This window comes from Streptomyces sp. S.PB5 (assembly GCF_030403745.1).
Taxonomy (GTDB): domain Bacteria; phylum Actinomycetota; class Actinomycetes; order Streptomycetales; family Streptomycetaceae; genus Streptomyces.
Window position 1 is genome coordinate 1 of record NZ_JAQMWP010000029.1, and the last position, 95659, is coordinate 95659.

General features: G+C 70.0%; 96 protein-coding genes, 1 rRNA gene and 2 pseudogenes. 36 read left to right on the forward strand and 63 right to left on the reverse strand.

All coding sequences use genetic code 11. The features are described from left to right. Positions 1-142: 142 nt before the first annotated feature. Positions 143-703 (reverse strand): DUF6817 domain-containing protein, encoded by a 561-nt coding sequence (locus PH203_RS44520; RefSeq protein ID WP_289928133.1) that lies wholly within the window; start codon positions 701-703, stop codon positions 143-145. A 163-nt stretch (positions 704-866) separates the two neighbouring features. Here PH203_RS44520 and PH203_RS44525 point away from each other — a divergent pair, with 163 nt between their 5' ends. Further along, positions 867-1757 carry a LysR family transcriptional regulator gene (locus tag PH203_RS44525; RefSeq protein WP_289928134.1) on the forward strand — a complete coding sequence of 297 codons (891 nt, stop codon included), beginning with the start codon at positions 867-869 and terminating at the stop codon, positions 1755-1757. Positions 1758-1959: 202 nt separating this feature from the next. Here the strand turns inward: PH203_RS44525 and PH203_RS44530 are convergent, their stop codons facing one another. After that, positions 1960-3879, reverse strand: a complete 1920-nt coding sequence (locus tag PH203_RS44530; protein ID WP_289928135.1) for a long-chain fatty acid--CoA ligase — start codon at positions 3877-3879, stop codon at positions 1960-1962. Positions 3880-4143: 264 nt separating this feature from the next. After that, positions 4144-5415 carry an acetyl-CoA C-acetyltransferase gene (locus PH203_RS44535; protein WP_289928137.1) on the reverse strand — a complete coding sequence of 424 codons (1272 nt, stop codon included), beginning with the start codon at positions 5413-5415 and terminating at the stop codon, positions 4144-4146. Positions 5416-5523: 108 nt separating this feature from the next. On the opposite strand from PH203_RS44535, the gene PH203_RS44540 reads away from it, so the two are divergent. Together PH203_RS44540 and PH203_RS44545 are read left to right on the forward strand one after the other, a co-directional pair. Next, a complete protein-coding gene (locus PH203_RS44540) occupies positions 5524-6804 on the forward strand; it encodes a 3-oxoacyl-ACP reductase (RefSeq protein WP_289928138.1) in 1281 nt (426 codons plus the stop codon). Continuing rightward, positions 6804-7640, forward strand: coding sequence for a MaoC/PaaZ C-terminal domain-containing protein (locus tag PH203_RS44545; RefSeq protein WP_289928281.1), 837 nt, complete (start codon positions 6804-6806; stop codon positions 7638-7640). The genes PH203_RS44540 and PH203_RS44545 overlap by 1 nt, the downstream gene beginning before the upstream one ends. Here the strand turns inward: PH203_RS44545 and PH203_RS44550 are convergent. The 7 genes from PH203_RS44550 to PH203_RS44580 all read right to left on the reverse strand — a co-directional run bounded on the left by PH203_RS44550 (position 7622) and on the right by PH203_RS44580 (position 12462). Next, positions 7622-8272, reverse strand: coding sequence for a TetR/AcrR family transcriptional regulator (locus PH203_RS44550; protein ID WP_289928140.1), 651 nt, complete (start codon positions 8270-8272; stop codon positions 7622-7624). The two genes, PH203_RS44545 and PH203_RS44550, sit on opposite strands and share 19 nt — an antisense overlap. A 10-nt stretch (positions 8273-8282) precedes the next feature. Further along, positions 8283-8582 (reverse strand): DUF4229 domain-containing protein, encoded by a 300-nt coding sequence (locus PH203_RS44555; RefSeq protein ID WP_289928141.1) that lies wholly within the window; start codon positions 8580-8582, stop codon positions 8283-8285. Between the two features lie 118 nt (positions 8583-8700). After that, positions 8701-9222, reverse strand: coding sequence for a GNAT family N-acetyltransferase (locus tag PH203_RS44560; protein ID WP_289928144.1), 522 nt, complete (start codon positions 9220-9222; stop codon positions 8701-8703). Between the two features lie 3 nt (positions 9223-9225). Next, positions 9226-9867: a UdgX family uracil-DNA binding protein gene (locus PH203_RS44565; protein ID WP_289928145.1), complete on the reverse strand. Its 642-nt coding sequence runs from the start codon at positions 9865-9867 to the stop codon at positions 9226-9228. A 100-nt stretch (positions 9868-9967) separates the two neighbouring features. Next, entirely contained in the window at positions 9968-11131 is a 1164-nt protein-coding gene (gene mqnE, locus PH203_RS44570) for an aminofutalosine synthase MqnE (RefSeq protein ID WP_289928148.1), read from the reverse strand. A 46-nt stretch (positions 11132-11177) separates the two neighbouring features. After that, positions 11178-11633: an Lrp/AsnC family transcriptional regulator gene (locus tag PH203_RS44575; RefSeq protein ID WP_289928149.1), complete on the reverse strand. Its 456-nt coding sequence runs from the start codon at positions 11631-11633 to the stop codon at positions 11178-11180. Positions 11634-11730: 97 nt separating this feature from the next. Further along, complete coding sequence (locus PH203_RS44580; RefSeq protein WP_289928150.1) at positions 11731-12462, reverse strand: UbiX family flavin prenyltransferase; 732 nt, start codon at positions 12460-12462, stop codon at positions 11731-11733. A gap of 80 nt (positions 12463-12542) precedes the next feature. On the opposite strand from PH203_RS44580, the gene PH203_RS44585 reads away from it, so the two are divergent. Continuing rightward, positions 12543-13145, forward strand: a complete 603-nt coding sequence (locus PH203_RS44585) for a rhomboid family intramembrane serine protease (RefSeq protein ID WP_289928154.1) — start codon at positions 12543-12545, stop codon at positions 13143-13145. Here the strand turns inward: PH203_RS44585 and mqnP are convergent. Both mqnP and PH203_RS44595 read right to left on the reverse strand, forming a co-directional pair. After that, positions 13135-14037 (reverse strand): menaquinone biosynthesis prenyltransferase MqnP, encoded by a 903-nt coding sequence (gene mqnP, locus PH203_RS44590; RefSeq protein WP_289928156.1) that lies wholly within the window; start codon positions 14035-14037, stop codon positions 13135-13137. The two genes, PH203_RS44585 and mqnP, sit on opposite strands and share 11 nt — an antisense overlap. Beyond that, positions 14034-15491 (reverse strand): menaquinone biosynthesis decarboxylase, encoded by a 1458-nt coding sequence (locus PH203_RS44595; RefSeq protein ID WP_289928158.1) that lies wholly within the window; start codon positions 15489-15491, stop codon positions 14034-14036. The genes mqnP and PH203_RS44595 overlap by 4 nt, the downstream gene beginning before the upstream one ends. An 87-nt stretch (positions 15492-15578) precedes the next feature. Here PH203_RS44595 and PH203_RS44600 point away from each other — a divergent pair, with 87 nt between their 5' ends. Further along, a complete protein-coding gene (locus PH203_RS44600; RefSeq protein ID WP_289928159.1) occupies positions 15579-15908 on the forward strand; it encodes a PLD nuclease N-terminal domain-containing protein in 330 nt (109 codons plus the stop codon). Then, positions 15908-16822 (forward strand): LysR family transcriptional regulator, encoded by a 915-nt coding sequence (locus PH203_RS44605; RefSeq protein ID WP_289928161.1) that lies wholly within the window; start codon positions 15908-15910, stop codon positions 16820-16822. The genes PH203_RS44600 and PH203_RS44605 overlap by 1 nt, the downstream gene beginning before the upstream one ends. Here the strand turns inward: PH203_RS44605 and PH203_RS44610 are convergent. Continuing rightward, the gene (locus PH203_RS44610; RefSeq protein WP_289928162.1) at positions 16761-17696 is read right to left on the reverse strand and encodes a DMT family transporter; all 936 of its coding nucleotides are present in this window, start codon (positions 17694-17696) and stop codon (positions 16761-16763) included. The genes PH203_RS44605 and PH203_RS44610 overlap by 62 nt on opposite strands. A gap of 169 nt (positions 17697-17865) precedes the next feature. Between PH203_RS44610 and PH203_RS44615 the strand changes: the two genes are divergently transcribed. Continuing rightward, positions 17866-19272 carry a cytosine permease gene (locus tag PH203_RS44615; protein WP_289928164.1) on the forward strand — a complete coding sequence of 469 codons (1407 nt, stop codon included), beginning with the start codon at positions 17866-17868 and terminating at the stop codon, positions 19270-19272. On the opposite strand, the gene PH203_RS44620 is transcribed toward PH203_RS44615, so the two are convergent. The 3 genes and pseudogenes from PH203_RS44620 to PH203_RS44630 all read right to left on the reverse strand — a co-directional run bounded on the left by PH203_RS44620 (position 19254) and on the right by PH203_RS44630 (position 20878). Then, positions 19254-19859: a hypothetical protein gene (locus PH203_RS44620; protein ID WP_289928166.1), complete on the reverse strand. Its 606-nt coding sequence runs from the start codon at positions 19857-19859 to the stop codon at positions 19254-19256. The genes PH203_RS44615 and PH203_RS44620 overlap by 19 nt on opposite strands. A 31-nt stretch (positions 19860-19890) precedes the next feature. Beyond that, a pseudogene (locus PH203_RS49865) lies at positions 19891-19998 on the reverse strand (DUF397 domain-containing protein); the annotation flags it as partial. Beyond that, positions 19949-20878: a helix-turn-helix transcriptional regulator gene (locus PH203_RS44630; RefSeq protein ID WP_354671318.1), complete on the reverse strand. Its 930-nt coding sequence runs from the start codon at positions 20876-20878 to the stop codon at positions 19949-19951. The gene PH203_RS44630 and the pseudogene PH203_RS49865, both read right to left, overlap by 50 nt. Before the next feature lie 216 nt (positions 20879-21094). On the opposite strand from PH203_RS44630, the gene PH203_RS44635 reads away from it, so the two are divergent. Beyond that, entirely contained in the window at positions 21095-21637 is a 543-nt protein-coding gene (locus PH203_RS44635; RefSeq protein ID WP_289928168.1) for a hypothetical protein, read from the forward strand. On the opposite strand, the gene PH203_RS44640 is transcribed toward PH203_RS44635, so the two are convergent. After that, positions 21624-21941, reverse strand: coding sequence for a helix-turn-helix transcriptional regulator (locus PH203_RS44640; protein WP_289928169.1), 318 nt, complete (start codon positions 21939-21941; stop codon positions 21624-21626). The two genes, PH203_RS44635 and PH203_RS44640, sit on opposite strands and share 14 nt — an antisense overlap. A 111-nt stretch (positions 21942-22052) precedes the next feature. Between PH203_RS44640 and PH203_RS44645 the strand changes: the two genes are divergently transcribed. Continuing rightward, the gene (locus PH203_RS44645; RefSeq protein WP_289928282.1) at positions 22053-23027 is read left to right on the forward strand and encodes a zinc-binding dehydrogenase; all 975 of its coding nucleotides are present in this window, start codon (positions 22053-22055) and stop codon (positions 23025-23027) included. A gap of 54 nt (positions 23028-23081) precedes the next feature. Here PH203_RS44645 and PH203_RS44650 read toward each other — a convergent pair whose 3' ends face one another. Further along, positions 23082-24251: a PASTA domain-containing protein gene (locus tag PH203_RS44650; protein WP_289928172.1), complete on the reverse strand. Its 1170-nt coding sequence runs from the start codon at positions 24249-24251 to the stop codon at positions 23082-23084. 163 nt (positions 24252-24414) lie between these two features. Between PH203_RS44650 and PH203_RS44655 the strand changes: the two genes are divergently transcribed. Continuing rightward, complete coding sequence (locus PH203_RS44655) at positions 24415-24795, forward strand: response regulator (protein ID WP_289928175.1); 381 nt, start codon at positions 24415-24417, stop codon at positions 24793-24795. Between the two features lie 8 nt (positions 24796-24803). Here PH203_RS44655 and PH203_RS44660 read toward each other — a convergent pair whose 3' ends face one another. Together PH203_RS44660 and PH203_RS44665 are read right to left on the reverse strand one after the other, a co-directional pair. Further along, the gene (locus PH203_RS44660) at positions 24804-25490 is read right to left on the reverse strand and encodes a response regulator transcription factor (protein WP_289928176.1); all 687 of its coding nucleotides are present in this window, start codon (positions 25488-25490) and stop codon (positions 24804-24806) included. A gap of 8 nt (positions 25491-25498) precedes the next feature. Then, positions 25499-27238, reverse strand: coding sequence for an ATP-binding protein (locus tag PH203_RS44665; protein ID WP_289928177.1), 1740 nt, complete (start codon positions 27236-27238; stop codon positions 25499-25501). 139 nt (positions 27239-27377) lie between these two features. Between PH203_RS44665 and argG the strand changes: the two genes are divergently transcribed. Next, a complete protein-coding gene (argG, locus tag PH203_RS44670; protein WP_289928178.1) occupies positions 27378-28832 on the forward strand; it encodes an argininosuccinate synthase in 1455 nt (484 codons plus the stop codon). Positions 28833-28940: 108 nt separating this feature from the next. Here argG and PH203_RS44675 read toward each other — a convergent pair whose 3' ends face one another. Together PH203_RS44675 and PH203_RS44680 are read right to left on the reverse strand one after the other, a co-directional pair. Further along, positions 28941-30308, reverse strand: a complete 1368-nt coding sequence (locus tag PH203_RS44675) for a cytochrome P450 (RefSeq protein ID WP_289928179.1) — start codon at positions 30306-30308, stop codon at positions 28941-28943. A gap of 175 nt (positions 30309-30483) precedes the next feature. After that, positions 30484-32628, reverse strand: coding sequence for an MMPL family transporter (locus PH203_RS44680; protein ID WP_289928180.1), 2145 nt, complete (start codon positions 32626-32628; stop codon positions 30484-30486). Between the two features lie 115 nt (positions 32629-32743). Here PH203_RS44680 and PH203_RS44685 point away from each other — a divergent pair, with 115 nt between their 5' ends. Further along, on the forward strand, positions 32744-33529 hold the full coding sequence (locus PH203_RS44685) for a BTAD domain-containing putative transcriptional regulator (RefSeq protein ID WP_289928183.1): 786 nt from the start codon (positions 32744-32746) through the stop codon (positions 33527-33529). A 41-nt stretch (positions 33530-33570) separates the two neighbouring features. Here the strand turns inward: PH203_RS44685 and PH203_RS44690 are convergent, their stop codons facing one another. Continuing rightward, complete coding sequence (locus PH203_RS44690; RefSeq protein WP_289928184.1) at positions 33571-34830, reverse strand: PucR family transcriptional regulator; 1260 nt, start codon at positions 34828-34830, stop codon at positions 33571-33573. Positions 34831-34941: 111 nt separating this feature from the next. Here PH203_RS44690 and PH203_RS44695 point away from each other — a divergent pair, with 111 nt between their 5' ends. Further along, entirely contained in the window at positions 34942-35385 is a 444-nt protein-coding gene (locus PH203_RS44695; RefSeq protein ID WP_289928186.1) for a nucleoside deaminase, read from the forward strand. Beyond that, on the forward strand, positions 35366-36355 hold the full coding sequence (locus PH203_RS44700) for a 2-oxoglutarate and iron-dependent oxygenase domain-containing protein (protein ID WP_289928188.1): 990 nt from the start codon (positions 35366-35368) through the stop codon (positions 36353-36355). Before PH203_RS44695 ends, PH203_RS44700 begins: the two co-directional genes overlap by 20 nt. Before the next feature lie 12 nt (positions 36356-36367). Here PH203_RS44700 and PH203_RS44705 read toward each other — a convergent pair whose 3' ends face one another. The 11 genes from PH203_RS44705 to hemL all read right to left on the reverse strand — a co-directional run bounded on the left by PH203_RS44705 (position 36368) and on the right by hemL (position 46549). Continuing rightward, the gene (locus PH203_RS44705) at positions 36368-36652 is read right to left on the reverse strand and encodes a hypothetical protein (protein ID WP_289928190.1); all 285 of its coding nucleotides are present in this window, start codon (positions 36650-36652) and stop codon (positions 36368-36370) included. A gap of 109 nt (positions 36653-36761) precedes the next feature. Then, on the reverse strand, positions 36762-37160 hold the full coding sequence (locus PH203_RS44710; RefSeq protein WP_289928193.1) for an SRPBCC domain-containing protein: 399 nt from the start codon (positions 37158-37160) through the stop codon (positions 36762-36764). A gap of 43 nt (positions 37161-37203) precedes the next feature. Further along, on the reverse strand, positions 37204-38130 hold the full coding sequence (locus PH203_RS44715) for a CU044_5270 family protein (RefSeq protein WP_289928196.1): 927 nt from the start codon (positions 38128-38130) through the stop codon (positions 37204-37206). Then, entirely contained in the window at positions 38127-38741 is a 615-nt protein-coding gene (locus PH203_RS44720) for an RNA polymerase sigma factor (protein ID WP_289928197.1), read from the reverse strand. The genes PH203_RS44715 and PH203_RS44720 overlap by 4 nt, the downstream gene beginning before the upstream one ends. A 79-nt stretch (positions 38742-38820) precedes the next feature. Beyond that, a complete protein-coding gene (gene ccsB, locus PH203_RS44725; protein ID WP_289928198.1) occupies positions 38821-39975 on the reverse strand; it encodes a c-type cytochrome biogenesis protein CcsB in 1155 nt (384 codons plus the stop codon). Beyond that, positions 39972-41672 carry a cytochrome c biogenesis protein ResB gene (locus PH203_RS44730; RefSeq protein ID WP_289928199.1) on the reverse strand — a complete coding sequence of 567 codons (1701 nt, stop codon included), beginning with the start codon at positions 41670-41672 and terminating at the stop codon, positions 39972-39974. Before PH203_RS44730 ends, ccsB begins: the two co-directional genes overlap by 4 nt. A 3-nt stretch (positions 41673-41675) precedes the next feature. Further along, a complete protein-coding gene (locus PH203_RS44735) occupies positions 41676-42452 on the reverse strand; it encodes a cytochrome c biogenesis protein CcdA (RefSeq protein WP_289928201.1) in 777 nt (258 codons plus the stop codon). A 1-nt stretch (position 42453) separates the two neighbouring features. After that, a complete protein-coding gene (locus PH203_RS44740; RefSeq protein WP_289928203.1) occupies positions 42454-43056 on the reverse strand; it encodes a TlpA disulfide reductase family protein in 603 nt (200 codons plus the stop codon). 66 nt (positions 43057-43122) lie between these two features. Further along, on the reverse strand, positions 43123-44412 hold the full coding sequence (locus tag PH203_RS44745) for a polysaccharide deacetylase family protein (protein WP_289928204.1): 1290 nt from the start codon (positions 44410-44412) through the stop codon (positions 43123-43125). Between the two features lie 137 nt (positions 44413-44549). Then, the gene (locus PH203_RS44750) at positions 44550-45233 is read right to left on the reverse strand and encodes a histidine phosphatase family protein (protein WP_289928206.1); all 684 of its coding nucleotides are present in this window, start codon (positions 45231-45233) and stop codon (positions 44550-44552) included. Continuing rightward, the gene (gene hemL / locus PH203_RS44755) at positions 45230-46549 is read right to left on the reverse strand and encodes a glutamate-1-semialdehyde 2,1-aminomutase (protein WP_289928207.1); all 1320 of its coding nucleotides are present in this window, start codon (positions 46547-46549) and stop codon (positions 45230-45232) included. The genes PH203_RS44750 and hemL overlap by 4 nt, the downstream gene beginning before the upstream one ends. 498 nt (positions 46550-47047) lie before the next feature. Here hemL and PH203_RS44760 point away from each other — a divergent pair, with 498 nt between their 5' ends. Then, on the forward strand, positions 47048-47485 hold the full coding sequence (locus PH203_RS44760; RefSeq protein WP_003974483.1) for a hypothetical protein: 438 nt from the start codon (positions 47048-47050) through the stop codon (positions 47483-47485). 52 nt (positions 47486-47537) lie between these two features. On the opposite strand, the gene PH203_RS44765 is transcribed toward PH203_RS44760, so the two are convergent. After that, positions 47538-47900 (reverse strand): hypothetical protein, encoded by a 363-nt coding sequence (locus PH203_RS44765; RefSeq protein ID WP_289928215.1) that lies wholly within the window; start codon positions 47898-47900, stop codon positions 47538-47540. A 67-nt stretch (positions 47901-47967) separates the two neighbouring features. Beyond that, positions 47968-48330 carry a hypothetical protein gene (locus PH203_RS44770; protein ID WP_289928216.1) on the reverse strand — a complete coding sequence of 121 codons (363 nt, stop codon included), beginning with the start codon at positions 48328-48330 and terminating at the stop codon, positions 47968-47970. Between the two features lie 317 nt (positions 48331-48647). Here PH203_RS44770 and PH203_RS44775 point away from each other — a divergent pair, with 317 nt between their 5' ends. Next, positions 48648-49334 (forward strand): hypothetical protein, encoded by a 687-nt coding sequence (locus PH203_RS44775; protein WP_289928217.1) that lies wholly within the window; start codon positions 48648-48650, stop codon positions 49332-49334. A 104-nt stretch (positions 49335-49438) separates the two neighbouring features. Here the strand turns inward: PH203_RS44775 and PH203_RS44780 are convergent, their stop codons facing one another. The 6 genes from PH203_RS44780 to PH203_RS44805 form a co-directional block, all read right to left on the reverse strand. Next, a complete protein-coding gene (locus tag PH203_RS44780; RefSeq protein WP_289928218.1) occupies positions 49439-49882 on the reverse strand; it encodes a hypothetical protein in 444 nt (147 codons plus the stop codon). A 91-nt stretch (positions 49883-49973) separates the two neighbouring features. Further along, the gene (locus tag PH203_RS44785) at positions 49974-51245 is read right to left on the reverse strand and encodes an ArgE/DapE family deacylase (protein ID WP_289928219.1); all 1272 of its coding nucleotides are present in this window, start codon (positions 51243-51245) and stop codon (positions 49974-49976) included. A 151-nt stretch (positions 51246-51396) separates the two neighbouring features. Then, positions 51397-52812: a HAMP domain-containing sensor histidine kinase gene (locus tag PH203_RS44790; protein WP_289928220.1), complete on the reverse strand. Its 1416-nt coding sequence runs from the start codon at positions 52810-52812 to the stop codon at positions 51397-51399. Next, on the reverse strand, positions 52813-53541 hold the full coding sequence (locus PH203_RS44795; protein WP_289928221.1) for a response regulator transcription factor: 729 nt from the start codon (positions 53539-53541) through the stop codon (positions 52813-52815). It abuts the gene before it with no gap. Positions 53542-53670: 129 nt separating this feature from the next. Continuing rightward, entirely contained in the window at positions 53671-54399 is a 729-nt protein-coding gene (locus PH203_RS44800) for an FMN reductase (protein WP_289928222.1), read from the reverse strand. Next, positions 54396-55484: an LLM class flavin-dependent oxidoreductase gene (locus PH203_RS44805; protein ID WP_289928223.1), complete on the reverse strand. Its 1089-nt coding sequence runs from the start codon at positions 55482-55484 to the stop codon at positions 54396-54398. The genes PH203_RS44800 and PH203_RS44805 overlap by 4 nt, the downstream gene beginning before the upstream one ends. A gap of 120 nt (positions 55485-55604) precedes the next feature. On the opposite strand from PH203_RS44805, the gene PH203_RS44810 reads away from it, so the two are divergent. Beyond that, entirely contained in the window at positions 55605-56777 is a 1173-nt protein-coding gene (locus PH203_RS44810) for an MFS transporter (protein ID WP_289928224.1), read from the forward strand. After that, positions 56747-57091, forward strand: coding sequence for a DoxX family protein (locus PH203_RS44815; RefSeq protein ID WP_289928225.1), 345 nt, complete (start codon positions 56747-56749; stop codon positions 57089-57091). Before PH203_RS44810 ends, PH203_RS44815 begins: the two co-directional genes overlap by 31 nt. Before the next feature lie 54 nt (positions 57092-57145). Here PH203_RS44815 and PH203_RS44820 read toward each other — a convergent pair. Further along, positions 57146-57834: pseudogene (locus PH203_RS44820) on the reverse strand (zinc-binding dehydrogenase); the annotation flags it as partial. Between the two features lie 63 nt (positions 57835-57897). Here PH203_RS44820 and PH203_RS44825 point away from each other — a divergent pair. Further along, positions 57898-58215 carry a helix-turn-helix domain-containing protein gene (locus tag PH203_RS44825; RefSeq protein ID WP_289928226.1) on the forward strand — a complete coding sequence of 106 codons (318 nt, stop codon included), beginning with the start codon at positions 57898-57900 and terminating at the stop codon, positions 58213-58215. A 183-nt stretch (positions 58216-58398) separates the two neighbouring features. Here the strand turns inward: PH203_RS44825 and PH203_RS44830 are convergent, their stop codons facing one another. Next, positions 58399-58905, reverse strand: a complete 507-nt coding sequence (locus tag PH203_RS44830; RefSeq protein WP_289928227.1) for a hypothetical protein — start codon at positions 58903-58905, stop codon at positions 58399-58401. A 187-nt stretch (positions 58906-59092) separates the two neighbouring features. Here PH203_RS44830 and PH203_RS44835 point away from each other — a divergent pair, with 187 nt between their 5' ends. Continuing rightward, positions 59093-59428, forward strand: a complete 336-nt coding sequence (locus PH203_RS44835; protein WP_289928228.1) for a YnfA family protein — start codon at positions 59093-59095, stop codon at positions 59426-59428. A 12-nt stretch (positions 59429-59440) separates the two neighbouring features. Here PH203_RS44835 and PH203_RS44840 read toward each other — a convergent pair whose 3' ends face one another. Continuing rightward, positions 59441-59875, reverse strand: coding sequence for a nuclear transport factor 2 family protein (locus PH203_RS44840; RefSeq protein ID WP_289928230.1), 435 nt, complete (start codon positions 59873-59875; stop codon positions 59441-59443). Between the two features lie 157 nt (positions 59876-60032). Between PH203_RS44840 and PH203_RS44845 the strand changes: the two genes are divergently transcribed. From PH203_RS44845 to PH203_RS44855, 3 genes are read left to right on the forward strand one after another with little or no spacing between them, the layout of a single operon-like run. Then, positions 60033-60797 carry an SDR family NAD(P)-dependent oxidoreductase gene (locus tag PH203_RS44845; RefSeq protein ID WP_289928231.1) on the forward strand — a complete coding sequence of 255 codons (765 nt, stop codon included), beginning with the start codon at positions 60033-60035 and terminating at the stop codon, positions 60795-60797. After that, the gene (locus PH203_RS44850) at positions 60797-60985 is read left to right on the forward strand and encodes a hypothetical protein (RefSeq protein WP_289928233.1); all 189 of its coding nucleotides are present in this window, start codon (positions 60797-60799) and stop codon (positions 60983-60985) included. The genes PH203_RS44845 and PH203_RS44850 overlap by 1 nt, the downstream gene beginning before the upstream one ends. Positions 60986-61029: 44 nt before the next feature. Then, positions 61030-62295 (forward strand): GNAT family N-acetyltransferase, encoded by a 1266-nt coding sequence (locus tag PH203_RS44855; protein WP_289928235.1) that lies wholly within the window; start codon positions 61030-61032, stop codon positions 62293-62295. A gap of 44 nt (positions 62296-62339) precedes the next feature. On the opposite strand, the gene PH203_RS44860 is transcribed toward PH203_RS44855, so the two are convergent. Further along, complete coding sequence (locus PH203_RS44860; RefSeq protein WP_289928236.1) at positions 62340-63533, reverse strand: RtcB family protein; 1194 nt, start codon at positions 63531-63533, stop codon at positions 62340-62342. A gap of 170 nt (positions 63534-63703) precedes the next feature. On the opposite strand from PH203_RS44860, the gene PH203_RS44865 reads away from it, so the two are divergent. From PH203_RS44865 to PH203_RS44875, 3 genes are all read left to right on the forward strand, one after another. Beyond that, positions 63704-64528: a DUF3558 domain-containing protein gene (locus tag PH203_RS44865; RefSeq protein WP_289928238.1), complete on the forward strand. Its 825-nt coding sequence runs from the start codon at positions 63704-63706 to the stop codon at positions 64526-64528. Positions 64529-64637: 109 nt separating this feature from the next. After that, the gene (locus PH203_RS44870) at positions 64638-65513 is read left to right on the forward strand and encodes a DUF3558 family protein (protein WP_289928239.1); all 876 of its coding nucleotides are present in this window, start codon (positions 64638-64640) and stop codon (positions 65511-65513) included. A gap of 102 nt (positions 65514-65615) precedes the next feature. Continuing rightward, positions 65616-66911, forward strand: coding sequence for a DUF2637 domain-containing protein (locus tag PH203_RS44875; RefSeq protein WP_289928242.1), 1296 nt, complete (start codon positions 65616-65618; stop codon positions 66909-66911). A 103-nt stretch (positions 66912-67014) separates the two neighbouring features. On the opposite strand, the gene lysS is transcribed toward PH203_RS44875, so the two are convergent. Continuing rightward, positions 67015-68775: a lysine--tRNA ligase gene (lysS, locus tag PH203_RS44880; protein WP_289928244.1), complete on the reverse strand. Its 1761-nt coding sequence runs from the start codon at positions 68773-68775 to the stop codon at positions 67015-67017. Between the two features lie 307 nt (positions 68776-69082). On the opposite strand from lysS, the gene argS reads away from it, so the two are divergent. The 3 genes from argS (at position 69083) to PH203_RS44895 (ending at position 72744) form a co-directional block, all read left to right on the forward strand. Then, positions 69083-70849, forward strand: a complete 1767-nt coding sequence (gene argS / locus PH203_RS44885) for an arginine--tRNA ligase (RefSeq protein ID WP_289928245.1) — start codon at positions 69083-69085, stop codon at positions 70847-70849. Between the two features lie 336 nt (positions 70850-71185). After that, positions 71186-71917 (forward strand): peptidoglycan-binding protein, encoded by a 732-nt coding sequence (locus PH203_RS44890; RefSeq protein WP_289928246.1) that lies wholly within the window; start codon positions 71186-71188, stop codon positions 71915-71917. Then, positions 71914-72744, forward strand: a complete 831-nt coding sequence (locus PH203_RS44895; RefSeq protein WP_289928248.1) for an XRE family transcriptional regulator — start codon at positions 71914-71916, stop codon at positions 72742-72744. The genes PH203_RS44890 and PH203_RS44895 overlap by 4 nt, the downstream gene beginning before the upstream one ends. Here PH203_RS44895 and PH203_RS44900 read toward each other — a convergent pair. Then, positions 72692-73177 carry an ATP-binding protein gene (locus PH203_RS44900; RefSeq protein WP_289928250.1) on the reverse strand — a complete coding sequence of 162 codons (486 nt, stop codon included), beginning with the start codon at positions 73175-73177 and terminating at the stop codon, positions 72692-72694. The two genes, PH203_RS44895 and PH203_RS44900, sit on opposite strands and share 53 nt — an antisense overlap. A gap of 113 nt (positions 73178-73290) precedes the next feature. On the opposite strand from PH203_RS44900, the gene PH203_RS44905 reads away from it, so the two are divergent. The 3 genes from PH203_RS44905 to PH203_RS44915 are packed head-to-tail and all read left to right on the forward strand — an operon-like array spanning position 73291 to position 75130. After that, positions 73291-74118 carry a helix-turn-helix transcriptional regulator gene (locus PH203_RS44905; RefSeq protein WP_289928251.1) on the forward strand — a complete coding sequence of 276 codons (828 nt, stop codon included), beginning with the start codon at positions 73291-73293 and terminating at the stop codon, positions 74116-74118. Further along, positions 74115-74357 carry a DUF397 domain-containing protein gene (locus PH203_RS44910; RefSeq protein WP_289928252.1) on the forward strand — a complete coding sequence of 81 codons (243 nt, stop codon included), beginning with the start codon at positions 74115-74117 and terminating at the stop codon, positions 74355-74357. The genes PH203_RS44905 and PH203_RS44910 overlap by 4 nt, the downstream gene beginning before the upstream one ends. Positions 74358-74362: 5 nt before the next feature. After that, complete coding sequence (locus PH203_RS44915; protein WP_289928253.1) at positions 74363-75130, forward strand: DUF4253 domain-containing protein; 768 nt, start codon at positions 74363-74365, stop codon at positions 75128-75130. 547 nt (positions 75131-75677) lie between these two features. Here PH203_RS44915 and hemB read toward each other — a convergent pair. Beyond that, positions 75678-76682, reverse strand: coding sequence for a porphobilinogen synthase (hemB, locus tag PH203_RS44920; RefSeq protein ID WP_289928254.1), 1005 nt, complete (start codon positions 76680-76682; stop codon positions 75678-75680). 474 nt (positions 76683-77156) lie between these two features. Between hemB and PH203_RS44925 the strand changes: the two genes are divergently transcribed. Next, positions 77157-78530 carry an FAD-binding oxidoreductase gene (locus PH203_RS44925; protein ID WP_289928255.1) on the forward strand — a complete coding sequence of 458 codons (1374 nt, stop codon included), beginning with the start codon at positions 77157-77159 and terminating at the stop codon, positions 78528-78530. An 88-nt stretch (positions 78531-78618) separates the two neighbouring features. Here the strand turns inward: PH203_RS44925 and PH203_RS44930 are convergent, their stop codons facing one another. The 5 genes from PH203_RS44930 to PH203_RS44950 form a co-directional block, all read right to left on the reverse strand. After that, positions 78619-80328 (reverse strand): uroporphyrinogen-III synthase, encoded by a 1710-nt coding sequence (locus tag PH203_RS44930; RefSeq protein ID WP_289928256.1) that lies wholly within the window; start codon positions 80326-80328, stop codon positions 78619-78621. After that, on the reverse strand, positions 80325-81284 hold the full coding sequence (gene hemC / locus PH203_RS44935) for a hydroxymethylbilane synthase (RefSeq protein WP_289928257.1): 960 nt from the start codon (positions 81282-81284) through the stop codon (positions 80325-80327). Before hemC ends, PH203_RS44930 begins: the two co-directional genes overlap by 4 nt. After that, positions 81281-83050: a glutamyl-tRNA reductase gene (locus PH203_RS44940; protein WP_289928259.1), complete on the reverse strand. Its 1770-nt coding sequence runs from the start codon at positions 83048-83050 to the stop codon at positions 81281-81283. The genes hemC and PH203_RS44940 overlap by 4 nt, the downstream gene beginning before the upstream one ends. Continuing rightward, positions 83047-83823, reverse strand: a complete 777-nt coding sequence (locus tag PH203_RS44945) for a redox-sensing transcriptional repressor Rex (protein ID WP_289928261.1) — start codon at positions 83821-83823, stop codon at positions 83047-83049. Before PH203_RS44945 ends, PH203_RS44940 begins: the two co-directional genes overlap by 4 nt. Positions 83824-84059: 236 nt before the next feature. Then, positions 84060-84344, reverse strand: a complete 285-nt coding sequence (locus PH203_RS44950) for a glutaredoxin family protein (RefSeq protein ID WP_289928264.1) — start codon at positions 84342-84344, stop codon at positions 84060-84062. A 117-nt stretch (positions 84345-84461) separates the two neighbouring features. Between PH203_RS44950 and PH203_RS44955 the strand changes: the two genes are divergently transcribed. From PH203_RS44955 to PH203_RS44965, 3 genes are all read left to right on the forward strand, one after another. Beyond that, entirely contained in the window at positions 84462-85400 is a 939-nt protein-coding gene (locus PH203_RS44955) for an HAD-IB family hydrolase (RefSeq protein WP_289928266.1), read from the forward strand. A gap of 296 nt (positions 85401-85696) precedes the next feature. Next, positions 85697-86467, forward strand: a complete 771-nt coding sequence (locus tag PH203_RS44960; RefSeq protein ID WP_289928269.1) for an ECF subfamily RNA polymerase sigma factor, BldN family — start codon at positions 85697-85699, stop codon at positions 86465-86467. Between the two features lie 246 nt (positions 86468-86713). Next, on the forward strand, positions 86714-87955 hold the full coding sequence (locus tag PH203_RS44965; RefSeq protein ID WP_289928270.1) for a DUF5667 domain-containing protein: 1242 nt from the start codon (positions 86714-86716) through the stop codon (positions 87953-87955). Between the two features lie 184 nt (positions 87956-88139). Here PH203_RS44965 and PH203_RS44970 read toward each other — a convergent pair whose 3' ends face one another. The 9 genes from PH203_RS44970 to rrf form a co-directional block, all read right to left on the reverse strand. Next, positions 88140-89186, reverse strand: a complete 1047-nt coding sequence (locus PH203_RS44970) for a lysophospholipid acyltransferase family protein (RefSeq protein ID WP_289928273.1) — start codon at positions 89184-89186, stop codon at positions 88140-88142. A 14-nt stretch (positions 89187-89200) separates the two neighbouring features. Beyond that, complete coding sequence (locus PH203_RS44975) at positions 89201-90262, reverse strand: NAD-dependent epimerase/dehydratase family protein (protein WP_289928275.1); 1062 nt, start codon at positions 90260-90262, stop codon at positions 89201-89203. A gap of 274 nt (positions 90263-90536) precedes the next feature. Next, positions 90537-90635: an AURKAIP1/COX24 domain-containing protein gene (locus tag PH203_RS44980; RefSeq protein ID WP_003948845.1), complete on the reverse strand. Its 99-nt coding sequence runs from the start codon at positions 90633-90635 to the stop codon at positions 90537-90539. A gap of 157 nt (positions 90636-90792) precedes the next feature. Next, positions 90793-91005, reverse strand: a complete 213-nt coding sequence (locus PH203_RS44985; RefSeq protein WP_004984898.1) for a helix-turn-helix domain-containing protein — start codon at positions 91003-91005, stop codon at positions 90793-90795. 129 nt (positions 91006-91134) lie between these two features. Then, entirely contained in the window at positions 91135-91950 is an 816-nt protein-coding gene (locus PH203_RS44990; protein ID WP_289928276.1) for a phosphatase, read from the reverse strand. Positions 91951-92416: 466 nt separating this feature from the next. Further along, positions 92417-93589 carry an acetoin utilization protein AcuC gene (locus PH203_RS44995; RefSeq protein WP_289928277.1) on the reverse strand — a complete coding sequence of 391 codons (1173 nt, stop codon included), beginning with the start codon at positions 93587-93589 and terminating at the stop codon, positions 92417-92419. After that, the gene (locus tag PH203_RS45000) at positions 93540-94754 is read right to left on the reverse strand and encodes an MFS transporter (protein ID WP_289928278.1); all 1215 of its coding nucleotides are present in this window, start codon (positions 94752-94754) and stop codon (positions 93540-93542) included. The genes PH203_RS44995 and PH203_RS45000 overlap by 50 nt, the downstream gene beginning before the upstream one ends. Positions 94755-94874: 120 nt before the next feature. After that, positions 94875-95519, reverse strand: coding sequence for an HAD family hydrolase (locus tag PH203_RS45005; protein WP_289928279.1), 645 nt, complete (start codon positions 95517-95519; stop codon positions 94875-94877). A 61-nt stretch (positions 95520-95580) separates the two neighbouring features. Next, positions 95581-95659: ribosomal RNA gene (rrf, locus tag PH203_RS45010) — 5S ribosomal RNA — on the reverse strand; the annotation flags it as partial.

A 95659-nucleotide genomic window follows, 5' to 3' on the forward strand; every position in this document is an offset into this window, starting at 1 on the left:
ACTCGGCTCACGGAATCACGACACTGACCAAGAAGCGAGCGGCCCAACGGCAACCTCGCCAGCCGACGCCCACCCAACCCACCCAACCCACCACGACACCGCCGGCCCACCCAACCCACCCGACCCACCGCCCCCGTCCACATCACGCAACGGTCGGTCCAAGGAGTACGGCAACGCAGTCGTCCCAGGCCGGTTCGCTCAGGAGGGGGCGGAAGTGGGTGAACAGGGCCAGGAGGTCCGTGCCGTGGCGGGCGCGGAAAGTCGGGTCTTGGGTGGCGAGGTCGAGTTCGTTGGCGGCGGTGAGTTCGGCGAGGTCCTGGCGGAGGGGCAGGGCGGGGACATGTGTGCCGCCGGTGAAGCGGTCGTGAAAGGGGGCAACGGGGTTCGCCAGGGCGGGGTACGTCGGCTTGCGGTTGCAGCTTGCGTACGAGTACACGATCGCCTCCGCGTCCTCACCGATCGCGGCTACCAGGTCGGCGCGGCGGTCGAGTGAGAGCAGGGCCGTCGGGAAGCCGTCCGTGCCGTAGAAGGCGTGGCACAGGCCTGCCAGTTGGAGGGTGGGGCGGGCGTTCCAGGTGGTGAGGCGGGTTCGTACGCGGTGGAGATGGGTGAGGAGGGTTCCGCCCGGGTGGGGGATGCCCTCGGCGCCCAACTCCCGTAGCAGCGCGTCGGCTTGGGACATCGGGTCAGGTGCGATGGCCATGGGCGGCGTCCCTTCGGCTGAACTGAGTGGGTCGGCACCCGCTCCGTCCCGGGTGGGAGCGGGTTGCCGCCCGTCGGGTCCGGCCCTGGTTGATCGTCGTACGCCTCCTCCATCCAGTCAATCCTTGGGATTTACACACGAACCCAAGTGTTAGCTTGGGTCCATGACCCTCGATGACCTGCGTGTGTTCGTCGCCGTGTGCCGGGCCGGGAGCCTCAGCGCGGTGGCGCGGGAGCTGGGGTGTACGCAGTCCGCGGTGAGTCAGCATGTGAAGCGGCTGGAGCGGGAGACGGGCGTCGCGCTGGTGGAGCGGCAGCCTCGGGGCGTCGTGCCCACGCAGGCCGGGCGGGTGTTGGAGGCGGCCGCCGCCGAGGGGATCTCCGGGCTTGATCTGGCCGTGCGCCAGCTGCGGGATCTCGTCGACGGGGAGAGCGGGTTCGTCCGGGTGGCCACCGGGGCCACCACCGTGCGGCACTTCATGGGGGACGCCGTCGTGGAGTTCCGGCGGCTTCATCCGCGCGTGAACCTTGAGTTCCGTACGGTGAGTTCGGGGCGCGGCAGCTTCGACGCGCTCTTGGACGGAACGCTCGACCTGGCCTGGATCACCCTCGGGCCGCCCGTGCGAGGGGTTGAGCAGCGGGCCGTCGCCGAGTTGCCGTGGGTGCTCGCGGTGCGGGCCGATGATCCGTTGGCCGGGCGGGAACGGCTCGATCCGGGCGAGCTGGCCGGCGTACGGCTGATACGGCTGCCGCCCAACTCGGCGTCAGCTGCCCAACTGGACGCCACATGCGCGGAGTTGGGCATCCACCTGACCTACGACACCAATGTCGCCGACTGGGACACCGCCCTGCTGCTCGCCGAGTTGGGGGTGGGGCGGGCGGTCGTACCCGAGTTGTCCGGGCTGGCGAAGAGTGGGGAGCTGCGGCTGATTCCGTTGCCGGAGTTGCGGCCGCTGCCCGTGGGGTGGGCCGTGCGGCGCTGGGATGCGCTCAGTCCGTCGGCCCGGGCGTTCGCGGACCTGGTGGAGAGGTCGCGGCGGACGCCCGGGCGGTGACAACGCATCCCTACTGCGGGAAGGACGCCACCACCGGCAGCTCAGCCGCGCCCGTGCCCGTGATGCCGGAGCCCGCTCCCGGGAGCAGCCCGCTGCCGTTGCAGTAGTCGCCGGAGACCAGCAGGTCCTTGTCGCCGTCGCGGTCGATGTCGCGCAGGCGGACGAGCCGGCCCCCTCTCCCCCACCACCTGGTCAGCCTTCCTCAGCGCTCGTACAGTCCCTCGATCTCGCTGGCGAACTCCCCCATCACCGTCTCCCTCCGCAGCTTCATCGACGGAGTCAGATGGCCCTCCGCCTCCGTGAAGTCCCGCGGCAGCACCGCGAACCGGCGGATCGACTCCGGGCGGGAGACCAGCTTGTTCGCCTCGTCCACCGCCCGTTGCAGGATGGCCGTCAACTCCTCGTCGCCCACGAGGAGTTCCGCCGGGACCGGATGCTTGCCGTTCATCTGGCGCCAGTGGGTGATGCCCTCCATGTCGAGGGTGATGAGGGCGGCGACGTAGGGGCGGCGGTCGCCCACGACCATGCACTGGGAGATCAGGGGGTGCTGGCGGAGCCAGTTCTCCAGGGGGGCCGGGGCGACCGTCTTGCCGCCTGCCGTGATGAGGAGTTCCTTCTTGCGGCCCGTGATCGTCAGATACCCCTCGTCGTCGAGGCTGCCGATGTCGCCCGTCGCGAACCATCCGTCGGTCGATGCCGGGACCACTCCGCCCGCGTTGGGGTCCCAGTAGCCGCGGAAGATCTGGCCGCCCTGCAACAGGATCTCGCCGTCCGCCGCGATCCGGACCCGGGTGCCGGGGAGCGGCCAGCCCACCGTGCCCAGGCGGGACTTGAGGGGCGGGGTCACGGTCGCCGCGCCCGTCGACTCGGTCAGCCCGTATCCCTCGTAGATCGCCATCCCGGCGCCCGAGTAGAACGCGTGGAGGTTGCGGCCCAGCGGTGAGCCGCCGCTGATGATGTGGCGGACCCTGCCCCCCATGGCGTTGCGGATACGGCGGTAGACCAGGGGGTCGTAGAAAGTGCGGGCGGTCTTCAGTGCCGTGCTCGGGCCGCTGCCCGTGCCCGACTGGCGGGCCTCCATCGCCTCGCCGTAGCGGACCGCGACGCTCGCCGCGCGGTCGAAGGCGGAAACCCGGCCGCTGAGCTCCGCCTTGGCCCGTGCGCTGTTGAAGACCTTCTCCAGCATGTACGGGATGACGAGCAGGAAGGTGGGTTTGAAGCTCGCCAGGTCGCCCAGCAGGTCTTCGGACTTGAGGCTCGGGGCGTGGCCCAGGCGGACCCGGGCCCGGACGCACGCCACCGCCACCATGCGGCCGAAGACGTGGGACATGGGGAGGAAGAGGAGGGTCGCGAGTTCCTCGTCGGAGCGGGAGCGGAAGACCGGGTCGAGGAGCTCGATCGCGTTGTCGACCTCGGCGAGGAAGTTGCCGTGCGAGATCGCGCAGCCCTTGGGGCGGCCGGTGGTGCCGGAGGTGTAGACGACGGTGGCGAGGGTGTCCGGGCCGAGCATGCCCCGTCGTACGTCGATCTCGGCGTCGTGGATCGACTGCCCGAGCTCGCCCAGGCGCTCCACATGCCCCTTCTCGATGACCCACAGGTGCTTCAGGTCCGGCAGCCGGTTGAGCTCGGGGCCGAGCGCCGAGGCCTGGGAGACGCTCTCCGTCACGAGTGCCACCGCGCCCGAGTCCTGGAGGATCCAGCGGGTCTGGAAGACGGAGGAGGTGGGGTAGACGGGGACGGTCACCAGTCCGGCCGCCCAGGCGGCGAAGTCCAGCAGGGTCCACTCGTAGATCGTGCGGGCCATGACGGCGATACGGTCGCCCGGCTGAAGTCCCTCCGAGATCATGCCCTTTGCCAGCGCCAGCACCTGCTCCGCGAACTCGGCCGTGGTGATGTGCACCCAACTGCCGTTCTCGGCACGGCGGCTGAGGACCCGTTCCTCAGGGGCTGCCTCCGCGTTCTCGAACGGCAGGTCCGCCAGCGAGCCATGGGTCACGGGCGGCACGACCGGCGGGACCGACACCTCCCGCACGACGCCGTCCAGTCGCTTGATCTCCGGCTCCAGGAGTACGGGCGCGCCGTCGTAGTCGGTCGCGGAGACATAGGGCAGGGACGACGACATGGGCAGCTCCTGGGGCGCGCAGCGGAATACCGCTCTGCTGCTTAGGTACGCGCCGTGCGTACCCGGACGTTCACCGGTGGTGGGCGAGTTTGGGGGGTTACCGGCAGTTAGATGGCAGATCCTAGGAGGTGCAAGTGGCGAGTTTGTGTGAGTTCGGGGCGGCTCCGGGGCTGGCTCTGTGCAACCTCTGACGCAAAGTGAATCTTTGTCAGCTAGCCGTTACGGTCGTCCGGAATGCGCAAGCCGGCGCCGTCACGGTCACGGTCACGGCCGTTCGAGGATCGCCGTCACTCCCTGCCCGCCCGCCGCGCACACCGAGATCAGCCCCCGCCCCGAACCACCCTTCTCCGCAAGGAGCTTGGACAGGGTCGCCACGATCCGTGCCCCCGTCGCCGCGAAGGGATGGCCCGTCGCCAGCGACGACCCCGCCACGTTCAGCCGTGCCCGGTCCACCGGTGCCAGCCCCGCCTTCTCCCACGCCGCCAACGTGGCCAGCACCTGGGACGCGAACGCCTCGTGCACCTCCACGAGGTCGAAGTCGCCCATCCCCAGCCCGGCCCGTTCCAGCATGCGCGGGACGGCGTGGGCGGGTGCCATGAGTAGACCGTCGTCGCCGTCGACGAAGTCCACGGCCGCAGTCTCGTACGCCGTCAGGTAGGCGAGCGGTTCGAGCCCCCGCGCCTGCGCCCACTCCTGCGACGCCAGCAGCACGACCGCCGCGCCGTCCGTCAGCGGGGTCGAGTTCCCCGCGGTCATGGTGGGGTTGGGCCCGCCGACCCCGAACACCGGCTTCAGTGAAGCCAGTTTCTCGACCGTCGACCCCGGCCGCAGGTTCTGGTCCCGCTCCAGCCCCCGGAACGGCACCACCAGGTCCTGGAAGAAGCCCCGCTCGTAGGCCGCCGCCAGCCGCTGGTGACTCGTCGCCGCCAGTTCGTCCTGGGCCTCGCGCGAGACGCCCCACGCCCGTGCCGTGACGGCCGCGTGCTCACCCATCGACAGTCCGGTGCGGGGCTCGGCATTGCGCGGGATGTCGGGGACGAGGTGGGAGGGCCGCACGCGGGCCAGTGCCTTCAGGCGGCCGCCCACCGACTTCGCCCGCCGCGCCTCCAGCAGGATCTTCCGCAGGTGGTCGTTGACGCCGAGCGGGGCGTCGCTGGCCGTGTCCGCGCCGCCCGCGATCGCCGACTCGGTCTGGCCGAGCGTGATCTTGTTGGCGGCGGCGATGACGGCCTGGAGGCCGGTCCCGCAGGCCTGCTGGATGTCGTAGGCCGGGGTCGTCGGGGCCAGTTTCGAGCCGAGGACCGTCTCGCGGGCGAGGTTGAAGTCGCGGCTGTGCTTGAGCACCGCGCCGGCGACGAACTCCCCGACGGCGCCCGGTCCTTGGAGGCCGAAGCGCTCCGCCAGTCCGTCCACGACCGCCGTCAGCATCTCCTGGTTGGAGGCGGTGGCGTACGGGCCGTCCGAGCGGGCGAAGGGGAGGCGGGTGCCGCCGATGATCGCGACGCGCCGTGCCACCGGGGGCTGAAGAAGGCTCATCTCGACCTGCTCCTCATGTGTGACATAGGATTACCTCCGGTAACCTTACTCCAGAGTAAGAAGCTGGAGCGAGACGTGAGAGACAGCACCGAGCGGGGGAGACGGCCCATGCCCGACCGTTATCTGAGCTTCACCGGCACCGCGCCCGGCCGCTTCCTGACCCGCCGGCTCGGCCTGCCCCAGCCCGCGCCCCTGCGCCGCTGGTCACCGGACCGGCCCACGCTCGACGGATCCGACGCCCTGTTCCTCACCGCGGGCGAGCCCGCACCGGAGAACACCGGCACCCCCTCGACCGCCACCCCCTCCGCGGTCGTCCTCGACGCGACCGGCGTCCGGGATGTCGACACGCTGGCCGGTGTGCACGCGGCCCTGCACCCCGTCGTACGCTCGGTCGCCGCGAGCGGCCGGATCGTCGTGCTCGGTGCGCCCCTCGACCCCGCCGATCACCACCAGGCCGCCGCCCAGCAGGCCCTGGAGGGCTTCACCCGGTCGCTCGGCAAGGAGATCGGCCGCGGCAGGACCGTGAACCTCGTCCGGCTCACCGACCGGACGGCCGCCGAGTCGACCCTGCGCTTCCTGCTCTCCCCCAAGTCCGCGTACGTCAGCGGCCAGGTGATCGAGGTCGGCACGGCACAGCCGGTCACCGTCGACCAGGACCGCCCCCTCGCCGGCCGTACCGCCCTGGTCACCGGCGCCGCGCGGGGCATCGGTGCGGCGGTCGCCGAGACACTGGCGCGGGACGGGGCGCGGGTCGTCGTACTGGATGTGCCGCAGGCCAAGGACGAGGCGCGGGCGCTCGCCGGGAAGCTGGGCGGCAGCGCCCTCGCGCTCGACATCACCGCCGCCGACGCGGGCGAGCGGATCGCCGCCGAACTCGGCGACGGCCTCGACATACTGGTCCACAACGCGGGGATCACGCGGGACCGCCGACTGGTCAACATGCCTGCGGACAGATGGAGTTCGGTCCTCGACGTCAACCTGGCGAGCGTGCTGCGCACGACGGACGCGCTGCTCTCCGCCAAGGCGCTGAACGAGAACGGCCGGATCGTCGCCACCGCGTCCATCGCCGGTCTCGCCGGGAACGCCGGGCAGACCAACTACGGGGCCGCGAAGGCGGGTGTGGTGGGCCTGGTCCGCTCGCTGGCCCCTCGCGCGCTCGCCGAGCACGGAGTGACGGTGAACGCCGTCGCGCCCGGGTTCATCGAGACCCGGATGACCGCCGCGATCCCCCTGTTCATCCGCGAGGCGGGCCGCCGGATGAACTCCCTCGCCCAGGGCGGGCTGCCGGTCGACGTCGCCGAGACCACCGCATGGCTCGCGCACCCGGCCTCGGGGGCGGTGAACGGGCAGGTCGTCCGGGTCTGCGGGCAGAGTCTGCTGGGGGCATGATGACCGTCGTCCTGACCGAACTGCCCTCGCTGGTCCCGCTGTTCGCCCGTGGCGCGCTGTTCTCCGCGGTCAAACGGCCCCGCCCGGACGCCGAGTTCCCGCACACCCGGCTGGTCCTGCCCGGACTGCGCATCGACCTCGCCCGGCTGGCGGCGTACGAGCGGGTCTGCGGGTTCGCGACCGGCGACGACGCGCTGCCGGTGACGTATCCGCATGTGCTCGGCTTCCCGCTGGCCATGCGGCTCATGAGCGCGCGGGACTTCCCGCTGCCGCTGCTCGGTCTCGTCCACACGTCCATCGCGATCACTCAGCGGCGGCCGCTCGCCGCCACCGGGGAGTACGAACTCGCCGTGCACGTCGACGGGTTGGCGCCGCACCGGCGGGGCACCGAGGCGGGAGTGGTGACCGAGATACGGGCCGGCGACGAGATCGTGTGGGAGTCGCGCAGTACGTACCTGGCGCGGCACGGGAGCTCCGCGGGCGCCACGTCTCCCGAGAAGGGCGATCCGCTGCCCACCGTCGCCGAGTGGCGGCTGGCCGGGGACGTGGGCCGCCGTTACGCCGCCGCGTCCGGTGACCGCAACCCCATCCACCTCCACCCGCTGACCGCCCGCCTGTTCGGCTTCCGGCGGGCCATCGCGCACGGCATGTGGACGGTCGCGCGATGTCTGGCGGCGCACGGGACACCCCAAGAGGCCCAGGTGCGGGCGGAGTTCAGGGCGCCGGTGCTGCTGCCGGGGTCGGTGACGTTCGGGGCGGAGGGCGAGCGGTTCGAACTGCGGAGCGGAGAGGACCGCGTCCACCTCACCGGAAGCGTCTACCCGCTCACGTCCTGAAGGACCCAGGGCCGGCCCTCCATCAGGTTGCCGAGGCCGGCCCAGGAGAAGTTCATCAGGGTCGCCGCCGCCTGCTTGGCGGTGACGCCCGGGGTGACGTTCGCCCAGGCGGCGAGGGACTCGGCGGCCCCGACGAGCGCCTCGGCCAGCCCGGCGACCTCGCGCTCGGGCAGGTCGGGGTCGCGGTGCGCCTCACGCGCGGCGACCACGATCAGCTGGGTGACGAACGCGACGATCTCCTCCCGCATCGCGGCGACCTCGGCGGCGAAGGGCTCGCCGTGGGTACGGGCCTGGAGATGCAACACCGACCAGCCGTCCGGGTTCTGCGCGGTGTGCGTGAAGAACGCCAGCAGTCCGTCCCAGAGTTGGCGGTCCGCGGGCTGGTCGGTACGGACGCCGGAGCGCACCGCCTCGGTGAGCGCGAGGGCCTCCCGGCGGATGCAGGCGGTGAAGAGGTCTTCCTTGGAGTTCAGGTACAGATAGACCAACGGCTTGGAGACACCGGCGAGTTCGGCGATCTCGTCCATCGATGCGGCCATGTACCCGCGGCGTCCGAACGTCGCCACGGCGGCGTCCATCATCTGCTGTTCGCGGACCGCACGCGGCATCCGCTTGGTCTTCACGGCACCCATGAGGGCAAGACTAAGACGTCTGCCCCTGGGCACGCGCCGCGTCGTCGGCGACATCCTCCTGGTTGCGGCTGGCTTCCAGGTTGGACTTCATGCGGTCCACGCGCTCGGCGACCTGCACGGAGGCCCGGTCGCGCTCCTTGCGGAGGGCGACGAAACTGATGGGGGCGGAGATCACCAGCGAGAGCAGGACGATCCACATGCCGTTGGAGTCGCCGAGGCCGCGCGGGGCGACACCGGCGTAGACGAGGCCCCAGACGACCACGAGGCAGCCCACGAAGATCCCGAGGCGCATCAGTGTGTAGCGGAGCATCTCAATCCACTCTTCCGTTCCGACCTGACAGTTTCCCGCCGAATGTGCTCGAAGGGTGCCTTCCAGTGAAGCACGGCCGGTATGCGATCTTGCAGGGGGTACGCCCCACCGGTCCGGCTCAGGTCAGGGGCAGCCACATCATGATGTCGTCGCGGTAGTCGTCGGCGGCCACCCGCAGACCGCCCGGGACCCGGCCGACCTCCTTGTAGCCGGCGGAGGCGTAGAACCGCTCCAGGCCCAGCCCGCCCCGGCAGGTCAGCTTCAGCGCCTCCAGGCCGAACGTGCGGGCGTGCGTCTCGACCTCCGCCAGCAGGGTCCGCCCGTGACCGCCGCCCTGGAGGGCCGGATCGACCATGACGGTGTAGAGCCAGGCGTAGTGGCTCTGAAGGCGGTGGGCGTTGAAGCCGAAGAACGCGGTGGCCCGCAGCCGGCCCTCCTCGTCCAGCCCTGCGAGCAGACGGTGCCGTCCGGCGGCGATGGACTCCGCGTAACGGTCCGTTTCCGGACGGACCTCCTCGTACGTCGTCGTACCGGGGAACCCGACCGCCCCGCCCGCGTTGTTCACGGCCACCCAGAGCTGGGTCAGCTCGTCGAGGAGGGCGGGGGTGAGGGTGGGGTCCAGGCGGTACGTGAGCTCCATGAGTCACGAGTCTAGGACGCGGGCCGCCACCCTCAGATCGGAGACCAGCCCCTGGTACGCGGCCTCACGGTCGTCGGAGCGGAGCACGGAGGAGGGGTGCACGGTGGCGACCAGCCGCTCCTTGCGACCGTGGATCTCCCGCTCCAGGACGGTCCCTCGCTCCTGGGTGACACGGAACGCGGAACCGAGCAGCGCCTTCCCGGCCGTGGCGCCGAGCACCACGATCAACTCCGGTTCCACGACGGCCAGTTCCGCCGCCAGCCAGGGCCCGCAGGCGGTCATCTCACGGAGGGTGGGCGCCTTGTGGATACGGCGCTTGCGGGGCTCGGCCCGAGTGAACTTGAAGTGCTTCACCGCGTTGGTGACGTACGCGTCGCCGGGGTCGATACCGGCTTCCGCGAGGGCCCGGTCGAGGAGTTTCCCGGCGGGCCCGACGAAGGGCTTGCCCTGCCGGTCCTCCTGATCGCCGGGTTGCTCACCGACGAGCATGACGCGGGCGTCGGCTTTCCCGTCCCCGAACACGGTCTGGGTGGCGTCGAGGTGCAACGGGCAGCCCCGACATTCGGCGGCGGCGCGACGGAGTGCGGGGAGGCCGCCGCGGCGCGGGACGAAAGGCTCCGCTGAGTAGGCGCTCTCGGAAGGCACGCTGTCCGAGTACCCACCCAGGGGCGCGGGACCGCATCAATTTGCGGCTACCGCCGCGCGGGCGCGACCAGCCCCCACTGCCCGCGCCCGACCGACAACCTCACACCCGCATCGGCTGCGGCGACTCCCGACGCACCGGATCCGGACCGTCGTACTCCCGGATCACCTCGTACCGCGTGTTCCGCTCCACCGGCCGGAACCCCGCGTCCCGGATCAGGTCCAGGAGATCTTCCCGCGTCAGCTTGTTCGGCGTGCCGTAGTTGTCCGCGTCGTGGGTGATCTTGTACTCGACGACCGAGCCGTCCATGTCGTCGGCGCCGTGCAGCAACGCGAGCTGCGCGGTCTGGACGCCGTGCATGACCCAGAAGACCTTGACGTGCGGGACGTTGTCGAAGAGGAGCCGGGAGACCGCGAAGGTCTTCAGCGCCTGCGCGCCGGTCGCCATCTGCGTACGCGCCTGCAGCTTGTTGCGGACCTTGCCGTCCTTCATGTCCACGAAGTCGTGCTGGTAGCGCAGCGGGATGAAGACCTGGAAGCCGCCGGTCTCGTCCTGGAGCTCACGCAGCCTGAGGACGTGGTCGACGCGGTGCCTCGGCTCCTCGATGTGGCCGTAGAGCATGGTGGAGGGGGTCTTCAGACCCTTCTCGTGCGCCAGGCGGTGGATGCGCGACCAGTCCTCCCAGTGGGTCTTGTGGTCGACGATGTGCTGGCGGACCTCCCAGTCGAAGATCTCCGCGCCGCCGCCGGTGAGGGACTCCAGTCCCGCGTCGATGAGCTCGTCGAGGATCTCCGACGCCGACAGCCCGCTGATCGTCTCGAAGTGGTGGATCTCGGTCGCGGTGAACGCCTTCAGCGACACGTTCGGAAGCGCGGCCTTGAGCTCCCGCAGGGAACGCGGGTAGTAGCGCCACGGGAGGTTCGGGTGCAGGCCGTTGACGATGTGGAGCTCGGTGAGGTTCTCGCTCTCCATCTCCTTGGCGAGCTTCACCGCCTCCTCGATGCGCATCGTGTACGCGTCCTTCTCGCCCGGCTTGCGCTGGAAGGAGCAGTAGGCGCAGGACGCCGTGCACACGTTGGTCATGTTGAGGTGGCGGTTGACGTTGAAGTGGACGACGTCGCCGTTCTTACGGGTCCGCACCTCGTGCGCGAGGCCGCCGAGCCACGCGAGGTCGTCAGACTCGTACAACGCGATGCCGTCCTCACGGGTCAGCCGCTCGCCGGAGCGGACCTTCTCCTCCAGCTCGCGCTTGAGCCCGACGTCCATGACTTCACCTTTCTACGACAGCCCGACCAACCGTACGCCCATACCCTCACACCTCTTCGGGCAGCTCTCCGACCCGGTTCTCCCACTTCGTGGAGAGCACGATGGTGGTACGGGTCCGGGACACGCCCGTGGTCCCGCTGAGCCGCCGGATGATCTTCTCCAGACCGTCCACGTCCGCGGCCCGCACCTTGAGCATGTACGAGTCGTCGCCGGCGATGAACCAGCAGTCCTCGATCTCGCTGAGGTCCTTCAGCCGGCGGGCCACGTCCTCGTGGTCGACGGCGTCGGAGAGGGAGATGCCGATCAGCGCGGTGACACCGAGGCCGAGCGAGGCGGAGTCGACCGTGGCGCGGTAGCCGGTGATGACACCGGCCGCCTCCAGCCGGTTGATGCGGTCGGTGACGCTGGGTCCCGACAGACCGACGAGGCGCCCCAGCTCCGCGTACGAGGCCCGGCCGTTCTCCCTCAGGGCCTGGATGAGCTGCCTGTCCACCGCGTCCATGCGATCGAAGCCTTCCGCTGAAGAGTTCCCGAAGTGCTGATGAGAAGTGCTGGTGAGAAGTGCTGCTGAGAGGTACTGCGACTTGCTCAGATGACGTTCACGGCGTGTGGGTTCCGTCGGCTCCGCCGCCTCCACCGCCGAGTTCGCCCTTCCAGCGGCGGTAGAGCCGGTGCTCGACGCCCGCCGCGTCCAGGACCCGTCCGGCGACGAAGTCCACGAGATCCTGGATGTGGGTCGCCCCCGCGTAGAACGCGGGCGAGGCCGGTACGACGGTGGCGCCCGCGTCGTCCAGTGTCACGAGGTGGCGGAGGGTCTGCCCGTTCAGGGGGGTCTCCCGGACGGCCACGACCAGTTTGCGTCCCTCCTTGAGGGTCACGCTCGCCGCGCGCTGGAGCAGGTCCTTGGAGAGCCCGAGGGCGACACCGGCGACGCAGGCGGTCGAGGCGGGCACGATCAGCATCCCCTTCACGGGATACGACCCCGAGGACGGCCCCGCGGCGAGGTCCCCGGCGCTCCAGTACCGCACCCGGTCGCCGTCGCCGTCGCCGTCACCCTCGCCGTCGACATCCACGTCGTACGCGCCGGGCTTGCCGTCGGCCCCCCTGGTCAGCCACTCCCGCAGGTCGTCCCGCCAGTGTGCGTCCCGGAAGGAGATCCCGGTCTCGTCCAGCAGGGTGAGCCGCGAGGCCCGGCTGACGACGAGGTCGACACTCTCGCCCGCGTCGAGGAGGGCGCGCAGCACGGACGCGGCATACGGGGTGCCGGAAGCACCGGACACCCCTACGATCCAAGGCGTACGCCGCGTCTCTCCTGGCTTGACTGGGTTCACAACCCCGAGCCTATCCGGCGTCGCGGGGTGGGAACCGGTTGAGGGGGCCGGGCCGTTCTCCTGAGGGGAAGGGGGCGGTCATGACGAGTGGCGGAGTGCAGTGGTCGCGGGGCGACCGGGCGAAGGCGGCGGCCAGGCTGATGCTGGGCTGGGTCGCGCTGCTGTGGCTGCTGGAACTGGTGGACGTGGCGACCGGCCACGCCCTGGACGGCCTGGGCATCACCCCTCGCGAACCGTCCGAACTGATCGACGTGATCCCGGCGTCGTTCATCCATTTCGGCTGGTCCCACGTGGCCGCGAACACGGTGCCGCTGCTGGTCATGGGCTTCCTGGCGGCACTGGCCGGCATCCGCCGCTTCCTGGCGGTCAGCGCGCTGATCATCGTTGCCGACGGCCTCGGCGTCTGGCTCATAGCCCCGTCCCACACCAACACGGCGGGCGCCTCGGGCCTCATCTTCGGCCTCTTCGGCTTCCTGCTGGTCAGCGGCGTGGTCGAGCGACGCCCGCTCGGCATCCTGGTCGGCCTGCTGGTCGGCGCGGTCTGGGGCAGCGCGATCCTGACGGGCCTGGCGCCGACACAGTCGGGGATCAGCTGGCAGGGGCATCTGCTGGGGCTGGCCGCGGGGGTGGCGGCGGCGTTCGTGTTCCGGCGCCGGGCCGCCACCGCAGCGCTCACACCGTGAGTCCGCGCACCAGCAGATCGAGCAACGCACACACGAACAGGGCAATCCCGATGAACCCGTTGACGCTGAAGAACGCCCGGTTCAGACGGGACAGGTCGTGCGGGCGGACGATGTTGTGCTCGTACACGAACGCGCCCGCGACGATCATCAGGCCCACCCAGAAGAAGCCGCCCGCGTCGGTCGCCACCGCGTACCAGACCAGGAGGCCCATCGTCAGGGCGTGGCACACCCGTGCGCCCCAGATCGCCGCCGGGATGCCGAAGCGGGCCGGGACCGACATGACGCCGACCTCGCGGTCCGTCTCGACGTCCTGGCAGGCGTAGATCAGGTCGAAGCCGCCGATCCAGATGCCGACCGCGAGGCCGAGGATGACGGCGTCCCAGGACCAGGAGCCGGTGATCGCCAGCCACCCGCCGACCGGGCCCATGGCCTGGGCGAGGCCGAGGATGGCCTGCGGGAAGTTCGTGAACCGTTTGCCGTACGGGTAGACCACCATCGGGATCACCGCGACCGGCGCCAGCGCCAGGCAGAGCGGGTTCAGCAGCGCCGCCGAGCCCAGGAAGATCACGACCGCCACCAGCGCGCCCGTCCAGGCGTGCTTCACCGACATCGCGCCGGTCACCAGCTCACGGTGGGCCGTGCGGGGGTTACGGGCGTCGATCTCGCGGTCGATGATCCGGTTGACCGCCATGGCGAAGGTCCGCAGACCGACCATGCAGATCGTCACCAGGAGCAGCCGGCCCCAGTGGATGTTCTTGTCCCACTGGAACATGGCCGTCAGCGCGGCGATGTACGCGAAGGGGAGCGCGAAGACCGAGTGCTCGATCATCACCAGGCGGAGGAACGCCTTGGTGCGTCCTGGCTGCGGGATCGCCGCGGAAGCGCTGCTCACAGACCGTACTCCTTCCAGCGGCGGTCCACCTTCGCCGCCGTCTCCGGGTCCGACAACACCATGTCCGGCCAGCCGCCGTCACGGGTGTAGCCCTCCTCGGGCCACTTCTTCGTCGCGTCGATCCCCGCCTTGCCGCCCCAGAACTGCTGGTAGGAGGCGTGGTCGAGATGGTCGACCGGACCTTCGACGACCGACAGGTCGCGCGCGTAGTCCGTGTTGCCCAGCGCCCGCCACGCGACCTCGTGGAGGTCGTGGACGTCGCAGTCGGAGTCGACCACCACGATCAGCTTGGTCAGGGACATCATGTGGGCACCCCAGATCGCGTGCATCACCTTCTGGGCGTGCTTGGGGTACTTCTTGTCGATCGAGACGATCGCACAGTTGTGGAAGCCGCCCGCCTCGGGCAGGTGGTAGTCCACGATGTCCGGCACGATGATCTTCAGGAGCGGGAGGAAGAAGCGCTCCGTCGCCCTGCCCAGCGGGCCGTCCTCCGTCGGCGGGCGGCCGACCACGATCGACTGGAGCAGCGGGCGCTTCCGCATCGTCACGCAGTCGATCTTCAGCGCGGGGAACGGCTCCTGCGGGGTGTAGAAACCGGTGTGGTCGCCGAAGGGGCCCTCCGGCAGCATCTCCCCCGGCTCCAGCCAGCCCTCGATCACCACCTCCGCCTGCGCCGGCACCTGCAGCGGCACCGTCTTGCAGTCGACCATCTCGATCCGCTTGCCCGCGATGAACCCCGCGAAGAGGTACTCGTCGATGTCACCGGGGAGGGGGGCGGTGGAGGCGTACGTCACGGCCGGCGGGCAGCCGAACGCGATCGCCACCGGGAGGCGCTCGCCCCGCCGGGCCGCGACCTGGTAGTGGTTGCGGCTGTCCTTGTGGATCTGCCAGTGCATGCCGATCGTGCGCTTGTCGTGGCGCTGGAGGCGGTACAGGCCCAGGTTCCGGATGCCGCTCTCCGGGTCCTTGGTGTGGGTCAGACCGAGGTTGAAGAAGGAGCCGCCGTCCTGCGGCCAGGTGAAGAGGGCGGGGAGCTGGTCGAGGTCGACGTCGTCGCCGTGCAGGACCACCTCCTGCACGGGCGCGTCCCCGGACTTCACCTTCTTCGGCGGTACGTGCGTCATCGCGCCGAGCTTGCCGAAGGCCTCGCGTACGCCCACGAAGCCGTGCGGGAGTTCGGGGCGGAGCAGTCCGCCGATCTTCTCCGAGATCTCGGCGTACGACTTCAGGCCCAGCGCCTTCAGCAGGCGGCGGTCGGTGCCGAAGACGTTCATCGCGAGGGGCATCGCGGAGCCCTTCACGTTCTCGAAGAGCAGCGCCGGGCCCCCGGACTTCTGGACCCGGTCGACGATCTCTCCGACCTCCAGGTAGGGGTCCACCTCGGCCTTGATGCGCTTGAGGTCGCCCTCGCGTTCCAGGGCCCTGAGCAGGGAGCGAAGATCGTCGTAAGCCATGGGGTCAAGTATCCCCGAGCGGCTACCCTGGGCCTGAACCCGGGGGCCGTGCCCCCGGCCCGACGACTGTTTCGCTGGAGAGGGCCCATGCTCCGGGTGCTGATGTTCCTCGTGCCACTGGCGCTGAGCGTGTACGCGTTCATCGACTGCATCAGCACGAAGGAGGAGGACGTCCGCCACATGCCCAAGCCGCTGTGGGCGATCCTCGTGCTGCTGTTCCCCCTGGTCGGATCGATCTCCTGGATGATCGCGGGCAAGAAGCGCAGCCCGGCCGCCGAGGGCTGGTCAGGGGTGCGGGACCGCGGCGGTCGCGGCGGCCAGTGGGTCGCACCCGATGACAACCCCGACTTCCTTAAGTCGCTGGGCGAGGACAACAAAGAGGACAACAAGAAGGACGAGGGCCCGAAGGACAGCTGATGGAGCTGCGGCTGCTGGTCACCTTCGAGAAGGTCGCGACCGTCGGAAGCTTCACCCGGGCCGCGGCCGAGCTGAGTTACGCCCAGTCGAGCGTGACGAGCCAGATCCGGGCCCTGGAGGACTCCCTCGGCACGCCCCTCTTCGACCGGCTCGGCAGCCGTATCCGGCTGACGGAGGCCGGTGAGCGGCTGCTGCCCTACGCCCGGCAGATCATCGAGCTGAGCGAGGAGGCCCGGGCGGCCGTCGTCGACGCGGAGGAGCCGTCCGGCGCGCTCGCCGTCGGGACGATGGAGTCGCTGACCTCGTACCGGCTGCCGCCCCTCCTGGAGCTCTTCCACCACCGCTACCCGAAGGTACGGCTCTCCCTGCGCACGACCCTCGGCGACGAGACCCGGCAGGCGCTGCGGCAGGGGACGTACGACGTCGGCTTCCTGATGGAGCCGGAGACCGAGCACGCGGGCCTGGAGAGCCGGGTGCTCGCGCCGGAGCCGCTGGTGCTGGTCTCGGCGCCCGGTCATCCGCTGGCCGGCCAGGCCCCCGGGCTGAAGACCGAGGACCTCGCCGAGGTCCAGCTCGTCGGCACCGAGCCCGGCTGCCCCTACCGCGACCTCTTCGAGTCCGAGCTCGCCCACCGCACCGGCACCCCGCCCCCCTTCATGGAGTTCGGCACGATCGAGGCGACCAAGCGGGGGGTGGCCGGCGGGCTCGGTATCGCGCTGCTCCCGAGGGTGACCGTGGGCGCGGAGTTGGCGTCCGGGGCGCTGGTCCAGCTGCCGTGGGAGCCGCCGTTCCAGCTGTACACGCAGGTGGCGTGGCGGGCGGGGAAGCGCCTGCCACGCCATCTGACGCTGTTCATCGAGGCTGCGGTGCGGCTGGTGCGGGAGCAGGCGCGGGAGCAGACGGACGGGTCATGACCGTGCGGGGCGACTGCTTCGCGAGGGTCACCTTCAGGCTCGCCAGCACGATCAGCGGGACGCCCAGCGCCTGCACGAGACCGATGTGGTGGCCGTACACCGCCCAGTCCATGACCATCGCGACCGCCGGGTAGACGAAGGCGAGGACGGCGATCTTCGAGACCGGCAGCTGGGCGTAGGCCGCGTACATCAGGACGTACATCACGCCGGTGTGGATGAAGCCGAGTCCGACCAGCCAGCCCCAGTCCGCGCCCGTCCCGGCCATCGCCCCGAAGTCGGCGAAGGGGAGCAACAGGGGGATGCCGACGAGGACTTGGACGAGGGCGACGAGGTGCGGGCGTACGCCGGTGACGCGCTTGGTGACGAGGGTGGAGAGGCCGTAGAGCAGCGCGGCCAGCAACGCCTGTCCGACCCCGAGGAGATACGAACCACCGCCGGTGAAGTCCCCTGGCGTCACGCCCGACACGAGGATCAGCCCGGCGAAGGCCAGCGCGATCCAGCCGACCTTGGCCGCCGTCAGACGCTCACGGAAGAGGAGGGCGCCCAGCAGGACGACGTAGAACGGCTGGGTGTGGTAGACCACGGTCGCCACGGAGATCGACGTGTTCTCGTACGACTCGAAGAGCAGGACCCAGTTGAAGACGATGAACACCCCGCCCAGGACGGCGAGTCCGAGGGTGCGCGGGGTGAAGCCGTGGTCGCGGAGCCAGCCTCGGGCCAGGACGTAGCCGCCGAGGGCGAGGGCGCCGAACAGGACGCGGAAGAAGACGACGTTGAAGGGTGAGGCGCCCGACTCGACGACGAAGACACCGAGGGTGCCGGAGAGGATCATCGCGGCTGTCAGCTGGGCGGTGCCCTTGCTCTCTGAGGTCATGTCCAAGAAGCTACGAGCGGGCGTCGGTGCTGGTCCACGCGCCAGTGGGGCGTCCTGCCGATGGCCCCATCGGCCCCGCCGATGCGTGCAGGTTGTACGCCGGCGAGCCGCCCGATGCGGACAATGCGCCTCTGTGCCCCAACCATCGGGAACCGGACACTTGGCTCGTATGACGACTGCTCCGGCCGGTCCCGCCACGGCCATCGCCCCCGCATACGGTGACAAGGTCATCGCCGTCGAGACGGCCGGCTCGGAACCGATCCCGGACTCCGAGCGCCACGGCAGCCCGCTCCAGCTGCTGTGGACCTGGGCCTCTCCCAACATCGAGTTCGCGACCGTCTACATCGGCGTGATCTCGGTCCTCTTCTTCGGCCTGAACTTCTGGCAGGCGACCGCCGCGCTGCTGCTGGGCACGGGGCTCGGCGCGCTGACGCACGGCATCCTGTCGCTGGACGGTCCGCGGTTCGGCGTACCGCAGATGGCGATCGGCCGCTTCTCCTTCGGCTACCGGGGCAATCTGCTGCCGTCGGGCGTGAACGCCCTTGTCGCGGGCGTCGGTTGGTTCGCGGTGAACAGCGTCAGCGCCGCCTTCGCGCTGAACACCCTGACGGACCTGCGGCCGCTCCCGTCCCTCCTGATCGTCGTCGTGGCCGAGATCGTGATCGGCTTCATCGGCCACAACTTCGTCCACGTCTTCGAGAAGTACGCGTTCCCGGCCCTCGCCGTGATCTTCCTGCTCGCCGGTGTCTGGACCTTCAAGGAGGCCGACCTCGGCGGCTCCGGCGGGGGCGGCGGCATCGGCGGCTTCCTGCTGGCCTTCAGCGCGGCCTGGGGTTACGCGGCGGGCTGGAACCCCGGCGCCTCGGACTACTCGCGCTATCTCCCGCGTACGGCGAACCGGCTGAAGACGGTCGTCTACCCGGCCGTCGGCCTCTTCGTCTCCATCGCGATCGTCTCGGTCATCGGCGCGGCCTCGGCCACGATCGTCGCCCCCGAGGGCGCCACCCCGACGGCCGCCTTCACCGGCCATCTCCCGGGCTGGCTCAGCGACTTGGTGCTCCTCGCCATCATCCTGGGCGCGGTCTCGGCGAACGCCCTGAACGTCTACTCGTCCGCCATGTCCATCACCTCACTCGGCCTGAAGCTCCCGCCGTGGCTCGGCCGCAGCGCCATCGTCGTGCTGTGCGGTCTCGCCGGTACGGCGGCGGCGTGGGCGTCGCTGGCGGACGCGGGGCACGCGTACGAGGCGTTCCTGCTGGTGATCGCGTACTGGGTCGGACCGTGGCTCGGGGTCGTGCTGGTCGAGCGGTGGCTTCAGTCCCGCACCCCGGACGAGGTGCTGGCGGCCAGGATCACCGACCGCACCTTCTCCAACTGGCCCGGTATCACCGCCCTGTTGGCCGGCATCGCGGTGTCGGTCCCGCTCTTCTCCAACCAGGAGAAGTACGTCGGCTGGGTGCCGGAGAACTGGCCGTCGTTCGGTGACATCACCTGCCTGGTCGGGTTCGCGGTGAGCGCGGGACTGTACGCGACGCTGCGCAAGCGCGACAGGACGGATCAGCCGACGTCCGCGTGAGCCTGTCCGACGCGCTCCACCCTGATGTACCGGGAGCCGAACTCCTTCTCGACGAGCGGTTCGGCCTTCTTCGGGTCGTCGACGCCGACCCGCACGAACCCCCGTTCGTCGACCCCGACTTCACGGAGCTGGAAGGTGCCGTCCCAGCGGTACATGTCCTCGCTGATGCGGTCGGCGAGGGCGTCGAGGGTCTTGCGGTCGACGTCGGCGGGGTGGAGGCGGAGCTTCACGCCCTTCTCGGCGGCGTCGCAGACGGCCGCGTCGAAGAGGTCGTCGGGGATGCGCCAGACATCGGCGGCGTTGGCGTCCTCGTCGACGCTCATGCCGGTGAAGACGGCGGAGTGCTCGCCCGCGGTCAGCTTGTCGAGCCGGACGAGGGTCCGCTCCAGCGGCGGCTCCTCGGGGTCGGCGTCCGGGGGCGCCGGGCGGGTGCCGATGCACCAGTCCTCGGCCGGGGGCGAGTGAGAGCCGCTCGCGACGACGTCCACGTCGGCGTGCCCGGTCTCCAGCTCGTCGATGTACAGCGCCGCTCCCACCACCACACCGGCGGTGACGACGGCGGCCGCGATCCAGCGTCGGTTCGTCATGTGACGGTGACGCCGGAAGCGGCACGAAGGTTCAGATGGCCGAGGTGAAGGCTTCCCAGGCGGTGCGGCTGACGACCAGGACGGGGCCGTCAGGGTTCTTGCTGTCGCGGACGGGGACGGCGACGGACGTGAACTCGGGGGCGATTTCGAGGCAGTCGCCGCCGTTGCTGTCGCTGTAGCTGCTCTTGATCCAGGTCGCCGCGCTGAGGTCGTGCCTGTTCATGATGCTCGTACCCCTCCATCACGTCGCTGATCAGAGCGGCGGACTCACGGGCTGACGGGATGTCGGCCCTGAACACATCATAGGTCCGGCTGAAGCGGGCGTAGACGGCTGGATCGTTGTTGAAGTGGCCACGATCCAGCGACTCCGAGTACACCCATCGGTCGTCGGGCAGTTCGATCAGCGACATGGAGCCCCAGGGGCGAACGAGCCCGAAGAGACCGGCCGGAGCCACCTGAATACGGATGTTGGGGCGCCGCCCAACGCTCAGCAGGTGCGCGCACTGTTCACGCATGACCTCCGGGCTCCCGACCGCGTTGCGCAGACAGCTCTCGTCCAGGACAGCGACGTACAACGGGCCGTCGTCGGCGAGGAAGCGCGGTTGGCGGCTGAGTCGGGCCCGGACACGCTTCTCGACCTCATCGCTGCTCGTGTCCCGTGCGAACAGGGCATGCGCGTAACCCGGCGTCTGCAACAGGCCTGGCATCACTCGCTCTTGATAAGCCCGCAGCGCCACCGCCTTTGCGTCCATGTCAGCCCGCCGCTGGAACCAATCCGGATGCTCCACCTGCGGATACCAATCCACCTTCCCCCACAACTTCGCCAACGCCCCACCCGTACCCAGGATTTCGTCGCACCTCTTCGCGAACGACTCCTGCGGCACCCGCGTCCCCGCCTCCACCCTGGCCACAAAGGACCGGTCGCACGGGATCTGCTTGGCCAGCGCCTCCTGCGTCAGCAGCGCACCCTCGCGGAAGTGCCGCAGCAGTTCTCCGAAGAACTCGGCATTGGTGGTCATACGACACCGTCCCCCTCCGTGACAGGCACCCGTGGCACGCGTCGAGCGTTGAAACGGTCCGTTCCCGTGCGCGACGCTCGATACACCCAGAGTCACGAAAGGAACGCTCATGGAACCGGGAGCGATCGTCTACGACCCCCAGACGCGCAAAGTCGGCGAATTCCGCGACAGGACAGGTCCGTACGCGATGCTCCGCCCCCTCGGCGGCGGCCGGGAGTGGGAGGCGGACCCGGCGGCCGCCCCCTCGGCGGCGGCCGGGAGTGGGAGGCGGACCCGGCGCGTATCCGCCCGGCCACCCGCGAGGAACGGCTCAGCGCGGGCGTCCGTGCCGCCAACTCCCGTTCCGTGACAGCGGAAGAGCTGACGCAGCCGCCGGTCCCGTTCGCCGACTGCGCGACCTGCGAGGTGCTGTCCACCCTCCGCGCGACGGCCCGCGCCGCCGCCGACGCGACCTCGGAGACCGACGCGAACGTCCTGCTGCGCCGCCACCAGCGTGAGGCGCACGCGAGCGGCCCGCACACCCGCCGTATCTTCCGGTTCGTCCCGTACTCGATCGTGCAGGACGCGACCGCCGAGCCCGTCTACGAGGCCCTGTGCGTCTCCGGCGACGAGTCCGACTGCGGGGCGGGGTCAGGTCCGTGCCGCCACCCGTCCGAGGTGGAGGATTGGCAGCGCAGACACACACAGGAGACCCGGCATCTGCGGTATCGCCGTACGTTCGCGGACTACGCGGCGCTCAGTCCCCTCAGTCCCCTCTGAGGACCAGCTCCAGCAATCCCGGGAACCGCGCCTCGAACTCCGCCCGCCGCAGCCGGTTGACCCGCCGGGGGCCTTCGTCCCGCTGCTCCACCAGCCCTGCCGCCCGCAGCACCGCGAAGTGGTGACTCTTGGCCGCCTTGCCGACCGGCACGTCGAAGGTGCCGCAGCTGCGGGTCCAGTCCTCGGAGGCGGCCAACTCCCTTACCAGCTGGGCCCGTACAGGGTCGGCGAGGGCGGCGAGGGCCGAGAGCACGGGCACGTCGTCGGGGTGCGTGTGCTCGGGGGCGGCGCGGTGGCTCGTCATGGCGTCCTCACGTCCTCGCGTCTCCTCTTGCCGCTTGCCGAGTGTTCGATGAAAACCATACACTCGCGAGTGTTCGCTTTTGATTGAACACTCCCCTGGATGAGGTATGCGATGCGCGCGGTCGAGATCAAGGAACACGGCGGTCCCGAGGTACTCCAGGTCGTCGACGTGGACGCCCCCGAGCCCGGCCCCGGCCAGGTGAGCGTCGACGTCTCCTTCGCCGGGATCAACTTCGCCGACCTCAAGGCGAGGGAGACCGGATACCGCGTGCCGTCCCTCCCCTTCCGGCCGGGTCTCGAGGTCTCCGGACACGTGCGGGCCCTCGGCGTCGGCGTCACCGGCCTCACCGTCGGACAGGAGGTCGCCGCCCTCACCGCCGGGGGCGGGTACGCCGAGGTCGCCCTCGCCGACGCCGCCACCGTCTTCCCGGTCCCCTCCGGCATCGACCTGCGTACCGCCGCGACACTGCCGACCGTGCTGCCGACGTCGTACGCACTCATCCACTCCGTGGGCCGGGTCCAGCCGGGCGAGAGGGTCCTCGTGCAAGGCGCGGCGGGCGGCATCGGGACCGTCGCGGGACAGCTGGCCAAGGCGGCCGGGGCCACCGTCCTCGGGGTGGTGTCCAGTGCGGGGAAGGCCGGGTTCGCGAAGGAGCACGGCGGGTACGACGAGGTCTTCGTCGGCGACTTCGAGAAGGCCGTACGGGAGAGCACCGACGGCCGGGGCGTCGACCTCGCCCTCGACCCCGTCGGCGGTGACGCCTTCCACGCCTCGCTCTCCGCCCTCGCCCCCTTCGGACGCCTGGTCTCCTTCGGCAACGCGAGCGGCGCGGCCGCCTGGAGCGTCGGACAGCCCGAGCTCTTCCCGTACGGCGTGACCGTCGGCGGCTTCTCCATCCTCACCCTCGCGCAGACCGTCCCGGACGAGCTGCGGGCGCTGACCGAGCGGGCGTTCGCGAAAGTGGCGGAGGGCAAGGTCACCCTGCCGGTCACCGCCGAGTTCGAGTTGGAGGAGGCGGCGGAGGCGCACCGGCTGATGGGGGCGCGGACGAGTACGGGGAAGTTGTTGTTGCGGGTGGCGGGCTAGGCGACAGAGCCGGGCGCCGGTGCCCTCGCACGGCACCGGCGCCCGCTCCCGGCGTCACCCGCCGTCGGCCGTACCGCCGAAGAGTCCACCCGAGTCGGACGCACCGGCGTCTGCACCGGCGTCCGCTCCGGCTCCCCCGCTCTCGGCGGTGCCGCCCGTCCCTTCGCCCCCGCTGTCCCCCGGCGTGGGTTCCCCGGTCCCGGTGCCTGCGCTCGCCACGGTCAGTGTCACCAGGGAGTCGGCCGGGGCCTCGGTCCCTGGCTCCGGGCTCTGTCCGACGACCGTGCCGGGCGTGGCCGCGTCGGTCACCTCCTCGGTCCAGGTGACCTGGAACCCCCGGTCCTCCAGAGCGACTTGAGCGTCACCGAGGGGCAGGTCCTGTACGTCCGGCACCGTGGCCACCTCGGCCGTAGGCGTGGACGTGGGCGAGTCGGAGGGTGCGACGGACGGGCCACCGATGTCCGGCGCCACCGGCAGGACCTCGTCCTCGGTGCCGTCGGTGCCCGCCTCGCGGGCAAGGCCGGCGTCCGGGTCCTCGACGTCGACGAGCTGGAAGACCTCGACCGGGTCGTCCTCCGGCGCCGCCTTGACCTTGGCGACCTTCTCCGAGTCGTACGACGGCCACTTCTTGTTCCGGGCGTCGAACTCCACCTTGGCGTCGTCGACGTCGTCCTTGAACGAGGCCAGCGGGTTGCCGCAGCTGCACTGCACCGCGGGCCGCCCCAACTGGTCGACCAGAACGGCGATTCCCGCCTCCAGGAGGGCGTCGAAGGCCTTCCGCTTGCCCTTCTTCTTGTCGAAGTCGTGGTTCTTGACCAGCGTGTCGGCACGCAGCAGGACCGGCGTCAGCTTCTTCACGAAGCCCCTGATCTCGCCGACGTCGTCCAGGCCCTCGACCTCGGCCCACTCCTTGGCCTTGTCCCGGTTCTCCGGCTTCTCGAGGAACTCGACGAGCTTCGCCTTGTCGCAGTAGCCGGCGTCCCGGGTACCCCCGTACAGACCCGGGTCGCCGCCACCGACCTCCCCCGCGATGTAGTCCATCGCCGCACCGATGGCGATGTCGGTGCCGAGCCTCACAAAGAAGGGCGCCGGGGTCATCACTCCGCGCGCGACGGCCCGCACGGCGACCTTGTCGCCCGGGCACTTTGCGGCCAGCATGCCCAGGACGGCCAGGACCAGCGCGAGCGCGATGACCGTACGCCCCCTCCCCCGTATGCGTTTCATGGTCTTCCTTCTGGCTCCTTCCCCGTCGCCGGTCGGCGAACGGTCCCGCCAGTGTGGGCGTCCGGCGGGGCGGGCACATCGTGGTCCGCACGGGGATCCGCGGGGCACGGATCCCCGTGCCCGCACGGATGACGGGCCGGTCGCCGGCGATGACCATGAGCCCATGCCGCGCACCGTGCTGATCATCGACGACGACCCTGGATTCAGAGCCGTCGCACGGGCGTTGCTGGAGGCGGACGGCGACTTCGCGGCGGCGGAGGCGGGTTCGGGGGCCGAGGCGCTCGCCGCCGTCGTGACACAGCCGCCGGACGCCGTGCTCCTGGACATCGGGCTGTCGGACGGGGAGGACGGGGACGGCTTCGAGGACGGTTTCGCCGTCTGCCGGGCCCTGCACGGGGTGGCTCCGGCGACGGCGGTCGTGCTGTGTTCGGCACGCGAGGCCGAGTTGTACGGAGAGCGGATCGCCCGGTCCCCGGCGGTGGGGTTCCTCGCGAAGGAACGGCTGTCGGCGGCGGCACTGACACGGCTGGTCGCGCCGCCGTAGGCATCGGTTCAGTCGTCGGAGGACAGATACATCAGCACCGCGCGCACCCGGCGGTCGTACATCTCCTTGGCCTCGGGCCTGAGGCCGAGCTTGTCGAAGACGGTGTTGACGTGGTCCTCCACCGTCCTCTTGCTGATCGACAGTCTCGCCGCGAGGGCGGAGTTGGACAGTCCGCGCGCCATGAGTTCGAGCACCTTCAGCTGCTGGTCGGTCAGGGCGGCCAGCCGGTCGCGGCGACGCGGGGTGCGGTAGAGGGCGCGCTGGATCTCCCCGTCGATGGCGTACCGGCCCGCCCCGACCTCGTCCACGACCTCGGTGACGAAGTCCGCTCCGGTGACCCGTGACTTGAGCTGGTAGCCGACGCCTCCGGCGGCGGCCGCGGGTCCGGCCTCCAGGAGCTGACGCAGATGGGTCAGCTCCATGTCCTTGGACAGCAGCAGGATGCCCACCGACGGATGGGCGCGGCGGATCTCCACGGCCGCCTGTAACCCTTCCAGGGTGTGCGTGGGCGGCATTCTGATGTCGACCACGGCGAGGTCGGGCAGGGTGTCGGCGACCGCCTCCCGCAGCCCGCGCGCGTCCCCGGCCCGCTCGGTGATCTCGTGGCCCTCGTCCTCCAGGATGATCGCGAGTCCCCGCAGGTAGACGGGGTCGTCGTCGGCCAGCACGATGCGCAGGGGCCGCGGGGGTCTCATGTCGGCCGTCATACCGGCTCGTCCCTCTCGCTCAGGGCCCTGGTGGGCAGGGTCACGGCGACGACCGTGCCCTCGCCGGAGCGGGAGCGGACGGTCAGTCTGCCGTCGTACGCGGAGACCCGGTGGCGCAGCCCGAGCAGTCCGGTGCCGCCGTCCGCCGGGTCCGCGCCGCCGATGCCGTCGTCGGTGACGCTCAGGCTCAGTACTCCGTCGGCGTGGTGGAGGTCGACGTGGATGGTGCGGGCCCCGGCGTGCTTGAGCACGTTGCTGACCGCCTCCTTCACGACGTAGTACGCGGTGAGTTCGACGGGCTCGGGCAGCTTGGGCAGTCCGTCGGCGCGCAGGTCGACGGGCAGGGGCAGGTCGGCGGTCAGCGAGCGCAGGGCCGGAACCAGCCCGGCCTCGCTCAGCACCACGGGGTGGATGCCGCGGGCCGCCACGCGCAGTTCGGCGTGCCCCTGCTCCAACGTGGCGAGGGCGTCGTCCAGCATCCCGGCCAGCTCGGGGCCGCTCACCTCGCGGTCCAACCGGCGGCGGGCGATGCGCAGTTGGAGGCCCAGGTTGATGAACTTCTGCTGAGCCCCGTCGTGCAGGGCCCGCTCCACCTCGCGGCGCTGCTCGTCGCCGGCCTCGATGACGCGGCGACGGGAGGCGCGCAGTTCGGTGACCAGGGCCTGGTTGTCGAGTTCCAGCGCGGCGGCGGACACGACCGCTTCCAGGACGTAGCGGTCCTCCCTGAGCGCCGGATCGTGGACGAGGACGCCGACCCGCCGCCCGTCGCGCTCCAGGACGCTCGTCCACTGGCCGGGCCCGGCGGTCAGGGGCCTGCCGTCGGTGTCGACGTAACCGTCCCCGTCGGGGGCGGGAAGGCCCAGCCGGAGCGACTCGTCGTCGAGTGTCCTGGCGAGTTCGTCGCGCAGGTGAGCGCGGGAGGCGAGCGGCAGTCGGCGCAGCAGTTCGGCCACGGCGGTGCGGCCCAGCCGGATCCGCCACACGCCGGCGAGAAAGGCGAGCGGCAGGCACAGGACCGACAGATGCGCGGCCGCCAGGAGCACGGGGTGCGACCACGCGCGGTCGGCGCCGAGCGCCGCGTCGAGCCCGGAGGCCAGGCCGCCGGTCAGGCCGACGGTGAGCAGCGGCGCGAGTTCGCGGCGGTACGGCCGGGATGCCTTCACCCAGCGCCACAGCAGTACGGCGACCACGGCCGCGCTGACGACGAGCTGTACCGCGTCGGTCAGTTGCCGAAGCCACGGCACGGGGTGCACGAGCAGCAGGTTCTCGGTCACCGACGCGTGGAAGAACACGCCGACCGGCTGAAGGACGAAGGCGACCGCACAGCCGACGGCCAGCAGCGTCCGGTCGGCGACGGCGGCGACCGTGCCGTCGTCCTCGCGGCTGCGCAGACGGCCGTACGGAAAGACCAGCAGGAGCGGGATCAGGAAGCCGGTGGACGCGGAGCGCAGGAACAGGCCGACGGTGTGCGTCAGCGGGTCGGTGGAGATCTGGAGGTCCTCCGCGAACCAGCCGAAGCCGACGAGCAGCATCAGCAGCCCGACCGCGTTGCCGGGCCGCCGCAGCCGCGCGAGCAGGCCGGCCCCGAGGTACAGCCCGCCGACCGCTCCCGAGAAGAGCGTCGTGGTGGAGTCGTCGTGCCGGTCGGGTGCGGTGACGACCAGGACGTAGATTCCGAACGCCGTGCCGGCCGTGGCGAGGAGGAGCGCGGTGCGCTGCGGGGACGGGCCTGCCATAACCGCCTCCCCCGTGACGGCCGTTCACGTGCGCTTCCGTTTCCTCACGGTACGCGATCGGCCGACTTCCGTACGGAGTTTTCCGTGCGAATCCATTCGGGCATTTGCATGACCATGCATGGCCATGCATAATCTTCCTATGTCCAAGGTCCTCACCTCCCTGCCCGCCGGCGAGCGCGTCGGCATCGCCTTCTCGGGCGGCCTCGACACCTCCGTCGCGGTCGCGTGGATGCGTGACAAGGGCGCCGTCCCGTGCACGTACACGGCCGACATCGGCCAGTACGACGAGCCCGACATCGCCTCGGTGCCCGGCCGCGCCAAGACCTACGGCGCCGAGATCGCGCGCCTGGTCGACTGCCGCGCCGCGCTGGTCGAGGAGGGCCTGGCCGCGCTGACCTGCGGCGCGTTCCACATCCGCTCGGGCGGGCGGGCGTACTTCAACACCACCCCCCTCGGCCGTGCCGTCACCGGCACGCTGCTGGTGCGGGCGATGCTGGAGGACGACGTCCAGATCTGGGGCGACGGCTCGACGTACAAGGGCAACGACATCGAGCGGTTCTACCGCTACGGCCTGCTCGCCAACCCCCACCTCAGGATCTACAAGCCCTGGCTGGACGCGGCGTTCGTGACCGAGCTCGGCGGCCGCAAGGAGATGTCCGAGTGGCTGGTCGCCCACCAGTTGCCCTACCGGGACTCCACGGAGAAGGCGTACTCCACCGACGCCAACATCTGGGGCGCCACGCACGAGGCGAAGACCCTGGAGCACCTCGACACCGGCCTCGAGACCGTCGAGCCGATCATGGGCGTCAAGTTCTGGGACCCGTCGGTCGAGATCGCCACCGAGGACGTGACGATCGGCTTCGAGCAGGGCCGCCCGGTCACCATCAACGGCAAGGAGTTCGCCTCCGCCGTCGACCTGGTCCTGGAGGCCAACGCCATCGGCGGCCGGCACGGCCTGGGCATGTCCGACCAGATCGAGAACCGGATCATCGAGGCCAAGAGCCGCGGTATCTACGAGGCCCCCGGCATGGCCCTGCTCCACGCCGCCTACGAGCGCCTCGTCAACGCCATCCACAACGAGGACACCCTCGCCCAGTACCACAACGAGGGCCGCCGCCTCGGCCGCCTCATGTACGAGGGCCGCTGGCTGGACCCGCAGGCGCTGATGATCCGCGAGTCGCTCCAGCGCTGGGTCGGCGCGGCGGTCACCGGTGAGGTCACCCTGCGCCTGCGCCGGGGCGAGGACTACTCGATCCTCGACACGACCGGCCCCGCCTTCAGCTACCACCCCGACAAGCTGTCGATGGAGCGCACCGAGGACTCGGCCTTCGGACCGGTCGACCGCATCGGCCAGCTCACCATGCGCAACCTCGACATCGCCGACTCCCGCGCCAAGCTGGAGCAGTACGCGGGCCTCGGCCTCATCGGCACCGGCAGCCCCACCATCGGCGCCTCCCAGGCGGCGGCGACGGGCCTGATCGGCACGATGCCGGAGCTGTCCGAGGGCGGCGCCGAGGCCATCGCCTCCCGCGGCGAGGTCTCCGAGGAGGACGCGCTGCTGGACCGCGCGGCGATGGAGTCCGGCACGGACTGACGGTCGTACGCAGCAAGCCGGAGGAAGGCCGGCCCCGCATACCGGGGCCGGCCTTCCGGCGTCTGCCGTCTGGCGTCCGGCGTCCGGCGTCCGGCGAGGAGTGGGCCCCTAGAGACCCGCCCCCGCCCGGGAACGCTCCCGGGGCCGGACGGTCATCCGCAGGGCACGCGGCCGTACGGTGAGCCGGGCGACCTGGCGGACGACCTGGCCCTCGGCGAGCTCCAGCCGTACCGAACGCAGCATCGTGGCGAGGGCCGTGACCATCTCGGTGGTGGCCAGCCGGTCCCCCATGCACCTGTGCTTGCCGTCCCCGAAGGGCAGGAACGCGCCCGGGGGAAGCGTCTGCGCGGTGTCGATCCACCGGTCCGGGTGGAAGGTGAGCGGGTCGGGGAAGCGGGCGGGGTCGCGGTGCAGGGCGTGCTGGCAGTAGGCCAGTTCGGTGCCGGCGGGCAGCGTCCACTCGCCGAGCCGGGTCTCCTCCATGGTGCGGCGGGTGACCAGCCAGCCGGGGTGGTGCAGCCGCAGGGTCTCGGTGATGACCCGGTTCAGATACGGCAGGCGGGGCACGTCGTCGAAGGTGACCGGCCGTTCGCCGAGGACCTCGTCCAGCTCGGCCAGGATCCGGGCCTCGATCTCGGGGTGGCGGGCGAGTTCGTACAGCGTCCAGGACAGCACCGACGCGGTGGTCTCGGTGCCCGCCACGGCCAGGGTGAAGATCTCGGAGCTGATCTGGTGTCCGGTCAGCGGCCGGCCGGTCTCCTCGTCGACGGCACGCAGCAGCATGGAGAGCATGTCCCCGGTGTCGTGCCCGGAGGCCTGCAGTTCGTCGACGGCGGTGTTGATGGTGGCGCGCACACCGGCCCGGGCCCGGTCGAAGCGGCGGTTGAAGGGCAGCGGCAGCCGCTCGGCCCAGTCGGGCAGCATCATGCGCACGCCGACGCCGTTCATCACCACCGACAGGTTGCTGCGCAGCCGGTGGAAGATGGCGTCGTCGAGGCTGCCGGCGAACACCGTCTTGGCCAGCATGTCGAGGCTGAGCCCGACCATCGCCTCGCGTACGTCGAGGGGCCGTCCGCGCTCCCAGGCGGCGACCGTGGCCGTCACCTCGGCGCGCATGAGGTCGACGTACCGGCTGATCTCGGTGTGGGCGAACGCCGGTTGCAGCTGACGCCGTTTGCGCACATGGTTGCGGCCGGTGGCGGTGACAACGCTGTCACCCAGCAGCTGGCCCAGCTTGTCGTAGAGCCGGCCCTTGTCGAGGCTCGGACCGAGGGCCTTGAGCATCTGGTGGATCAGGGCCGGGTCCTGGACGACGATCGTGCGGGTCCCCGGCTGCAGGACGATCTCGACGAGGGGTTCCCGCGTCTCGCGCAGGGAGTCGATGAAGCCGAGGTTGTCGCGCATCTTCAACGCGTGGCCGATGAGCGGAAACGATCCTGCGGCTCGGGGTATGGGGGGAGGCGCAGTGGACGTCACGGGGTCATCCCTTCAGGGAAGTCATAGGCGCCCTAATCACTTCCCTGAACTCTCCCCAGTGCAATCCTGGCATGAACGTGTCGTGCGCCACGTGTGATGACGACCGGCCTCAGGCCACCGTCCGCAGCCCGCCCCGCGCCTCTCCCCCGCCCCGGACGTCAGCCGGGCGCGGACATCACACGTACTCGCCCCGGAGGACGTCGTCGTCCTCCCTGACCCGCAGCCGCCGCAGCCGCTTGGGCGCCCACCAGTTCGCGCGCCCCGCGAGCCGCATGGTCACCGGCAGCAGCACGACCCGGATGAGGGTGGCGTCGACGAGGATCGTCAGGGCCGTCCCGATGCCGAGCTCCTTGAGGAAGACGACGCCTCCGGAGGCGTACGACAGGAAGGACAGCGCCAGGATCCCGGCCGCGGCGGTGATGAGCGGCGCGCTGCGCCGAACGCCCTCCGCCACCGCGAGCTCGGTGTCGCCGGTCCGCTCGTGCTCCTCCTTGATGCGGGCCAGCAGGAACACCTCGTAGTCCATGGAGAGCCCGTAGGTCACGCAGAACATCAGGACCGGGATGCTCGGCTCGATGGAGCCGGTCGCGGTGAAGCCGAGGAGTCCCGACAGGTGTCCGTCCTGGAAGACCCAGACCAGACAGCCGAACATGACCGAGAGGCTGAGCAGGTTGAGCACGGTCGCCTTGAGGGGCAACAACACGCTGCCGGTCATCAGGAAGAGGATCAGGTAGGTCACCACCAGCACCAGACCCACGGCGAACGGCAGTCGGTCCAGGAGGGTGGCGCGGAAGTCGGTGGTCTCGCCCGGGTAGCCGCCGATCAGGGCGGGGGCCGGGGCGGCGGTGTCCCGGATGCGTTCGACGAAGGCGGGGACGTCGCCGTACATCGCCTGCTGGGTGGGTACGACGGCCAGGCGCGCGCGTCCGTCGGATGCCGTCAGCCGGTCCTGGCCGGGGGCTCCGATACGCCGGCCGTCGCGGTAGGCGCCGCCGGGTGCGTCGACCTGGTACACGCCCGGGAGGCGGGAGAGCCGGGCGGCGTACGCGCGCGTTTCGGCGGGTTCGGTCAGGACGACCTGGACGGTGTCGGTGGGTTCGGCGGCGAACTCGCGGTGGACGGTCTCGGAGGTGGTGCGTGAGGACGTGCCCGCGGGGAGGGTGCGTTCGTCGGGCAGGCCGAAGCGCAGGCCCAGCAGGGGTGCGGCGGCGACGAGGAGGACCGTGAGGACTCCGGCACCGGCCAGGAGCGGGCGGCGCATGGCCGCAAGGGCGGTGCGGTGCCAGAAGCCCGAGGCCGGTGCGGTGGGCCGTTCCACGCGGTGGCCCCAGCGGGCCAGCGCGGCCGGCAGGAAGAGCACGGCTCCGGCGACCGCGCTGAGGACGACGAGGACACCGGCGTAGGCGAACGAGCTCAGGAAGAAGAACGGGAACACCAGCAGCGCGCACAGCGACACGGCGACGGTGATCCCGCTGAACACCACCGTGCGGCCGGCGGCGGCGGTCGCCGTGAGGACGGCCGCCTCCCGGTCCCGGCCGGCGCCGCGCTCCTCGCGGTAACGGTTGATGACGAACAGGCTGTAGTCCACGCCCAGTCCGAGGCCGAGCACGAGGGCCAGGTTCGCGGCGAACGTCGACACCTCGGTGAACTGGGCGAGCAGGCGCAGGCCCGCGAGTGTGCCGATGACGGAGAACAGACCGACCGCCACGGTCAGCAGGGCGGCCGTGGTGCGCCGGTAGACCAGGATCAGCAGGAGCAGCACGACCGGCAGGGCGAAGGCCTCCGCGCGCAGGAAGTCGGCACGGGCCTGTTCACCCACCTGCCGGGAGATCTCCTCCTGTCCTCCGACCCGGACATCGAGTTCAGGAGTGGTGCGGGTCAACTCCGGGGAGAGGGACGCCAGTTGCTTGCGCGTCTCGGTGGCGTCGCCGTCCAGGTGAGCGAGGATCAGGGCGCGCCGCCCGTCCTCACTGCGCAGGGCGGGGCTGCCCGCGTCCCAGTAAGAGGTCACGTCCGTGACGCGCGGCAACTGCGCTGCCTCGGCGACGAGTTCCCGTGCGGCCCGTTCGGTGCGCGCACTGTCCACGTCCCCGTCGCGGGCCGTGACGAGGAGGGCGAGATTGGGGTTCCCGGTGCGGAAGTCGTCGCGCAGCAGGTCGCCGGCGCGCACGGACTCGGTGCCGGGAGAGCTCCAGCGCGAGAGGTCGAGGTCCTCCTGGGCGCCCGCTCCGTAGGCGCCGAGGCCGAGCAGGACGAGAAGCGCGCCGATCAGTACGGCGCGACTGCGCCGCACCGCCAGTCGGCCGAGCCGGGTGAGCATGGGGCGGCCCTTCCAGAGGAGTCGGGGTCCGGGTGACCGGACCACCGTCCGCCCGCCCGCTGGAAGGCCCGCTGGAAGATCCACTGGAACGCGACGGCGGCGTTACGCTCGACGCATGGGTGAGGGGACTGCCGGAACCGTCCGCTTCGAACTGCTGGGCCCGCTGCGGGCGTTGCGCGACGGCGTCGAGGTGCCGCTGGGCCCGCCGAAGCAGCGCGCGGTCCTCGCCGTGCTCCTGCTCCAGGAGGGGCGCCCCCTGTCGTACGACGGGCTGGTCGAGGCGGTGTGGGGCGGCGCACCGCCGGTCCATGTGCGCAACCTCGTGCAGAAGTACGTCTCCGGGCTGCGCCGTGCACTCGGGGACGACGTGCTGCTGGAGTGGACCGGCGCGGGATACCGGCTGACCGGGGCCGTCATCGGCGATCTGGCCGAACGCCGGCTCCTGGTCGACGAGGCGCTCGCCGCACGTGACGTCGGCGAGATACAGCGCGCAGTGGAACTGGCGGGCCGGGCGGAGGAGTTGTGGCGCGGCGACTTCGCGGAGGGCCTGCAAGCGCCGGGGCTGGCGGCGGAGCGGCTGCGCTGGACCGAGAAACGGCTCACCGTGCTCGAAGCGCGCCTCGAGGGCGAGATCACCCTCGGCCGGTCTTTCGCGTACCTCCACGAACTGGTCCGCCTCGTGGCGACGCACCCCTTGCGCGAGCGCCTGGTCGAGCTGCTGATGCTCGCCCTGTGCCGCCTGGGCCGCCCCTCTGACGCACTCACCGCCTACGAAGGCGTACGACAACGGCTCGCGGAAGCGATGGGGGCGGACCCGGGACCCGCGCTGCGGTCCCTGCACGCGCGGGTACTGCGCCAGGACCCGGAACTGCTGCCTTCACCCACGGTGCCGGTCGGATGAGCGACCGCCCCACCCCATGACGCGTCGGGCCGTGGCGAGCCTCAGGCCACCGTCCGCAGCCCGCCCGTCGAGGCCGCCTTCGTCCCCCGCACGACCCGGTGCGCACAGGCGGCCGCCAGCAGCTCCCCCAGCAGATCCGGATCCCCGACCTCCAGCCCCAGCAACGACTCGATCCGCTCCAGCCGCTGATAGAGCGACTGCCGCCCTATGTGCAGCAGCGCCGCGGTCCTCGTCGGCGAGCATCCGTTGCGCAGATGCACCTCCAACGTCCGCACAAGATCGCTCCCATGCGCCGCCTCCCACTCCAGCAAGGGCCCCAGCGCATGCTGCACCAGCCGGGCCAGCCGGTCCCGGTTCGCGTCGATCCCGCCCCGCGTCAGCTCCCGCTCCAACGCCAGCGCCCGGGAGGACGTCACCAACGGTCCCTCCGGCGCCCCCGGCTCCGCGGCCGGGACGGTCAACGCCAGCTCCAGCGTCGTACGCGCCGCCCGCAGCGTGTCGCTCCACCGCAGCCACCCGCTCCCCACGGCGACCGCATGCCCGACGGCCACCGTCAGCCCCGGTTCGGCGGAGGCCCGGAACGCCTCCTGAACTCCCCGGATGGGGTCACCGGCCCGGGCCCCGGGCAACGCCACGAGCGCCAGCGCATCCCCCGGGAACACGGCCCGCAGCACCGCCGCCCCGCCCAGCAGCCGTACCGCCCGGTCCACGACCCCCGCATCGCGCGCCCCGTGCACGGACACCCCGATCAGCCGTGCCCCCGGCCCCGGATGGAACCCGGCGAGCGCCGCCCGCGCCTCCACCTCCGGCTGGTTCAACGCCGCCCTGTCCGCGAGATCCGCGAGCAGCGCCGCCGTATGGTCGTCCCCCCACGGCCGTACCACCGCCCGCCCGGACAGCCCCCGCGCCACGATCGCCCGATTGGCGGCCTCGGTGATCCGTACGAAGGGCACGACCCGGTGCATGGCCAGCAGGGGCAGCTCAAGGCGCCGGGCCTCGTCGATCACCTCGGCCGGCATGGCGGGCAGCGACCGGCCGACCTCCACCGCGAGCCCCGCCGCGCCCCGGGCCGCCAGCTCCCGGACGTACCGGCGCCGGACCTCGGCGTCCGGCTCGGTCAGCCCGAAGCCGTTGGTGAGCAGCAGTTCGCCGCCGTCGAGGAAGTTCGCGCCCTCGTAGACCTCGCTGGAGTGGACCCAGCGGACGGGCCGGTCGAGGGCGCCCTCACCGGCGAGCAGCTCCGGCTCGGTCGCGCGGACGGGGTCGAGGGTGAGGACTTCGCGGAGGGTGAGTGCGGGCACGGGAACCTCCAGGGCGCTGACAGTTCCGCCGACAGAACGTCCGGCTGCGGACTGCCGGGAGAGTACTTTCCGCACGTTGCCCTGGTGTTTCGGCCACAGGAGAGTGGACGCATGGACCTTTTCCGTACGTGGCTCACCACCGCCGTCGCGGAGGCCCGCACCGGTCTCGCCGAGGGTGGCATCCCGATCGGCGCCGCGCTCTACGCGGCCGACGGCACCCTGCTGGGCCGCGGCCACAACCGGCGCGTCCAGGACGACGATCCCTCCATGCACGCGGAGACGGCGGCGTTCCGGGCGGCGGGACGGCAGCGGTCGTACCGCGGCACGACGATGGTGACGACCCTCTCGCCCTGCTGGTACTGCTCCGGACTGGTCCGGCAGTTCGGCATCTCCCGGGTGGTGGTCGGAGAGGCGGCCACCTTCCACGGCGGGCACGACTGGCTCGCCGAGCACGGCGTCGAGATCGTCCTGCTGGACGACCCGGAGTGCGTCGAGCTGATGCGTGACTTCATCAAGAACAACCCGGCACTGTGGAATGAGGACATCGGTGAGTGAGCCCCGCATCCCCACGATCGACCTGAGGCGCTGGACCGAGGGCGACCCCGAGACCCGCGCGGCGATCGCCCGCACCCTCGACGCGGCCCTCCAGAGCGCCGGGTTCTTCCTGGTCACCGGGCACGGCGTCGACCCCGCCCTGCGCGCCGGGATCCGGGAGGCGGCCCGGACCTTCTTCCGGATGCCCGTCGACGTCAAGGAGCCCTACACCGCGAAGGTCGGCGGGCGGGGATGGCTCGGCCCGGGCGCCGAGGCCAACGGGTACTCGGAGGGGACCGAGACCCCGCCGGACCTAAAGGAGTCCCTCACCTTCGCGACCCACGACCCCTTCGACGACCCAGTCGTCAACGCCGAGTGGTACGCGCCCAACGTCTGGCCGGCGGAGGTGCCGGAGCTGCGGACCCTGTGCGAGGAGTACCTGGCGCGGATGGGCGAGCTGGAGAACCAGCTCCTCGACCTGCTGGGGGTGGCGTTGGGCCTCGAACACGACTTCTTCTCACGGCACATGGACCACCCCACCTACGGCTTCAACATCAACTGGTACCCGGGGACGGAGGTCATGGGCGACCCCGCACCCGGCCAGTTCCGCATCGGCCCGCACACCGACTTCGGCACGGTGACGATCCTCGACCGGCAGGCGGGCAAGGGCGGACTGCAGGTGTACACAGACCCCGCGGACGGGGGTGGCGGCTGGGAGGACGCGCCCTTCGACCCGGACGCCTTCACGATCAACATCGGTGACCTGATGGCCCGTTGGACCGGCGACCGCTGGCGCTCGGGCCGCCACCGCGTCCTGCCGCCCCCGGCCGACGCCCCCGCCGAGGAGCTGATGTCCCTCGTCTACTTCGGCGAGTGCACTCCGGGAACGCTGGTGGAGTCGGTACCGGCACCGGTCGGGCGGGTGGCGTACGAGCCGGTCGACTCGCATGTGTACCTGCGGGAGAAGCTGGACTCGATCACCGTCGACTGACACCAGGGCGCTCTAGTACCAGACGGTCAGATACCAGCCCGACGGAAACACGGGGACCGGGAGGTAGTGGCAGTCGTAGAGCTCGTAGCCCGAGGCCTGGCCGGCGGCGTCGCACTGCGCGTAGGTCGAGTAGATGCCGATCGTGTGCCAACCCGGCTCCGCGGCCGCGTCCGTTCCGGCGGAGGCCTTCGCGGCTGCCGGCGCCGCGGGGCCTGCCGCGTGGGCCGTCGCGGCCGTGCCCCCCAGGACGAGCGCACTTCCCAGGGCCACAGTCGCCAGAGCACGTCGCATCTGCATGGTGTTCCCCTCTCGGTTCGGTGCAGAGGTTGCATAGGTCGTGCGGAGAATCTCCCGCAAAGCGCTCAATGAACACCGGAGGCCGATTGGAGACCACGGTTGCGCAGTTCTAGCCGAGCGTCTCGACGAGCCTCTCGAACCGGGCCCGCCACCGCGCCTCGGACTCCCCCTCACCCTCGCCCTGGAACTCATGGGTGAAGCGGAGCGCCGTGCCGTCGTCCCCGTCCCGCTCCAGATGGAACCTGACCCGCCCGCCCTCCACCGTGTACTCGGCGACCCGCTCCACGTCCCAGGCGGTGACATGCCCCGACCCCAGCCCGCGCAGCGCGACCGCGCCGCCGAGCCGGGGCTGAAGCACCTCCGCCGCCGTGAACCAGCCCGCGAGCCCGTCCGCCGTGGCCAGCACCGGCCAGACCGTCTCCATGGGGCGCGGGAGCCGCACCAGGAAGTGCAGGATGTGCGTGTTCCCGTGGGTCTGACTGGTGCCCTGTTCGATGGATCCGGTCATGACACCAGCGTGGCCCTTGGGGGGAGGTTCCGCACGTGGTCGGCTACGGGCGCTCGCCGCGCTTGTCCACGACCGTGCGCTCCAGTACGGCGGTCTGTGCGGTGACGTCCCCCTTCTTGGGCCCCCAGGGCAGGTCCTGCACCGCGACCTCCCGCTCACCGAGGTATTCCTTGGTCTTCTTGTCGAAGATCAGCTCGTGGCGCTCCCCGTCCTCGACCCTCGCGACGGCGATCCCGTGCCGTCCCGCCGCGTCCACGGCGTCGTCGATCACGAACACGCCGGAGATCTTCGCGGCCGCGCGGTAGAGGGCGGCGGTCTGCGCGGGCGGCATCAGGGACTCCCGGGCGAGGTCCCCGACCAGGACGAAGTTGGCGTCGTCCTTGTTCTTGCTGCCGTCGCCGCTGACCTCGTTCAGCCACGTGTACACCTTGTCCGGGTCAGTCGGCAGGGTCTGCAGATGGCGGTAGTTGGTGTTGGAGGGTATGCCCGGCGTCGGGGCCTCCAGCAGCATGTCGTCGTGGCCGGCGAACGGTTCGTGCAGCAGCCCCTGTTCCTCGCCGTCGACGGACAGCCACACCTCGCGCTCGTGGATCGGGTCGAGCTTCGCGGGCCCGTCGCCGTCCTGGCTGCTCCAGGCGACCTTGCTCTTGATGTACACGAACTGGTCGTCCCGGATGCCGGCGGGCACCGAGGCGTGCTCGGCGGCGAGCGCGATGTCCTCCAGCAGGGTCGCGGCGGTCTGCGGGGCGGCCGAAGTCGGCTTGGCGACCGGCGGCGCCGACTCCCCCGAACCGGACGGCACGGCGAAGGTGAGCGTCACGGCGGTCACGGCCGCGACGGCTCCGGCGACCAGGGCGGGGCGGAGCCAGACCCTCCGTACTCGGGGTTCCTGCCGGATCTCGGTCATCAGATGCTCCTTGAGCAGTCGGTGACGGCCCGGCGGAAGGTCCTTCTCGGGAAGCTGGTTCATCGGTCTCCCTCCCTCAGGGGCCCGACCGCGTGGGTGCGGTCATCTCTCATCTGTCCGACCGTTCGGGAGAGTTCCATATGTTTCGCGAGCTTTGTCCTCGCGCGCGAGAGCCGGGACCGTACGGTCCCCACCGGCACCCCCAGCGCCTCGGCCGCCGCCTCGTACCCAAGGCCCGACCACACGCACAACGCCAGCACCTCCCGCTCGGCCCGCCGCAGCTTCGCCAACGCGGTCCGTACGACGTCCAGTTGCGCGGCGTCGTCGAGCCGTCCCGCGACCTCGTCGGCGAAGTCCCGTACCGTCTCGTCGCGCGGGAGCCGGGCGACGGCCGCGGCATGGCGGCGGGCCGCGCGCCGGGTGTTGCGCGTGACGTTGGTCGCGATGCCCAGCAGCCACGGCCGCGGCGAGCCGCCTTCCTCGTCGATCCGGTCGCGCAGCCGCCACGCGTCGAGGAAGGTCAGCGAGACGACGTCCTCGGCGGTCGACCACTCCCCGGTGAGCCGGTAGGCATGGTTGTAGACGGAGCGTGCGTACGCGTCGAAGAGGTCACCGAAGGCGTCGTGGTCCCCCGCGCGAATCCGTTTCCGCAAGTTCCGCAGATTCGTGTCCACGCTCCTCCACCTGTCCGTACGACGAAGGCCGGTTCCCGTGACTCACGTCACAGGGAACCGGCCTTCGCCGTACGGCAGTTCAGAACCCGGCGGCCTGCAGGACGCCCAGGCTGACGTCGGCGTAGGAGTGCTTGCCGGAGACGAGGATGTTCACGCCGTAGTAGTTGAACAGCCAGCAGCCGAAGGCGAGCAGGGCCAGGTAGGCGGCCTTGCGGCCCTTCCAGCCGGCGGTGGCGCGGGCGTGCAGGTAACAGGCGTAGGCGACCCAGGTGATGAAGGACCAGGTCTCCTTGGGGTCCCAGCCCCAGTAGCGGCCCCACGCGTCGCCCGCCCAGATCGCGCCCGCGATGATCGTGAACGTCCAGAGGGGGAAGACGGCCGCGTTGACCCGGTACGAGAACTTGTCGAGGGACGACGAGGCGGGCAGCCGCTCCAGGAAGGACGTGGCGAAGCTGCCGGGCTTGCCGCCGTTCGCGAGCTTGTTCTCGTACGAGTCCTTGAAGAGGTACAGGATCGTGCTGACCGCGCCCACGTAGAAGACCGCGCCGCACAGGATCGCCGTGGAGACGTGGATGTACAGCCAGTACGAGTGAAGGGCGGGAACCAACTGGTCGCTGGCGGTGTACAAGGCAGTGACGGCGATGCCGAGATCGAGGAGGACCGTCGTGATCAGGAACAGCCCGAGCCAGCGCACGTTCTTCTTCAGCGCGAGCAGCGTGAGGTACACACCGACGGCGACGGTGGAGAAGGTGATGTTGAACTCGTACATGTTGCCCCACGGGGCCCGCTCCACCGAGGCCGCGCGGGCGATGACCCCACCCAGTTCGATGAGAAACGCGAGCACGGTGAGAGACACGGCGATACGCCCGTAGAGGTCGCCCTGCTCGTCCCCGCCATGCGCCCCGGGCCCGTCCGGCACGTCCCGCTGCCCGGCCGCGGCCCGCACCACGACCTTGGGCCGCTCCAGTACGGCGGTGGAGCCACCCTTCTTCACCGTGACGGCGGGCGCCTTCCCGCTGGCCTTGCCCTTGCCCTCGGCGGTCAGCGCGGCGGCGGTGCGGCCGATCTTGCTGCGGCTGCCGAAGATCCATTCGGTGATGTAGGCGAAGAAGGCCAGCGTGTAGACGGCCATCGCGGAGTAGATCAGCGTGTTGCTGAGGTTCGCGAGATGTTCGTTGGTGGCGGCGGCGAGATTCGTCGCGCCGGCGAGTTCGGTTACGGCGGCGAGAGTCACTTCTCAGGCCTTTCGGCAGGTACGACTTCGGGGTCGGGGGTATCGGTGGAGTCTTCGTCTGGTTCGGGCGCGCCCGGGGCCTGGTCGTACAGGATCCCGGCGAGATCGCCGAGCTCCTCCGGGACCTTCGCGGACTCGCTGCGGCCGAGTCCGGCCATCTCGACGACCGTGACACCGTCGGCGCCCTTGACCGCCCGCACCCAGACTCGGCGGCGCTGGATGAAGAGGGAGGCGGCGAGACCGAAAATCGCGGCGACGGCTCCGGTCAGGGCCCAGCCGCTGGCGGGCTGGCGGGTGACCTGGAAGTTGGCCCACTCGGCGGTGGACTCATAGGTGATCGAGCCGGCGCCGCCGGGGAGCTTCATGGTCTGGCCGGGCTTGAGGTTCTGCCTCTGCTGCTTGCCCTCGGCGTCCTTGAAGCCCTTCATATGCGACTTGTCGAGCTGGTACACGCTCTGCGGGATGCCCGAGTCGACGCCGAGGTCGCCGTGGTAGCTCAGGAGGGTCAGCACCGGGTTGCCGAGCGCCGGGAAGGTGGACGCCGTCTCGCTGCCCTTGGTGTAGGTGGGCAGGAAGAAGGCCTCGAAGCCGAGCTGCTCCCGCTTGCCCTGGGCGTTGCGGTAGCCGTCCATGACCTTGACGACACCGGAGGAGGTGACGTTGTTGTCCAGCGGGAGCAGCGGGACCGCGTCGCGGTAGACGACGTTGCCCTTGCCGTCGCGGACCGTGAGGAGGGGGGCGTAGCCGTGGGCGGTGAGATAGACCTTCGAGTCGCCGATCGCCATCGGCTTGTTGACCTTGATGACGGTCTTCTTGTCCTTGCCGTAGGCACCCACGGCGTAGGTGACCTTGGCCTGGTAAGTGCGGGGGGTGCCGCGGTTGGGGCCGGTCTTCTCGTAGGTGCCCTGGAAGTCGTTCAGGGTGAAGCTGAACGGGTCCAGGTCGTCCTGGGTGAAGAGGGTGCCGGACTTGAAGTCGTCGTACTGCGTCATCGTGTTGGAGAAGCCGTCGCCCTCGACGATCAGCTTGTTGCCCTCCATCTTGAACAGCTGGCCCCAGGCGAAGGCGATCAGCATCACGATGAGGGCGAGATGGAAGGCGAGGTTGCCGACCTCCCGCAGGTATCCCTTCTCGGCGGCGACGTTGTCCCCGGTGAGGTGGGCGCGGAAGTGGCGCTTCTTCAGGAGCGCGAGCGCGGCCTCACGGACCTGCTCGGGCTCGGCCTCGGTACGCCAGGTGGTGTACGCGGGCAGCCGGGTCAGCCGCTTCGGGGCACCCGGCGGGCGGCCGCGCAGCTGACCGACGAACTGCCAGGTGCGGGGCACGATGCAGCCGATGAGGGAGACGAACAGCAGGATGTAGATCGCGGAGAACCACACCGAGCTGTAGACGTGGAAGAGGCCGAGCTTGTCGTAGACGTCCCCGAGGGTGGGGTTGGCCTTGCGGAAGTCGGCGACCTTCGTCTCGTCGGTGCCGGTCTGCGGGATCAGCGAGCCGGGGATCGCGCCGAGCGACAGCAGCAGGAGCAGCAGCAGCGCGACCCGCATCGAGGTGAGCTGCCGCCAGAACCAGCGGGCCCAGCCGATGACGCCCAGCGCGGGCATGCTCAGGCTCTCCTCGGGCGCGGTGGAGAGCTGGGAGCCGGCGGCGCCGAGTTCCTCTTCGGCGGTGGGCGCGTTGGTCGTGGTCTTGCTCATCGATCAGATCCCCACAGTGAAGCCGCTGGACCAGACCTGCATCTCCTGCACGATGCGGTCCCACGCGCCGGTGAGCAGCAGCACCCCGGTCACGATCATCATGGTGCCGCCGATGCGCATCACCCAGACGTAGTGCTTCTTGACCCAGGTGAAGGCGCCGAGCGCCTTGCGGAAGGCTACGGCAGTCAGCACGAAGGGCACACCGAGGCCGAGGCAGTAGGCGACGGTCAGGACGGCACCGCGCAGGGCACTGCCGTCCTGCATGGCGAGGGACTGCACGGAGGACAGCGTCGGCCCGATGCAGGGAGTCCAGCCGATGCCGAACAGCGCGCCCAGGAAGGGGGCACCGGCGAGACCGGTGGAAGGCCTGGTGTGGAAGCGGAACTCGCGCTGGGTGAGCCAGGGCATCATGCCCATGAAGAAGACGCCCATGAGGATCATGAGCACGCCGAGCACCTTGGTCAGAATGCCCCGCTCCTCCTGGAGGGTCTGACCGAAATACCCGAAGAGTGCCCCGCCGGAGACGAACACGACGGTGAAGCCCAGCACGAACAGCGAGGCACCCGCAGCCATCCGCCCGCGCCTGGCCTCCGCCAGGTCAGTGCCGCTGACGCCCGTGACGTACGACAGATAGCCGGGGACGAGCGGCAGGACGCAGGGGGAGAAGAAGGAGACGAGTCCGCCGAGCACGGCAATCGGCAGGGCAAGCACGAGAGCGCCGTTGAGGACGGTCCCGTTGCGGCCCACCACCGCCTCCGCGAGTGTGTACGTCGCGCTCACGTCACTTCTCCGCGAGCACAGGCTTGATCATGCCGAGCAGGTTCTCCTCGCCGAGCGCCATCAGCGCCCGAGCCGCAAGCTTGCCCTCCCGGTCAATGACCAGTGTCGTGGGGATCAGCTGCGGGTTCAGCGTGCCCTTCTTGAAGCGAAGCATCTGCTTGCCCGTCGGGTCGTACAGGCTCGGGAAGGTGACCCCGAACTCCTTCTCGAAGTTGATCGCGGAGGTGGTGTTGGTGTCCCGGGTGTTGATGCCGACGAACTGGACGCCCTGGTCCTTGTACTTCGCGTAGACGGCCTGGAGGTTCTTGGCCTCGGCCCGGCACGGCGTGCACCAAGAGCCCCAGATGTTGACGACGAGGACCTTGCCCTTGTAGTCGGCGGTGGAGAGCTCACCGCCGTCGATGGTCTTGCCGGAGAGCACCGGGGCGGTGTCCCGCTTGCCCTGCGCGACCGTGTCAATGCCGTTGTTGCCGGTGACGAATTTGGTGTCACCGGTGCCGCCCGACGTACCGCCGGAGCTGCACGCACTCAGGGTCAGCGCGGCTGCGGCGGCCGTGGCGGTGAGCAGGACGGTTCGACGGCTGGTGCGGGTCACGGCACTCATGTGAAAAGTTTCGCATGCCCGTTCTGGGGATCTTGCGCACCCCCCTTGCGGGCGGAAACCCGCATTTCAGGCGGCGTTCGCAGGGCTCTCGGACGTGTTCCCCGAGGTGTCCTTCATATACGTGTTCCAGCCACCGGCGGGCCGCTGTCCGACATCCAGCGTCCGCAGCCTGGCCAGCACCTCCGGCTTCTGTACGTCCATCCAGTCCACGAACTGCCGGAAGGAGACCAGCCGCACATCCTCGCCCTTCTCCTTCTCCGCCGCGATGTGCTTCAGCGCCTCCTCCACCGCGTCCATGTAGATGCCGCCGTTCCACTGCTCGAAGTGGTTGCCGACGAAGAAGGGGGCGCGGTTGGTCTCGTAGGCCCGCTTGAAGCCGGATATGTAGGCCCCCGCGGCCTGCTCGCGCCAGGCGGGGTAGTTGTGGGTGGGGGCGTTGGTGGAGTTGATCGACTGGTTGGCGAGCATGTTGTAGTCCATCGAGAGGACCTCGAAGCTGCGCCCGGGGAACGGGACCGCCTGGAGCGGCAGGTCCCACAGCCCGTTCTTCTTCTCCGGCCAGACCTGCCGGCCGCCGGGCGAGGAGGCGTCGTAGCGCCAGCCGAGTTCCTTCGCGGTCGGCAGCAGATTGTCCTGGCCGAGGAGACAGGGCGTACGGCCGCCGACGAGTTCCTTGTCGTAGTCGAAGGGGAGCGCGGGCAGGTCGGTCCACCCGGTGTTGGTCCGCCACTCCTTCACGAAGGCCTTCGCCTGGTCGATCTCGCTGCGCCACTGCTGGGGCGTCCAGTTGCCGACGCTGCCGTGTCCGGCGCAGAAGTGACCGTTGAAGTGGGTGCCTATCTCGTGCCCTTCGAGCCATGCCCGCCGGACGTTGGTCAAGGTCGCCTTGACGTGCTCGTCGGTGAGGTAGCCGATGTCGGAGGCGCCGACGGGGTTGTTGGGCGGGTCGTAGAGGCGCTTCTTCGACTCGGGGAGCAGGTACAGCCCGGAGAGGAAGAAGGTCATGTGGACGCCGTGCTGCTTGGCGAGGTCGAGGAAGCGCGGGAAGAGCCCGTTGCCGACTTCGCCCGCGCCGTCCCAGGAGAACACGACGAACTGCGGCGGGGTCTGGCCCGGCTCCAGCGGCGTCGGTTTGGCGGGCTGGTGGGGCTGCTTGCCGGTGTAGGAGGTGGAGCCGTCGCCGAGGGGGCGGACGGGGTGGGTCTGCGGGCTGGGCTTGTTCCCGGCGCCGCCGGTGGAACCTCCGGCAGGGCTCGGCCCGTCAGACGGGGTGAAGGAGCCGCAGCCGGCGAGTCCCAGGGCGGCGGCGCCTCCCACGCCGAGTCCGAGAGCTCCCCTTCGCGTGAGAGTGCGCATCGCTTCCCCGTTCGTCACGTTCTCTGGTGGTCACCCATTCAGAGGACGTGACGTACGGAGGCGTTCCGTCTGTTTTTCGTTGATTACGTAACAGAAGCCATGAACCGGAACTCGGGAGCGGAACCCAGGAGCGGAACTCAGGCCCCGAAGGCCTTGTCCTTGCCCTTCACCGGCTTGGCCCCGGCCCGCAGATGCGCGGGGACGAGGTCGATGGCGGGCTCGCTGTAGCCGACGGAGACGATCTTGTCGCCCTGGTAGGTGAAGGTCGTCAGCGAGGCCAGCGTGCACTGCCGCCGCCGCGGGTCGTGCCACAGCCGCCGCTTCTCGACGTACGACCGCACGATCCAGATGGGCAGCTGGTGACTGACGAGCACGGCCTCGTGCCCCCGCGCCGCGTCCTTGGCCGCGTCCAGCGCCCCCATCATGCGGACGACCTGGTCGACGTACGGCTCACCCCACGACGGCTTGAAGGGGTTGACCAGGTGCTTCCAGTTCTCGGGCCGCTTGAGCGCCCCGTCGCCGACGCCGAAGGTCTTGCCCTGGAAGACGTTGTCGGCCTCGATGAGCCGCCCGTCGGTCGCGAGGTCCAGCCCGTGCGCCTTGGCGATCGGCGTAGCGGTCTCCTGCGCGCGCTCCAGCGGGGAGGAGCAGACGTACGTCACGTCCCGGGAGGCGAGGTGCTCGGCGACCCGGTCGGCCATCTGCCGCCCCAGCTCGGAGAGGTGGTAGCCGGCGAGACGGCCGTAGAGGACCCCGTCGGGGTTGGCGACCTCGCCGTGCCGCATGAGGTGGACGACGGTGATGTCAGTGTTGCCGGTCATGCTGCCGTGGCCTCCGCTGCCGCACGGGCCGCCGCCGGGAGGGCGTCGGCGATCTTCTGAACCGCCCGCTCGTCGTGAGCGGTGGACACGAACCACGACTCGAAGGAGGAGGGCGGCAGATAGACGCCCTGTGCCAGCATCGAGTGGAAGAACGCGGTGAAGCGGAACGACTCCTGCTTCTTGGCGTCCTCGTAGTCCCGCACCTCACGGTCGGTGAAGAAGACGGAGAACATGTTGGACGCGCTCTGCAGCCGGTGCGCGACACCTTCCTTGGTGAGCGCCTCGGTGACGAGCGACTGGATGGTCGCCGACACGGCGTTGACCTTGTCGTAGGCGGCGTCGTCGAGCAGCCGCAGCTGGGCGAGGCCCGCGGCGGTGGCGACCGGGTTCCCGGAGAGGGTGCCGGCCTGGTAGACGGGCCCGGCGGGGGCGAGGTGCGCCATGACGTCGGCACGGCCGCCGAAGGCCGCGGCCGGGAAGCCGCCGCCCATGACCTTGCCGAAGGTCATCAGGTCGGGCCTGACCCCGTCGATCCCGTACCACCCGACGCGGCTGGTGCGGAAGCCGGTCATGACCTCGTCGGAGATGAAGAGGGCGCCGTTCTTGGAACAGGCGTCCTTGAGCCCCTGGTTGAACCCGGGCCGCGGCGGGACGACGCCCATGTTGCCGGGCGAGGCCTCGGTGATGACGCAGGCGATCTCGCCGGGGTGCCGGTGGAAGGCCTCGTGGACGGCTTCGAGGTCGTTGTACGGCAGGACGATGGTGTCGCCGGCCTGGGCGCCGGTGACGCCGGGAGTGTCGGGGAGCGCGAAGGTGGCGACCCCGGAGCCGGCGGCGGCGAGAAGGGAGTCGACGTGACCGTGGTAACACCCGGCGAACTTGATGACCTTGGTGCGCCGCGTGAACCCGCGGGCGAGCCGGATGGCCGACATGGTGGCCTCGGTCCCGCTGGAGACGAGCCGCACCTGCTCAAGGGGCTCGATCCGGGCGACCATCTCCTCGGCGAGCGCGACCTCGCCCTCACCGGGCGTACCGAACGAGGTGCCGCGCGAGACGGCGTCCTGCACGGCGGCGATGACCTCGGGGTGGGAGTGCCCGAGGATCATGGGACCCCACGAGCAGACCAGGTCGACGTACTCGCGGCCGTCGGCGTCGGTGAGATACGGACCACGGCCCGACACCATGAACCGGGGCGTACCGCCCACGGCACGGAAGGCGCGCACCGGGGAGTTCACGCCGCCCGGTGTGACGGCGGCCGCACGGTCGAACAGGGCCTGTGAGGCAGGCGCATCGTATGAATAGGGCGTTTCGCTCATGACCTGCGACTTCTCCGACTTCTCGGACTCCGGTTGCCGACTTTCCTCCTCAGGGTAGGCCAGCGGCCCTGACCGACCGCTGCCTGTGGCCCGACGGCATCTGCGAAACTGGCACCTGATACACACAGCTCACACGGCCCGCGGGGTCTGGAGGCTGCGAAGATCCCTGTGAGGATCCTGCGGACAGGTGTTTCAACGCACGTTTCGGCGGGCGGCCGCGGGGGAGGTCACTGACACGATGATCGGGTTGCGCGGCGGGGGCCACGCGTCCTAGAAAAGCAGTCGGGTGGAGATATGCATCGCGGTGGCGGGCTGGGCGAGGGGACTGACGACCTGGGTCCTCGACGTGCCCGGCGAGGCAAGCACCGGCGCGACGCGGAGGAAGCGGCCGCAGAGGCACGCCAAGCTCACGGCGTTCCGAATGAGACAGAGCACGACGACCGACGTATCGAACGTCGGATCGATCGGTTGAGGGCGGGGAGCAGGAATGGTGGTCGGGTGGGGGTGACGTACAAGTACTTCGGCGCGCCCGACGGCGCGACCGCGGCCCGCGTCCCGATCTCGATGCGCCCCGAGGAACTCGGCGGCGACGAGCTCGGGATGAACGGCATGTTCACCAAGATCAAGCCGGAGACGATGGCCGCGATGGTCCTCACCGGCATCGAGGGCGTCCCCCTGCACAAGGTGCCCCCGCTGGAACTCGTCGTCCTGCACCCCGACTACGCCGTGGTCAAACTCCCGATGACGGTCGTGGACCCGCTGCGCGGCATCGGCGAGGAGGCCGTGGGCGCGGCCGCGTTCATCTGGTCGACGGTCCCGGACCGGGGCGGTCCGCGGGACGCGTTCAACGTGTACCAGCTGCTGCACGAGTGGCAGGACTTCAGCCACCGTCTGCACGAGGCGGGGCATCAGCCGTACTGCCTGGTGTGGCCCTGAGCCTCAGCCCGGTCTCGATCCCGATCCCGGTCCGCCGCGGCCCTGAGCGGCCTCACGCGGCCGGGTAGGGTTCCCGTCCCGTCAGCTTGCGGGCGAACAGACCGATCAGTGTGGCGTTGACCAGTCCGCACAGGACCGTACCGGCGGAGAAGAGCACCGGGCTCAGCCAGTCCAGCGACGAGTTCCACGCCAGGGCCGCCGTCAAGGGCATGCTGACGATCATGCCCAGCGGAGCCGTGGCCAGGGTCGGCCAGATACCGGCGAATCCGGGGTCCGGGGACAGATAGACGGCCCACAGGAAGAACCCCAGCGACACCCCGACCAGCCCGAGATAGGCGCGGGAGAGCCAGTTGTCCGTCGCGGGCGCGAGCAGGGCCTTGGGCTTCTGGAGTCGGGGGCGGACGGAGCGGGCCATGTCGGTGCCTTTCGCTTGGTTCTTGAAGTCGCTTACGGCTTCTTCGGGTTGAAGAGGTTGTGGAAGTTCAGGCGTGCCGTTCCGCGGCACGGACATCCCGGACGTGATGTGCGAGTGCACCCACCACGGCGGCGTTCACGAGGGCGCAGACGAGCAGCCATGCGGCCGAGAGGACCAGCGCCGCCGTCTCGGCCGGACCGCCGTTCCCCTCGACGGTCCCGGGACCGACCGGCAGCACGATGCCCGCGAGCGACAGCGGCTCCGTGAGCAGCACGGGCGCCATGGCGTACGCGCTGTCCGGAAGGAGGAACGCGACCGGCAGGGAGGCGGCGAAGACCGTCAGATACCCCCGGGCGGGCCAGTTGTCCGTGGCGAGCGCGAGAAGCCGGCGCAGCCGCGGCAGGCGGCGTGGACGGGCGGCGTTGGGCATCGCGGGTTCCTCCAGTTCGGTGTCGTGCCTGGTCGGCGTGTGTTCTCCACGATGGACCGGCGCCCGCGCCCGGGCATGAGTACGCATGCTCATCCGCGACTGAGTGGTCCCGCATCTCCCCCCGGTCGTTCGACAGTTTCGTGACAGTCCGAAGGTGACTCCTGTTCCACTTCGTCGGATCGTGCGTATCTTGATCATCGCGCCGCGGCGGATCCTGACCCGATCCGTACCGTCCACCTCACATCGACGTACGCGGCCGACGCACATGTCAGCCAGCGACCGGGGGACCCCGTCGCTTACGGGGGAGCACCTTCGCCATGCCGTGGAACCGGAACTACGGCGGCCGCATAGCGGGCCGTCCTGCCGTCGCCTTTGTGGCCTTCGCCGGGGTCGTCGCGGCCGTACTGGTCGGCCAGGGCGGTCTGACCACGGTCGTCGGATGCGGGATGGTCAGCGACGAGCATCCGTCCCAGACGGCCAAGGACTGGGTGACGTACGCCGACCAGGTCGTCGTGGCCACCCCGGAGCGGGAGCAGGAGACCGACCGGCGGGACTTCAAGTCCGGAATGTTCGCGTACCAGACCGACCGCACGGTGACCTTCCGCACCGACCAGGTGCTGTGGTCCTCCGGCAAGGGGTCGGCACGGACCGTGGACAAGGGCTTCGACATGGTGGCCCCCGGCTGGCGGGTGTACCGGGAGAGCGGCACCCGCATCAAGCGGACCGCCCCGAACGCCTCCCGCCTGGAGACCGGCCACACCTACCTCCTCGCCCTGCGCTGGTCCGGCGACGGCTGGACCGTGCTCGGCGAGGGCGCCGCCGTCCCCTTCGACGACGGCGTCGTCGACCAGGGCGAGTGGTGCGGGCGCGTCCTGAGCAAGGAGGATGTCGCCCGCGGCGAACGCTTCTCCCGCAAGGACGACGACAGCCTGGAGAAGGCGGTCCTCGGCCAGGACGCGGCGGCCGTGAAGCGCGCGCTGGACGGGGCGCGGGCCAAGGACTGAGGCCGGTGGACGGCCGGCCTCATGGGCGTACGGCGACGCGGTGGCCGGTCCACCACGTCGCCGTACTGCGATGGGCGCCCTGCTGCTGCCGCCCTACCGGGAGGTCAAGCCGTGACCGCCGCCCGCCCTGCCCCCGCCGGGTGCAGTCGGCCGTGCCACCACGCCGACAGGGCGAAGACGGCCGGGAGTTGGAGGGTGAACAGCGCGAAGAGCAGCGTCACGAAGGCGGAGTCGGCCGGCGCCACATCCCCGTAGGCCACCGCCTCGGCGGCGGAGACCAGCAGCAGGACCAGCGCGTACAGCCCCGTGTCGACGCCCGCCGTCGTCCAGCGCGACCGGGTGGGCGGCAGCAGCAGCCGGGCCTCGGTCAGCACCAGGATGACGACGACCGGGAAGACGAGCCGGTCCGGGGCGAGCAGAGCGCCGAACACCCAGTCCCGTGTGGGAAGTTCGGGATCCCAGAGGAAGTTCACCGCCTCCCCCACCGCCAGCGATACGAGCGTGACGATCACCGCGTACGACACGGCCCTGCGCCAGGATGTGTTCACGAACCGCTCCTTCCCCCGTGGGCCGACCCGGCCCATGGAAGAAGATCGGCATCGGCCCCCGGCTGGTTCCCGTCCCCGCCGACGCGTCGGATCACTTCACCCCCACGGTCCGCAGCACGGTGAGCGCCAACGTCCTTGCTGTGGCCGCCACTTCACTCACGGACACCTGCTCCCGCGCACTGTGGGCCACCTGGATGTCCCCGGGCCCGAACTGCAGCGTCGGGATCCCGGCGCCGGCGTACAGCCGCAGATCACTCCCGTACGACGCGCCGCGCTCCCGGAGTCCGGGGCCGCCGCCGGCGTCCGCGTGCGCGGCGCGGATCACCTCGGGCAGCGGGTGCCCCTCCGGCAGCCGCCCGCTCGCGAACTGCCCGCCGGGCCAGGTCACTTCGACCGGATGGTCCCGCAACCACGGGTCCCCGGCACACACTTCGGCCACGCACCGCTCGAACGCCGCCCTCGCCACCGCCGGGTCCTCCCCCAGCCGCACCCCGAACCGCCCCTCCGCCACCAGCAGATCGGGCACACTGCTGGCCCAGTCCCCCGACCGCACGGTCCCCACGGACAGGGCGTACGGGATCGGATACTCGGCCATGAGCGGATGCGGATCGCGGTTCCGGTCGGCCTCGAGGCGGGACAGGGCGCGGTGCAGCGGCAGATAGGCGTCGATCGCGCTGACACCTTCGTCGCGTGAACTGCCGTGCGCGGACCTGCCGTTGACGGTGAGCCGGAAGGTCAGCGCGCCCGCGTTGGCGGTGACCAGGGTGCCGGCGGTGGGTTCGGCGATGACACAGGCGTCACCGCGGTGTCCGCGCTGGAGCGTCCCGAACGCGCCGAGCCCTCCGTCCTCCTCCCCGACGACGAAGTGCGCGGCGACCCGCCCCCGCAGCCGCACTCCGGCCGCCCGTATCGCCTCCAGCACCGCCAACTGGGCCGCGAGCCCGGCCTTCATGTCACAGGCGCCCCGCCCGTGCACAACGTCACCGGCCACCCTCGGCACGAACGGATCGCCCGCCCATGCGGCCGGATCCCCGGGCGGTACGACATCGACGTGCCCCTGCAGCACGAGCGTCGGCCCGTCACCGCCTTCCTGCTCCGCCGAGCGCCCGACGAGCCCCCAGGCCTCCTCCCGGGGCGCCTCGGCCCCGGGGAAGTCCGGGTGGGCGCGGAGACCAGGGAGATCCATGGACCAGAGATCGACATCGAGCCCGAGCCGGTCCAGATGCCCGGCCAGATGGTGCTGGATCTCCGACTCGGCGGCACTTCCGGTCACGCTGGGAATCACGATCAGGTCGAGCAGCGTACGGAAGACGGCGGCTTCGTCGATGGCGGCCAGCACGGACGCTTCTGCGGAGGTGAGCATCTGGGGCCTCTCGGCTGGGAGTCGGCGTGGGCGTTGGTGCGGGCTGCAGTGCCGTGCGGCCACCCGCTTCTTGATCAGTGTCGCCATTCCACGAACCGAGTAAAGAGGGCTCCGCCGGGGCTCCGCCCCACGTCGGCTGCGCCGATCGCCCTCAGACCCCGCCCCCCACCGTGAACCCGATCACCGTCCCGCCCCCCTCCCGCCGCACCGCGAACGGCGCGCCCCCGTGCGCCAGCGCGACCTCCCGGACGATCGACAGGCCCAGCCCCGACCCGGGCAGCGAACGCGCGTCGGCGGCGCGGTAGAAGCGGTCGAAGACCCGGACCAGGTCCCCGTCGGTGATCCCCGGCCCGCGGTCCAGGACCTCCACCCGGACTGTGCCCGGGTGCGCCGGGCCGGTCACGCTGATCTCGATCGGGGAGCGGCCCTCGCGGTCGAACTTCGCCGCGTTCTCGACCAGGTTGGACACCGCGCGGGTCAGCATCGCCGGGCGGCCGTCCGTCGTCGTGTCTCCCCCGGTCCGGACCACGATCTGGCGCCCGGTACGACGCCGCGCCACCCCCGCCACGTCCTCCGCGATGTCGGCGAGGTCGACCCGCTGCGGCGGCTCCGTGTCGGACTGGCCGGCCGCGAGATCGACCAGCTCGTTCACCAGATCCGTCAGCTCGCGTGCCTCCTGGCCCAGGTCGGCGACCAGCTCGTCCCGCGTGGCCGGCGGCAGCTCGTCGATGCGGCGCAGCAGGGAGATGTTGGTCCGGAGCGACGTCAGCGGCGTCCGCAGCTCATGCCCCGCGTCCTGCACCAGCCGCCGCTGGTCCTCCTCCGACTGGGCCAGCCGCCCCAGCATCCGGTCGAAGGCCCGGCCGAGGCGGCCCACCTCGTCGTACCCCGTGACCGGTACCTGGATCCCCAGCCGCCGCGTCCGGGCCACGTCCTCCGCGGCCGAGGTGAGGATCACCAGCCGCCGGGTGATGCGCCGGGCCAGCCACCAGCCGAACAGTCCCGCCGCGACCACCACCGCCGACATCAGGACCAGCGTCCGCTGCTGCAGCGCCCGCAGCAGATCCTCGGTGTCGCTGAACTCCTGCGCGACCTGCACCGCCCCCCGCCCGTCGCCGAGGGCGACCGTCGCGATGCGGTAGACGTCGCTGCCGACGTCGACGTCCCTGTGCTCGGTCAGCCGCCCGGCAGGAGCCGCCCTTGCGATCCTCCGGTCGGCGTCGGTGACGGGCAGCCCCGGGCTCCCGGGGTCGACGACGGAGCCGTCCGGCCCGAGCACCTGGACATCGGTACGGGCGGGACGTACGAGATCGTGCCCCGGTGCCGAGGACGAGAAGTCCTGCGGCGTCATCGGCTGATCGCGCACCTCGTCCCGCAGATCCTGCACGACCTCGTCGAACACGGACTGCTGGTCGACCCGGACCAGCCGCGCGGCGGCGCTGTACGACAGGATGCCGACCAGCACGGTCACCGCGGCCGTGACCGCCGCGAAGGACACCGCGAACGTCGTCGCGAGGGAGACCAGCCCGGGCCGCCGCCTGCGCAGCAACCGCGCGAGCCGCCCCACTCAGTCCTCCCGCAGCACGTAACCCACGCCCCGCACGGTATGGATCAGCTGGGGCGCCCCGGGTTCGTCGAGCTTGCGGCGCAGATAGCCGACGTAGACGGCGAGGTTCTTGGAGCCCGGACCGAAGTCGTACCCCCAGATCCGGTCGTAGATCGTGGAGTGGTCGAGGACGATCCCGCTGTTGCGCACCAGCAGTTCGAGGAGCTCGAACTCGGTGCGGGTCAGCTCCAGCTCCCGGCCGTCCCGCCAGACCCGCCGCGCCTGCGGATCCATCTTCAGGCCCGCCGCCTCCAGGTACCGCTCGGGCACCGGCTGCTGCTTCGGCGCCTCGGCGGGCACGGCGGGCACGGCCCCGTTGGCCGCGCCGGTGCGCCGCAGGAGGGCGCGCAGACGGGCGAAGACCTCTTCGACGTCGAAGGGCTTGAGGACGTAGTCGTCGGCGCCCGCGTCCAGGCCGGCGATCCGGTCCTGGGTCTCCACGAGCGCCGTCAGCATCAGGATCGGCGTCCGGTCGCCCTCGGCGCGCAGCACCCGGCAGACCTGGAGGCCGTCGATGCCGGGCATCATGACGTCGAGGACGAGCACGTCCGGCGGGGTGCGATGGGCCTGCGCCAGCGCCTCGACGCCGTCGGCGACCGCGGTGACCCGGTACCCCTCCAGGGTCAGGGCGCGCTCCAGCGCGTTGCGGATGGCGCGGTCGTCTTCGGCGAGCAGAACGGTCTGAGGCACGCTCCCATAGTGCCAAGGCGACCGCCGGTTCAGCCTGGTGAGCGAGCCGACGATCGGCCTTTTTACCTGCCTCTCACCGTCACAGAGGCAACCGCTCGGCGTACGCCTACGCTCTTCTCACCCTCGGCCTCAGCCCCGCCCGCCGCCCGGCGCCAGCGCGGCCAGCTGCTCGGCGAACGGTACGACGTGGAAGGCGCCGATGCCGGACTCGGCCGGGGCCGGCTCGGGCGTGATCGGCCTGGCCTGCGGGACGTGCGGGACCTGTGCGGCCTGTGTGACCGACTCGACCTGCGTGGCCTGCGTGGCCTGTGTGACCTGCGTGACCGGCTCGCCCCGCCCGGCCCCCGACAGCCCCGTCATCAGCCGCGCCAGCTCCGCGGCCGCCCGCTCGATCCGCCCGTCCAGCCCTTCCGCGCCCCAGTCCTCCGAGGCGGCGTACACGCCGGTCGGTACGACGACGGCCTTGAGGTAGGCGAACAGCGGCCGCAGCGCGTGCTCCAGGATCAGCGAGTGCCGGGCCGTGCCCCCGGTCGCGGCGATCAGCACCGGCTTGCCCGCGAGGGCGTCCGGTTCGATCACGTCGAAGAAGGACTTGAAGAGCCCGCTGTACGACGCCGAGAACACCGGCGTGACGACGATCAGCCCGTCTGCCCCCGTCACCGCGTCGATGGCGTCGGACAGTGCCCGCCCCGGGAACCCGTTGGTGAAGTTGTGCGCGATCTCCACCGCGAGCTCCCGCAGCTCGACCACCCGCACCTCGACCTGGGCCCGCCGGGACACCGCCCCCGCCAGCCGGTCCCCGAGGAGCCGGGTGGACGAGGGAACGCTCAGTCCCGCCGAGACGACGACGAGCTTCATTCCGAGCCTTCCTTCCGGGTGGCGGCCAGCAGGGACGCGTGGGTCGGAGCGTCCGGCACGTCCGTGGGACGTCCCACCGCGAATTCCTTGCGCAGCACGGGGACGACCTGCTCGCCGAGCATGTCGAGCTGTTCCAGGACGGTCTTCAGGGGCAGCCCGGCGTGGTCCACCAGGAACAGCTGGCGCTGGTAGTCACCGGCGTAGTCACGGAAGGCGAGGGTCTTCTCGATGACCTGCTGCGGGGAGCCGACGGTCAGCGGGGTCTGGTCGGTGAAGTCCTCCAGCGACGGCCCGTGCCCGTAGACCGGGGCGACGTCGAAGTACGGCCGGAACTCGCGGACGGCGTCCTGGGAGTTCTTGCGCATGAAGACCTGGCCGCCGAGGCCGACGATGGCCTGCTCGGGGGTGCCGTGCCCGTAGTGGGCGTACCGGGTGCGGTACAGCTCGATCATCCGCTTGGTGTGGTCGGCCGGCCAGAAGATGTTGTTGTGGAAGAAGCCGTCGCCGTAGTACGCGGCCTGCTCGGCGATCTCCGGCGAGCGGATGGAGCCGTGCCAGACGAACGGCGGCACGCCGTCCAGCGGGCGCGGCGTGGCGGTGAAGCCCTGCAGCGCCGTGCGGAACTTGCCCTCCCAGTCCACGACGTCCTCGCGCCACAGCCGGCGCAGCAGGGCGTAGTTCTCGATGGCGAGGTTGATGCCCTGCCGGATGTCCTGCCCGAACCAGGGGTAGACCGGCCCGGTGTTGCCGCGCCCCATCATCAGATCCACCCGGCCGTCGGCCAGGTGCTGGAGCATCGCGAAGTCCTCGGCGATCTTCACCGGGTCGTTCGTGGTGATCAGCGTGGTGGAGGTGGAGAGGATCAGCCTCTCGGTCTGGGCCGCGATGTAGCCGAGCATCGTGGTCGGCGACGACGGCACGAACGGCGGGTTGTGGTGCTCACCGGTCGCGAAGACGTCCAGGCCGACTTCCTCGGCCTTCAGCGCGATGGCGACCATGGCCTTGATCCGCTCGCGCTCGGTCGGCGTCCGGCCCGTGGTCGGGTCCGGTGTGACATCACCGACGCTGAAGATCCCGAACTGCATGGTCGCTCACCCTCCAGGTTGTTGACCGTTCAACTATAGCCCTGTAACGGCCACTCGCCTCCCCGTATTCCAGCCCTCAGGGAAAGCCGATCGACACCGACCATCCACCCATTTACCTGCGTGACGCAGATACCGCACAACACAAGCGATCCCGCAGGCGAGCCCACCAGTGATCTCACGAGAGGGACGCCCGCCACCCCGGCCCGCACCCGCTGGGCGATCCTCGCCGGGATCCTCGCCGCCGACGTCCTGGACCTCCTCGACGCCACGATCACCAACGTCGCCGCCCCGACCATCGCCACCGGCCTGGGCGGCGGCCCGGGCCTGGTCCAGCGGCTGGACGCTTCCTACGCACCGGCCCTGGGCGTCCTGCCGGTCCCCGGCGGGCGCCCCGGCGACAAATACGGCCGCCGCAGGCTCTTCCTCCTGGCCCTCACCGGCTTCCTCGTCGCCTCCCTGGCCTGCGGCCTGGCCCCCGACCCCACAACACTCGCCCTCGGCCGCCTCACCCAGGGCGCGTTCGGAGCCCTGGTCATCCCGCAGGGCTTCGGCATCCTCGGCGCAACGTGGCCCCGCGACCAGATCGGCAAAGCGTTCGCGCTCTTCGGCCCCGCGATGGGCCTGTCCGCCGTCAGCGGCCCGATCCTCGCCGGATTCCTGGTCGACGCCGACATCGCGGGCCTCGGCCGGCGCCCCCTGTTCCTGATCAACCCGCTGCTGGGCGGCCTGACCGAGAGCTCGGCAAGAGGCTGGACGACTGCTCAGGCCCTGCTCCTCCTACCCCTCGGCCTCATCTTCTTCGCCGCCTTCTGCCACCGCCGGCGCACGGGTCGTGAAGCCGCGGTTGGGCGTGGTCGCCTTCGCCGCCACGGCCTGATCCACACCCACGGCCGCCGCCTGGTGTACGCCGGTCTTCTGACCCTGCTGACCCTCCTACAGGCTGCGCCCGGCTGCTCTCGACGCCGTGCAGCAGCCGGCCAACGCGATCCGAGCGGCCACGGTGACCACGGTCTACTTCCGCACCCCGGCCGACACACCCCACGCCACAACGCTCAGCCTCCTGACGGTCACCGCCGCCCTGCCCCTGTGCCTGACCCTCGTACGCCTGCTCCCGCCCAAGCCCCAGCCGGACCAGCACCACTGACCCGACGAGCCCCGCGCCCCCGCAAAAAACTTCCGCCCACCCTGTCACACTCCCGCCCCACCCCGCGTCAGCTCCATGAACCCGGTCGACAGCACCGGCACCAGAAGGAGCCAACCGCATGTCAACGCCCACCATCCACGTCATCGTGACCCTCCTCGCCGCCGCCATGTCCGGCTACTCCGGCGCCGTGGTCCTCACCCGAGCCGACTGGATCGTCAAGGCCCTCACCGACTACCGCGTCCCCCAGCCCTGGTGGCCCTACCTGGGCACGGCGAAGGTGTCCGGCGCGGTGGGTCTGGTGGCGGGCCTGTTCTTCCCGCCCCTCGGAATCGTGGCCGGCGCAGCCCTGGTCCTCTACTTCACCGGAGCGGTCATCACGGTGGCCCGGGCCCGCTGGTACACCCACATCCCGTTCCCGCTGGTGTACGCGACACCGGTGGTGGCGGCGCTGGCACTGGCGTGAGGGTGCCGGGGCCCCGCCAACCGTTCGAGGCCCCCCAACCGCGCCCCACCTCCCTCGCCCCCGAACCCCACCCTCCGCCAGCCGAGCATGCGCCTTCGCAGCCTCCCCCAGCGAAAACACCTCAGCCACCCGCAACGTCAACTCCCCACCCTCCACCAGCCCGACCAACTCCCCGAGCCGCCCCCCATCCGCACTCACCTCGACGGCAGTCGTCCGCACCCCCCGCACAGAACCCGGCTGAGCCTGAGGGATGGCCCCGACGTAAACACCCCCGTCCCGCACCCACTCCAACGCGGCCTCCCCCAACACGGCCGCATCGAACACGGCGTCATAGGCCCCCGCTTCCACCTCGGAGGAGACGAACTCCACGGCCCCCAGCGACCGTACGAGCTCCTCATCGCCCTCCCGAGCCAGCCCGGTCACCAAAGCCCCACGCCGAGAGGCAAGTTGAACGGCGAACCCACCAACAGCGACTGCCCTTCCTCCAACTCGGCGAGATCAAGGGCTTGTACGGCGGTCAGCGCATTCAGCGGCAGCGTCTCCGCATGCGTCCCCGACTCGGCCCCCACCCCGTAGTGGAGCCCGACCACCTCGTCCCCCACCCGCCACGATCCCCCAGAGGGGGTACCCCCAGCCACGCCCACAGCGTCCACGGTCCCGGCGACATCCCACCCGAGCCCGAGCCGCTTCCCCGCACCCCCGAAGACGCCCTGCCGTACCCCCGCGTCCACCGGATTCAGGGCTTGTTCGCGCCGCTGGGCCGCGGTCTGGGTCGGCACTATCGATTCGAAAGTAGTTACCTGGAAGTGCGTAAGCCTCCCGGAGGTGAGCCATGGGTCAGCCTCGTCGTCTCCGCCCTGGCCACCGGCCCGATGCGCTACAGCGACCTCGGCCGCAAGCTCGCCGGCGTCAGCCCGAAGATGCTCACGCAGACCCTGCGAACCCTGGAACGCGACGGCATCCTCACCCGCACCGTCACCCCGTCGGTCCCGGTCCGCGTCGACTACGAACTCACCCCACTGGGCAGCAGCCTCGCCGTACTGCTGACAGCCGTGAAGGACTGGGCGGAGCACCACATCGAAGAGGTGCACGAGGCACGCAACCGCTACGACGCGGCCAACTGAAGCCGACCCCAGCGGCCTGTCCTGCCAGAACGAGCCCCCCGCCAAGCCCCACCCGCCCCGCGCAAAGACCGCAAGCGGCGATTGGCAGATCCGTTCCGCACCGGATTTCGGCGACCTGCGCTTTCACGGGCCGCCGACGGAACACATCTGCCAATCACCGTCGGGCAAACCTAGCCAGCGGCGTCAGAAGTAGTACGTGTCGCCTGTGTCCAGGATTAGGAGTCGCTGGCGGTCGTTTGAGCGGTTTCGGTCTAGTACTCCGCCGCTCCAGACCGTGTCGATCTCCAGTAGGACCTCCGGCGGTCCGCCTCGTAGGCGTACCCGCAGGTCGATCTCCTCCCCCACCCCGTCCGCAGCGAGCGCCCCCACCCGGCACAGCACCACCCGCGACCCCGACCGCGTACACCCGGCCGGCAGCTCCTGGCGGTTGGCGAGCGCCTCCGACCAGCGCAGCCGAACGGTCGCGTCCGGCACCGCCGACGGCCCGTGGTTGCGCGGGGTGAACCGCACCTCGACCTGGCCGGACGCGACGGCGGCGGCCCCGTGGTAGGCGAGATCGGCCTCGGGGACATACCCGGACCACCCCGCGTCGGCCCCTCCGACGGGAGCGGCACCGGCGACCGGCGCCACCCCACCCACCACCACCGCGGCCCCCGCCACAGCCGCGACGCACACAGCGACAACCCGCATACCGCCCACTCCTCACTCCAGCAACTCCAGCGACTCCAGCGACTCCGGGGACTCCGAGGACTCCGAGGACTCCGAGGACTCAGGGACTCCGGCGGCCCCGACGACTCCCGCGCGGTCATACGGTCGGATGTATCCCACGCGGAGCGGCCCGCAGGCGCCCTGGCACCCATATGGCAGGCTGCGCGGCATGTACGTCCTCCGCTCGGCCGCCCTCTTCGTCGTCGCCGCCCTCTTCGAGATCGGCGGCGCCTGGCTGGTGTGGCAGGGCGTACGGGAACACCGCGGCTGGCTGTGGATGACCGGCGGTGTCCTCGCCCTCGGCGCCTACGGCTTCGTCGCCACCTTCCAGCCCGACGCCCACTTCGGCCGCATCCTCGCCGCGTACGGCGGGATCTTCGTGACCGGCTCGATCCTGTGGGGCACGGTCGCGGACGGCTACCGGCCCGACCGCTGGGACATCGCGGGCGCACTGATCTGCCTCGCGGGCATGGCGGTGATCATGTACGCCCCGCGAGGAGAGTGAGCGGGCCGCGCTCTACGGCGTCCCCTGCGGCAGCAGCCCCAGCTGCCCCAGGAACTCCATCTCGTCGAAGTAGAGCCGGTACTCGGTGATCCGGCCGTCCTTCACCGTGGCGAGGTCCACGCCACGAATCCTGACCTCCTTGCCCGTGGCGGGGAGCGAGTCCCCGGTGGGCAGCGCCAGCGGGCCGGTGTTCCGTCCGCTGAAGAACCCCTCGTCGATGGCGGTGTCGCCGACCTCGTACGAGTGCAGGGCATCGAACCTGGCCTCGGGGACCGCCGCCGTCATCTGCCGCCAGTACTCGACGATGTTCTCGCGCCCGCGGATCTCCCCCTCGTCAGGGGTGTAGGCGACGGCGTCCTCCGCATACAGCTCGGCGATGACCTTGAGGTCCGGGTGCGCGGTCAGCGCGTCGGTGAGCCGGTCCATGACCTCTCGCGCTTCTCCCATGATCCACCTCCAGGAGTCGGAGGATCACCACCCCCATCGTCTCACCGGCCCGCGATACGGACCGCCCCGGAGGAGACCACGGGAGCCACCTATCCTGAGGAAGGCCGCCCCCATCCTGAGGAAGCCGCCCGAACGCCGACCCGAGGAGCTCCCGCCCATGCCCAGCGCAGCGTCCCGCATCGCCGTCGTCACCGGTGCGAGCAGCGGAATCGGCGCCGCCACGGCCCGACAGCTCGCCGCCGCCGGCTACCGCGTCGTCCTCACCGCCCGCCGCAAGGACCGTATCGAGGCCCTGGAGGCGGAGATCAACGCGTCCGGCGGCCAGGCGACGGCGTACCAGCTGGACGTCACCGACCGCGCCGCGGTCGACGAGTTCGCCACCGCTTTCAAGACCATCGGCGTCCTGGTCAACAACGCGGGCGGCGCGCTGGGCGCCGACCCGGTGGCCACCGGCGACCCGGCCGACTGGCGCACGATGTACGAGACGAACGTCCTCGGCACCCTCAACGTCACCCAGGCCCTCCTCCCCAAGCTGGTGGCCGGCGGCGACGGCACGGTCATCGTCGTGTCCTCCACGGCCGGCCACGGCACCTACGAGGGCGGGGCCGGCTATGTCGCCGCCAAGCACGGCGCCCACGTCCTCGCCGAGACCCTCCGCCTGGAGATCGTCGGCCAGCCGGTCCGCGTCATCGAGATCGCCCCCGGCATGGTGAAGACCGAGGAGTTCGCGGTCACCCGCTTCGGCGGCGACAAGGAGAAGGCGGAGAAGGTCTACGCGGGCGTCGCCGAGCCCCTGACCGCCGACGACGTCGCCGAGACGATCGTCTGGACGGTCACCCGCCCCAGCCACGTCAACGTCGACCTCCTGGTCCTGCGCCCCCGCGCGCAGGCCTCGAACACGAAGGTCCACAGGGAGCTGTGATGGCTGACGCCGAAGAGACGGCGCCCTCGCCGGAAGAGGAAGCGGAAGAGGAAGCGGAAGCGGACCGCCGGCGCCTGGCGCTGGAGAAGAAGCGCGAACGCATCGTCTGGTACTACCTCGCGTACTTCCTCTTCGGCATCCACATCGTCGCCTTCGTGATGATCTACGCGGTGACGCACGCGAAGTAAAACCGCAGGTGCCCGGGGTCGGCGACCGCATATGGTCGGTGCCCGTGGACAGACACGTACGCTTCGACGCCCTGCACAACTTCCGCGACCTGGGCGGCTATCGCACCGCCGACGGCCGCAGGATCCGTCCGGGCCGCCTCTACCGCACGGACTCCCTGGGCAAGTTGGCCCCCGGCACCCCCGACTGGTCCCGCTTCCTCTCCCTGGGCATCACGACGGTGATCGACCTACGCCACGACTGGGAGGCCGACCGCAGCGGCCGCATCCCCCGGGACGACTCCTTCACGTACCACAACCTCAGCATCGAGCACCGCCCCTACAACCAGGCGGCGTTGGCCCCGGAGGTCGACCCGGGCCCCTACCTCGCCGAGCGCTACATGGAAGTGGCGGAGGACGGCGCGAAGGAGATCCGCGCGGCCCTGGAACTCGTGACGGAATCAGCGGAGTCGAACACCCCGCTGGCCTTCCACTGCGCGTCGGGCAAGGACCGCACAGGCGAACTGGCAGCCCTCATCCTCTCCCTGCTGGGCGTCGACGAGCCCACGGTCATCGAGGACTTCAGCCTCACGGAACTGGCCACCCCGGCCCTCCTCGAGGACTGGCAGAACCGGAACGAGGGCAAATCCCCGAACTGGCTCGGCTTCGGCAGAGCACCGGAATCGGTGATGCGCCTGTTCCTGAAGTCCCTGAAGGCGAAATACGGCTCGGTGGAAGGCTATGTGACGCAGGCCCTGGGCATGGACGCGGAATCCGTCTCCCAGACCCTCCGTGAAAACCTCCTGGAGCCGACGCCGACGACCTGGCAGCCCCTGACCTTCCGAAAGGCAACCCCGGAAGACGCAGAAACCCTGGTCCGCCTCCGCGACTCCCTCGCCCTGTGGATGCTGGCCCGGGGAATCGACCAGTGGAAACCATCGGAGAAGGACGCGACCCACTTCAAGACCCGCATGAGCGAGGGCGAGGTCTGGCTGGCCCACTCGGGCGACCACCTCTGCGGCGCCTACGAACTCTGGTGGACCGACGAAGCAGCCTGGGGCCCCCGCCCAGGGGACGCCGGCTACATCCACCGCCTGATGACCACTCCCCACCTGGCCCCACCGAACGCAGGCCGCGAACTCCTCCGGCACGCCGAGTCCCGCATCCGCGACGCAGCCCGCCCCTACGCCCGTCTGGACTGCCTCTCCACCAACCCCCGTCTCCGCACGTACTACGAGTCGGCGGGTTACACGGTCGTCGGCGAACAGCCGGAAAAGGACGGCGGGTTGGGCAGCCCGTATGCGGTGACGCTGCTGGAGAAGCGGCTGAGTTGACCGGAAGTCGAATGAGGCCCCGGTTCCCACCGGGGCCTCGTTCGTCAGCCCTTCACGCAGACGACCTGCTTCAGCTTCGCCACGACCTCCACGAGGTCCCGCTGCTGGTCGATGACCTGGTCGATCGACTTGTACGCACCCGGGATCTCGTCGACGACGCCGGAGTCCTTACGGCACTCCACGCCCCGCGTCTGCTCCTCCAGGTCCTTCGTCGAGAAGCGCCGCTTGGCCGCGTTACGGCTCATCCGCCGACCGGCGCCGTGCGACGCCGAGTTGAAGGACAGCGGGTTCCCGAGGCCCTTCACGATGTACGAGCCCGTCCCCATCGAGCCCGGGATGATCCCGTACTCGCCGGAGCCCGCACGGATCGCGCCCTTACGGGTGACCAGCAGGTCCATCCCGTCGTAGCGCTCCTCGGCGACGTAGTTGTGGTGCGCGCTGATCTCCGGCTCGAAGGTCGGCTTCGCCTTCTTGAACTCCTTGCGGATCACGTCCTTGAGCAGCGCCATCATGATCGTGCGGTTGTACTTCGCGTACTCCTGGGCCCAGAACAGGTCGTTGCGGTACGCCGCCATCTGCGGGGTGTCCGCGACGAAGACGGCGAGATCACGGTCGACCAGGCCCTGGTTGTGCGGGAGCTTCTGGGCGATGCCGATGTGGTGCTCGGCCAGTTCCTTGCCGATGTTCCGGGAACCGGAGTGGAGCATCAGCCAGACAGAACCGGTTGTATCTGTGCACACCTCGACAAAGTGGTTACCGCTTCCGAGCGTTCCCATCTGCTTTCCGGCGCGCTCGTGACGGAACTTGACCGCTTCGGCCACTCCGTCGAACCGCCCCCAGAAGTCGTCCCACCCGGCGGTCGGCAGCGCATGGAACCGCCCCGGGTCAACGGGGTCGTCATGCATCCCCCGCCCCACCGGAATGGCCTGCTCGATCTTCGACCGCAGCCGGGACAGATCCCCGGGCAGATCATTCGCCGTCAGAGACGTCTTCACCGCCGACATCCCGCACCCGATATCCACCCCCACCGCCGCAGGACAGACCGCCCCCTGCATGGCGATGACGGATCCGACCGTGGCACCCTTCCCGTAATGCACGTCCGGCATCACGGCGAGCCCCTTGATCCACGGCAGCGTCGCCACGTTCCGCAGCTGCTGGAGCGCGACCTCCTCGACCGACGCCGGGTCGGTCCACATGCGGATGGGTACCTTCGCGCCCGACATCTCCACGTACGACATATCGTCCTCATTCCCCCGGAATTAATGAAAAGTCTCAAATCGCAAAACCGGCGCCAAGATCAACGAAGAGGACAACGGACCGGCGTCCACGGCCGTGCGTGCGATACACATGGTGCACAGGGGTCACCCCTGGCCAGCAACCGATTAACAGCAACGAAGAGGAGCCGACCGTGCAGCGGAAGGCGTACGTATCCGGCGTCGCGGCGCTCCTCGTCGCGCTGCTGGCCGGCTGCACCGGCGGCTCGGACGACGGTGGCACGACGGACGACGCGAACCCGGGCGACGCCGGCACCGCGACCGCCGCCGCCGAGCCCGGCAGGTACCGCACCCTCCCCGAACCCTGCAGCGCGGTCAGCCCGAGCACTCTCGACGCGCTTCTGCCCGGCATCCAGCAGATCACGGACGAGGAGCAGCGCGAGACGGCGTACGAGGGCGTCCCGACGGTCACGTTCGACACGGATCGCAAGGTCGGCTGTCAGTGGAAGGTGGAGTCGACGGACGCGACGGACCATCTCCTCGTCGATCTGGAGCGCGTGGTGTCGTACGACACGGCCGTGAGCGACGAGACCCAGGCGGAGGGGCTGTTCGCGAAGCAGCAGACCGCCGCCGATCTCCCGGCCCCGGTGTCGTCGGAGTCGAGCGTTTCGGATGTGAGCTCCTCGGCGACGCCCAGTTCCTCTCCGTCCGCGAGCGCCTCCGCCGGCGGTTCCGCGTCGGGTTCCTCCAGTGCTTCGCCGAGTTCGACCCCCGCCGACCTCCAGCCCCGTGTCCTCGACGACCTCGGTGACGAGGCGTTCCTCGACGACGCGCTCAGCAGCTCCGGTTCGACGGCTCAGCAGCGCACCGTGACTGTGGCGTTCCGCACGTCCAACGTCATCGTGACCATCCGGTACGAGGAGCAGCCGACGACCGTCGGCACGGTGCCGGACAGCAAGGAAATGCAGGACAGGGCAAGGGAACTGGCCGCTGAACTGGCCGAGTCGCTGGCGGGCTGACCCCGGTTCCGCCACATCCGCAATGCGTTCGAACCAGAACCGCACAGCTTCCTCACCGCGTACCGTGGCCCCTCGGACCCGATCCGACCGCAGGAGCACGAGCAGCGTCATGAGTGAAGGAACCATGCAGCGACGAGCACAGCGAGACCACGGTGACAAGCGGGCGCAGCGCCTGAACCGCGCCCTTCTCGGTGCGGCCGCAGTCCCCATGCTGCTGGTCGCGACGGCCTGCTCCTCGGACTCCGGTTCGGACGACGCGAGCAGCAGCAAGGGCTCGGAGACCTCGGCGTCCGTCAGCCCGTCGCCCACCGTCCAGGCGGCGGCGTACAAGTCGCTGCCGGACGCCTGCGACACCCTGTCGAAGGGCACGCTCGGCGATCTCGTACCGAAGGCGTCGAAGTCCGGCAAGCAGGGCAAGTCGGACGATGTGGCGACCCGTGGGAGCTGCTCCTGGTCGAGCCTGGACAACAACGGCGTCAAGGGCTCTCAGTTCCGCTGGCTGAACGTCTCGCTGCTGCGCTTCGAGTCGGACGTCACCCGTGGTGAGGGCGACAAGCTGGCGCAGGAGTACTTCGACAAGCAGGTCCAGGAGGCCCAGGCGGTGGAGGGCGCGAAGAACGCCAAGTCCGCCCCGGTGTCCGGCACGGGCGACCAGGCGACGCTGGTGACGTACGACCTGAAGAAGAAGGAAGGCTCCTTCAAGCAGCAGACGCTGGTCGCGCGCGTCGAGAACGTCGTCGTCACTCTCGACTACAACGGTGCGGGCCTGGCGGGCGAGAAGACCCCGAGCACGGCGACCCTCTCCAAGCTGGCGGAGAAGGCGGCGAAGGAGGCGGTGGCCTCGGTGACGAAGGCGAACACGGGCGGCGGCACCGGGATCGGAAGCGGCAGCGGCAGCGGCAGCGCGACCAGCCCTTCCCCGTCCACGTCGAAGGCGGCCACGAAGTCCGCATCTCCGTCCAAGTCGGCTGCGAAGAAGAGCTGAACGCCGCCTGAAACGGGTTGACGAGCCCTACCGGCCACCCGTACGCCGCACACATGTGCCACTCTGTTGCGCGCAACAACACGCAAGGGGAGGGGAGTACGGGTGGCCGCGCCAGTCCAGTTGACCCGGATGCACCGCGTTCTCATCGGCGTGGTCGTGTTCGGCGCCGTCATCATCGCCGGCATCGGCTTCGCGGGTTCGTACGCGGCAGTCCGCGAACTCGCCATCAAAAAGGGCTTCGGGAACTTCAGTTACGTCTTCCCGATCGGCATCGACGCAGGCATCTGTGTCCTGCTGGCCCTGGATCTGCTTCTGACCTGGATCCGCATCCCCTTCCCGCTCCTGCGTCAGACCGCCTGGCTTCTGACGGCGGCGACCATCGCCTTCAACGGCGCGGCGGCCTGGCCGGACCCGCTGGGCGTGGGCATGCACGCGGTGATCCCGGTCCTGTTCGTGGTGGCGGTGGAAGCGGCCCGGCACGCGATCGGCCGCATCGCGGACATCACGGCCGACAAGCACATGGAGGGCGTCCGGCTGACGCGCTGGCTCCTCTCCCCCATTCCCACCTTCCTCCTCTGGCGCCGTATGAAGCTCTGGGAGCTGCGCTCCTACGAGCAGGTCATCAAGCTGGAGCAGGACCGTCTGGTCTACCAGGCCCGCCTCCACTCCCGCTTCGGCCGGGCCTGGCGCCGGAAGGCCCCGGTCGAGTCCCTGATGCCCCTGCGCCTTGCGCGCTACGGCGTCCCTCTGTCGGAGACGGCACCGGCGGGCCTGGCGGCGGCGGGGATCGAGCCGGTGCTGCTGCCTCCGTCGCCGGCGCCGGCGCCTCAGGTCGAGGTGGAGGCGCCTGTGCCGCCTCGGGCTGTCGAGGCGGCCCCCGTGCCCCAGCAGCCGGTGGCGCCCGCCGAGGAGCAGTACCAGCAGGTACCGGAGGAGAGTCCCTGGTTCAACACGCCTCAGCAGGTCGAGTACCAGGGCGGCTACGACCCCACGTACGACCCGGAGCAGTACGACCCGGAGCAGTACGACCCCGAGCAGTACGCCCAGTGGTTCGCGGAGCAGCAGCAGGCCGAGCAGTACTACGAGGAGGACCCGGCGCCCCAGGAACCCTCCCTGCAGGAACCCTCCATGGAGGAGACCGGCAGCTTCCCCATCCCGTCGGGTCCGGGCCGCACCCGTGAACTCGGCGAGGGCGGCGGCGCCCCGGAACCGACCGAGGACGACTACTACCTGGTCTTCAAGAAGTCGATAGACGGCAGCTATCCGACCTCGGGCCAGTTCAGGGGTGACGTGGAGGCCACCTACGGCACCACGCTCCCGCAGCGCGAGGCGGAGCGGATGGTCAACCGCTTCACCAACCGCCACACGGCCGAACTCCAGGAAGACCACATCGCGTAAGAAGAACCGCGCGAGAAGGATCGCGTAAGAAAAGCCGCGTAAGAAAAGGGGCCCTCGTCAGAGGGCCCCTTCTCCGTACCGCTTACCGCTTACCGCTTACCGCTTACGCGCCGAGCAGCGTCCGTACCCGGTCCTGCCCGACCGCCAGAAGCAGCGTGGGCAGCCGGGGGCCGGTGTCCCGTCCCACCAGCAGGTGGTACAGCAGCGCGAAGAACGTCCGCTGGGCGGTCTTGATCTCCGGCGGCAGTTCCTTGGGCGTGGCGTCCGCGGAGAACCCGGCCTGCACCTTGGGCACCCCGTACACCAGGTGGGTCAGCCCGTCGAGCGACCAGTGCTCGGCGAGCCCGTCGAGGAGCAGCCGCAGCGATTCCACGGAGGCCTCGTCGAGGGACTTCAGCAGCTCGGTGTCCGGCTCGTCCCGCACGATGGTCCGCTGGTCGGCGGGCACATGCGTGTTGATCCAGGCCTCGGCCTTGTCGTACCGGGGCCGGGCCTCGTCCAGCGCGCCCAGCGGGTTGGCGGGGTCGAGCTCGGACAGGATCCGCAGCGCCTGGTCCTCGTGCCCGGCGGTGATGTCGGCCACCGAGGCGAGCGTCCGGTACGGCAGCGGCCGCGCCGTACGAGGCAGCTCCCCGCCCGCGGTCCGCACCGCACGCGAGTGCGCGGCGACGTCGGCCGGCAGCGCCGACCCGTCCGCGACCTTGGCCTCCAGCTTGTCCCACTCGTCGTAGAGCCGCTGGATCTCCTGGTCGAAGGCGATCTTGAAGGACTGGTTGGGACGGCGCCGGGCGTACAGCCACCGGAGCAGCTGCGGCTCCATGATCTGCAGCGCGTCACCGGGGGTGGGCACCCCACCCTTCGAGGACGACATCTTCGCCATCCCGGAGATCCCCACGAAGGCGTACATCGGTCCGATGGGCTGCTTGCCGCCGAAGATCCCGACGATCTGCCCGCCGACCTGGAAGGAGGACCCGGGAGAGGAGTGGTCGACACCGGACGGCTCGAACACAACCCCCTCGTACGCCCACCGCATCGGCCAGTCGACCTTCCAGACCAGCTTGCCGCGGTTGAACTCGTTGAGCCGGACGGTCTCGGCGAAGCCGCACTCGTTGCAGGTGTACGACAGCTCGGTGCTGTCGTCGTCGTACGCCGTGACGGTCGTCAGGTCCTTCTCGCAGTTGCCGCAGAACGGCTTGTACGGGAAGTACCCGGCGGAGCCGGAGGACCCGTCGTCCTCGCCGGCCGCGCCGGACCCCTCAGCGGCCTCCAGCTCGGCCTCGTCGAGAGGCTTCTGCTGCTGCTTCTTGGCCGGGGCCTTCTTCGTCCGGTACTGGGCGAGGATGGCGTCGATGTCGGCGCGGTGCTTCATGGCGTGCAGGATCTGCTCGCGGTACACCCCGGAGGTGTACTGCGCGGTCTGGCTGATCCCGTCGAACTCCACGCCCAGCTCCGCCAGCGCCTCGACCATGGCGGCCTTGAAGTGCTCGGCCCAGTTCGGGTACGACGACCCGGCGGGCGCGGGGACCGACGTCAGCGGCTTGCCGATGTGCTGCGCGTGCGACTCGTCCGAGACACCGGGGATGCCCTTGGGCACCTTGCGGTAACGGTCGTAGTCGTCCCAGGAGATCAGGTGCCGGACCTGGTACCCGCGCCGCCGGATCTCGTCGGCGACGAGATGCGGGGTCATGACCTCACGCAGGTTGCCGAGGTGGATCGGCCCCGAGGGGGACAGTCCGGACGCGACGACGACCACCGGCGCGGCAGCGCCATGATGTTTCGCGCCCGGGGCCCGACGCTCCGACTCCTCGATGACCTCATCCGCGAAACGGGAGACCCAGTCGGTGGTCTCGGTGCTCTGAGCCACGGGGCACGTCCTTCTTTCTCCAGGGCAGCCGCACGGTCAACGGCTGGCGGCCACCATTCTCCCAGGTAGGTCCTGAAGCACGAAAACGCCTTTTCACGGACGCGCCTCGATGGCGGCGCGCCGCCTCTGAGGAACCCGGGGAACTGCGCTCCGATGGCGGCGCAGCCGCCTCAAGGGGCGCGGGGAACTGCGCGACCAGCCCCCACCGCCCCGCACCCGGCATCGATGGGGAAAAACCCCTTTGCGACCCCGTGGGATACTGATCGGGACTGTAAATCCAGCCTCGACCAGAACGGCACCCATACCCATGGCCTCGGTCACGTCCCTCACCGCCAACGTCAACGCACACCTCGCGTCCGCCCTCTCGGCCACCCTGCCGGAGGCGACCGACGCGGACCCGCTGCTGCGACGTAGCGACCGGGCCGACTACCAGGCGAACGGCATCCTCGCCCTCGCCAAGAAGGCCAAGGCCAACCCCCGGGAGCTGGCGACGCAGGTGGTCGAGAAGATCACCGCCCCCGGCCTGTTCAAGGACGTCGAGGTGTCCGGCCCCGGCTTCCTGAACATCACGGTCACCGACAAGGCGATCATCGACACCCTCGCCGCGCGCGCCGCCGACGGCGACCGGCTCGGCGTCCCGCTCAAGGACAAGCCCGGCATCACGGTCGTCGACTACGCGCAGCCGAACGTCGCGAAGGAGATGCACGTCGGCCACCTCAGGTCGGCCGTGATCGGCGACGCCCTCCGCAACATGCTCGACTTCACCGGCGAGCAGACGATCGGCCGCCACCACATCGGCGACTGGGGCACCCAGTTCGGCATGCTCATCCAGTACCTCTTCGAGCACCCGGGCGAGCTGGCCCCCGCCGAGGACGTGGACGGCGAGCAGGCCATGTCGAACCTGAACCGGGTCTACAAGGCCTCCCGTGCCGTCTTCGACGCGGACGAGGACTTCAAGGAGCGCGCGCGGAAGCGGGTCGTCGCCCTGCAGTCCGGTGACAAGGAGACGCTCGACCTGTGGCAGCAGTTCGTGGACGAGTCGAAGGTCTACTTCTACTCGGTCTTCGAGAAGCTGGACATGGAGATCAGGGACGAGGAGATCGTCGGCGAGTCGGCGTACAACGACGGCATGCCGGAGACCGCCCGCCTCCTGGAGGAGATGGGCGTGGCCGTCCGCTCCGAGGGCGCGCTCGTGGTCTTCTTCGACGAGATCCGCGGCAAGGACGACCAGCCGGTCCCGCTGATCGTGCAGAAGGCGGACGGCGGCTTCGGCTACGCGGCGTCCGACCTGACGGCGATCCGGAACCGCGTCCAGGACCTCCACGCGACCTCGCTGCTGTACGTCGTGGACGTACGCCAGTCCCTGCACTTCAGGATGGTCTTCGAGACGGCCCGCCGGGCCGGCTGGCTGACCGACGAGGTCACGGCCCACAACATGGGCTACGGCACGGTGCTGGGCGCGGACGGCAAGCCGTTCAAGACGCGTGAGGGCGAGACGGTCAAGCTGGAGGACCTCCTCGACGAGGCCGCCGAGCGGGCCACCGCGGTCGTCCGCGAGAAGGCCGAGCGAGTGGGCCTGACCGAGGAGGAGATCGTCGAGAACGGCCGGTACGTCGGCATCGGCGCGGTGAAGTACGCGGACCTGTCCACGTCCCCGAACCGTGACTACAAGTTCGACCTGGACCAGATGGTCTCGCTGAACGGCGACACGTCGGTGTACCTGCAGTACGCGTACGCCCGTATCAAGTCGATCCTGCGCAAGGCCGACGACAAGCGGCCGACCGCCCACCCGGAGCTCGAACTCGCCCCGGCGGAGCGGGCGCTGGGCCTGCACCTGGACGCGTTCGGCGAGCTCGTCACGGAGGCGACGGCGGAGTACGCACCGCACAAGCTGGCGGCGTACCTCTACCAGCTGGCGTCGCTCTTCACGACGTTCTACGACCAGTGCCCGGTCATCAAGCCCGAGCCGCCGAAGGACATCGCGGAGAACCGCCTCTTCCTCTGCGACCTCACGGCCCGCACCCTCCACCAGGGCATGGCCCTGCTGGGCATCAGGACGCCCGAGAAGCTCTGACAGGCTCGGCACACACGGAAGACACCGAAAAACGCCGTGGCCCGTCCTCTCCCCCGAGGGAGGACGGGCCACGGCGTTCCCCGTACGACCGACGGCCCCCCTCCGCGCCGTCGCTCCGCCGATTCGATGGTGCGGGAGCTGCGGCCGTCCCTGCCACAGTCACCGGGAAAATGACGTCCGGACGGGACGTCCCACCCGCTGACCTGCACGAACGGAGTGGTCGAAGACGTCGGCGCGGGACGGCGGATACGACTCCTGATCGCATTCGGTGGCCGATTCCGTACGCCGTGCCACCGGTACGGGAACCACCTACCGGTGTCGTCCGTGAAACCAGACATGTCACGTTGGAAGCCACTGCCCGCCGAACTGGACCCCCGGGTCCGGCAGTTGGTGGTGCGATTGCGCCGCCTGAAGGACCACAGCGGGTTGAGTGTGCGGCAGTTGGCGGTGAAGACGTCGTACAGCCCGAAGTCGTGGGAACGCTATCTGAGCGCCAAGTCCCTGCCACCTCAGGACGCGGTGACCGCCCTGGCGCGGATCGCGGGCGACGACCCGACCCGCCTCCTCGCCCTCCACGAACTGGCCGCGGAGGCCTGGAAAAGCAGGCCCACCACCGAGGACGAGAGCACCCCGTCCCCCGCACCCCGCCGCATCACCCTCGTGGTGGCCGCGGTGGCCCTGGTGCTGGTCACCTCGACGGCGACCCTCATCGCCGTACACCTGGCAGGCAACGACAACGGCGAGGACAGGACGGCCCCCGGCACCCCGGTGGCCACCTCGCAGCCCCCGCAGTCCCGGCCGACGTACACCTGCACCCTGAAGCAGCAGAACGGCGACTGGTACGCGGGCAACAGCACCACCCGCACCGCGATCCTGATGGACGGCATGGCGGGCCCCGACGTGGCGGAGGCGCAGTGCCTGCTGCGCAGGGCGGGCATCTCACCGGGCGAAGTGGACGGAATGTTCGGCCCGTTGACCCAGGGCGCGGTCAAGCGGATGCAGAAGCGGGAAGGCCTGGTCGTGGACGGCATCATCGGCCCCCACACCTGGAAAGCCCTACGAGGATGACGACACCGTCGCCAGAACGCGCCCGACTCGCCACCGCCCTGAGGGAGTTGAAGGACCGCACCGGCCTCAGCCTGGCAGGCCTCGCGGACGAAACGGCGTTCAGCAAGTCGTCGTGGGACCGCTATCTGAAGGGCACCACCCTCCCGCCGCGCACCGCGGTGACGGACCTGTGCCGGCTGGCCGGTGAGCCGGAGGGCCGGTGTCTGGCGCTGTGGGAGATCGCCGAGTCGCAGACGAGCGGCCGCGCGACGGAGCCGCCACCCCCGCCGCCGGTCACCCCACCAGCAGAGCCCACCAGCCGCAGGACGGCGGTGATCGCCGTATCCGTGTGTGCCGTGGCGGCGGCGGTGGCAGCCGTGACGACGGCGGCCGTCCTCCTGCCGACGGGAAGCCCCGACCCACACCGGCCGGCCCAGTCCTCCCAGTCCGCCCAGTCCCCCCAGTCCGCCCGACAACCACCCCTCGCTGCCCCCTCCCCCCGCTGCCAGGGCTCCGCCTGCGAGGGCCAGGACCCCCTCCACATGGGCTGCGGCCGCGCCCCGACCACCCTCGCCTCCTTCCGCACCGCCACCGGCGCGAGCCTGGAACTCCGCTACAACCAACTCTGCGGGGCCAGTTGGGCGCGGATGTGGGGCACCCGGATCGGCGACCGCCTGGAGGTGACGGCGGACGGCCACGCGCAGGACGCCCGAATCAGGGACGACATCGACGCGCAGGCGTACGTCTACACGCCCATGGCCGTGACCGACCCCGGAACGGTGGTCCGGGCCTGTTTCATCCCGGCGACCGGCGGCAAAAAGGAGTGCTTCGACAGCAGGGCGCGATAAGAGGAACATCGCGGGCATCCTCATCACCCCCGGCAGGGTGGACGAACTCGCACCACACCACCTTGCCGGGGTCCCGCTGTCCCACCCCCCACTTGTCGGCGAGCGCGGCGACAAGCAGCAGCCCCCGCCCACCCTCGTCGGCCTGCTCCGGGACACACGGCTCCCCGCCCCCGCTGTCGTGCACCTCGACCCGCAGTACGTCACCGTCGTACCGGACCCGCAGCAGGAACCCACGTCCGGACGGAGCCCCGTGAAGCAGGGCGTTGGTGGCCAACTCGCTGACACAGAGCGACAGATCACCGGCCCGCTCCCACTCGCTCATCCCCCAGCAGGTGAGCGACCAGAGTACGAACCGCCTGGCCGCGCCCACGGAACGCCGATCGCGCCGATAGAACTGATCCCGCTGGAAGGGAAGTTGGCTTCGCTCATTCACGGTACGAATGTCGCGCAGAGTCACTAGCGTGGATCACTCGGTGAACCCGTACAGATTTTTTGTACGGGTTCCTACCCGGTGACGTACGTGTGCCCTGGGGGATTGAGACCAGCATGAGCGCGAAGAAGCCGCCGCGGCCGAAGAACCTGACCTCGATGAAGATGCTGGGCAAACAACTCGGCGCGGCACGCCGGGCGATGGGCTACACCCAGAGTGCCCTGGCCGCACTGGTCCAGGTCGACGAGGAGACGATCGCGTCGATCGAGCAGGGGAGGAGGGCGCTGAAACCGGACCTGGCCGCACTCCTGGACGAAGTCCTCCAGACCAAGGGGATGTTGTCGGCGGGGGTGGCGAACCTGCCGGAGATCGACCAGTTCCCGATGTGGGCGGAGCTGTATATGGAGCATGAGCGGGAGGCGATCGCGCTGTCCTGGTACGACAACGCGGTGCTGCCCGGCCTCCTTCAGACACGGGCATACGCGGAAGCCGTGCTCCGGGAACGAGTTCCGGCGTACGACGAGGACGAGATCGAGACCAAGGCATCGGCGCGTCTGGAACGCCAGGAGATCCTGCAGCGCAGGACCCCGCCGACGCTCAGCTTCGTCGCTTGGGAGCCCGTGCTCCACTTGATGATCGGCGGGCCGGAGGTGCGGCTGGAGCAACTCCGGCACCTGCGCGCGATCGCCGAACTGCCCTGCGTATCCCTGCAGTTCCTGCCTCTGAGCAGCCCCTGCCACGCGGGATTGAACGGCCCCTTCACGCTCCTCGAAACCCCGGACCATCAACACCTCGCCTACACCGAGTCGCAATGCGGCAGCCAGTGGGTCTCCGACGCGGATGAGCTGTCCAGGCTGGCACGCAAGTATGCGATGCTGCGGACACAGGCCCTGACTCCACAGGACTCAAGGGACCTGCTCGACCGCCTACTAGGAGAGCGATGAGCACCGAAGCACTTCAGTGGTTCAAGTCGACCTACAGCGGCGACGAAGGGGGCCAGTGCCTCGAAGTCGCCTACACCTGGCGCAGGTCCAGCCACAGCGGCAGCGAAGGCGGCCAGTGCGTCGAGATCGCCACCTGCCCCCACACCGTCCACGTCCGCGACTCCAAGAACCCCGATTCAACCGGCCCCACCCTCCAGCTGACCCCCACCGCCTGGGCCGCCTTCATCACCACCGCCTGACCACCATGGCAACGCTCCCCAACCCCCTGCCGAGACTCGCCACCCTCGGCCTCGCCCTCCCCCCGGGCAGGCTCATCGACGTGACCGCCGAAGGCAAGTGGCACGAACCCCTCCTCTGGCTGGCCGACGAAAGGGCGACCCCCGACACCTGGGCCGCCCTCCAGCACACCCCCCGCGCCCACGGCCTGCTCCCCGTCCTCGTGGACGTGGGTCAGGGCCACGGCGCCCCGGAGGAGTGGGAGTTGACGCCCGGCGAGATGTCGTACCCCGGGGACCACGATCCGGAGGAGGTCCTGGCCGACTTCTGGGACGAGTGCTGCACGGAGGAGGCCGGCGACTGGCCCGGCCTGGCCGCCACCCCGGACCTCGCCGCCAAGCCCGCGGACGTGGTCCACGACCTCCTCGCCCCCGGAAGCCAGTTGAAGGACCCCCGCCTCGCACTGGTCCCGGCCCGCCGCAGCGCGGACATCCCGACGGCGATCGGCTGGACGGGCGCGGCGAACCACGAGAACGACACGGCCCGCCTGAGCGCGGTCCTCCGCTCGTGGGAGGACCGTTTCGGGATACGCCTGCTGGCACTGGGCGTCGACCGCCTCGTGATGTCGGTGGCCACCCCGCCCACCACCCGCGGCGAGGCGAACGCGATCGCCGCCGAGCACTTCGCCTTCTGCCCGGACAACATCTGGCAGGGCTGCCCCAGCGACCCCACCCTCGTGGGCTACTCGGAACGCGAGGTGCTCAATCAGCCGACGTGGCACTTCTGTTGGGACTGAGAAGAGAACTCAGAGAACTCCCTGAGCGCCTCCGCAGTCCGCTCGTCCCCCGGCAGAAACGCCAGGGTGACGTCAGTGGCCGTGGCAAAGCTGGTCACGGTGGTGATCCCAAAGCCCCACCCCGGTCCCTGCCCTAGCCCCGCAACGCATCCCCCAACCTCAGCAACCCCTCCCGGATCCCTGCAGCGGCCTGCGGGACAGCGCATCCGGCTCCGGTCCGTCCACGTCCCCCGGAACGCAACCAGCGACAGCCCCTATTCCGACCCGTGGCCACACCAGGCGTCCCACAACAACCCCCCGGGACGGAACAAAACCCCAGCTCAGCGCCCGTCCCACACCCCCGGCGTCCCGAATCCCAGGAGAAACCTGGCCCCCACCGGGCCCCCGAATCAAGCTGAGCGCATGTCCATGCCCGCAGCACCCACCCCCGCGACCCGCCTCCTGGCGGCCCTGACGGTCGTACTGACCACACTCACCCTCACGCTCATCACGGCATGCGAGGACGGCGAGGGCCTCCGAGACGAAGGCCCGTCGACGACAACGACAACTACCGAGCCCCCGCCTCCAGCAACCGCGAAGCCTCAACAGCCCAATAGGTGAGGATGTTCTGCGCCCCGGCCCGCTTGATCCCGGTCAGCGTCTCCAGAATGGCCCGCTCCCGATCGATCCACCCCTTCTCGGCGGCGGCCTCGACCATGGAGTACTCACCGGAGATCTGATAGGCGGCCACCGGCACGTCAACGGCATCGGCAACCCGCGCCAGGATGTCGAGGTAGGGCCCGGCAGGCTTGACCATCACCATGTCGGCCCCTTCCTCCAGATCCAGGGCCAACTCCCGCAAGGACTCCCGCACATTGGCGGGGTCCTGCTGATAGGTCTTGCGATCCCCCTTCAGCGAGGACCCGACGGCCTCCCGGAACGGCCCGTAGAAGGCGGAGGCGTACTTGGCGGTGTACGCGAGAATCGCCACATCCTCCCGCCCGATCTGATCAAGGGCGTCCCGCACGACACCGATCTGCCCGTCCATCATCCCGCTGGGCCCGACCACATGCGCCCCGGCATCGGCCTGCACCTGAGCCATCTCGGCGTACCGCTCAAGGGTGGCGTCGTTGTCGACCCGCCCCTCGGAGTCGAGCACTCCGCAGTGCCCATGATCAGTGGTCTCGTCCAGGCACAGATCGGACATCACGAGCAGCTCGTCCCCGACCTCGGCCCGCACATCCCGCAGCGCGACCTGCAAGATCCCGTCCGGATCGGTCCCAGGCGTCCCGAGCCCGTCCTTCTTGGACTCCTCGGGCACCCCGAAAAGCATGATCCCGGAAACCCCGGCAGCCACGGCCTCAGCGGCGGCCTTCTTCAGACTGTCCCGGGTGTGCTGCACGACCCCCGGCATGGCGGCGATCGGCACCGGCTCACTCACGCCCTCCCGCACAAAGGCGGGAAGGATGAAGTCAGCGGGATGCAGCCGAGTCTCGGCGACCATCCGCCGCATGACAGGAGAGGTCCGCAGCCGCCGCGGCCGCGAGCCGGGAAAGGATCCGTACTTCGTCATCCCCCCACGCTACGCCCGCCCCGCCACCCCCTTTACCGACGCCCCGTCGGCCCGAACAACGCCCCCGCGCCGCGCTTCTCAACGCCGACCCGGATATGTCAGCCCGTCTGGGGGTGCCCCGCTGGGGGAGTTTAAGGACGAGGCCCCTTCAGGGCCGAAGCGGTGTCCTTCAGCCCGTCTGGGGGTGCCCCCTCTGGGGGAGTTTGAGGACGAGGCCCTTCAGGGGCCGAAGCGGGGTCTGGGGCGGCAGCCCCAGCGGGGTCCAGGGGCAGAGCCCCTGGGCGGGGCCGAAGGGGCGGCAGCCCCTGGGGACGGGACGGGTAGGGGCGGCGGGGGCGATAAAACACGACGGGCACCCCCACCCACCTGCACCGCCCCACTCCCCCTCGCCCCACGTGCGCCCCACCCCCCACAGGTCCAAGCTGAAAGGGCAAGCCCTCCGCGCAAGCCCTTCCGCGCCCCAGGAGGCCCCCCATGCCCGCCCCCGACCTCTTCGCCCTCTCAGACATCAAGGGCCCAGTCCTACGCCCCACAGACAAGGCCTACGCCGCAGAAGTCACCGGCTTCAACCTGGCGGCCCCCCACACCCCCGACATAGTCATCGGCGCCACGGACACCGCAGACATAGTCACCGCCCTCCGCTGGGCCACAGCCACCCACACCCCCGTAGCCGTCCAGGCAACGGGCCACGGCGCGAACTTCCCCATAGACACCGGCCTGCTGATCAACACGTCCCGCATGACGGACGTACACATAGACCCCGCCACCCGCACCGCGACCATCTCCGCCGGCGCCAAATGGCGAGACGTCATCAACGCCGCCGCTCCCGACGGCCTCGCCGCCCTCAACGGCTCGTCCACAGACGTGGGCGCCATCGGCTACACCCTCGGCGGCGGCCTCCCCGTCCTCGGCAGAGCGTACGGCTACGCCTCCGACCTGGTGCGCTCCTTCAAGGTGGTCACCGCGGACGGCACCCTCCACCAAGCGGACCCGACCCACGAACCGGACCTCTTCTGGGCGCTGAGAGGCGGCAAGGGCAACGTAGGCATCGTCACGGAGATGGTCACCGAACTCCCGGCCCTCGCCCGCATCCTCGGCGGCGGCATCTACTGCGCGGGCGAGGACGCCGAACCCCTCCTCCGCACCTGGGCGGAGTGGACACAGACCGTCCCCGACGAGATGTGCACGGGCTTCACCCTGCTCCGCCTGCCCCCACTCCCGGAGATCCCGGAACCCCTGCGCGGCCGCTTCTGGTCAAGGGTGGCGGTCGCGTGGACCGGCGTCCCGGAAGAGGGCCAGGCCCTCCTCACCCCGCTCCGCGAGGCGGCCCCGGTCGTCTTCGACACGGTGGAGGAGATGGACTACACGGCGGTCGACATGATCTACCAGGACCCCCAGGACCCCCTCCCCGCCAGAGAATCCTGCGGCTGCCTGGGCGAGCTCACCCCGGACGCGGTGACGGCGCTCCTCGACGAGGCGGGCCCCGCCGCGCGGGACTACCCCCTGCTCCTGGTGGAACTCCGCCACATGGGCGGCGCCCTCGCCCGCCCCGCCACGACAGAGGACGCGGTGTGCGCGAGAAACGCCGCCTACCTCCTGGAAGCGGTCGGCGTCCTCATCGCCCCCGAGGCAGCCGCAGCCGTGGAAACGGCCACGACCGCCCTGTACGAGGCGATGATCCCGTACGCCACGGGCTGCACGATGCCCAACCTCCACGGCCGTCCGGGCGACGAGGCGGACCGAGCCCGAGCCTGGACCCCGGAGATCTACGACCGCCTACGCCGCACAAAGCACGCGTACGACCCACAGAACCTGCTCCGCTACGGCCACACGGTGACGACGGCCTGACAGCACAGTCACTCGAGCCGCACCCGCACGCGCACCCGTACCGGCACCCAAACCCGCAGCCGCAGCCGCAGCCGCAGCCCACAACCCCTCAGGTAGTGGTCCGCCGCCGCCGAGCCCCAGGCCGCCGCTCACTGGGCCGAGTGACCGGATCCCCAGCCTCCACAGCGGAAGCCCGCCGCTTCAGCCCGAAGTCGGCCAGCGCCTCGGCGAGCTTGTGCACGGACGGCTCGGGAGCCATCACATCCACCCGAAGCCCATGCTCCTCGGCGGTCTTGGCAGTGGCAGGCCCGATACAAGCGATGACGGTCACGTTGTGCGGCTTCCCGGCGATCCCCACCAGGTTCCGCACAGTGGAGGACGACGTGAACAGAACGGCATCGAAGCCGCCCCCCTTGATCGCCTCACGCGTGTCCGCCGGCGGCGGCGACGCCCGCACGGTCCGATACGCCGTGACGTCGTCGACCTCCCACCCGAGCTCGATGAGTCCGGCGACCAGCGTCTCGGTGGCGATGTCGGCGCGCGGCAGGAACACCCGGTCGATCGGATCGAAGACGGGATCGTAAGGCGGCCAGTCCTCAAGCAGCCCCGCAGCGGACTGCTCCCCGCTGGGCACGAGATCCGGCTTCACACCAAACGCAACGAGCGCCTTGGCGGTCTGCTCACCCACCGCCGCGACCTTGATGCCCGCGAAAGCACGCGCGTCGAGCCCGTACTCCTCGAACTTCTCCCGCACGGCCTTGACGGCATTCACGCTGGTGAAAGCGATCCACTCGTACCGCCCCGTCACCAGCCCCTTGACCGCCCGCTCCATCTGCTGAGGCGTCCGCGGCGGCTCGACGGCGATCGTCGGCACCTCGTGCGGCACGGCCCCGTACGACCGCAGCTGGTCGGAGAGCGACGCCGCCTGCTCCTTGGTACGAGGCACAAGCACCCGCCACCCGAACAAGGGCTTGGACTCGAACCACGACAGCTGCTCACGCTGAGCAGCGGCAGACCGCTCACCGACCACGGCTATCACCGGCCGCCCGCCCTCCGGCGAGGGCAGCACCTTGGCCTGCTTGAGCGTCTGGGCGATGGTCCCGAGCGTGGCGGTCCAGGTCCGCTGACGAGTGGTAGTACCAGCCACCGTCACGGTGAGCGGCGTATCGGGCTTGCGCCCGGCGGCAACCAGCTCACCGGCGGCAGCGGCGACGGAATCAAGCGTGGTCGACACGACCACGGTCCCATCAGACGCCCCGACCTCGGTCCAGCACCGGTCGGAAGCGGTCCGCGCATCCACGAACCGCACATCCGCGCCCTGCGCGTCCCGCAACGGCACACCCGCATACGCAGGCACACCCACAGCGGCGGCGACACCGGGAACGACCTCGAACGGCACCCCCGCGCGGGCGCACGCCAGCATCTCCTCGGCGGCGTACGCGTCGAGCCCGGGGTCCCCGGACACCGCACGCACGACCCGCCTGCCGCCCCGCGCGGCCTCCATGACAAGATGTGCGGCATCCCGCACGGCGGGGACTGCAGCGGTTTTTGACGCACCGTCAACAACCGTCAGTTGAGGCGCGCCCGTGCCCGGATGCGGATCCGACGAGGGATCCGAATCCGTGTCCACGACGGCGACGCCTGAGCGAGCGTGGACGCGTACGACGTCGAGCACCTCGTGCTCGGCGACGAGAACGTCCGCGTTCCCCAGCGCCTCGACGGCGCGCAGAGTCAGTAGCCCCGGATCCCCGGGTCCGGCACCCAGAAAGGTGACGTGCCCGTGTTCAGGTCCGGCGGCAGGAAGGGCGGTGGGGCTCACTGTGCTCGCTCCCCCATCAGACCGGCCGCGCCCTGGGCAAGCATCTCGGCAGCGAGTTCACGGCCGAGCGCCATTGCTTGGTCGTACGTCTCGGGCACGGGACCGGTGGTGGACAACTGCACCGTACGAGAGCCGTCGGTGGTACCGACGACGCCTCGCAGGCGCATTTCCTTGACAATCTGCCCGTCGGCCAGCAAGTCGGCCAGCGCGCCCACAGGGGCGCTGCAACCGGCTTCCAGGGCGGCGAGCAGTGACCGCTCGGCGGTCACGGCGGCCCGCGTGAACGGGTCGTCGAGCTCACCGAGCGCGGCGATCAGGTCCGCGTTGTCCGCGGTGCATTCGATCGCGAGTGCTCCCTGGCCGGGAGCGGGCAAAACCGTGTCGACCGACAGGAAGTCGGTCACCTCGTCGATGCGCCCGATGCGGTGCAGCCCGGCCGCGGCCAGCACCACCGCATCCAGCTCACCGTCATGCACATACCGGATCCGGGTGTCGACGTTCCCCCGGATCGCAACGGTCTCGATGTCCAGCCCATGGGCGCGTGCGTACGCGTTCAGCTGGGCCATCCGCCGCGGCGAGCCCGTACCGATGCGGGCGCCGCGAGGCAGGTCGGTGAACTTCAGGGCGTCCCGGGCGACGATGACGTCCCGAGGGTCCTCACGCAGCGGGATCGCGGCGAGCGAGAGCTCGTCGGGCTGCCCGGTGGGCAGGTCCTTCAGCGAGTGCACCGCGAAGTCGACCTCCCCCTTGAGGAGGGCCTCCCGCAGCGCGGTCACGAACACCCCCGTACCGCCGATCTGCGCGAGCTGCTCCCGCGACACATCGCCGTACGTGGTGATCTCGACGAGCTCGACGGGCCGTCCGGTCACCTGGCTCACGGCGTCCGCCACCTGCCCGGACTGGGCCATGGCGAGTTTGCTCCGCCTGGTCCCGAGCCTCAGCGCCTTGTTACTCATGCCGGCCCTCGGTTCTTGCTGGTGTTCTCGGTGCTGTCCTCGGCCCGGGACACGGCGGCCACCGTCTCCTGGTCGAGGTCGAACAGGGTCCGCAACGCGTCCGCGTACCCGGCACCACCGGGCTCGGCCGCGAGCTGCTTGACCCTGACGGTCGGCGCGTGCAGCAACTTGTCGACGACACGCTTCACGGTCTGGGTGATCTCACTGCGGTGCTTGTCGTCGAGCGCCGGCAGCCGCCCTTCGAGCCGGGCCATCTCACTGGCGACGACATCGGCGGCCATGGTCCGCAGCGCCACGACGGTGGGCGTGATGTGCGCGGCCCGCAGCGCGGCCCCGAAGGCGGCGACCTCATCGGCGACGATCCGCCGGACCTGGTCCACATCGGCGGCCATCGGCGCATCGGCGGAGGCCTCAGCCAGCGACTCGATGTCCACGAGCCGCACTCCGGCGATCCGATGCACAGCGGCATCGATGTCCCGGGGCATGGCCAGGTCGAGCAGGAACAGCACAGGCGCGGGCTGCGGAGCAACAGGCTCAGGCCTGCGCCGCTCAGGAATCCGCCCACCGGCGGCAGCAGCGGCAGCGAGCGCGGCAATGGCCTCAGCCTCATCGGCCGGGCTGTGGCTCCGGGGAATCCCGTTGTCAACCCAGGCGGCATGCTGCTCAAGCTCAGCGGCAGCCATCCCGGCAACGGCAGCTTCCCCCAGCACGGAGAACCCAGCGGTGCCCTGAACGGCGTTCAGATCAAGAGGACAGTTCTCATCATCGCCCGCTCCGCTCAAGCTGCCGGCGGTCGGCCCGCCCAAGCTGCGGGCATTCGTGCCGCCTGGGGCGGCACGGGTGGGCGCAGGCGGCACCCCGTAAGCGCCGGGCTGTGCAACCCACCCGGCCCCAGCCCCACCCCCGGCCCCAGCCCCACCCCCGGCCGCACCCTCAACAGCCGAAGCCACAGCAGAAGCCGTGAGCACAAGCCCGGTCGCACCCGTACAAGACACCACAACATCGGCACGTGTCAGCTCGCCCGGCACCGCATCCATCGGTACCGCCCGGGCCACCACATCCGTGTCGGCGCCCTCGTTCAAGATCTCGGCAAGCCGCTCAGCCCGCTCCGAGGTCCGGTTGGCGACCACGATCTCCGCCACCCCGGCCCGCGCCAGCGTCGCCGCAGCCAGCGAGGACATGGACCCGGCGCCGATGACAAGCGCCTTCTTCCCGGCGGCCCAGGCCCCCACAGCCGTACCGGAGGCAAGCTGCTCCAGCCCGAACGTCACGAGCGACTGCCCGGCCCGGTCGATCCCGGTCTCGGAGTGTGCCCGCTTGCCGACCCGGAGCGCCTGCTGGAACAGATCGTTCAGCAACCGCCCAGCGGTATGCAGTTCCTGCGCCTTCGCAAGCGAGTCCTTGATCTGCCCGAGGATCTGCCCCTCTCCGACGACCATGGAATCGAGCCCACAGGCGACGGAAAACAGATGATGGACAGCCCGGTCCTCGTAATGCACGTACAGATAGGGCGTGAGCTCCTCAAGCCCGACCCCGCTGTGCTGAGCAAGCAAGGTCGACAGCTCAGCCACACCCGCATGGAACTTGTCCACATCGGCGTACAGCTCGATGCGATTGCACGTGGCCAGCACCGCCGCCTCGGCCGCCGGCTCCGCCGCGACCGTGTCCTGCAACAGCTTCACCTGAGCATCCGCGCTCAACGCCGCCCGCTCCAGCACGCTGACCGGAGCACTGCGGTGGCTCAGCCCTACGACGAGGAGACTCATGCCGGCATCACGGCGGGTACGTCCCCGTCGGGCCCTTGATCGGCGGAGGCGGAGTCGGAGTCCCCGCGCCCGGCGGCGACCGCACCGGCGCCATCGCTCCCGGCGGCTTCCTCGCCGGCCTTGCGCTGCTCATGGAACGCAAGGATCTGCAGTTCGATGGAGAGATCGACCTTGCGCACATCGACCCCGTCCGGAACGGACAGCACGGTGGGCGCGAAGTTCAGGATGGAGGTGACCCCGGCGGCCACGAGCCGGTCACAGACGGGCTGGGCGGCACCGGCGGGAGTGGCGATGACACCGATGGACACGCCGTTGTCCTGAATGATCTTTTCCAGGTCGTCGGAGTGCTGCACGGGAATCCCGGCGACGGGCTTCCCGGCCATCGCGGGATCGGCGTCGATCAGGGCGGCGACCCGGAACCCACGGGACGCGAACCCGCCGTAGTTGGCGAGCGCGGCGCCGAGGTTGCCGATACCGACGATCACGACCGGCCAGTCCTGGGTCAGCCCGAGCTCACGGGAGATCTGATAGACGAGATACTCGACGTCGTAGCCGACACCGCGCGTTCCGTACGACCCCAGGTAGGAGAAGTCCTTGCGCAGCTTGGCGGAGTTGACCCCCGCCGCGGCCGCGAGCTCCTCGGAGGAGACCGTGGGTACCGAGCGCTCCGACAACGCCGTCAGCGCGCGGAGGTACAGCGGAAGCCTGGCGACGGTGGCCTCGGGAATCCCTCGGCTACGGGTCGCCGGTCGGTGAGTTCGGCCAGTTGCCACGGTGCTCCTGCGGGTAGAGCGGGGCTGCAGGCGGTCACACGTACCCAGACCGCCCCGTCGAAAGCAGGCTATGTCTTTGTGAACGCGTGCACAAAGATGGTGTCCGATTTGCCCGGCCAACGTGACCGGGGTCACGCGCGTATCTCTCGGGGGCAAAACCGCACACTCTCCTCAACAATCCCGCCCCCCAGGACCAAGTCGCCATCGATCCTAAGCGACCGATGGGACCAGTTGGACTACTCGGTCAGTGCCTTCCTGAGCCTCTTCTCGTCCACCCGCCAGAACGTGTGCTGGGCTCCGTCGACCAGTACGACGGGGATCTGTTCCCAGTACTGGTCGTGGAGTTGAGGGTCCTGGGAGATGTCCTTCTGCTCCCAGGGAACACCGAGTTCCCCACAGACTCGCTCGATGATGATCTGTGCGTCATCACACAGATGACACCCCGGCTTACGGACGAGTGTGACCAGCCGCTCCTGCGGAACCGGCGCCTTCCGGCGAAAAAGGGGACTCATGTCAGCCATTCTCGCGCGCCGGGCGTCCCACCAGGAGCGCTTGTTTAACGGCCCGGTCGCGGAGAGTTCACACCCTTCAAACCTCTCGACTCCGGAAGCTCCGAACAAACTGGCTATGCTCACGCCATGGCCGCTCTCGGATGGCTCACTCCCCGTAGGCGCTCCGCCACGGCGCGGAGCGTGTTGGCAGGCGAGGCCTCGGCGGAGGCCGCGCGCAAGTCGTCACAGGAGGTCGAGGAGATCTCGACCGCAGGCTCCGGCCCAGGTGAGGAACCGGAGTTCCCGGTACTCGGCGACGACAAGGCGGCCGCCTTCTTCGACCTCGACAACACCGTCATGCAGGGCGCCTCGCTGTTCCACTTCGGCCGCGGCCTGTACAAGAGGAAGTTCTTCGAGACCCGCGACCTCGCGAAGTTCGCCTGGCAGCAGGCCTGGTTCAGGCTGGCCGGCATCGAGGACCCCGAACACATGCAGGAGGCGCGGGACTCCGCCCTCTCCATCGTCAAGGGCCATCGCGTCTCCGAGCTGATGTCGATCGGCGAGGAGATCTACGACGAGTACATGGCCGAGCGCATCTGGCCCGGCACCCGGGCCCTCGCCCAGGCCCACCTGGACGCGGGCCAGAAGGTATGGCTCGTCACGGCGGCCCCGGTGGAGATCGCCCAGGTGATCGCCCGCCGCCTCGGCCTCACGGGCGCCCTCGGCACCGTCGCGGAATCGGTCGACGGCGTCTACACGGGCAAGTTGGTGGGCGAGCCGCTGCACGGCCCCGCGAAGGCGGAGGCGGTCCGCGCCCTGGCCGCGGCGGAGGGCCTGGACCTCTCCCGCTGCGCCGCCTACAGCGACAGCCACAACGACATCCCCATGCTGTCCCTGGTGGGCCACCCCTACGCGATCAACCCGGACACCAAACTCCGCAGGCATGCAAGGGAACTGGACTGGCGGCTGCGTGATTACCGCACCGCCAGGAAGGCCGCGAAGGTGGGCATCCCCGCGGCAGCGGGCGTGGGGGCGGTGGCGGGAGGGACCGCGGCCGCGATCGCTTTGCATCGCCGCCGCCGATAACCCACCTGAATTCCCTCACCTCCCCCGTTCCAGTCCTCTTGTCGGCACACGGCCACAACGCGCCCCGACCCTGACCGGAACTCGATCCCAAACGATCAACAAACGGTCACTCTCCGGCACTTGAACGGCCGCCATTCGGTTACAGAAGCGACGTAATCGATGATTTGAGCAACTGGGTGTAGCAGTGCCTGCACGAAGCGTTATTCTCCTCAGACGCAAACCGGTACCCCTCCGTCGCTACGACGGGTGAACGGTCCCGCACTGCACGTGATGGAAGCTCTGCCTCTGGGAGTCCCGTGTACCCACACGTCGGGGTTGACGCCTCGGGCCTGGCTACGCTGCGCGCAACGGTTCACAACCTCCTGCGCTTCGTCCCCACCGCGTACGCCGTCCCCGCCCTCGCCGTAGCCGCGGCACCGATCGGCCCGTGCTACGCACTCGCCGACGGTTCCGCGGCCGTCGGCAGACGAGGGCGTTCGACCGGCACCACCACCGCTCGCCGCCCGGCCGCGGACAGCGACAGCGCCCGGATGATGGACCTGGTCGAGCGCGCCCAGGCCGGCGAGGCCGACGCCTTCGGACGCCTCTACGACCAGTACAGCGACACCGTGTACCGGTACATCTATTACCGGGTGGGAGGCAAGGCGACCGCCGAGGACCTCACCAGCGAGACGTTCCTGCGCGCGCTGCGCAGGATCGGCACCTTCACCTGGCAGGGCCGCGACTTCGGCGCCTGGCTCGTCACCATCGCCCGCAACCTCGTCGCCGACCACTTCAAGTCGAGCCGCTTCCGCCTCGAAGTGACCACCGGCGAGATGCTCGACGCCAACGAGGTCGAACGCTCGCCCGAGGACTCGGTCCTGGAGTCCCTCTCCAACGCCGCGCTCCTGGAGGCCGTACGTCGCCTCAACCCGCAGCAGCAGGAGTGCGTGACCCTGCGCTTCCTCCAGGGCCTCTCGGTCGCCGAGACGGCCCGTGTGATGGGCAAGAACGAAGGCGCCATCAAGACCCTTCAGTACCGGGCCGTCCGCACCCTCGCCCGGCTCCTCCCGGACGACGCGCGCTGACCGCGGGCGCCGACCGGGCACTCTCCGCAACGCCCAACTCACGGTCAGTTAAAGTCTGTTGACTTCGAGATCCGATCATCCGTCGTCCGTAACCCAAGTGCCGCGCCGCTCGTTGTGCGGGATGCAGGCTCCCTGTGGTCACTCTCTGGCCGACTTCGATCACTCGATCGTGTGTAAGTGGTCAGGGCGTGCAACCCTCAGGACCCCCTGGGGAGTCGACCGTCATGACGAGAGGAGGTGCCGCCAGTGATCGCGAACGTATCGGCACACCGGCGGGCGAACGCCTTCGCCCAGGCCCTGGAGGAGCAGTCCGACCGGGGCCCGGCGGCCGAGCAGTCCGAAGGACCGGACCCGGCCAGCGCAGCCGCGGAACAGACCGAGCAGGGCCGCATGTTGGCCCTCGCGGAATGTCTGGACGAGCTGCCCCGGCCGAAGCTGGATCCCGAGGTCAAGGTCGTCCAGCGGGCCCAGCTGGTGGCCGCGTTCGAGGCCATGCTCCAGGAAGGCACGCTCGGAGGCGAGGCAGCAGAACCCTCGGTGCCCGAACAGCGCTCGCATCGCGCGCGCGGCGCACACCGGGCGTCCCCGCTGGGCAAACTGCGACCGCGTTCCCGGCTGACCAAGGGCCTCGCGGCCGGCGGCCTCAGCGTCGGGGTCGCCGCAGGAGCCTTCGGCGGAGTCGCCGCGGCCAGCTCGGACGCCCTCCCGGGCGATTCCCTCTACGGCCTCAAGCGCGGCATCGAGGACTTCAAACTCAACTACATGTCCGACGGGGACGACGAACGCGGCCAGGCCTATCTTGACCAGGCCTCCACCCGCTTCAGCGAGGCCCGTCGCCTCATGGACCGCGACCGCGGCGGCCAACTCGACCACGAGTCGCTCGGTGAGATCCGCCGCGCCCTGTCCGGGATGCAGCACGACGCGTCCGCGGGCCACCGCCTGCTCCACGAGGCGTACCAGCGCGACCCGGACTCCCTCGGCCCCATCCAGGCCCTCGACGCCTTCTCCCGCTCGCACCGCGAGGCCTGGGGCGCGCTGCGCGACCGGCTCCCCGTCCAGCTCGGCGACGTCAGTCAGCAGGTGTCGTCGGTGTTCGACGCCATAGACGAAGAAGTGGCCCCGCTGCAGTCCCTGCTCCCCCAGCCCCCCGCCCAGGGCGGCGGCACGGGCCAGCGCCAGGGCGGCTCGAGCTCGGCGTCCACCGGCACCTCCGGCTCCGACCGCTCGGCGGCCCCCAGCAGCGGCCAGGGCACCTCGGACAACAGCGGCTCGAACGGCAGCAAGAGCCCGAGCAACTCGTCCACCTCCGGCAGCTCCGACGACGGCCTCCTCGGCGGCAACACCGGCGGCCTCCTGAACCCCACGGAGGACAGCACCAGCAGCGCCTCCCCGTCCACCAGCACCCCGACCCAGCCCGACGTCACCCTCCCGCCCCTGCTCCCGGGCCTCCTACCCGGCCTCGGAATCGACGGCGAGGACGCGAGCTAGTTCTTTCCGGTACGACGATGGGGGCGCCCTCCGCGAGGAAGGGCGCCCCCATCGTCGTACGCCCAGAAGAACACCGACCGCCGCTGCACCAGCAGCTTGGCCCCCCTGTCTGCTGCTCTCGCACTGCTCCCCAGGCTTCGAACAGCTGCGCCGGACTCCGTCCGACGGCTCCATGCAGCCTCGGTCAGAAGAACACCGACCGTCGCTGCACCAACAGCTTGTACAACGTGTGCTGGATCTGCTCCCTGACCTGATCCGTCAGGTTGAACATCAGCATCGGATCCTCGGCAGCCTCCGGCGGATAGCCGTCCGTGAGAATCGGCTCGCCGAACTGGATCGTCCACTTGGTCGGAAGCGGGATCGCACCCAACGGGCCGAGCCACGGGAAAGTCGGCGTGATCGGGAAATACGGGAAGCCGAGGACCCGGGCGAGCGTCTTCGCGTTGCCGATCATCGGGTAGATCTCCTCCGCGCCGACGATCGAGCACGGGATGATCGGCGTCCCCTTGCGCAGAGCCGTCGAGACGAAACCGCCGCGGCCGAAGCGCTGGAGCTTGTAGCGCTCGCTGAAGGGCTTGCCGATGCCCTTGAAGCCCTCCGGCATCACCCCGACCAACTCACCCTGTCCAAGGAGCCGTTCCGCGTCCTCCGCGCAGGCCAGGGTGTGGCCGAGCTTGCGGGCGAGTTCGTTGACCACCGGGAGCATGAAGACCAGGTCCGCGGCGAGCAGCCTGAGGTGGCGCCCGGCGGGGTGGTTGTCGTGGACGGCGACCTGCATCATCAGGCCGTCCATCGGGATCGTCCCCGAGTGGTTGGCGACGATCAGCGCGCCGCCCTCCGTCGGGATGTTCTCGATGCCCTTCACCTCGACCCGGAAGTACTTCTCGTACACCGGCCGCAGCAGGGACATCAGGACCTGGTCGGTCAGCTCCTCGTCGTAACCGAAGTCGTCGACGTCGTAGTCCCCGGTGAGCCGGCGGCGCAGGAAGGCCAGCCCGCCCGCGATCCGCCGCTCGATACCACCGTCGCCCTGCGCCTTCTCCGGCGGCTCTTTCTCACGCGTCACAGGGACATCATCCTGCGCCGGCGCCCTGCTGGGCAGGGGCTGGACCTCACGGACCAGCGAGGGCTCCTTACGTCGGCTCCCCGCACTCCGGCGCCGCGACGGCCGCTGTACGGCGGCCCCACGGGACCTGTCGTCGTCGAACGGAATGACCTTGGCGTCCGCCATCGTTGATGCGCTCCTCAGTTGGCGCTCTGCGTCGGGGGGTGGCCGCCGCCCAGGACGGGCAGCGCGGCGATCCGGTCGACGGCCCCCGCAAGGGCCTCCGGCGGCAGCAGTCCGGGCCCGCGACTGCGCGCGAAGTCCGCGAACGTCTCCGCCGTCGTGTACTTCGGCTGGAATCCGAGCGTCTCCCGCATCTGGGCCGTGGCCACGACCCTGCCATGTGTGAGCAGCCGGATCTGCTCGGGCGAGAAGTCCGTCATCCCGAGCGTACGCACCAGCGACCCGGCCCAGGTGACCGCCGGCAACAGCAGCGGCACCGTCGGCCGTCCCAGCCGCCGCGAGCACTGCGACAGCAGCAGCACCCCGTCACCGGCGATGTTGAACGTCCCGCTGTTGAGAGTCCCCCGCTCCGGCTCGTGCGAGCCGATCCGCAGCACCTCGATCACATCGTCCTCGTGCACGAACTGCAGCCGCGGGTCGTACCCGAGCACGGTAGGCAGCACAGGCAACGAGAAGTAGGAGGCCAGCGGCGTATCCGCGCTGGGCCCGAGGATGTTGGCGAAGCGCAGCACACACACGGCCACATCGGGCCGCCGCCGCGCGAACCCCCGCACATACCCCTCGACCTCGACCGTGTCCTTCGCGAAGCCGCCGCTGGGCAGCGACTTCGGCGGAGTGGTCTCGGTGAAGACGGCGGGATCCCGGGGCGCGGAACCATACACATTCGTACTGGACTTCACGACGAGCCGCTTCACGTTCGGCGACTTCTGGCAGGCACCGAGCAACTGCATGGTGCCGATGACGTTGGTCTCCTTGACCGTGGTCCGGCTGCCACTGCCGAGCGCCATGGCCGTCACATCCAGGTGTACGACCGTGTCGGCGCCCGTCTCGGCGAGCACCCGCGCGATGGTGGACTGCCGGATGTCGGCCTGGATGAAGTCGGCACCGCCCAGATGGTGCTCCGGCGGCACGGCGTCGACGGCGATCACCCGGTCGACCTGCGGGTCACGCTGGATCCGTCGTACGAACCGGCCCCCCAGCTGACGGGCCACTCCGGTCACGAGCACGACCTTGCCCAAGATTCAGCGCCTCTCTTCCAGCACTCGTCCGCTGCGTACCCTGCCGCGTTCCCCGTGTGCCGCCAACTTAGCGGGTCGATGTTGCGCTGTGATGACCGCCCAATGCACGAAGTCACGACAGCGGCAGACGTACGACCAGACCCGGCCAGTCGCTGTCAGACGTACGCACGGCACCCCGGCGTCCGATTCCGGATACGCGTGTGGCCCCCCACCGGGTGTGGTGGGGGGCCACATTCACGCTGCTTACGCGGCGTCGTACTACCAGCAGCCGAAACTACTTCTTGTTACGACGCTGAACGCGCGTGCGCTTGAGCAGCTTGCGGTGCTTCTTCTTAGCCATCCGCTTGCGCCGCTTCTTGATAACAGAGCCCACGACTACCCTCGCTCACTTCTCATCACTCGGCGTTTGGGCGCCATGGGCCCATACGACCTACGAGGGGCTAGCCTACCCGCCCGAGCGCTGAGCTCGTAATCGAGGGGGGAAGGGGAGATCCCTGATGTGCCCTGAGGACCTCCCCACCCCACAGCCGTCAGGCGGTTTCCACCCCCACATAGCTCTCGCGAAGGTACTCGTGAACCGCTTGCTCGGGGACGCGGAAGGACCGCCCCACCCGGATCGCGGGCAGATGACCGCTGTGCACCAACCGGTACACGGTCATCTTCGACACTCGCATCACCGAGGCGACTTCCGCCACGGTAAGGAACTGAACCTCGTTCAGAGGCCTCTCGCCAGCTGCAGCCATGACACACCTGAACCTTCCGCACTCGACGGCCACCGGCTTCCCCTTCCGGTGACTCTTCGTCGTTGCGTGCTCACTCCCCAATGTAGGGGCGGGTGATGCGAGTGGGGAAGAGGTGCACCCATCGGCGGCCTACTGTGACAGACACGCTCGATTGAGTACGTAGCGGGTAAGCGGCCGGTAGTAATCAGACCGCACAGCGTCATCAAGTGGAACGACTACGGACACGACGCCTTCGGCCTCCCCCACGAACAACGCGGGGTCATCCGTGTCGGCCAGCCCAATGGCCTCAAACCCCAGCTGACCTGCCCCGCAGACCCACCCGTGGTCCCCGATGACAAGTTCGGGAAGCAGCCCGCCCTGCTCCGCGGCGGCGGCGAGCGCGACCCGAACCGGGAGGGGTGAATGGCTGTGTGCGCCGGTCGCACAACCGGGGCTCGACGCCGCCGGATCTCGCACGAGCGCGACTCCTCGTACGTAGTCAAGGTTGTACGTGCGTAGACCGAACCGGGTCGTTATGTCGACACAGCGACCATGCGCAGGGGTGAGAACGGTACATCCAGCCGCCGACAACGCGTCCGCGAGGGCGGCGTAGAACCCGAGCAGCCGATGCGGATGCCCGGTCCCAAGAAGCACAGGAACCCGCCGCTGCGCAGCCGCCCCGACACGGTCGGCAAAGGCATCCAGCGCGGCCAAGGTTCGCTCAGGATCGATCACATCGTGTCCTTGGGTATGCCGAGGATCGCTCGAAACACCGCACTTATCGGCCATCAACCCGATCAAATCCCGCTGCCCCCAAGTCCATTCGGGATCGATCCCGATCAGCACCCTCGGATCCCGAGCAGCAAAGAGCCGATAGCTCCGCAGACTCTCCTCCCGAGAGGTAGCCACAGGCCCGGCCAGACGAGCAGCCAACAGGTGCGCGCGCAGGGCGCCGGTGCTCAACACGGGAGTGATGCTGACGGATCCACCCCCCGAACGACACGGGAACAGAGAAACACCGCACAGTTGGCGTAACGGGCGGGAGTGGGGTTGGAAGTGGGTACGGGCGCGGATGGCGAGAACGAGCGGCATCCCAGCCGAAGGCCCCGTACCGCATCAACCGACACCCCGCCCCCGCTAGCCTGCGGTCAGGCGTGCCCCATCCACCCCGCCCCCTTGGCCCGCGGTCAGGCCTGCCCCATCCTGACGCCCACCCCCGCACCCGGCCTGCAGGCAGCGCATCTACCGCCGCCACTTAGCCTGCGGGCAGGCGTGCCGCTAGGGGCGGCACGGGTGGGCGCAGGCGGCACCCCGCCAGCGCCGGCGAGCGAACCCACCCACGCCCAGCCGTCTCGGCCGCAACCTCTGTCCCAGCCCCAGCCCGACGCCCAACCCAACCCAGCGCAGCCCAACCCAGCGCAGCCCAGCCGCCTTACGCCAACAACCCCCGCAACGGAAACACCGCCCGCCGAGCCGCCAGCACAGCCTGGTCCAACCGATCCGCAGGGTCGTACCCCGCCTCCCAGTCCGCCCAACTCACCGGCCACCGCCCATCAGTCATCCGCATGGGCGCCAACTGCCGCGTACGCGCGAACGCTTCCTGCCGCCAGCTCTCAGGAATCACACTCTCCGGCGCCAACTCCCGCCCCGCAGCGATCGCAACGAGATGCGTCCAGGACCGCGGCACGACCTCAACGACCGCGTACCCGCCCCCGCCAAGCGCCACCCACCGCCCATCGGCGTAGGAATGCGCCAGCTCATGACACGCCACCTGCACAGCCCGCTGCGCATCCAGTGACACCGCCAGATGCGCCAGCGGATCCTCGAAATGCGTATCGGCCCCATGCTGAGTCACCAACACCTGCGGCCGAAAGTCGGCGATCAGCTCCGGCACCACCGCATGAAACGCCCGCAACCACCCCGCGTCCCCCGTCCCCGCCGGCAGCGCCACATTCACCGCGCCGCCCTCCGCCGCGCCCGCGCCTGTCTCCTCCGGCCACCCGGTCTGCGGGAACAACGTCCGAGGATGTTCATGCAGGGAGATCGTCAGAACCCGAGGATCCTCCCAGAACGCCGCCTGCACCCCGTCCCCGTGATGCACATCGACATCGACATAGGCGACCCGCTCGGCCCCGAGCTCCAACAGCCGCGCGATGGCAAGCGAGGCGTCGTTGTAGATACAGAACCCCGACGCACCCCCCGGCATCGCATGATGCAACCCACCCGCGAAGTTCACCGCATGCAGCGCGTCCCCGGCCCACACGGCCTCCGCCGCCCCCACCGACTGCCCGGCGATCAGCGCGGACACCTCATGCATCCCCGCGAAGGCCGGATCATCCAGGGTCCCGATCCCATACGCCCCGTCGGCCGCCCCAGGATCCGCCGAGGCCGACTTCACGGCCGCGATGTAGTCCTCCCGGTGCACCAGCCGCAACGTCGACTCCCCGGCCGGCTTCGCCGATACGACGTCCAGGTCCCGCTCCAGCCCGAAGGCGCTGACGAGCCTCCGGGTCAGGGCAAGCCGGACCGGATCCATCGGATGGTCCGGACCGAAGTCATAGCCCGTTACTGCCTCGTCCCACATCAGCTGTGCGCGGCCGCTCATGTCCGCCACCGTATCGGTCCGATTGAGCGTCGAACGACCGGGCGTACACAAGCGTCACCAGCACCAACACCATCGGAACGAGCATGGCCCCCCGATAGCTCCAGGCATCCCCGAGCGCCCCCACCAAGGGCGAACCGATCAAAAACCCGACATAGTTGAAGACGTTGAGCCGAGCAACGGCCGCATCGGACGCCCCCGGGAACAACCGCCCGGCCGCCGCGAAGGTCTGCGGTACGAGCACGCACAACCCGAGCCCCAGCAACGTGAACCCGAGCATCCCGACCCAGGCCCCCGGCGCCACAGCCACCACCGCGAACCCGAGCGCGGCCACCACAGCCCCCACCCGCACGACCACCACGGCCCCGAGCCGCCGCACCCCGAAGTCCCCGATGGCCCGCCCCAGCAGCGTCGTCACCATGTAGACGTTGTACGGCACGGTCGCCAGCTGCTCACTACTCCCCAACACGTCCTGCAGATACTTCGCACTCCAGTTGGAGACGGTCGAGTCCCCGATGTAGGCGAAGGTCATCACCAGACACAGCGGCAGCAACAGCTTGAAGGCAACGCCCCCGCCCTCGGAGTCTTCCTTCTCCACCACCGGCTCGGCACCGCCGTCGACGTACCACCGACTCCCGACGAGCGCGACCGGCAGCAGCACCGCCACAACAGGCAGATACGACACGAACAGCGCGAGATCCCAGTGCGCCCCCACCCAAGCCAGCGAGGCGCCCACGATCCCGCCCAGACTGAACACGGCATGGAAGCTGAGCATGATGCTCCGCCCGTACGCCCGCTGCAGGCTCACTCCGAGCATGTTCATCGACGCGTCCAGCGCACCCACGGCCAGCCCGAACGCGCCCAGCGCAACGCCCAGTTCAGCCATCGACTCGCCGGCACCGACCCCGAGCAGCGCCAGGAGCACAACGGGCTGGGACCAGCGCAGCACCCGGCTGGGCGGTATTCGCTTCACCAGCTTCTCGGTGGACACGCTCCCGACCCCGGCGAGGATCGGCACCGCGGCCAGAAACGCCGGCAGCAACGCGTCGGAGACCCCGTACCGGTCCTGGATGGCCGGAATCCGGGTCACCAGCAGGGCAAAGGCGACCCCCTGAGCGAAGAATCCGAACGCCAACGAGGCCCTACCGCGCCGCAGCACATCAGTCATGGCGGCGAGCGTAGGGCCCATGACTACCCGTGGGTAGATCCAGCCAAAGATGAATTCTCTTCATCTTTACCGAGGAGGGCCGTCAGGCGGCGACGAGGGAGCCGTTCCCAGGCCGCAGCCTCAGTCCAGGAGCCCTGCCAACTCCCCCATGTCGGAGAACAGCTGCGTGGCACCGACAAGCCTCTCCGCAGGCGTCATCGCGGTGAACCCATACACATCCATCCCGGCCGCGACCGCCGCCTGCACCCCGAGCGGGCTGTCCTCGACGACGACACACCGCTCCGGAGCGACCCCCATCCGCTCGGCGGCATAGAGGAAAAGATCCGGCGCCGGCTTCCCACGCCCCACATCCTGCGAACTGAAGATCCGCTCCTCATCGAACCACCGATCAAGCCCGGTGGTTCGATGCCCCACCCGAATCCGCTCATGACTCCCGGACGACGCCAAGCAGTACGACACCCCGTCCGCCGCCAGCTTCTCCACCGCCCCCACAGCCCCGACAACGGGCTTCAACTCCCGCTCGAACGCGGCGAAGACCCGCCCATGAAAGACATCATCGAAGTCCGCCGGCAACCGCTCCCCGGTCCGCTCCTCGATCAGGTCATGGATCCGATGCATGGCCGACCCCATGTAGTCCCGGATCGAGTCCTCATACGACGTCGGATGCCCGAGCTCGGTCAGATAGGCGGCCAGCAAACGGTTGGAGATCGGCTCACTGTCGACGAGAACACCGTCATTATCGAAGATCACGAGGTCATAGCGCATGCCATGAAGCGTAAACGCAAAAAGGCCCACGCCTGACGGCGTGGGCCTTTTCTCAAAATTTGTTCGGCGGCGTCCTACTCTCCCACAGGGTCCCCCCTGCAGTACCATCGGCGCTGTAAGGCTTAGCTTCCGGGTTCGGA

Coding starts and splice junctions, on each gene's coding strand:
- PH203_RS44520 (WP_289928133.1), bottom strand. CDS start 703: ATGGCCATCGCACCTGACCCGATGTCCCAAGCCGACGCGCTGCTACGG.
- PH203_RS44525 (WP_289928134.1), top strand. CDS start 867: ATGACCCTCGATGACCTGCGTGTGTTCGTCGCCGTGTGCCGGGCCGGG.
- PH203_RS44530 (WP_289928135.1), bottom strand. CDS start 3,879: ATGTCGTCGTCCCTGCCCTATGTCTCCGCGACCGACTACGACGGCGCG.
- PH203_RS44535 (WP_289928137.1), bottom strand. CDS start 5,415: ATGAGCCTTCTTCAGCCCCCGGTGGCACGGCGCGTCGCGATCATCGGC.
- PH203_RS44540 (WP_289928138.1), top strand. CDS start 5,524: ATGCCCGACCGTTATCTGAGCTTCACCGGCACCGCGCCCGGCCGCTTC.
- PH203_RS44545 (WP_289928281.1), top strand. CDS start 6,804: ATGACCGTCGTCCTGACCGAACTGCCCTCGCTGGTCCCGCTGTTCGCC.
- PH203_RS44550 (WP_289928140.1), bottom strand. CDS start 8,272: ATGGGTGCCGTGAAGACCAAGCGGATGCCGCGTGCGGTCCGCGAACAG.
- PH203_RS44555 (WP_289928141.1), bottom strand. CDS start 8,582: ATGCTCCGCTACACACTGATGCGCCTCGGGATCTTCGTGGGCTGCCTC.
- PH203_RS44560 (WP_289928144.1), bottom strand. CDS start 9,222: ATGGAGCTCACGTACCGCCTGGACCCCACCCTCACCCCCGCCCTCCTC.
- mqnE (WP_289928148.1), bottom strand. CDS start 11,131: ATGGACGTCGGGCTCAAGCGCGAGCTGGAGGAGAAGGTCCGCTCCGGC.
- PH203_RS44575 (WP_289928149.1), bottom strand. CDS start 11,633: ATGGACGCGGTGGACAGGCAGCTCATCCAGGCCCTGAGGGAGAACGGC.
- PH203_RS44585 (WP_289928154.1), top strand. CDS start 12,543: ATGACGAGTGGCGGAGTGCAGTGGTCGCGGGGCGACCGGGCGAAGGCG.
- PH203_RS44595 (WP_289928158.1), bottom strand. CDS start 15,491: ATGGCTTACGACGATCTTCGCTCCCTGCTCAGGGCCCTGGAACGCGAG.
- PH203_RS44600 (WP_289928159.1), top strand. CDS start 15,579: ATGCTCCGGGTGCTGATGTTCCTCGTGCCACTGGCGCTGAGCGTGTAC.
- PH203_RS44605 (WP_289928161.1), top strand. CDS start 15,908: ATGGAGCTGCGGCTGCTGGTCACCTTCGAGAAGGTCGCGACCGTCGGA.
- PH203_RS44610 (WP_289928162.1), bottom strand. CDS start 17,696: ATGACCTCAGAGAGCAAGGGCACCGCCCAGCTGACAGCCGCGATGATC.
- PH203_RS44615 (WP_289928164.1), top strand. CDS start 17,866: ATGACGACTGCTCCGGCCGGTCCCGCCACGGCCATCGCCCCCGCATAC.
- PH203_RS44620 (WP_289928166.1), bottom strand. CDS start 19,859: ATGACGAACCGACGCTGGATCGCGGCCGCCGTCGTCACCGCCGGTGTG.
- PH203_RS44630 (WP_354671318.1), bottom strand. CDS start 20,878: ATGACCACCAATGCCGAGTTCTTCGGAGAACTGCTGCGGCACTTCCGC.
- PH203_RS44640 (WP_289928169.1), bottom strand. CDS start 21,941: ATGACGAGCCACCGCGCCGCCCCCGAGCACACGCACCCCGACGACGTG.
- PH203_RS44645 (WP_289928282.1), top strand. CDS start 22,053: ATGCGCGCGGTCGAGATCAAGGAACACGGCGGTCCCGAGGTACTCCAG.
- PH203_RS44650 (WP_289928172.1), bottom strand. CDS start 24,251: ATGAAACGCATACGGGGGAGGGGGCGTACGGTCATCGCGCTCGCGCTG.
- PH203_RS44655 (WP_289928175.1), top strand. CDS start 24,415: ATGCCGCGCACCGTGCTGATCATCGACGACGACCCTGGATTCAGAGCC.
- PH203_RS44660 (WP_289928176.1), bottom strand. CDS start 25,490: ATGAGACCCCCGCGGCCCCTGCGCATCGTGCTGGCCGACGACGACCCC.
- PH203_RS44665 (WP_289928177.1), bottom strand. CDS start 27,238: ATGGCAGGCCCGTCCCCGCAGCGCACCGCGCTCCTCCTCGCCACGGCC.
- argG (WP_289928178.1), top strand. CDS start 27,378: ATGTCCAAGGTCCTCACCTCCCTGCCCGCCGGCGAGCGCGTCGGCATC.
- PH203_RS44680 (WP_289928180.1), bottom strand. CDS start 32,628: ATGCTCACCCGGCTCGGCCGACTGGCGGTGCGGCGCAGTCGCGCCGTA.
- PH203_RS44685 (WP_289928183.1), top strand. CDS start 32,744: ATGGGTGAGGGGACTGCCGGAACCGTCCGCTTCGAACTGCTGGGCCCG.
- PH203_RS44695 (WP_289928186.1), top strand. CDS start 34,942: ATGGACCTTTTCCGTACGTGGCTCACCACCGCCGTCGCGGAGGCCCGC.
- PH203_RS44700 (WP_289928188.1), top strand. CDS start 35,366: ATGAGGACATCGGTGAGTGAGCCCCGCATCCCCACGATCGACCTGAGG.
- PH203_RS44705 (WP_289928190.1), bottom strand. CDS start 36,652: ATGCAGATGCGACGTGCTCTGGCGACTGTGGCCCTGGGAAGTGCGCTC.
- PH203_RS44710 (WP_289928193.1), bottom strand. CDS start 37,160: ATGACCGGATCCATCGAACAGGGCACCAGTCAGACCCACGGGAACACG.
- PH203_RS44715 (WP_289928196.1), bottom strand. CDS start 38,130: ATGAACCAGCTTCCCGAGAAGGACCTTCCGCCGGGCCGTCACCGACTG.
- PH203_RS44730 (WP_289928199.1), bottom strand. CDS start 41,672: ATGAGCAAGACCACGACCAACGCGCCCACCGCCGAAGAGGAACTCGGC.
- PH203_RS44740 (WP_289928203.1), bottom strand. CDS start 43,056: ATGAGTGCCGTGACCCGCACCAGCCGTCGAACCGTCCTGCTCACCGCC.
- PH203_RS44745 (WP_289928204.1), bottom strand. CDS start 44,412: ATGCGCACTCTCACGCGAAGGGGAGCTCTCGGACTCGGCGTGGGAGGC.
- PH203_RS44750 (WP_289928206.1), bottom strand. CDS start 45,233: ATGACCGGCAACACTGACATCACCGTCGTCCACCTCATGCGGCACGGC.
- hemL (WP_289928207.1), bottom strand. CDS start 46,549: ATGAGCGAAACGCCCTATTCATACGATGCGCCTGCCTCACAGGCCCTG.
- PH203_RS44765 (WP_289928215.1), bottom strand. CDS start 47,900: ATGGCCCGCTCCGTCCGCCCCCGACTCCAGAAGCCCAAGGCCCTGCTC.
- PH203_RS44770 (WP_289928216.1), bottom strand. CDS start 48,330: ATGCCCAACGCCGCCCGTCCACGCCGCCTGCCGCGGCTGCGCCGGCTT.
- PH203_RS44775 (WP_289928217.1), top strand. CDS start 48,648: ATGCCGTGGAACCGGAACTACGGCGGCCGCATAGCGGGCCGTCCTGCC.
- PH203_RS44785 (WP_289928219.1), bottom strand. CDS start 51,245: ATGCTCACCTCCGCAGAAGCGTCCGTGCTGGCCGCCATCGACGAAGCC.
- PH203_RS44800 (WP_289928222.1), bottom strand. CDS start 54,399: ATGAAGCTCGTCGTCGTCTCGGCGGGACTGAGCGTTCCCTCGTCCACC.
- PH203_RS44805 (WP_289928223.1), bottom strand. CDS start 55,484: ATGCAGTTCGGGATCTTCAGCGTCGGTGATGTCACACCGGACCCGACC.
- PH203_RS44815 (WP_289928225.1), top strand. CDS start 56,747: ATGTCAACGCCCACCATCCACGTCATCGTGACCCTCCTCGCCGCCGCC.
- PH203_RS44830 (WP_289928227.1), bottom strand. CDS start 58,905: ATGCGGGTTGTCGCTGTGTGCGTCGCGGCTGTGGCGGGGGCCGCGGTG.
- PH203_RS44835 (WP_289928228.1), top strand. CDS start 59,093: ATGTACGTCCTCCGCTCGGCCGCCCTCTTCGTCGTCGCCGCCCTCTTC.
- PH203_RS44840 (WP_289928230.1), bottom strand. CDS start 59,875: ATGGGAGAAGCGCGAGAGGTCATGGACCGGCTCACCGACGCGCTGACC.
- PH203_RS44845 (WP_289928231.1), top strand. CDS start 60,033: ATGCCCAGCGCAGCGTCCCGCATCGCCGTCGTCACCGGTGCGAGCAGC.
- PH203_RS44850 (WP_289928233.1), top strand. CDS start 60,797: ATGGCTGACGCCGAAGAGACGGCGCCCTCGCCGGAAGAGGAAGCGGAA.
- PH203_RS44860 (WP_289928236.1), bottom strand. CDS start 63,533: ATGTCGTACGTGGAGATGTCGGGCGCGAAGGTACCCATCCGCATGTGG.
- PH203_RS44870 (WP_289928239.1), top strand. CDS start 64,638: ATGAGTGAAGGAACCATGCAGCGACGAGCACAGCGAGACCACGGTGAC.
- argS (WP_289928245.1), top strand. CDS start 69,083: ATGGCCTCGGTCACGTCCCTCACCGCCAACGTCAACGCACACCTCGCG.
- PH203_RS44890 (WP_289928246.1), top strand. CDS start 71,186: ATGTCACGTTGGAAGCCACTGCCCGCCGAACTGGACCCCCGGGTCCGG.
- PH203_RS44895 (WP_289928248.1), top strand. CDS start 71,914: ATGACGACACCGTCGCCAGAACGCGCCCGACTCGCCACCGCCCTGAGG.
- PH203_RS44905 (WP_289928251.1), top strand. CDS start 73,291: ATGAGCGCGAAGAAGCCGCCGCGGCCGAAGAACCTGACCTCGATGAAG.
- PH203_RS44910 (WP_289928252.1), top strand. CDS start 74,115: ATGAGCACCGAAGCACTTCAGTGGTTCAAGTCGACCTACAGCGGCGAC.
- PH203_RS44915 (WP_289928253.1), top strand. CDS start 74,363: ATGGCAACGCTCCCCAACCCCCTGCCGAGACTCGCCACCCTCGGCCTC.
- hemB (WP_289928254.1), bottom strand. CDS start 76,682: ATGACGAAGTACGGATCCTTTCCCGGCTCGCGGCCGCGGCGGCTGCGG.
- PH203_RS44925 (WP_289928255.1), top strand. CDS start 77,157: ATGCCCGCCCCCGACCTCTTCGCCCTCTCAGACATCAAGGGCCCAGTC.
- hemC (WP_289928257.1), bottom strand. CDS start 81,284: ATGAGTAACAAGGCGCTGAGGCTCGGGACCAGGCGGAGCAAACTCGCC.
- PH203_RS44940 (WP_289928259.1), bottom strand. CDS start 83,050: ATGAGTCTCCTCGTCGTAGGGCTGAGCCACCGCAGTGCTCCGGTCAGC.
- PH203_RS44950 (WP_289928264.1), bottom strand. CDS start 84,344: ATGGCTGACATGAGTCCCCTTTTTCGCCGGAAGGCGCCGGTTCCGCAG.
- PH203_RS44955 (WP_289928266.1), top strand. CDS start 84,462: ATGGCCGCTCTCGGATGGCTCACTCCCCGTAGGCGCTCCGCCACGGCG.
- PH203_RS44970 (WP_289928273.1), bottom strand. CDS start 89,186: ATGGCGGACGCCAAGGTCATTCCGTTCGACGACGACAGGTCCCGTGGG.
- PH203_RS44985 (WP_004984898.1), bottom strand. CDS start 91,005: ATGGCTGCAGCTGGCGAGAGGCCTCTGAACGAGGTTCAGTTCCTTACC.
- PH203_RS44995 (WP_289928277.1), bottom strand. CDS start 93,589: ATGAGCGGCCGCGCACAGCTGATGTGGGACGAGGCAGTAACGGGCTAT.
- PH203_RS45000 (WP_289928278.1), bottom strand. CDS start 94,754: ATGACTGATGTGCTGCGGCGCGGTAGGGCCTCGTTGGCGTTCGGATTC.
- PH203_RS45005 (WP_289928279.1), bottom strand. CDS start 95,519: ATGCGCTATGACCTCGTGATCTTCGATAATGACGGTGTTCTCGTCGAC.